We start from the raw sequence: 115,343 nt of genomic DNA, 5'->3' as shown, positions 1-115,343 counted from the left end.
AGTTTTAAGATTGAATTTAGGTCAATTTAGTGCATACCGAGATTTGTATGCTACAACATAACAAATAATGAACAATACAACTGTAAAGATTAGCACAACATTACCACAACACATCAATTAAAATTGTGTTAAAGATTGGTTATGTTAATAATTAAAAACGCTTGAATTGCCTTTGTTTATTGGTTTTGTCGAAATAGTTAAACAGAAATAAAATTATTTGATTCTGTATGTTTTTTGTAGCGGTGCGTTTTGCGATAATCTCAAAATAGAGTGCTTAAATTTATAGAAATGAAAATATATTAATGTCTAATTTAAATAATTACTAATCTAATACATATAACTATGAAAAAAATTACACTAATTACTTTTTTATTGGCAACGGCTATGGTTTTTAGCCAAGCATTGCCACTTGATTATGAAGATACAACTACGACTGCAACATTTGAGTTTGGTGGTCTAGGTTTTGGTAATGTTGTTAATCCTGATATGACAGCTCCGAACACGTCAATGCGTGCATTAGAGGTGAATAAGCCAATGGGAGCAGAATGGTTTGGAGGATTTGGTTATGGAGCTCCTGATGGACCAATTTTAGCCGATATGGCCAACGGTACGTCATTTACATTAAAAGTAAGATCTTCAAAGGCTAATTTGCCTATTAGATTTGAAGTGCAAAGACCAGGAGAGGTATCTTATAATGTGATCCAAACGGTAACGACTGCAGATACTTGGACTGAGTTAACGTTTGATTTTACGAGCCAAGTTAATGGATCAGAACAATACAGTGTGATCGTAATTCAACCAGACTACGATATCTCTTGTGAAGGTGGAAGCTGCCCAACTATAGCAGTAGGTGGTGTATACTACTTTGATGACATTATACAAGTAGGAGCACCTGACCCAACATGTGATGATGGTATTCAAAATGGAGATGAAACAGGAGTTGACTGTGGTGGAGCTTCGTGCCCAACGTGTCCAGAGACTTGCGATGATGGTATTCAAAATCAAGATGAAACAGGAGTTGATTGTGGCGGCGCTTCTTGCCCTGCATGTCCTGCAGCAGATCCAACATCTGGACCTGTGAATAATGGATCTACAGGAACTGATTTTTATATCTATAGTGAATTAAGCGGAAATATGAACTCATCAGACTTTGCAGGATTTAATTTAGTTGACTTTGCAGGTGGTGCTCAAATTTCGCAACCTGATCTTGGTGGTGATACAGTTCTTAGAGTAGATAATTTAGATTTCTTTGGAAGTGGATTAGGTGAAAACTTTGACGCCACAGGAACATATAGCTATGTACATTTAAATTATTATGCTACAACGGCGACAGCGTTTAATTTTTCTTTAGTAGATGATTCATTGAGCGCTACTATTTGTTGTGGAAATCCGGAAGAACCATTTTTTAGGTTTGGTGTGGATGCTCCTTTGTTAACAGGAGAATGGGTTAGTGTATTTATTCCATTATCTCATTTTGCGAATTATCCACCATTAGTAAGTGGTACATGGGATGGAACAGATATCAAGCAAACATTGATTACTGGAAATGGAACAGTTTTTATTGACAACATTTTCTTTAGTACAACAAATACGTTAGGAGTCGATGACGTTACGAGAAACGAGTTTTCTGTATTCCCTAATCCAACAACAAATAATTGGACAGTTATTGGAACTCAAACTATAGAATCTGTTCAAGTATATGATGTTTTAGGAAAGCAGGTGGTTAATGTAACACCAAATGCAAATGAAGTAGCGATTGATGCATCTAGTTTAAAAACTGGGTTATACTTTGCAAAAGTTTCTTCGGCAACAGGAAGCAAAACAATCAAATTGATAAAAAAATAATGCATAACTAACTAATATGTTAAAAGCCACATTTGCTATATGCAATGTGGCTTTTTTTTGTTAGTATCAAAACCGTTCAATGAGTAAAACTTTTGATATAACTTTCTAATCCTAACGAAAGCATTTACTTTTACATTAAAATACATCCTTTTATCTTTTGCACTTATGGTAACACTAAAACAATTAGCCGAACAATTAAATGTTTCTGTATCTACAGTATCTAAGGCCTTACATGATAGTGATGAAATTAGCCCAGAGACCATTGAACGTGTCAAGGATTTGGCAGCATTTTTAAACTATAAACCAAATAAGCTAGCATTGAGCCTTAAAAATAGTAAGACCAATACAATAGGTGTTATTATTCCAAATATTCTAAATCATTTTTTTGCTAAGGCTTTATATGCTATTGAAATGGAGGCTAGTAAGCACGGTTATAATATTATAACCTGTGTGTCTAATGAGTTACAATCTAAAGAAATTAATAGCCTTCAACTATTATCAAATGGTAGTGTAGACGGCTTTATTTTGTCTTTAGCTGAAGAAACGCAGGTTGCAAATAATGTGAGTCATATTAACGACATACTACAACAAAATATTCCAGTAGTATTGTTTGATAGAGTGTCAGATGATATACATAGTGATAAGGTGATTATCGATGATTTCGGTGCGGCCTATGAAGCCACTAAACATTTGCTTTCTGAAGGAAGAACTCATATTGTACTCATTAGTAATATAGATGAACTAAGTGTAGGAAAGCTGCGTGTAAATGGATATTTGGCTGCTTTAGAAGAGGCTTCAAATTATGAAAATGAACCTATTGTTATTACAATCGAAAAAGACAATTCTGTAGAAGATGGCGTACAGCAACTCTTTGAAAAACACCAATCGGTTGATGGCATTATTTCAATCGACAATACCTCTGGTGTTGTTGCGCTTCAAAAAGCGTTAAAACTCAATTATAACATTCCTAATGATCTTTCTATTATTGGTTTTTCAGATGAAAATGTGCTTCAGTTTACTGACCCTAAATTATCAACTGTTTCTCAACACACTGTAGATATTGGTAGGGCCTCTGTAGAATTACTTATAAACCGCTTAAAGGATAAAGGTAGTACTGCTAAAATCACAAAAACGATTAAAACCAATTTAATCTTAAGAGAAACTACCAAATAGAATTTCTAAGGAAATGTGATATTTACGTTTCACGAGTTATAATTTATAATTAGATTTGTGTACATGGATATCTCACAGGTTTTCGGATACTTTGGTGCACTTTTAATAGGTCTGGTTTTAGGCTTAATTGGCGGAGGGGGTTCTATACTTACGGTTCCTATTTTGGTATACTTAATGTCTGTAAATCCAATTACGGCAACAGCATATTCACTTTTTGTTGTTGGAGTGTCTTCGGTTTTTGGAACCATTCAAAATATAAAAAAAGGATTAGTTGACTTTAAAACGGCCCTTGTTTTTGCAATTCCTGCTTTTATTGCGGTATATCTCGCAAGAAAACTTATAGTACCAGCCATTCCAGAAACAATTTTTACAGTCGGTGATTTTATCTTAACAAAAGACATTGGTATTATGGTGTTTTTTGCGATTATTATGTTATTGGCTTCTATATCAATGATTAAAGAGAGAAAAGTAACGCCAAAATCATCTCCAACCAACGTAAAATTTAATTACCCTGTTATTATTATTGAAGGCCTTGCGGTTGGTGTACTCACCGGAATAGTAGGCGCGGGAGGCGGATTTTTAATAATTCCAGCCTTGGTGTTATTAGCAAAACTTCCAATGAAAAAAGCAGTTGGGACGTCATTATTAATTATTGCTGTTAAGTCGTTAATTGGATTTATTGGGGATATAGAAAATCTTGAAATTGATTGGTCGTTTTTACTAGTATTTACAGCAATTTCTGTAGTTGGGATTTTTATTGGAAGCTACCTTTCTAATTTTATTGACGGTAAAAAACTAAAGAAGAGTTTTGGATGGTTTGTTTTGATCATGGGCATTTATATAATTTTAAAAGAGTTATTATAATTTGGAAAACTTAGATGCGTCTTATTGGAACAATCGCTATGATAAGAATGATGATCCTTGGGACTTAGGAGAGGTGTCTCCTCCAATAAAGGCCTTTATAGATCAACTTAATAATCTTGAGACACGTATTTTAATTCCTGGAGGAGGTAATTCTTATGAAGCAGAATATTTGTTTAGCAAAGGGTTTAAAAATGTCTATGTTGTTGACGTGTCTAGAACAGCTCTTGATAATATAAAAAAACGAGTTCCAAATTTTCCTGAAACACAACTAATACATTTAGATCTTTTTAAATTAGACATGGTTTTTGATCTCATTTTGGAGCAAACCTTCTTTTGCGCCCTTCATCCAAACCTTAGAACAAAGTATGTCTTAAAAATGAATGAGCTCTTAGTTGAAAATGGCAGTTTAGTCGGATTACTATTTAATCTACCACTCTATAAAGACAAGCCACCTTTTGGAGGAGATAAAGCGCTTTATGTATCTTATTTTGAAAAAAGTTTTCATATTGAAACTATGGAAAAATGCTATAATTCAATCTCTCAAAGAGAGGGTAATGAGCTCTTTTTTAGGTTGATAAAAGAATAATCTTCACTTCTCTTCGTTTAAAAGTAAATACGTGGTGTAACATTTTATGACTTTTGACGTCCAATAGATGTTCAATCAAAATAATAATACAATGCGACAAGATAATCAACTTATAGTATTAACACATTTGAGTCAGTTACTCACGTTCATTACTGGATTTGGCGGACTTATTGTGCCCTTAGTTATTTGGGCTACTCAAAAAGAAAATGTGTATCGCATGGACCAAGAAGGTAAGAATATTGTCAACTTTCAGCTAAGTTTATTAGTTTATGCTTTAATATGTGTTCCTCTGGTATTTGTTTTAATAGGCATATTTGGATTAATAGCATTATGTATATTATCGTTTATTTTTCCAATTATAAATGCTATTAGAGCAAGCCATGGCGAAACTCCAAGATATCCTTTATCTCTTAATTTTATTAGTTAGTTATTTTACATAGGGATAAATGAAAACGCTCACTACTAAGTGAGCGTTTTTTAGTTATATATAGTATATCCACGCACTCTATTAATTGGGTGTTTTTACGTGGTTTTTTGTGTGTGTTATAAGGTATTTTAGATGTACTTTAAATATAAGACGTTATGGCCAAAACTGTATCAGACTCTAATACAAAAACACCTAAAGATAGTAACACATCAAAGGTTGTAAAACCTGGAATTTCTCAAGAAATCATTAACGAATTAAGTTCCGAAATAAATAACATGTTGTCGTATGCTGTATTTAATGGTATTACAATAAATACAGAGGTGAATGCTCTTATTCAAAACAGTAGTGTTGATGACTTAATTAACGCTCATAATTTGTTGTGCAAAAATGTAGCTCCAGCTACACCAAAATCTATTCAGTTTACTAAGAAACTGCATTCTAAAGACAACACCAAACTTGTTTTGAGCAGACTTCCTTTGGTTCGAAATCTTGTTATTTTGGCCTTAGTATTTTTAACTATTTTTATTGTAACAGGTATTTCGTCTGATGTGAATAATGATTCTCTAGATAAAGGAATTATGAATAATCATGGCAAACAGTTACTTCTCAATATTGGTTACTTATGCTCTATTTCTGGTTTAGGAGTGGTTTTTTACTTACTTAAAAATGTGAGTAATTCTTTAAAGAAAGGAACGTTGTTACCTGAAGAGTCTATTGAGTATATGGCTCAAATTGTACTTGGAATCATTGCTGGTCTTGTATTGTCTGAAATTTTATCGGTTTATATAACCAATCCGGATAATGTCAATTTATTCAATAAAAGCGTACTCGCACTTATTGGAGGTTTTTCATCGGATGCCTTGTTTAGTATGCTGCAAGGTGTTATAGACCGAATAAAATCTATATTTATTCCTGCTAATTCGTAAAATAGTATTATTAAGAAATAAGGTTTCTACTAACGACAGTATCATAGATAATTTGTAGATGTTTTATTTTTAGAGTATCATCAAATGCTATAATGTCTACAACGTCGAAGTTCACTTCTTTGGCTGTTTTTAAAGTCCAATGATAGTTAAAGTGAAGCGCTAGAGTATTAGTGTCGTTATTATCATAAATCCCCTTCAACTTTAATTTAGAAGCGTTAGTGTCATTCTGTAAAAGTCTATAAAATTCTGAAGCAAGTTTATTTCCGTAGAGAGGAGAGGCTACTGTTCCTGTTTCAGAAAAAAGAGCAATAACAGCTTCCATGTCTCCGTCTTCAAGGTGTTTTAAGTACTGTCTGGCAATTGCTGAGCGACTCATATGTATAGAAAAATTAAAAAAGCCAAGAACAGTACGTTATTGGCTTAGTTTATATAAGGTTTAATTTTGACTAGCTATTTAGCATCACTGGCATTACCAACATGGTCACATGCTCACCCGCGTCTAAACCATCAATAGGCGTTAATATTCCAGCTCTGTTAGGTAGGCTCATTTCTAGTTGCACTTCATCAGAATTGAGGTTGTTCAACATTTCAGTAAGAAAACGTGAGTTAAAACCAATTTGCATATCATCACCTTGGTAGTCACATGTTAAACGTTCTTCTGCTTTATTTGAGTAATCAATATCCTCTGCTGAAATATTCAATTCGGCACCTGCAATTTTTAATCGAATTTGATGCGTTGTTTTATTTGAAAAAATACTCACACGACGCACAGAGTTTAAGAACTGCGTTCTGTCTATGGTTAATTTATTCGGATTTTCTTTAGGAATTACGGCTTCATAATTAGGATACTTCCCATCAATCAATCGACATACAAGCACAGAATTCTCAAAAGTGAATTTAGCGTTAGAATCATTATATTCAATAGTAACGGCGTCATCATTAGCAGCCAATATTCCTTTTAAAAGATTTAAAGGTTTCTTAGGCATAATAAACTCGGCTACTTGATTAGCCTTTACATCTTCTCGTGTATATTTTACAAGTTTGTGAGCATCAGTAGCAACAAAGGTGAGACCTTCAGTTGAAAATTGAAAAAAGACACCACTCATTACAGGACGCAGATCATCATTACCAGCGGCAAAAATAGTTTTTCCTATCGCAGTTGCCAAAATATCTCCAGCTATGGTTGTAGTGCTAGGATTATCTAGTTCAACAGCTTTAGGAAACTCATTGCCATCGGCATAAGCCAATGCATATTTACCATGATTAGAGCTAATTTCTACGGTGTTGTTATCTTCAACAACAAAGGTGAGAGGTTGCTCCGGGAATGTTTTTAAAGTGTCTAACAATAAACGCGCAGGTAATGCAATACTACCATCTTTATCGCTTTCTACATCAAGAGTGGAAGACATCGTTGTTTCTAAATCGCTAGCAGAAACAGTTAATTTAGAATCTTTCAATTCGAATAAGAAATTATCTAAAATAGGTAGCGTGTTCGAACTGTTGATAACACCTCCTAAAACCTGTAATTGTTTAAGTAAATATGTACTGGATACTATAAATTTCATACGTTCTTATAAAAATTTTTTCAAAATTATCACAACTAATTGTGCATTACAAATATATCTTAAAGCTATTGTTTTATAAAACAAACTTATTAACAACTTCTGGCGTCTAAAAAGGGACTATTTGGTGTAGTGTTTTCTTCTGAAATAATTAAAGACAAAACCAAAAACTCCTAATATAACAAGTGGTAAGACAATATTTATAATTTGCCACTTCGATTTTTGATCTTCAATTTTTGCTGTATCCAAGAATGCCAATTTCACCTCTTTGGTACGAATGTTTATAAGTCCGTCATCATTAAGAAGGTAGTTCACGGCATTTTCAAGAAACTCTTTATTTCCAAATTTACGTTTGGTTAAGAACTCAAAACCTAACTCTTGAGGTCTGTTTTTTATAACTTCATTCTTAATCACATCGCCATCTGCAATTACAATCATTTTGGTTGGCTTGCTTATCGTTTTGTCATCTGAAATTTTAAAAGGCTTTACACGTTTGTCATACACAGAAGTAAACTCGCCCTCCAACAAAACTGCGAGGGTTTGAAAAGGTTCTTTATAGGTTTCTGGATCAGGTTCTTGAGTGACCACATCTAGGCTAATTTCACGCGGAATACTTTGTAGTTTTGACAGTTGAGAACTTCTTAACAAAATGGTTTTGTCTATATCATTCTTTAAGGTGTCTATCTGACTGGCAAAGTCAAATTTTACTGGATCTAAGTTTGCTGTAATAGAATGGTTGGGATTACTTGCAGCTAATGGAGAGTATGGCCATTGCACAGGTTGAAATTGAGCGTTGTTACCTTCTCCAATGGCTAAAGGAATAGGGGCCGAATACAAATCATTTACAATAACAGGATTAATACGAACACCATATTTAAAGAAGAAATCATTAAGATTCAAGTCTTTCATAATAGCAACAGCAGTTCCTGCACGATTATTTAAACTATCTCTATCCATAATTATGCTTTCGGTGAGCCAGAGACTCTTTCCACCATTCATAGTGTATTGATCTAAAACATATTTTTCTTCTTCGGAAAAAGCCACACTAGGTTTTGCAGAAATAATTAAGTCATAATTCGAAATGTCCTGAAGTGTCTTTTTCGGGTTACTAGAAACACTATCTAAAGTGAAAGGAGCAAGAAAATAATGTTCTCCTAATGTTTTGAGAATGTCTGCAATATAGATGTCACCTAATTGTCCGTTACCTTTCAATATTGCAATCTTATTTTGCTTTGGCTTTACCAATTTTTTAAATGCTTCAGCAAAGGCATATTCTAAATTTTGAATAGATCCATTAACTAATTCTTGGTCTGTAGCTCCAATTTTATTTTTAATTAATGGAATTATTACTGTTTGTTCGTTGTAACTAGCCAAGGCCCAAGGAATAATTAACTCTTGAGATGTCTTTCCATTTTCTTTTATGTTAATTTGAAAAGGCTGTAAACCTCGTTTAGCCAGTTGTTGCAAGTTTTGGTTCCGTGTTTTTTCATCAGCCAAAGGATTTATAAAACCAAATTTTACGTTGCTGTTGTATAATGAAAATTCTTCAAGCAATTGTTGAGTTTCATCCCGCAAACGTCTAAATTCAGATGGAAAATCACCTTCTAAAAATACGTCAATGATTAAGGGAGAATCAACATCTTCAACAGTTTGTAGTGCTTCATTAGATAAGGTGTAGCGTTTATCTTTAGTAAGATCAAAACGCTTATAAACCTTACTCGATATTAAATTAACAGCAATAAGTGCCACAAGTGTTATGGCTATGGCAATGATATTTTTTTTAGTCTTTAGCATCAAATGTTATGGCTTCTTTGTAAATATTAATGTCTACAACTGTATCGTTTTTAAATGTGATTTGCGCACATTCTTTTTCAGTATTAAAAGCACCAGGTTCAATACCTAAGGCGTAATTCCACTTGTTTGCATTATGATCTTTTAGTGCCTCGCTCCATGACATCCATTCGGCAGTTCCTAGTAGTAATTCAACCTCTTGCTTTGACTTTCCAAGTAAAATTTCAGAAGCTATCATATCATCAGATAATTCATAACGTAATGCAGGTTTGTTCTTCCATAATTCTGAAGAAAAATATTTCTGATGATGATAATTGCTAAAAATATTTATCATTGGATATACGCCATAAAAATAAGCAAATGGTGTAATGGCTAAACTTACTAATGCCGTAAGCCATTTCCGTCTATCTATGGTTTTCACAAATAAAAACACGAGTACAAATATAATGCACATCATAACCACTAAAGGCGTCGTAATAATCATGTGTTTGCGCGTTTAATAGTTAATTTTGTTAAGACAATAAATAATACTGTAATGCTTAAAAAGTATATAATATCTCGTGTATCTAAAACGCCGCGACTCATACTTTTGAAATGCGATTCCATGCCTAGTTTTTCAACATAAAAGGTGTCCCCAAATAAGTTGTAGTTTGATAGACCTTCAAAACCAAAATAAAAAAAGAAACAAATAAATACTGCGATGATAAATGCTACAATTTGGTTATCTGTTAGACTTGATGCAAATACGCCAATGGCGGCATAAGCCGCAACAAGAAATAGCAGTCCGAAATACGACCCCATGATACTACCAATATCGAGGTTTCCTTCAGGGTTTCCTAACTTAGAAATGGTAAAGACATATAAAAGTGTTGGAATTAAAGCTATAATTATAAGGACGAGAGCTCCAAGATATTTTCCTAAAACAATATGTAAATGACTTATTGGTTTTGTAAGTAATAACTCTAGAGTACCTTGTTTTTTCTCATCGGCAAAACTCCGCATTGTCACCGCTGGAACAAGAAATATGAGAATCCATGGAGCTAACAAAAAGAAGGTAGACAAATCTGCAAACCCATTATCTAGAACATTAAAATCACCTTTAAAGAGCCATAAAAATAACCCATTGAGTAATAAAAATACCGCAATCACTAAGTAACCAATAGGAGAGGAAAAGAAGCTGTTTATTTCTTTTTTGAGAATTGCTAACATTACTAATTTTTAGGGTTTTCGATTTTATTTTTCACCAAAGATATTAAACCATGTATAGTTACACCAAAAAATACTACATAAAGACTTAAACGTGTTAGTGGTCTTTCTATATCATCAGTTGGAAGTTCAGTAAAAAAAGCATAGATCACAAGGCAGCTTGCAATAATAATGGATACAGAACCAAGCCACTGAATCTTATTTAAAAGATGGTGTTTTATGGGGTTAAAATACGCCCCGAGTGCTACATTAATTAAACCAAACAACAAAATATAGAGGTGTCCTGCTCGAAATAACGCTCTATTCATCAATTCCATATCTTTTAAATGATCATATCTATGATGCATATATTGACCTGTCAAAATAAATGTGATTACGATAGCAATGCCAAAAAAAAGATGGAACTTCCCGAGCATGTCTAATTTATTTTATATAAAATTTCATTTCATCTAGTTCTCTTTCCTCATTAAGAACTTTACATTTTAAATTGGTAATGTACACTTGATCTCCAGGTTTCACCAATGCAATTAGCTTCTTGGTCTCTTCAGAAGCTCTATTGCCAATGTTTTTTGAAATTCCAACAGCAGTTGTATCTCTAATGACCATCATGGTATATTCTGTCATTTTAAAATCCATGCACACATACTCGCTATAGGCATTGAGTCTAGCAATACCAAAATACGATTTAAATGTTTCCTCGGAAATGTCTCCTTCACGAAATCCTGCGATATTGGGAATAGGGTCAGGAAAATCAATAACCCGATACACTCTCTTATCAACAAATACAGAGTCTTTCCCTGTTTTTTTATAGAAATTTACAACGAGTTCTCTATTTTCAGACAAAGTAACCAAACTAAAACTGCAATCTTTATAACGTTCTATTTTAGCTGCTTTACTGGTGATAATAACATCATTACAGTTAGTGTTTTCAATACTTGCTCTAATGGGGTTTGTAATACCCCTTATGACAATATTTTGCAAAGACAATTCTAATACAACTTCTTGGGCGAAAGATAGTTGTACACAAAGAATTAAAAACCAAATTTTTCTCATAAAAGATAATTTACTCAAGAGAAGCTAACTTATCTACACTCCATGCCTCGGGCTTTGCATTAAACAGAGGTTTCGTTTTTGCCCAAACACCTTTAAATAAATCTGAATGTCTATAAAGTTCTAAATCAGCTTCAGTTTGCCAATAACTATACGTAAAAAAAACGTTTGTATTGTGTTTGTCGCGATAGAGTTCTAAAAACTCACAGCCCTCAAATGCTCTGATAAGCTCTTTTTTGGCTTCAAAATTTGCAAGGAATTCATCAACTTTAGAAGGTACAAAACTCATTTTTACAATACGTACAAACATACTTTATGTTTTTGAAAAATTAATGGTCACAGTATCCATGACCTTAAGTCCCATAAGACTTGAGGCACTTCCAACGGTAGCGTTGTCACTTTTGTAAACAGCAATTTCTAAATAGCCAGATGAATTAAACACTACCAAGCCTTTTCCTGCATCGTAGCGTTTGTCTTCTGGAATTTCGAAATTAATGGCATCACTATATTTGTCATGTATTTTTTTAAACTTGTAACTCCTTGCTGAGATTTCATAAGCTCGTGTTTTTTGAACACTTTCAAAAAATTTACGCTTTATATTGGTAATTACATTGCCATAGTTATCAATATAAATGACGCTTCCTATAATTTGATTTTTATCATCATTAACAAACGGAATCAAATTTTTAATAGGCTTAATTGTATTAATAAGTTTGCCAATAACTTCTAAGGTGCCGCCACGAGCAATATGGCAAGCCACATTTACAAACACATCTAAAACTGGAAAACTAGTAGCAACACGATCATGAATGTTAATTTCAACAATTTTTTGAGGTGCAATATCAGAGCATATCATACTCATGATACCATTATTAGCACAAATAAAATAATGATCGTCTAATTTTACGGCAATATGTTTGTTTTCTGGATTGAGCTCAGAATCGATGCCAATCATATGTATTGTGCCTTTAGGAAAACTGCTATAGGCGTTCTGGATAATATAAGCTGCTTCAGGAACATTAAATGGCGCAACAGAATGTGAGATATCAACAATTCGTACATCTGGCAATTCACTATAAATAGCTCCTTTAATGGCTCCTGCAAAGTGATCTTTTTCGCCAAAATCGGTTGTTAATGTGATAATTGCCATGCGCTAGCTATAAATAAAGTTTAATTAATGGGCCTCTTTCTTTATCTTAAACAAAACTGTTAAAAACTAATCATATTTTAACCTTGGCTAAACCTACAGAATAAAATAGTTTAATTATTTTTGATTGAGATGTTATCAAAATGAGACTCATTTTGTCTCATCACAAAACTAATAAAACAAAACAGATTAATTTATAATTCCCATCGCTTTTGAATGAACTTATTTTAGAACTAGAAGAAATTACACCCAAAGAATTTTTTGGAGCTCAAAATGCCAACATCGTACTTCTTAAAAAATACTTTCCAAAACTTAAAATTGTAGCCCGAGGCAATAAAATTAAGGCTTATGGAGATGAAGATTTGCTCGAAGAGTTTGATCGTCGTATGAACATGCTTATGAAACATTTTGGTAAGTATAATAAAATTGATGAGAATGTTATCGAACGTGTACTAACGAGCCAAAGTAGCGATGACTACACAACCTCTGAACAGAGTGGCGAAACTATTGTTCATGGTGTTAACGGTAAGATTATAAAGGCGCAAACGGTTAACCAACGTAAGTTAGTTGAGAGCATGCGCAAAAATGATATGGTTTTTGCTATTGGTCCTGCAGGAACAGGTAAAACCTATACAGGAGTTGCGCTGGCAGTACGAGCCTTAAAGGCAAAAGAAGTTAAACGCATTATTTTAACGCGTCCAGCTGTAGAAGCAGGAGAGAACCTAGGTTTCTTGCCAGGAGATTTAAAGGAGAAATTAGATCCTTACATGCAACCGTTGTATGATGCACTTCGTGATATGATTCCAGCTGAGAAATTAGCTAGTTTTATTGAAAATGGCACCATACAAATTGCACCTTTAGCGTTTATGCGCGGACGAACATTAGACAATGCATTTGTGATTTTGGATGAAGGTCAAAATACAACGCATGCTCAAATGAAAATGTTTTTAACTCGTATGGGAAAAAACGCAAAGTTTCTTCTTACAGGTGATCCTGGTCAAGTTGATTTACCAAGACGAACTATTTCTGGGTTAAAAGAGGCATTACTTGTGCTTAAAAATGTAGATGGAATTGGTATGATATACCTGGATGACAAGGATGTTATTCGTCATAAACTGGTTAAGAAAGTTATCGCAGCCTATAAAAGTATAGAAAATAGAGATTAAGCTAAGAATTTGAAGGTTTAGTTTGAAAGTAAAAGTTAACAGATGAAATTTTTCTTTGGCACCTATGCTATTAAACTGAAGACTTTTAATGAGGAGGACTTGAATTTGGATGAGAAAAAGTATTCAAATTATACTTTTCTAGTATATGTCAAAGTTTTTCATATACTCTTAATTCCATTTTTTCCGTTGGAAAAGTTTTGGGTTATAAAAGATGAATATTCTAATGACTTCGTTAACACAGATGCATCATTAAGACATCAATTGACCTTAAAACAATTAAAGATAAAAAATCCGTTTTGGTCTTTTTCAGGTTGTATTATATTTTGTATTCCAATATTATTTTGGCTTTTCAATATTTTAGGAGGTTTGTTTACAGTAAATAAACCGCAAACAGATTATGAGTTTTACGTAGCAAAGAAGGAGAGGATAATAAATAAAATACATCATCCTAGTTTAAACCATATGTATTCCATAGAAGTCCATAGAAGTGGATACAAAGATTTTTTAGAATATGATGTCATTAGTTTTACTCAAGATACAATAGTATTGAAATTAGAAGAAAAGGTATTAAGAGTATCTCCAAAGTTGAATTATTCTGATACCATAAGCATCTCAAAAATGGAATTATTTAATACATTGAACACTGATAATTTAATAATGGATTGCTTTTTTCCGATAAAACACCTTTGTCAAGATTCTATATCTAATAACTTTAAACCTTTTTATACCATAGAATCTATATATTAAACATATTTATAGCAATATTTAAAATGAAAAATACCATAACAGCATCAAATTTTAATTTTCCAAATCAAAAAAGTGTCTATAAAGGAAAGGTAAGAGAAGTTTATAATATAAATGACAACGAGCTTGTCATGATAGCAACAGATCGCTTATCGGCTTTTGATGTAGTGATGCCAAAAGGAATTCCGTATAAAGGGCAAATCCTAAATCAGATTGCAACCAGTATGATGAAGGCAACCGAAGATTTAGTACCTAATTGGTTAACGGCAACGCCAGATCCTAACGTGGCAGTTGGACATTTATGTGATCCTTTTAAAGTTGAAATGGTTATTCGTGGATACATGTCTGGTCATGCAGCTCGTGAATATAAAGCAGGACGACGCTTACTTTGTGGTGTTGAAATGCCTGAAGGTATGAAAGAAAATGACAAATTCCCTGAACCTATTATCACACCTGCAACTAAAGCAGAAATGGGAGATCATGATGAAGATATTTCTCGTGAAGACATTTTAAAGCGTGGTATTGTTTCCGAAGAAGATTATATCATTCTAGAAGATTACACGCGTAAGTTGTTCCAACGCGGAACAGAAATTGCAGCGTCGCGAGGACTGATTTTGGTGGATACCAAATATGAGTTTGGCAAAACTAAAGAAGGGAAAATTGTCCTTATTGATGAGATTCATACGCCAGATTCTTCACGTTATTTTTATGCGGATGGTTATCAAGACCGCCAAGACAATAATGAAGCTCAAAAACAACTATCCAAGGAGTTTGTGCGTCAATGGCTTATTTCTAATAATTTTCAAGGTTTGGAAGGACAAACTGTTCCTGAAATGAGTGATGCATATATTGAAACGGTAAGTAACCGTTATATAGAACTCTATGAGAATATTATGGGAGAGACTTTTATTAAAGCCGATGTAAGTGATATCCAAAGTAGGATAGAAGCCAATGTTTTAGACTATTTGAAACATTAAGCGCGGTTAATCATGGTTAACAGCAGCGTTTATTTCATTTGAGTAAATATCTTGTTCATTATAAAGCTCAAACCTAATTCTTAATTTGGTGTACTGTTTGGCGCAACCTTTTTTAATCGATGTCAAAGCAATTTCGTTTGGAGCCAGAACTATTGATGGAACCCCAGTGCCACACATGTATATAAAACGCTCTTGAATTGGAATCCACAGTCCTGTAGAATCTTTGGCTTCAGTAATCATTGGAAAATAGTCTCCAAAACCTATTCTGAGTGTGTCTTTTGAATGATTTCTAATAAATATTGGATAGGACAAAGCTCTGTGTGGAGCAATTGATGATGTCTCCCGCCAGGACATGTAATCAGTTGGACTTCCAATGTGTTTTGTCGTGTCAATATAAATGGAGAGTTCATCTTTACTTGGTGTTCTATGTTTTTCCCATACTCTTACGAGATGATTTTGATCGGCATTTCTGTAATTAATCACAATAGAGTCACTTAGTGACCCCATATACAATGCCGAAAATTTTGCTGTTTTAGACGAGCTTAATGTATCTAGAACCAACTCATCTTTAAATTTATCAATAAGGGTGACATTAGAAAAAGATAAGGGAGTTTGTGGTTTTTCTTGAGTCAAAGTAAGGGGCTTTTGCGATTCTGAATCTTGGCAAGATAAAAATGTTGTCAAAGACAGAAATAATAGTACAAATTGCTTCATTCCAATATGATTTTGGTTATGTCTACATAGGCCACTATAATCGTGCCATCAATTGTAATAAAAAAAAAGGCACCAAATTTGGTGCCTTTTCATGATTAATTATTTAATATGAGCAAATACGTACTATTCTATAATAATGCGTTTGTTTACGACTTGACCATCATTCTCAATGCTCAAAATGTAAACGGCACTTTCTAGGTTCCCAAAATGTAAACGTTGATTAAATAATCCACCATTGTTTGTGTAGGTATATTTATTTATCACACGACCTCTTAAGTCGTATAATTTTATATTAACATCTTTATTGTTTAATGTACTAAACGATACGTTAAGTTCTTCTTTTGCTGGGTTTGGCCAGATTGCTAAAGAGTCAGATAAATTTGAATCTTCAACACTTAAACTTGATGTACCACATATTTCTAAATTAAAACTTTGGAATGTACCACCATCCTCAGCTGGGAAACCATCTGTCATGGTTAAAACCCAATCACCAGATGCACTTTCATTGTTAAATGCAGATAATACTTCGGCTGGTTGAATTGTGCCTCCAACAGCTGGAGCAGAAGTACTGCATGCTACAGGACCAGCAGCTTGATCATCAAACGTAACGTTTATGTCATTTGTACCATCATCACATGTACTATTTGCTAATAATACTACTGAAGTTCCATTAGGAGAGGTTAGAACTAATTCCATGTCTCCAGCCCAAGTGTGATCAATATCTATAGTAATATTAATATCAGAAATTGTAATATCATCGGTAATGTTTAAAGTAGATGTTACAACATGTTCTGCAGCGCCAGCGCTTGGTATGTTTAAATTATTTTGGGTTGAATTAAACGTTGTACAAAGGACATCGGCCGTTGTAAACCTTCTAATTGATGAATATGAAGAATCACCACAACTGTTTTCTGCTTTTACACGCCAAAAATATTGAGTATTAGATGTTAGTTCTGGAGTTGTAAATGTTGTATTAGCAGATGTGTTAGATGCAACAATGGCAGAAAAACCAACATTGGTAGAAAGCTCAATTGTATAACTTGTAGCTTCTGCTGAAGCTGCCCAAACTAAATCAGAAATTAAAGCAATATCCGTTGCATTATTCGCAGGACTTGTTAATCCAGGAGCGTTTGGTGCCGCACCTTCTATTATTAAATCGACGTCAATAGATTTTGTTACAACACCTGTACCTGTGACAGAAATAGTATAACTTCCCGAAGAAACGCCACCCAAATTATTTAGAGTTAATGTTGTTGTTCCAGAATCGTTTAAAGATGTAGGGCTAAATGTAGCCGTAACTCCTGATGGCAAATTAGATGCTGAAAACGTTGTTGGATCCGTATTTCCACCTGTAGCGGTATAATTTATTGTATAACTGGTTGAGTTTGTTGATTCACAGCTATATTCTGTGGCATTTTCTGCTGCAATCACGAAATCTGGAGAAGCACTACAACTTACAACGTTTGGCTTAAATGTAGATTGTATAGACATCACGTAGGCTTCGGCAACGGTTGTTTGCCCATTACTAAACATAATCATACAAGCATCATCCGTATAGTCCATAAAACTTTGAAATAATCTTTGTTCACCATTAACACAGGCAGGCGATGCACCTAAAGTTGGGCATCCACCACTTGGATTACTTTGATTTGGTGTATCTGCTATACCATCATCAGTAGCACAACTTCCTGTAAATACGTGATCTAAATTGTAGAAATGACCCAATTCGTGAGTAACAGTTCTACCTAAATTAAAAGGTGCTCCAGGAACAATGCCAGAATTTGGGCAACCAGCACCAGAACCAAAAGCACCTAAGTTCATTGTAACAGAATCTCCATTGGCAATACTACCTCCTAACGGAGAAAAGCCTAATAATCCTGCTCCAATATCTTTGACTAAGAAATTCATATAACCACTCCAATTAGCATCTGTTTCTCCACCATTACCAAAATTGTATCCAATAGTTACAGCAGGACCACCTTCTACCATTTCAGCGTCTAATCCTGTAGGATGATTCATTGTAGCAATACAGAATAAAAAGTTTGCATTACCTGTGGTTGTATTTGTACTTGTATAAAATGGCGCAGCAGCAGTCCAACCTGAAATATCTGCATTGGCACCATTAAAATCTTCATTTAAAATGTCAATTTGATTTTGAGCTAAGGCTTCCAAACATGCGCGGTCAGATTCTTGACCTGAAGGGAAGTGAACAGCTACGGGAATTATAATAGGTTCCATTCTTCGCTGAGCTTGATTTATTTGCAAGTTTTGCGTCAGCTGGGCTTTAAATTTAGCCTGCGTCAGCTTATACTGGCGAGCATATTCTGGATCTTGCATTTTTTCTTGCATAAGCTCCACCATGCCACATGAACGTTGCGCATGAACTAAAGTTCCTATAAATAGGAACAGCACTAAAAGGGGTAGTTTTGGATTCATCAATAGTTAAATTTTTAGGTTTATACTATTATTAACATGTATAATTGAATTTACCCTAAAAAAACTTTTAATATTTAATCACATTGCTATTTAAAATGCGAAAATCATGCGTAGTTATGAAATTGCACGCGGCTTTGTAGCTTGTTGTAAATTGAAGATTTTACTCTAGAATTTAGTACATAGTATTGGGGTTAGCCGACGTCTTAGGAATCTGTTGAATAGCATCCCAATGTTCGCAGATCTTTCCATTGAGATCAAACCTAAAAAAATCCATAGTCACATATTGATCGTTTCCAGGCCATATCTGATGTGTATGTAATGCAACCAGATTGTCTTCAGCAATGCACCTAACAAATGAAATAGATTTGTTAGGATATTCATTTTGCATACGGTCAAAATAATCAACAAAGCCTTGTAACCCATCGGCAACATCTGGATTGTGTTGAATGTATTCTTTTCCTACATAAGTGTCTATTGCCTTTTGTGGTTTACCTTCATATGCCATTCTGTAAAATGCGATAGCGTTGCTTTTGTTTTGTTCTAAATTCATAATTTAATTTTTAATGGTCCTTATTAGTTTCCTAACCCCTTTATAGATAAATGCGTTTGTTTTTACATAATGAAATGATATAAAACAGACCACAAGTATAAAGACAATTGCTCCTAGTATGGCTTGAGTTGGATTTAAAGATTTGTAATAAAAATGTTTAAGCCCTAATCCAGTAAAACTTCCAAAGATGATAATAAAGTGTATAACATAAATGGATAGGGTTTTTTGTCCGATTTTCCCAATCAAAAAACCTTTTAAATAAGGCTCAGCCGCATAAAAAACACCAAATAATAGAAGCACATTTCCGAAGCGTGTAAAGAGGTAATTAAAATAGGCAGACGATTTAAATAACTGAATATCGGTCCAGTAATGTAAGCGCATTAAAAACCATGAAGAGTATTCAATAAGCAGGAATCCGGTTATAAAGAAAGAAATAACCGTGACCAATCTAAACTTTTCTTTGTGGGCTTGAGAGAAGAATATTGTAGCAAGAAAACCTCCAAAAGCTGTGTAACCAAACCAAGGTAAAATAGTAAAGATAGAACCATAACTTCTTGTCATGTAATTGGCAAATGCTATTGGAACATCGCTTAAATCAAGTGATTGATACAAGGGTTCAGTTAAGAAACTTAAACAGCCCAATGTTAAGAATAAAGCTGCTAAAAGTTTTATATGCTTCCGCAATAGTACATAACAACCTATTAATAAAATGAGTGATAGTCCAATGCATTGCAAAACATCTACAACAAAGAAATATGTTTTAAATTCGCCTCGAAACCATCCAAAGATATCAACTCGCAGTAAGTAGCCAATTAGTATGAGTAATAACCCTCTATATAATCCCTTCCTTATTCTAAATCGGTCATCTCCTTTATGTCTGGCTCGTAATAATAAATATAAAAACACAAGACCTGAGATAGTAAAGAAAGTTGGAGCAGTGATACCTCTAAAATAATGCCATATTTGATAAATAAGACTAGATTGATTTCTATAAATTGGATTGAGAAGTGTATCAATAAAATGCCCTTGTAGCATCATTAAAATTGCGAAGGCACGAACGGCATCAATAAAAAAGAGTCGTTTGATTTTCAAGAGTTGGTTGGTTTGTATAAATATACCTTTAATTTTTAAGCTTCACTAAATAGAAAGTAATATCTTAGGTGACGAATTCGTAAGTATCGATGGAACAATTAAATACAATTTCAGAAAAATTTTCTTCGCTAGCTTGGGGCATTCCGCTTCTTATTTTACTAATTGGTGGCGGACTGTATTTATTGGTGCTTTCCCGTTTTTTGCCATTCAGATATTTTGGACATGCCATAAAAGTATTACGCGGAAAATACGACGATCCAAATGATCCTGGAGAAATTAGTCATTTTAAGGCATTAACGACTGCTTTGTCTTCAACCATCGGTATGGGTAATATTTCTGGTGTTGCTCTGGCAATAGCTATTGGTGGACCCGGAGCCATGTTCTGGATGTGGGTAAGTGCTATTGTTGGAATGAGTACCAAATTTTTTACGTCTACGCTTGCCATTATGTATCGAGGAAAAGATAGCAATGGCGATTTACAAGGTGGCCCAATGTATTTTATAAGAGAGGGACTAGGCAAACATTGGAAGTTTTTGGCTATTATGTTTTCTTTCTTCGGAATGTTAGGAGCTTTGCCTGTTGTTAATGTGAATCAATTAAAGCAAGCAATAAATGATATTATACTTATCCCAAATGGAGTAGACGTTAGCTTTTCGACTAACCTTATTATAGCCGCTATTTTAGTTGTTGTAACTTCTGTGGTCATTCTAGGAGGTTTAAAACGGATAAGCAATATTGCCTCTAAGATGGTACCTTCTATGGTGATATTATATTTCATATTAGTATTAATCATACTTTGTTTAAACTATACTGAAGTGCCTAAATATTTCTTTATGATTTTTTCTGATGCTTTTGAGCCTAGTCATTTAAAAGAAGAAAATTATAGAGATGTGCTAGGAGGTGTTTTAGGTGCTCTAATCCTTTTAGGGATTAAACGTGGAGCGTTTTCAAATGAAGCAGGTATTGGTACGGCTCCAATGGCACATGGAGCAGCAAAAACAGATGAACCAGTACGTGAAGGATTAGTGGCTATGTTAGGACCAGTGATTGACACGCTAATCGTTTGTACACTTACAGCTTTGGCTATATTGGTAACAGGAGTATGGAAAACTGGAGACCTTAACGGGGTAAGTTTGACAGCGTCCGCTTTTCAAAACGCAATGCCGGGATTTGGGCAATATTTACTCATGATATGTGTATTTATTTTTAGTATTTCTTCCCTTTTCTCTTATGCCTATTATGGTAAAAAATGCATGTCGTTTTTAGCAGGAGCTCATAATAAACATTATTATAATTACATCTATATTTTGAGCATTATATTGGCAGCCACAACGAAGTTTGAAGTCATGATTAATTTTATTGATGGTATATTTGCTTTTATGGCTATTCCTACAATGATTGCCACAATTATCTTAGCTCCTAAAGTTGTTAAAGAATTAAAAGTTTATACACATAAATTAAAAACTAAAAAATCTAATGGACGATAATAAAAATGTCAAAAAACCTAATAAAGCTAAAGCGTATTGGAGAGAAAACATAAAGTATGTTAGTATTCTCTTAGCTATATGGGCCTTAGTTTCTTACGGCGCAGCAATTGTTTTTAAAGATGAATTAAATACGATTAAAATTGGCGGATTTAAACTGGGGTTTTGGTTTGCCCAACAGGGAGCGATGTACGTTTTCGTAATACTCATTTTTGTTTACGTAAGAATCATGAATAAACTTGATAAAAAATATGGTTATGACGAGTAAGCTTTCTATGCTATTGCTTTTAGATGTCCAAAACTGGACTTATATATTGGTAGGGTTAACTTTTGCACTTTACATTGGAATTGCCATCTGGTCTAGAGCTAGTTCAACAAAAGATTTTTATGTTGCTGGAGGTGGTGTGTCTCCTTTAGCAAATGGAATGGCAACTGCCGCCGATTGGATGAGCGCAGCTTCATTTATATCCATGGCAGGAATTATTTCGTTTGCAGGATATGATGGTGCAGTTTACCTCATGGGATGGACTGGCGGATACGTACTCCTTGCCTTATTATTAGCACCATACTTAAGAAAGTTTGGAAAATTTACAGTTCCAGATTTTATTGGAGACCGATACTATTCTAACACGGCTCGAATTGTCGCTGTTGTTTGCGCATTATTAGTGTCTTTTACTTATGTAGCGGGACAAATGAGAGGCGTTGGTATTGTGTTTTCCCGATTTTTAGAAGTAGATATTACAACAGGTGTTATTATTGGAATGCTTATCGTTTTGTTTTATGCTGTTTTAGGAGGAATGAAAGGAATTACTTATACGCAAGTTGCACAATATTGTGTTCTCATTTTTGCGTTTATGGTGCCAGCAATTTTTATCTCGATTCAAATGACTGGGAATCCAATACCACAATTAGGATTTGGAGCAGAGTTAAATGATGGCTCTGGGATGTATTTATTAGATAAATTAGACGGTTTAAGTACTGAGCTCGGTTTTTCAGAATATACAGAAGGCACAAAATCAACAATTGATGTATTTGCAATTACTTTGGCATTAATGGTTGGTACTGCAGGATTACCTCATGTTATTGTTCGGTTCTTTACTGTGAAAAAAGTTAAGGATGCTCGAAAATCGGCTGGAATTGCACTATTGTTAATTGTAATTTTATATAGTACAGCTCCCGCTGTTTCTGTTTTTGCAAGAACAAATATGATTGAAACTATATCTGATAAGCCATATGCCGAAATGCCTCAATGGTTTAAAAAATGGGAAACAACCGGACTAATTTCATTTACTGACAAAAATAACGATGGAAAAGTTCAATATTTAGCAAATGAAGCGAAAAACGAACTTGTTGTTGATAGGGACATTATGGTTCTTGCAAACCCAGAAATTGCAAAACTACCTAATTGGGTAATCGCTCTAGTCGCAGCTGGAGGCTTGGCAGCGGCCTTGTCTACTGCTGCTGGTTTGTTATTAGTGATTTCGGCATCTGTATCTCATGATCTTATCAAAAAAGTAATCAATCCAAAAATAACAGAAAAAGGAGAATTACGAGCAGCGAGACTATCTGCCATAGGAGCAGTTTGTGTTGCTGGGTATTTCGGTATTAATCCACCTGGTTTTGTAGCGGCTGTTGTGGCACTTGCCTTTGGTCTTGCTGCCGCCTCGTTTTTTCCAGCAATTATATTAGGTATATTTTATAAAAAAATGAATAAAGAAGGCGCAATATCAGGAATGATAGTTGGTATCGTCACCATGTTGTTGTATATGATGAAATACAAACTAGGCTGGTTTGATGAGGTATTGCCAGATAAAAGCGAGTGGTGGTTTGGAATTTCACCTGAAGGTTTTGGTAGTATAGCAATGTTGCTTAATTTTATTGTATCAATTAGTGTTATGAAATTTACAAAAGCCCCTCCTGGTCATGTTCAAAAAATTGTTGAGGATATTAGGATCCCTTCAGAAGCAGGAGCGCCCATAAATCATTAAAATATATGAGTAATTACCATATTAAAAATTTAGAAGAATATTTTCAAGTCTATCGTAAATCTGTTAGAAATCCTGAAGTGTTTTGGGAAGAAATTGCTGAAGAACATTTCATGTGGCGTAAAAAATGGAATAGGGTTTTAAGCTGGGATTTCTCTAAACCTGAGGTGAAATGGTTTGAAGGCGGTCAATTGAATATTACCGAAAATTGCATTGATAGACACTTATATACTCGTGGAGATAAAACGGCGATTCTCTTCGAACCTAACAATCCTGACGAAGAAGCACTACATATTACATATAAGCAATTGCATGAACGTGTGTGCCGATTTGCAAATGTTCTTAAAGAGCATGGTATTAATAAAGGAGATCGCGTATGTATATATTTACCAATGATTCCTGAATTGGCAGTTTCTGTATTAGCTTGTGCTCGTATAGGTGCAATTCATTCGGTCGTTTTTGCAGGCTTTTCTGCCCACGCTTTGGCAACAAGAATCAATGATGCAGATTGCAAAATGGTTATTACGAGTGATGGGTCTTATAGAGGAGCTAAGACCATAGACCTCAAAGGAATTGTCGATGATGCCTTAGAAAATTGCGAATCAGTTGATACCGTTTTAGTTGTTAAGCGTATTGATTCTGATGTTACGATGAAAGAAGGTAGAGATCTGTGGCTACAACCACTATTAGATGAGGCTTATGTCGATTTTTCACCAGAAGTAATGAATGCTGAAGATCCATTATTTATTTTATATACTTCAGGATCAACAGGGCAACCTAAAGGTATGGTACATTCTACAGCAGGTTATATGATTTATAGTGCTTATACGTTTAAAAATGTATTTCAATATAAAGAAAATGATGTGTACTGGTGTACTGCTGATATAGGATGGATAACTGGACATAGTTATATCGTTTATGGCCCATTAGCAAATGGGGCTACGACTGTAATGTTTGAGGGCGTACCAAGTTATCCCGATTTTGGGAGGTTTTGGGAAATTGTAGAGAAACATAAAATTACTCAGTTTTATACAGCGCCCACTGCCATTAGAGCTTTAGCTAAAGAAGGAGTTGAACATTTAGAAAAATATGATCTATCATCGTTAAAAGTTTTAGGTACGGTTGGAGAACCTATTAACGAAGAGGCATGGCATTGGTACGATGATAATGTTGGTAAAAAGAAAGCTCCTATTGTAGATACTTGGTGGCAAACCGAAACGGGCGGCATTATGATAACTCCGATTCCCTTTTCGACACCAACAAAACCAACCTATGCAACATTGCCATTCCCTGGTATTCAACCAGCATTAATGGATGAAAATGGCGAGGAAATTCAAGGTAATCAAGTTGATGGTCGTTTGTGTATAAAATACCCTTGGCCTAGTATGGCTCGTACTATTTGGGGAAATCATCAGCGCTATAAAGACACGTATTTTACAGCGTTTAATCAAATGTATTTTACGGGAGATGGTGCCTTGCGTGATGAAGTAGGCTATTATAGAATTACTGGACGCGTAGATGATGTTATTATTGTCTCTGGTCATAATCTAGGAACAGCTCCTATTGAAGATGCGATTAATGAGCATCCTGCGGTGGCTGAAAGTGCAATTGTAGGATTTCCTCACGATATAAAAGGGAATGCCTTGTATGGTTATGTCACTCTAAAGGATATTGGAGAAGGAAGAAAACACGATAATGTTCGAAATGAGATAAATCAAATTATTACCGAACAAATTGGTCCAATTGCTAAGTTAGATAAAATACAGTTTACTAATGGGCTACCAAAAACAAGAAGTGGGAAAATTATGCGTCGAATTCTTCGAAAAATAGCACATAAAGACACCGATAATTTAGGAGATATTAGCACATTATTAAATCCGGAAGTTGTTCAAAGTATTATGGATAATGCACTGTAAGATAATAAGATTTAAATAACACCTAAGCACACATTCAATTTGGTATTATGCCTAAACCTAAAGGACAAAAGAACGGGAAAAATAAAGCAAAGCATTCAAAACTGATTGCTCAAAAAAAGAATAGAATTAAGGCCGAAAAAGAACTTCGAAAAACACGCTTAAAGTCTATTATTATAAAATCTAAAGAAGAAAAGAAATAAGAATTCAATAAGAAAGCAATGTTTTTATCGTTTAGCTTAAAGAAGCTAGCCATACTATGAAATTCAAATGTGTTCTATTTCTTCATATTTCTTTTGTTTTTAATTATTCATGTTCGGCATTACCATCAAATGTCCCTACTCAACAACCAGAAACTTATTTGGAAGCTGTTACTTACATCTATAATTTAATGGATGAAGACAATAGGGTATATGTTAAAAATGTTCCATTTAACGACTTAATAATGTTCCATAGACATTGGGGGGCAAAAATTAGAGCTAGTCTTAATCTTTGGGGAGGTAACAGAGAACTACTAAAATCATGTGCCGAAAACCTTGGTTCAGATTCTATTCATCCAGAAAGTGCATCTCAATTTATTATTGAAGGGGTTTGGAAAAAACTTAACGCCGATATTGATAGCATTGATTTTTCAAAATTAGATACAAACGTTTATTTCATAAGAATACTTGAAACGATACAATTGGCTAAGAAAAACAATGATAATAGATTGATGTTGAGTTTGCCATCATGGGTTTATAAACAATGGGAATATTGGGATAATGAAGAGCGATGGTTTAATCTAAATAATGAAGCCAAGAAAATCATAAAAGGGGAAAACGAATTGAATAGTTTGGCTTTACTATTTTTATCTCAAACCAAAGAAAACCTCGATATTGTTGATGACAAATTGCAACAAAAACTAACACATTTGGAGTATGATGATATACACTTACCTGAATTTGTTGTTAATTCAGAAGAAAAAAGAACAGTATCTAAATTGAGATCATTAACATCTCAAGAATTGGCTTTAAATTGCTATGGGATGTTATATCAACGAGAATTTTTATCTCTTGACGATTATAACCAATGGATGCAACTTCGAGATAGCAATTACCTTATACGTTGGAAATATGCCAGCGAAATGAATACCGATGATTTTGAGCGTTTATTAAAAATGCCTCGAAAATTTTTAGAAATTCTTATTCTCACAAATCAGTATTATGACATTGATGAGCATAATAGCGGCTTAGCTTATCGTTACAATTCTTATGACGGCATTGTTGATAGTTTAATGGCTTTTACAGCGTTCAATAATAAAGACTTTGATAAGGAACCTTATGATGAATCCATCAAAAAAAGAGCCTATAATTCGTTAGATTCAGAATACAATAAAAATGTGATGAGAGCGCTTCATATGCTTTCTGATATCGCAGATCATATACCTGCTGCCGATTTATATGATATGTTAAGTCCTTCAACAATTATTAAGTATGAAACCACTTTGAAAACCGAAGATTTATTGGATTATAAATACGTTGTAAGCTTTCTACTAGCTACCCAAAAGGAGAGGATCTTGGCACATCCCAATAGCGATGAAATTTTCAATATAGTCAAGTACTATTGGGATAATCGTTTTATCTCATGGGCAATGCAATATTATATAGCTGAACTTTTGGTGCAAATCGACTTAGATAGGGCAAAAACTGTGTTTTCACCAGAATTTGAAAAGATACCAGATCATGGCTCTTTTACAAGAAATGCCATTATTGAAGCCTTAATAAAATACAATTTTGTTCAGGATAAGGTCTTTCTTTATAATTGGTACTGGAAAATTCAGGAAAAAGAATTCTTAACAGTTCCTAGAGAATGGAGTCTAATGTTATCATTGCTTAGAGACACTAATGACGAGACAAATGCGCTTTATAAATCTATTATAAATGATTCGCGTTTTTCGAGACAAGAGTTCTTTGAAGACAATTAATAATTACAAAACACGTAAATATACCTATTGTTTTGTGTTGATTTTATTTAGACCTTGATAGTCTAAAAATCAATAAGTTATGAGTCTGTTCACCTTCTCCAAAGAGGACCTTGAAAAGTTAGAAGAAGTTAACGCTTTGTTCAATTCTACAAAATCAACCAATGTAAATTCAGCTTTAGATAAAAGTTTAAAAGACTTTTGGTCGTATTTACAGAAATGCGAAAGTTATCATTTAAATGAAACCTATAAAACTGAAGGCTATATCCATGACATGGAGAATATGCTGTCTTTGTTTATTATTAACTTCCTAATTGATGAAGGGTATTTAACGTCTAACATTAGGGCATTAGGTTTACCGCAGAGTAAAATAAACTTGCCGTTAACAGATGACAAGACCTCTCTAGAGTCCATTTTTAATTCTATCTTAGACTTTTTAGTTGCTGAAGACGGTACACTCTATTTTATGTCAAAATATTGCCAATTAGATGTCATGTGGACGGTGGTGTTATTGTATTATGCGTTTTATAAATACATCGATCCATATGGCGTACATTCATTTGTTGTAAAACCTAACCCTCAGATTAAGAATAATAAAACTCCGGTCTTACCTCCTTTAAATGCTAAAATAGCCATTATTGGAGATTGGGGAACAGGGGCTTGGAAAGATGGAGATTTACCTAAAGCACCTGCTCAATTGGTTATAGAGGGCGTTGAGGCTTTGAAGCCAGATTATGTTATTCATTTAGGAGACGTTTACTATGCAGGAACTTCAAATGAAGAACGCAATAATCTTTTAGGTCTTCTCAAAGGGAAATCACTTGGGAAGTTGTATACCATGAATAGCAATCATGAGATGTATGACGGAGCCAATGGATTGTACGATGTGGCTTTAGAAAGTCAGCTCTTTTCAGAGCAACTTGGGCGCACTTTTTTTTCAATAGATATTGGTGATTGGATTCTTGTTGGGTTGGATTCTGCCTATTTTGATGATAGTGCCTTGTATATGGAAGGCTCTCTATACAAAGATAAAAAGACGAGCTATCAGTATAAATTTTTAAACGATCTCTCAAAGCAAGGAAAACCAATTTTCTTAATGACGCATCATAATGGTATTGGTATTAAGGATCATAACTTCACTGTAAATACCAAGTTATGGGACCAGGTTAAAGAGTGTTTAGATGGAAATATGCCAGACATGTGGTATTGGGGACATGTTCATAATGGCATTGTTTATAACACAGATAAATTAAGTTTTCCAAATACTAAAATACCAAAGTCAACTACAGGAAAAACACCTCAATTCCGATGCTGTGGCCATGCGTCAATTCCATTTGGCAACGGTTCAGGGTTTTATACCAAAAAGGGAGGACAGAAAATAATGAGAGACGAGTTAGAATATTATTCGCACACACCTTTAGACGCTAGCCATCCTACATTATCACAAAGAGAGCGCGTACTCAATGGCTTTGCAGTTATCGATATAAATGGCTCCGATATTAAAGAAACCTTCTACGAAGTGTCTAACGCTAACCCTAAACCTAAAGCGGTTTGGTGGTCTAAATAGTGTTTAGTAACTTAAATGAATAAATTTTAGATAGAATTATGGCACAACAAAGGAGTACCGAAAGTGATTTATGGCCATTGCCAAATTTTAGGTTTGAAGTCGATTTAGGAACAAAATTAAAAGGCGTTGCCTTTCAGGAAGTTTCTGGAATGGATGTTGAAAATCAAATCATCGAATATCGAAAAAGTAATAGTAAATTGTTTTCGACTGAAAAAATGCCAGGAATTGTTAAATATGGCAATGTCACCATGAAACGTGGCGTTGTTCTAAATGATCGTACGTTTTGGGATTGGCACGCAGAGATTGCTATGAATACGATTAAGCGTCGGACAGTCACTATAAAATTACTAGATGAAAAGGGGAGCGTTACAATGAAATGGACGCTTCATAATGCATGGCCTACAAAGATTACCAGTACCGACTTAAAATCTGATGGGAATGAAGTCGCAATTGATTCGCTCGAAATTGCACATGAAAAACTCGTCATTTCAAATAAATAACCAAATCAATGTACTATGAAATATATTTCAGCTCCTACAGAAAAAATTAGTTCGTGGTTTGTATTTCTGATTAAGGAAATGCAAAACCGAATGATGTCCATCATTTTTATAATGTTGATTTTTATAATGTTATGGTATGTTCCTCAAATAAATGATCTCATTTTGGTTTTAAATCAAACCTGTAATCATTGGTTGGCTGTTCCAATGTTCTTTACATCATTAATAGTATTTGCATTTTTTATAAGCGCTACAGGAGATTATTTTTCACCACCCGATATTTTATATACTAAAAAGGGTGCGTTTCCTATGTATCAAAACAAAAGATCTAAATATTTACAATTGCCAAAAGATGCTAAAGAAGTATTTGTTGATGCGCAACGAAATGGCCATGAACTCGCTCAAACCAGTGAATTTAAAGAAGGTCGAGGACAGTATATAAGACGCGTGTTTCCCAAAGTTTTGGGTTCCATTCTAATCCTAGTCGCCGCTTTTGCCATTAATCATACATTTTCCGAAGTCTATAATGGCGAAAGTATTGTAATTGGTGGCGACTGGAGTTTTATCGTTGTCCTTGTTTTGATGTTATTAATGCTCAATCAAAGTATTTCAAAATGGGTTCTATCTCTAATTTCGCGGGTTCCTAAAGTTGCCAAATATGGTCCCATTGTTATTACTGTTATATCGTTTATTCTCATTGTTATTCTTGGGTTTTTGAATAGAGGAGGAACAAAAGGGGATTCTTATCGATTATTCTATGCTCTTGTGTTACTCGCTGTTTTATTTCTTACAATAAGTTTGTCCTATAACAGCTATATTCTCTATATAAAACGAAAAATTGGAGGCAAACTTATTATTGCATTTATAGGTATTATATTAATTTCCTATTTCATTTTATTCTTTAACCCTATGGGCTTAAAAGTCTTTACGCCGATATCAATTATAATGATATGCGTTATAGGTATTTATGCTACGTTCAACATTCTTAAAATAATAGGAAGTCGTTTAGAATTACCAGTTCTTGGTTTGGTATTATTGATTGCTGTTTGTTTGGCGATTTATAACGCCAACAAAGAGAATTTTAATCATTACGAAGCCTCGTCAACAGATGTCATAAAGCATAAACCATCTGAACGTCTTAGTCTCAATGCTTATAGTGCGAGATGGGTTCAAGATCGAATGGAACTTATAAAGACACAAGATTCAACGCAACCGTTTCCTATTATTATCGTATCTGCTGAAGGTGGTGGTTCTAGAGCCGGGCTTTGGTCGTTCTTAGTGCAGAGCTATCTATTTGATAATAATCCAGATTATTTTGAAAAACATCTATTTGGAATGAGTGGAGCTTCTGGAGGAGGAGTTGGAAACAATATGTTTTACACACAGGCTTATGAGCTGTTAGAAAACTCTAGTGCCAAACCGTTAAGATATTCTAGTTGGTCTCCAGGTTATAATTGTGATGATGATGACTCTGGTTTTGAATATCGTGCGAGTACGATTTATAACCAAGATTATTTGTCGAGTTCTGTGGCTAGTGTTATGGGAAGAGATTTGTTTAAAAATATTACAGATATTGGTGTGTTTTATGATCGAGGAGCGTTATTGGAATTTCAGTGGGAAGATCAGTTTAAAGAGACATTTGAGCGTGATGGTAATCCACTTGGAGCGGCCTATCTAGATCTAATGCCAAAGGTAGGAGAACATAGATATATTCGTCCGCTAATTATCACCAATGTCACCGAATTGCAATCTGGTGAACGCGTTGTGATTAGCCCAGTTTCAGTAGCGTCAGACACCCATAATATGGGCGTTTTTAAAGACCTTTTAGCGGTCTATCCTAATCAGGATAGGATGATTAAACGTTCAACTGCGATGTCAATGAATGCGCGTTTTCCTTATGTAAGTCCGTCTGCGAGAATTACTGATGTTGGGCAGTTTGGAGATGCAGGCTATTACAATAATGTAGGAGGAGAGGTTGCAGAGCGTCTTAGGGTTGCATTGGTTAGGGCTTTAGATTCTGTAAGCCGTATAGACAGTACGTTTAGTAAGAAGTATGTCATTAAGAATTTAGTCCTTTCTAATTATTCCGAGCAACCAGATAAAGTTGTGTATAGTAGTCAGTTGTTAGCACCTTTATCTACGATTGCTAACGCCACCTTTGCGCACCCAAAACAAAGTGAAAAAACCTATACAAATGTCATTACCATACAATCAAAACGTGTGGAGATTCCGGTAGATAACACGTCTATTACTAGAATGATTCAAACCTTATCGGAGAGTGATGGCACTATAGAACCTGTTATTCCATTAGGACGTTATTTATCTAGAGCCGCTGTACGTTCCTTAGAGTTTAGGCTCAATCAGGAAGAGGTTAAAAAGCAATTAGATAGCGTATTAATGTATCATTGATTTTATGTATTTATCAATCTACGTCTGCGTTTTACCACTAAAAATACAACTAAAGACAAGATGCCAAAAATCGAAAACCCAATAAAGAGGGGAAGTACAGACGTTTTTACAAAACTCCCGATGTAGTTGGCTATTGGAACAGCCATAACTGTGGATACAAAACCATTAATTGCAGCACCAATACCTGCAATATGACCCAAAGGCTCCATGGCTAATGAACGCAAATTTCCGAAGAGAAAACCAACAGCAAAGAATTGCAACAAGAAAAAGGTAATGAGTACACCAACACTAGGATTGTGTCCTGAATAAAATAAGACCACATATAAAATAGATATGGCGGCATAAGCTATGGTCGCCATATATGCAATATTGAATGAACCAAATCGAATTACTAAACGGCTATTTGTAAACGTAGCAAAACCAACTGAGAACGCTGTACTTGCAAAAATATATGGAAATACATCACCTAATTGATACTGCTCCTGAAAGATTTGCTGAGATGTACTTAGATACACCATAAACGACCCAGTAATAAATCCAGAAACTAATGTAAAGGCTATAGCTTCTTTAAATTTTAAGAATTCTTTTGTACCTGAAATAAATATGGAAGGAGAGAATTTGATTCTATTTGTGGTTTCTAAAGTTTCTGGTTGTCGCTTCCAAAACCAAAGAATGATAATAAGACCAATGATTAAGTTGGCGTTAAAAATAGCTTTCCAATTAAAGTAATCTAAAAGTAATTGCCCGAACGCTGGTGCAACAATTGGAACTAATATAAAAAACATCACGATAATGGATAATATTTTAGCCATAAAATCACCGCTATAAGTATCTCGTGTCATCGCAATAGCAATGGTTCTAGGTGAAGACAGACCAACACCTTGCAAAATGCGGCCTACAATCATCATTTCTAAACTTTCGGTCGTTACACAAATAATACTGGCTATTACAAAAACGGCAAATCCGAAATACACCATAGGCTTTCTTCCGAAGCTATCCGATAATGGCCCAAATACCAATTGACCAAATCCTAAGCCTAAAAAAATCATTGTGATTAGCAATTGATTATCACTAGGGTTAGTTACGTTTAAAGCGTTACCTATTTCAGGCAATGCAGGTAATAAAGCATCAATAGACAAAGCGACGATAGACATCAACGACGCCATAAGCGCAATAAATTCAATTTTAAAGGTTGGTTTATTTTGCATGCAGCAAAAGTAAGTCAATTATTGACTATTTTTATAGTGTAATTATAGTATTATTTTATAACTGAATTGAAAATGCTTACAAACACATTAGTCAAACTATTTACGAGAGATTTAAACGCTTTAAAAAAAGAGATAAACACCTATCAGGATGAGAAAAACCTATGGTTGGTTACCAAAGGGATTTCCAATTGTTCGGGAAATTTATGTTTACACCTTGTTGGAAACCTCAATCATTTTATTGGTGCAACTTTAGGGAATTCTGGATATGTGCGACAGCGGGAATTGGAGTTTTCTCTCAAAAACGTTCCTCGAGCAACACTAATCAAACAAGTTGATGATACAATCGTTGTTGTTTCGGAGGTACTAAAAACATTAACCGAAGCTGATTTGCAAAAGGAGTATAAAAGACGTATATCTGAAGATACGATGACCACAGAGTATTTTCTTGTCCACTTAACCATGCATTTATCTTACCATTTAGGGCAGATCAATTACCACAGACGGTTATTGGATGTCTAACTATTGAAATGTAAAATGATGAGTAAAATTAGAGTTTGTTTTTTGCTAATAGCCGTAATGTTCTCGTGCAGTGACAATGAAATTACAGCAGGAGCAACAGGTACATCGGCTGAAACGGATAACACCAACAACATATCATTGGTGGCGAGAAATTACCTTAACGAGGTCATTGCTGTTATGCAAAATAATTCAATTAATAAATATACCGTCGATTGGAACCAGTTGCGTCACGAAGCGTTTGGGGAATTAGATGTGAATGCCCAAACAATAGAGGATACTTATCCAGGAATTTCTAAGGCTATTGCCTTATTAGGTGATAATCACAGTTTATTTATTACGTCTACAGGAAGCTACATCAATCCGCATAGTAATATGTGTGAAGGCGTGTCATTTTCAAATGTAGATGTACCTGATAATATAGGTTACGTTAAAATTTCAAACTTTAATGGTTCTAGCAATCTTGATGGGATGACGTTTGCTCAAAATATTCAAGATGATATTATAGCGCAGGATCACTCTAATGTTGAAGGTTGGATTGTTGATTTGAGAGCAAATACGGGAGGTAATATGTGGCCAATGCTTACTGGAGTTGGCCCAATTTTAGGTAACGGAACATCTGGATATTTTGTTGATGCCGACGACGTTGAAATGTCTTTTGGTTTTGATAATGGGATGTCGATACTAGATGGTAATGTAGTTATGGAATTAACAAACTCATACACACTCATAAATCCAAATCCAAAAGTGGCTGTATTATTAGATAACGGTGTAGCGAGTTCTGGAGAGGCCATTGCTGTGAGTTTTATTAATAGGCCAAATACAAGAACTTTTGGAAACGCAACTTGTGGTTTATCAACGGCAAATACACCTTTTGTATTAAGTGATGGAGGTAAATTAGTACTTACTACGGCATATTTTGCCGACAGAGATTTAAATCTATTTGGAGAACAAATTGATCCTGAAATAGAGACTTCGGTAGAGAATACTTTAGATACAGCTATAAATTGGATTGTGAATTAGAATGTATTATGGTTTTTGACGATTTTAAAATTTGCCTTTTGCAGGCTAATGAAGGAGAGGCCTTTTTCAATTTAATAGATAATAATAGAGTACGTCTCGAAGACTTCTTTGCAGGAACTGTTTCTAAAACTAGAACGTTAGATGATACTCTTGTTTATTGTAAAGAGATTGAAACACGTATCAAAAGCAAAACATATTTTCCTTATATGATTATAGACATCAATACCAACGCATTTGTTGGGCTCGTAGATGTTAAAAATATCGACTGGAATGTACCAAAGGCGGAATTAGGTTATTTTATAGATTCAAAATATTCGGGGAAAAATATTACCTCGAAAGCTGTAGGTATTGTCATTGATTATCTTACTGAAATTTATAAGTTTAGAAAATTGCTCTGTCGTGTAGGAAGTAAGAATACAGGAAGCATTCGTGTTGCCTTAAATAATAATTTCGATTTGGAGGGTACCATACGCAACGACTATAGAACAACTAAAGGCGACATTGTAGATTTAAATTATTACGGACGTGTCTTTATTTAAGATGTTAAACCAATGCCAAATCTATCTGTCTGCCATTTATGATTAATAACTTTAGAAGATAAATTACAAATATGAAAGCTAAAAAACACATACTTGCAGTTATGCTACTTGCTACATCATGTCTAACATTTTCGCAAGAAATGTCATTCGAAGCGTATAATCCAAAATCAACTCTTGTGGTTCCTGGTCAACCTATTAAAAAGGCAAAATTTCCTTTTATCGATGTTCATGGACATCAATATCAAATGCCAACTCAAAATCTAAGACCTGTAGTGGCTGCAATGGATACTCTAAACATGAAAATCATGGTTAATCTAAGCGGTCGTACAGGAGACGATCTCGTAAAATCTGTGGCAAATATTAAGAATAACTTTCCTAACCGCTTTGTGGTATTTTGTAATATTAATTTCGAAGGAGCAGGAGCAGAGGGGTGGATTGAAGAAAAAGTTGCACAGTTAAAGCAAGATGTAAAAAATGGTGCTCGTGGTCTAAAAGTTTATAAAAGTTTAGGCCTGCGAAATAAAGATGTTAACGGTAAGCGTTTAGCTATTGACGACCCAAGATTGAATCCAATTTGGGAAACCTGCGGCACTCTTGGGATTCCTGTGTTAATTCATGCCGCAGACCCAAAGTCGTTTTGGGATGAATTTGATGGAGATAACGAGCGATGGTTAGAACTTAAAACTCATCCTCGCCGTAAGCGAGATGCTAATAATCCAGCACCTTGGGAACAGATTATTCAGGAGCAACATAATATGTTTAAAGCGCACCCTAAAACAACTTTTATTAATGCACATATGGGATGGTTTGCAAATAATTTAGGACATCTTGGTAAGTTGTTAGATGAGATGCCAAATATGAACGTAGGAATTGGTGCTATTATAGCTGAATTAGGGAGGCAACCTCGATTTGCCAAAGCATTTTTTATAAAATATCAAGATCGCATTTTGTTCGGAAAAGATAGTTGGAAACCCAATGAGTTTCCAACTTATTTTAGAGTTTTGGAAAGTGCGGACGAGTACTTTCCTTATCATAAGAAATATCATGCATTTTGGCCAATGTATGGCCTAGATCTGCCAGATGAAGTGCTTAAAAAAGTGTATTATAAAAATGCACTTCGCATTGTTCCAGGTTTGGATAAAAGCCTATTTCCTAAATAAAATAATTAATCGTGTTGGTCAATTAGTATAGGATTCCCATCAGGATCTGTAATCATAAAAGATGCCTTACCTTCTTTTTTATCCAATCCAGTTTTCATCACGATTTTTATATCAGTTTTATTAACTTTTGAATAAAGCTGCCTAACATTTTTCGGATTAAATGTAATGGTGTTATTAGGGAACATGCCCTGGAATAGTCCAATTTTAGAATGACCATCTGATAGTATAATCCAATTGTGATCTAGATTCCCATCAATTTTTTTAAAGCCTAGCGCCTTGTAAAAAGAATATGATGTTTTAATATCCTTTACGTTTAGTGATAATGACAAGGCCCCTAATTCTGTAGATGCTTTCTTTTTAGCACGTTTCCAAGTGTATGATCTATCGGCAACCCATTTCCCATTCTCATTTATGTTAAAAGAGCTCGATGTAAAAGAGTTAAGACTTAACGTTGATCTGTGGCCATGAACATTTGATACACCAGAAGGACTGGTGAATTTTTGAGTTAATTCTGTTTCGTTTGAAGATATTTGTTTTAATGGGCCAATGCCAACGGTTCCATCTATCCCGTATTGTATGAGGATGCCTTGGTTTTTTTCGAAATCCCAATACTGTCTAAACTCCCAAAAAGGACCAACTTTTTTGTCTCCAATATATCCATATAGTTGTCCTGTTATTGAACTTTTTCCAACACCCCATTCCCAATCCATAGCATAACTGGTCATAGGTTCACTTTCATTTTTATAAGTTGCATTATCTGCAATCCAAGTTCCTATAGAACCTTCCATGTTCTTTTGAAACCATTTAGGTACAGTAGATGAATTTTGTGCCATTGTTTGTGATATAACAAACAATATCATGATTTTAATTGTGTGTTTCATAATGTTTGATTTTTAATTGATTAATTTGTTTCGGCCATTTTTTGCCAGTTATTCAATAGAATGTTAGAATCTATATGTGCTTGTTTTTCTCCTAGCTTTAAAAATAATCCTCCCAAGAATGCATTCTTAAATTCGTAGCTCATGTCGATAGTTATTTTAGTGGTATTCGGACTTATACTGTCTAGTTTCCAAATAGCTGATAATGATTTAAAGGGTAGAGGGTAATCTTCTTTTTGAGTGTTCACTTTAAAACTAAATTCCTGCTCAGGAATCCATGTTGTACAAGTTTCTTCCCAGCTATTACCATTTGGATCTGCGCATACACGTTTTAAACCAAGACCTTCGCCTTCTATGATTTTGACATCATCAATACCAGCGGCGGTTACTTTGTGGTAATTGCCAACGTCAGATATGATTGTCCAGACTTTATCTTTTGGAGCGTTTATAATTCGCTCAGAGATGAAATGGTTTACTCCTTTCGCCTTAGGGTATTGTGAACCACCATAAATTAAGATTATAGCAATTAAACTGCTTATAATAATTGAAGTCCATTTTAATAATTTACGTATCATTTTGAATATAATTTTGATCTAAAATTAGAGGATTGTGCTGGTCGTTCGGCATTAAATAAGACACGCTTAATTAATTGAAACCAATTCGTTAGAGTCAAAACACAAAAAGGTATTAGCAATTAATAAAGGCTTACTATATTGCATTAACTTTTTGATATGGATAATTTAGGAGCAACAGCGTTTGTACTTACTTTCTTGCTAGGAGGGACGATTTTAATAGGTCTCTTTGTAATTATGATTTTATTTAAAGCTAAGCCTCTTGGAGCTTCAAGGTGGTTTCTTGCCTTTCTGCTTTTTTTTATGATCTTACATTTAGATACCTTTTTATTATTTACAACGGAAATCATAAAACAATACCCCAATTTACTAGGAGTTAGTTACCCAACGCTTTTTCTTTTGGGACCTGTATATTATTTTTTCGTTAAAAGTTTTAAAGTAAAACAGTTCAAGTTAAAGGCGGTAGATCTACTTCATGCGATTCCTTTTTTAATTGCATTTATAGGACATTTTAAATACTTAATCAGTTCAAGAGCATACAAAATCCAAGTTATTACGTACTATTACGAACATCTGCCAGACGGAAATGTTTCTTTCATGACATGGCTAGCGGCCAATGCATTTATCATCTTATTTCTCGCGTATATCATGTTTTCATTACGACTAATCAAAGCTAGATATAATGGAAATAAGGTGGTTTTAAAACGAATTTCATGGACGCTTATTCTTTTGTGTGTAATGTATATGTTGTTTCAAACGGGGTTTTTAATAACAGGTGTTGCTGCAATAACTGCTGAAATTGTATTAGCAAGTTTATTGGCTATTACCTTATTACTTTTAAGCTATTCTATTGTAGATATTAAAGATGTATTTTCAAAAAATAAAGATAAATATGAAACGTCTCCTCTTAGTGTATCTGAACAAAATACAATTAAGGATCAGCTAATTAATGCCGTTCAGATTGAAAAGTTGCATCTCAAACACAATTTAAAAATAAAGGATTTATCTGTAGCAATTAACATCCCATCTCATCATATTTCACAGGTGTTAAGTGAGCGAATGGAAATGTCATTTTATGAATTTATAAATATGTATAGAGTCGAAGAAGCAAAACGTCTGTTTAAAAATGGAACGGCATCAAAGCTTTCCATACAAGCCATTGGGGAAGAATGTGGGTTTGGAAATAAAACAAGTTTTTACCGCGCATTTAAGAAATTCACAAATCAAACTCCTACTGCATATATGAATACAATTACCGAAAAGACTTAGTTGAAAACCAACTTAAAGCGGAATATTTCCATGCTTACGTTTAGGACGATCAACAGCCTTGTCTTCCAACATGGCAAATGCCTTTATAAGTTTGCGTCTTGTTTGGTTAGGAAGAATAACTTCGTCAACAAACCCGCGCTCTGCAGCACTATAAGGGTTAGCAAATAGTTCGGCATATTCGGCTTCTTTTTCTTTCCATTTAGCTTCTTTGTCATCGGCAGCTTTAATGTCTTTTTTAAAGATGATTTCCGCTGCACCTTTGGCTCCCATTACAGCAATTTCTGCGCTAGGCCAGGCAAAATTCATGTCGCTACCAATATGTTTTGAATTCATAACATCATAGGCGCCACCATATGCTTTTCGAGTTATGACCGTTACTCTCGGAACTGTAGCTTCACTAAAGGCATATAATAATTTTGCACCATGTACAATGATGCCATTCCATTCTTGGTCTGTTCCTGGTAGAAAACCAGGGACATCTTCTAATACTAACAATGGAATATTAAAACAATCACAAAAGCGCACAAAACGTGCCGCTTTCTTAGAACTATTTACATCTAACACACCTGCTAAAAACATAGGTTGGTTAGCTACAATACCAATACTTCTTCCTCCTAAACGGGCAAAACCTACAATGATATTTTCGGCATGATCTTTATGAATTTCATAAAATGAATCTTCATCAATGATACCTTGGATAACATCGTGCATGTCATAAGGTTTATTTGCGTTATCAGGAACAATCGATGACAGACTATCTCTAATTTCGTCTTCCAAATTAAAAGGAAGTAAAGCAGGAGTTTCTGTATTGTTCTGTGGTAAATAACTCAACAACGTTTTAACATCTTCTAGACATGAAATATCATTTGATGACGTTTTATGGGCAACCCCAGATTTTGTTGAATGTGTACTAGCCCCTCCAAGTTCTTCACTAGTGACTTCTTCATTAGTTACCGTTTTTACAACGTTGGGTCCAGTAACAAACATATAACTTGTGTTTTCAACCATAATTGTAAAATCGGTCATAGCAGGAGAGTAAACGGCACCTCCAGCACAAGGCCCCATTATTGCTGAAATTTGTGGAATTACACCAGACGCCTGTACATTTCGATAGAAAATATCAGCATAACCTCCAAGTGAACGAACACCTTCTTGAATTCTAGCGCCTCCAGAATCATTTAATCCAATTATAGGAGCACCCACTTTAACAGCGAGATCCATCACCTTGCAAATTTTTTCGGCATGTGTTTCTGAGAGTGAACCCCCAAACACGGTAAAATCCTGAGCAAAAACGTAGATTAATCTTCCGTCAATGGTACCATAACCAGTAACAACACCGTCTCCATAAAACTTTTGATTTTCCATACCGAAGTCTTTAGTTCTGTGTGTGACTAATGCTCCAATTTCCTCAAAAGAACCTTCATCTAGAACATACATGACACGTTCACGAGCAGTTAACTTTTTCTTTTCATGCTGCTTATCTATTCTACTCTGGCCGCCTCCTAAATAGGCTTGTTTAAGTTTGTCGTTAAGTGTTTGTATTTTAGAATCCATAAGATATGGTATGTTGTTGAATAATTTAGTTTAATGTTTTGGTGTACGTAGTACTTTTTGCGCTTCTAAATAGTGTTTAACGGCTAATAGCGCTGCGATTTCTGCCTCGGTCTTTTGCTGATTTAATAAATCTTCTGGCGCATAGTATCGCTTAACAAAATGGGTGTCAAAATTCCCGCTTCTAAAGGCATCATGTTGACAAACATAAGTTCCAAAAGGTAATGTTGTTTGTATGCCTTCTATGTCATAATTTTCAATGGCTTTTAGCATTAAAGAAATGGCCTCGTCTCTTGTTTTTCCGTATGTAATGAGTTTAGAGATCATTGGATCATAGTAAATAGGAATTTCCATACCTTCTTCAAACCCGTTGTCTACACGAATTCCATCGCCTTCTGGAAGTTTATAAGTATTCAGCGTGCCTACACTCGGTAGGAAATCATTTAGAGGATCTTCTGCATAGACTCTTAATTCTAAGGCGTGACCATGAATTTTAAGATCGTCTTGCTTTATAGGTAATGTTTCACCTCTGGCTACACGAATTTGTAGTTCAACCAAATCAGTATTAGTGATAATTTCCGTAACTGGATGCTCAACTTGTAAGCGCGTATTCATTTCTAGGAAATAGAAATTGTGATCATCATCTAATAAAAACTCAACGGTTCCAGCGCCAACATAGTCGCATGCTCTTGCCACTCTAACGGCAGCTTCTCCCATTTCAGCGCGTAGTTTTGGAGTAAGAACACTCGAAGGCGCTTCTTCAACCACTTTCTGGTGTCGACGTTGAATACTGCATTCTCGTTCAAATAAATGAATGATGTTGCCATGGGTATCTGCCATAACTTGTATTTCGATATGTCGAGGCGAGGTCACATATTTTTCGATAAATACAGAACCATCACCAAAGGCGTTAACTGCCTCGCTAATAGCACGATCCATTTGAGATTCAAACTCGCTTTCTTTTTCTACAATACGCATTCCTTTTCCGCCACCTCCAGCAGAGGCCTTAATTAAAATTGGAAAACCAATGGTTTTTGCTATGTTTTTCGCTTCTGAAATATCTGTAATGGCCTCGTCTGTTCCTGGAACCATTGGAATATCATAGGCTTTAACAGCCTCTTTAGCCGCAAGTTTACTTCCCATGACTCTTATGGCTTTAGATTTCGGGCCAATAAAAGTAATATTGTTCGCTTCGCATAGTTCTGCAAAATCTGCATTTTCACTTAAAAATCCATAACCAGGATGTATACCATCTACGTTTAGGTTTTTAGCAACTTCAATGATTTTATTTCCTAACAAATACGATTGGTTGGAAGGTGCTTCGCCTATTAAAACGGCTTCGTCGGCAAATTTAACATGTGGTGACTGTCTGTCTATTGTAGAGTATACAGCTACAGTTTTGATTCCCATTTTTTTTGCAGTTCGCATGACACGAATGGCAATTTCTCCACGATTTGCTACTAGTATTTTCTTCATGTACTTTACAGGTTATTAGGCTTCAAATTCAATAAGTAATTGGTTTTTGTCAACAGCATCACCTTTTTCTACAGAAACAGACTTTATGATGCCTGCTCTAGGAGAAGATAGAACGTTTTCCATTTTCATGGCTTCTAAAATTAAAAGGGTATCATTTTCTTTAACTTCTTGACCAATTTCAACATTAATTTCAAGAATTAAACCAGGCATTGGAGCCTTAATGTTGTTAACGATTTTTGAACTTCCAATTTCAAACCCCATTTCCTTTATTAAAACATCTAACTCATTGTTAATGTTTATATTATAGGTGTTATTGTTAATTTTTACTTCAAATGATTTTTTATAAAAATCTTCAGTAATTATTTCAGCTTTATAAGAAGAGTCGTCATGTAAAACATGATAATTATTGTTTGATAATTTAACGCTATTAAGATGGGAACTATCTGTTTCTGAAATATCAAAATTGAATGATTTATTGACATTAACCTTAAAGGATTGGCTCATTATACTTTTTTTAATTCGGCATAAAGATAATAAATTATAGCACTTTCGTTTGATCGTTTTTAGGATTAAAATTAGAATTCTCTTGATGGATTTTCATGGCTTTGTGCGATAAGATTATACCAAGAATAAGTGATATAAAAGCACCAACCCAAATTCCAGGAACAAATTCGATGAACAGGAAAAAATCATATAATCCATGAAATGTAACAGCTAATAATAGTCCTAAGAGATTTAATCTAATTCGATGTTTTGAGAATTTAGCTTTCCCCATGAAATACCCCATGAGAATACCAAAAGTTGCATGAGCAGGAACTGCTGTAAAAGCTCTTAAAAGACCTGTGGCGTAACCGCCTTCAAGAACATAGAGTACATTTTCCGTTGCGGCGAAGCCCATAGACACCATAACGGCATACATAATACCATCAAAGGGTTCATCGAAAGCATCTCTTGGTTGCGCAAAAAACCTAACAATAATATACTTACTAAACTCTTCAGTAAGTGCAACAACTAAAAAGGCTTTTACAAATTGTTGTGGCACACTGTACTTGTCTTCAAGAGGCAATAAAATATCAAATCCGACATAAATGAGCGTTGTAATAATAATGCTTACGACGGCACCTAATAAAAAACTTGACAATAATAATCCTTTTGGCTCCTTATCATATTTATCTTTAAAATACACATAAAGAATAATGATAAAAATTGGGCCAAGAGCTAAAAGCAATAAATTAATCATAGGATGAAAGTAATGAAAATTATGTTGAGAGCTGCTTTTTTATAGCTTCTAAAACATAGTAATAATACGGTTTATTACTAGAAATGAAATAATTGATTTCATCACTAGACTCTAATTTTTTGATAAATTCGGCAATAGATACAAACTTTAGGCGCTCGACTTCATTTTTATTCGGACTGAAATCATCTAGTGTTAAATTGGTTTTCGCAATGTAGGTATTGTGAAATTCATTGTCGACAATACCATTTGGGTATGATTGAAAACATTCAAAAACACCAATTTTTATAAGGGCTTTTTCCGAAATCGCAATACCAATTTCTTCTTTAATTTCCCTAACCGCAGCTTGCTCTATGGTTTCACCAGAATCTACGTGACCAGCAACAGAAACATCCCAAAGTAATGGGCAAATGAGTTTGGTAGCTGCACGTTGTTGCAGTAAAATCTCACCTTCAGAACTAAAAAGCCATACATGTGCTGTGTGATGGAAATGACCTTCAATATGGATTTCAGATTTTAATGCCGAAACACCAATTAACTTTCCATGTTTGTCGACAATGTCAATACGCTCTTCCAAAATGGTTCTATTTACAATACAGATTTTATACAGTTCACAAGTTTGTCAAAGTCATCTTCGGTATTAAATAAATGACATGATATGCGAATAAATTGTCCTCTAAACGATAAAAATATGTGCTGTTCTTTCAAGGCTTTTTTGAGTTTTTCGCGATCTAAATTTTCTGGAAGTTTAACACCAAATAAGTGATGTGTTCTATAGTTTGGGTGTTCAATTTTACATCCTAAATTAATGAGTTCATTTACTGCGTTGGAAGCTATAGCCTTGCAATACTCTTGAATGACTTTTGGCGACCAATCAATGATTTGTTTTAGAGCTGCAATTTGCATTTTGACATAAATAAAACTTCCACTTTCACCAGCTGTGTATCTATTTGCTAGTGGTTTATATCTTGATTCGTAATTGGTAAGACCTGCAAAATCTTCACTATTCAAGCGGTTTGCCCAATTGTTTTCTATAGGTTCTCCGTTATCAAAGTAATTCCCATAATAAGCATAGGCACAACCATAAGGGCCAAATAACCATTTGTAGCCTGCACAAATCAAGGCGTCAGGTTGAATGTCTTTAACTGAAAAAGGAAAAGCACCTATAGTTTGGCTTCCGTCAATTATGAGTAAAGCATTATGCTGTTTGGTTTTTTCTCTAATCGCCTTAAGATCGAATATAGTACCATTAGACCAATGAATATTTCCAAGAGCAACTAAAGCCGTATTCGCTGTAATGGCATCGAGAATATCTTGATTCCATTGTTTGCCATTATTGTTTTCTAGATTCGGACTTTCAATAGTGGTGATTTTGGCGTCATAAGTAGCTGCTAGTTTCCTCCACGCATAAATGTTACTCGGAAATTGCTCATCAATTACCAAAATTTCATCACCCGAATTGAGTTTAACGTTATTAGCAACGGTTGCCATTCCATAAGATACTGACGGAATTGTAGCAACCCTATCTGGTTCATCTGTATCAATAAGTTCTGCGAACAAACTTTTGAGTTCAATGACAGGATCAAAAAAATCTGAAATAGGTATAGTATAAGGTTTACTCTTTTGAAGGACCGCATCTAAACCTGCTCGCTCAATAGCCTTAAAAGAAGGGGAGAGGCTAGCAATATTTAAATAGGTAACCTCTTCCGAAATACTAAATAGATGTTTTTGATGTTGTGTACTCATAGTTTATTTATTCAAAATACGAAAACGTCTCTCCGTCTTTAATTTTTAAGAGTGTTTCGTAGATCATTTTGATTACATTTTCAACGTCCTCGCGATGTACCATTTCTACAGTGGTATGCATATAACGTAAAGGCAATGATATTAAAGCAGAAGCAACACCTCCATTGCTATAAGCAAAGGCGTCTGTATCTGTTCCTGTAGCTCTTGACAATGCAGAGCGTTGGAACGGTATTTTTTTTGCTTCGGCTGTTTCAGTAATTAAGTCACGCAATTTTTGCTGTACTGCTGGAGCATAAGCAACAACGGGTCCTTTACCAATTTCTAAATGACCTTCTTTCTTTTTGTCAATCATTGGTGTTGTAGTATCGTGAGTTACGTCTGTAACTATGGCCACATTTGGCTTAATAGTTTCGGTAATCATTTGAGCACCTCGCAATCCAATTTCCTCTTGAACAGAATTGGTAATATATAAACCAAAAGGTAAGGTCTTTTTATTTTGTTTTAATAAACGTGCCACTTCGGCAATCATAAAACCACCCATTCTATTGTCTAAGGCACGACATACAAATTTGTTTTTGTTTAGGACATGAAATGTATCGGGATAAGTGATAACGCACCCAACATGAATGCCTAATTTTTCAACTTCCTTCTTATTAGAGCAGCCACAATCAATAAAAATGTTTGTAGGTTTTGGCGCTTCTTCTTTTGCTCTACTTCTTGTGTGAATCGCAGGCCAGCCAAACACACCTTTAACGATTCCTTTTTTGGTATGTATGTCAACAATTTTACTTGGTGCGATTTGATGATCACTTCCTCCGTTTCTAATCACATAAATTAGTCCGTTATCAGAGATGTAATTAACATACCAAGAGATTTCATCGGCGTGCCCTTCAATAACCACTTTATACTTGGCTTTAGGGTTAATAACACCAACGGCTGTCCCGTAGGTGTCTGTGATAAATTCATCTACATAAGGTTTTAAGTAATCCATCCAAACTTTTTGTCCGTTCCATTCATAACCAGTAGGAGCGGCATTGTTTAAATATTTTTCGAGGAAATCTAATGATTTTTTATTCAAGATACTTTTTGATGCCATAGGTGTTTTAATATTTGTATTTCCGTAAAAATAAAAGGATTTATTAAGTATTAAAACCTTACTGAATTAATTTTTGTAACAAAATGAACTATTTTTACACATATCACCTTATATATTAAATTTAAACAAAAACAGATGAAGCTAGTCATTAAGGATTTAACAAAAACATATAAAAATGGAGTCAAGGCCATTGACAATCTCAATCTTGAAATAGGAACTGGAATGTTTGGGTTACTTGGCCCAAATGGAGCGGGTAAATCGTCATTAATGAGAACGATTGCTACGTTGCAAAGTCCAGATTCTGGCTCAATCATGTTTGGAGATATTAATGTTTTAGAAGATAAAATGTCACTTCGAAAGATTCTGGGTTATTTGCCGCAATCATTTGGTGTGTATCCTAAAATGTCTGCCGAGGCTTTGTTAGATTATTTTGCATCCTTAAAAGGTGTGACTTCAAAGAAAGACAGAGCTGCACTTGTTGCCGAAGTCTTAGAAATTACAAACCTAACAGATGTTCGTAAAAAAAATGTCGCAGGATATTCTGGTGGAATGAAGCAGCGTTTTGGTATTGCTCAACTTCTGTTGAATAGCCCTAAATTAATTATTGTAGATGAACCTACTGCAGGTTTAGATCCTGCTGAAAGACATCGATTTTTAAATGTTCTCCGAGAAGTAGGAACTAATTGTACTGTGATTTTTTCAACGCATATTGTTGAAGATGTTAAAGAGTTATGTAATGAAATGGCCATTTTAAATGGCGGACGAATATTAAAACACTCAACGCCGTCAAAAGCAAGAGAAGAATTGTCTGGAAAAATTTGGACTAAAATTATCGATCGCGACAATTTAGAAGAGAATGAAGCGAAATACAATGTACTATCTTCAAATTATAATGAGGACAATACATTGAATATTAGAGTGCATGCTGAGGCATTACCAGATGTAGATTTTAAATCTGTTGAACCACAATTAGATGATGTGTATTTTATAGCGTTAAAGCAGGATGAACCTGTAATGAACTAATTAAATTTCACGCTAAACTTTAAAAACACACACTATGTTTTCTACTATATTTTTTCATGAATTAAGGCATTGGTTAAAAAAACCAGCTTTCTATATATACATGGCAATTTTCTTTGCGTTAGCTTTGTTTATTGCAGCCGCTAATGCAGGGATATTTGATAGTTTGACAGCAACAACAGGTTCGTCTCGAATTGTAAATTCACCTGTTGGTGTTGCAAACCTTTTTATTTCATTGTCCATTTTTATTTTCTTTTTATTTCCATCCATTATAGGCGTGTCTATTTATCGCGATTATAAAAGTGAGATGCATACGATTTTGTATTCCTATCCGTTTACTAAGACCAATTATCTGTTTGCCAAGTTCTTTAGTTCGATACTTATTGTGACTTGTATTGTTTTGGCTATTGGTTTTGGAATGTTTATTGGATTTAGGTTACCTGGTACCAATTCAGATTTGGTTACAGCTTTTGATTTTACATCATATTTTAATTCTTACTGGTTGTTTATTTTGCCAAACATCTTGCTCTTTGGAGCCATAGTATTTGGTGTGGTTACATTCAGCAGAAATATCGCGGCAGGATTTATAACCGTTATCTTGTTATTGTTTGTTCAAGGTGTAGCCGAGAGTTTTTTATCTGATCCTGAACATAGATATTTAGCAGCTTTAGCCGATCCTTTTGGAGGTGCTGCCATGCAATATTACACACGATATTGGACAGTTGCAGAACAAAATGAATTGCACTTGCCTATTAAAGAAGTGATTTTATACAACCGTCTAATTTGGTTAGGGGTTGCGAGTGTCGTTTTTGGACTTGTATTTAGCTTTTTTAAGTTTAGCCAAAACGCGCTGTCGTTTTCTCTATTTAAAAAACAGAAAGGCGAACGCTCTATAAAAAGTAATTTTGGTGGTATTACGAGAATCAACTTACCTAAAGTGAATTTTGATTATTCTTTTCTTCAGAATTTGAAAACCACTTGGCGTATTTCTAATGTAGAATTCAAGCATATTTTTAAAAGCTGGCCATTTATTAGCATTGTTTTGGTTGGTTTAATTATCGTCTTAATTGGACTTTCTGATATTGCAAATCCTTTCGGAACTCCTACGTATCCCAGAACTTGGAGAATGTTAAGAGGTAGTGGTGGATTTACACTTGCCATTAATATTTGTACGTTTCTTTATGCAGGTATTTTGGTAAATCGCAGTAAAACTGCACGAATGAATGGTATTGAAGATGTGACACCTATTCCTAATTGGTCACTGTTTTTATCAAAATTTATTGCGATTATAAAAATGCAAATATTGTTATTGGCCGTTGTTATGATTGCAGGAATATTATTCCAATTATATAAAGGATATTATGATATAGAAATTGGATTGTATTTAAAAGAACTGTTAGGGTTAAGACTTATAAACTATGTGATTTGGGCATTATTAGCTCTTTTTATTCATACATTATTTAGAAATCTATATTTAGGTTTATTCGTGTTGATTGTAATTTCGGCTGGAATACCATTTTTGAGTTTAGCAGGAATTGAAAATGATTTATTTAAATATAATGAAGGACCAGGATTTAGATATAACGACATGAATGGTTATGGCGATTCTTTAGGCCGTTACTTACTCTATAAGAGCTATTGGGTTTTTGGAGGTTTAGTATTATTTGTGGTTGCTGGTTTATTTTGGGTGAGAGGACTTCCGCATTCTTTTGGAGAACGTTTTAGGCTTTCGATTTCAAGATTTAAACTACCAGTAGTGTTAACGTTGTTGGCATTTTTCGCAGGCTTTATTTTGTTAGGCTTTCGAATTTATAAAGAGACCAATATTGAAAATGAAGCATTTTCTTCAAAAGAGGTCGAAAAACTAAGAGTAGATTGGGAGAAGACTTATAAAAAATATGAGAATGCGGCACAACCAAGAATTATTTCGGTAAAAACAAACCTAGATATATTTCCGAAGAAAAGAGATTTTAGTGGTTCTGGAGAATATGTTATGGTTAATAAAACAAACCAGGCCATTGATAGCATTTTCTTAAATCATAATGACTACCCAAGTACTTTCGAGTTTGACCGAGCTAATGCTTTGGTGTCTGAGGATACCTTGTATGATTTTGATATTTATGAGCTTAAACGTCCATTAATGCCTGGTGACACAATGAAGTTGCACTTTACGGTTAAAAACAAACCAAATACTCTAATTACTAGGAATTCACCGATTATAGCGAATGGAACGTTTATCAATAATTTCCAATTATTTCCAAGTTTAGGTTATGATGGAGGTCGAGAACTTACAGATGATAAAACACGTAAGAAATATGATTTGCCACCAAACAAATTGAAACCACATCCAAGTGACTCTACAGCTCTTGGTAATACCTATATTTCTAAAGATAGTGATTGGGTTGATTTCGAAGCTACGGTTAGTACTAGTGAGGACCAAATTGCCATTGCACCAGGCTATTTACAAAAGGAATGGGTAGAAGATGGACGTCGTTACTTTCATTATAAAATGGATAGTAAAATTTTAAACTTTTATGCATTTAATTCTGCCGAATATGAAGTGAAACGCGATAAATGGAAGGACGTTGATTTAGAAATTTATTACCATAAAGGTCATGAATACAATTTAGATAGAATGATGCGTGGAATGAAGGCATCATTAGAATATAATAGTGAGAATTTCAGTCCGTATCAACACAGACAATTGCGTATTATAGAGTTTCCAGCAGGTGGCTTTGCACAGTCGTTTCCTAATACGATTCCATTTTCAGGAGATGCTGGTTTTATTGCTGATGTAGATGATAGTGATGAAGGAGGTGTAGATTATACTTATGCAATTACAGTGCATGAAGTCGCGCATCAGTGGTGGGCTCATCAAGTGATTGGAGCCGATGTTTTAGGAGCTACAGTCATGTCTGAAAGTCTGTCGGAATATGTGTCCCTAAAAGTTCTTGAAAAAGAAATCGGGAAAGCACAAATGCGCAAATTTTTAAAGAAAGCACTTGACGATTATTTGACCTTCAGAACTTTTGAAAGTAAACGAGAGAAGCCGTTAATGTATAATGATGGGCAAGGCTATATACGTTATCAAAAAGGGTCATTAGTGCTTTACGCCTTGAGTGATTATATAGGTGAAGATGTACTTAATAATGCGCTTAAAACATATGTAGAAAAGGTGAAATTTCAAGAACCACCTTATACAACTTCTATTGATATGGTAGACCACATTAAAGCCGTTACTCCAGATAGCTTACAATATGTCATAAAAGATATGTTTGAGACCATCACCTTATATGACAATAGCATTGTTGAAGCAACTTCTACGGAAATGGATAATGGTAAGTATAAGGTTGATATTGAATTTAATGTGAGTAAATATCGCAATGACGAAAAAGGAAGACGTTTTTATTCTGAAGCAGATAAAGATTCAATATCATTTACACCAGAAGGAAAAGATACGCCATTGTTATCTGTGCCTTTAAAGGATTATATAGATATTGGGATTTTTGCGGAAGATGATGTTGATGGAAAAAAGAAAGAACGAATGTTGTATTTGGAGAAGCATAAGATTACGTCTATAAACAACAAAATATCAATCATAGTTGATGAAAAACCAGCTGAAGTTGGTGTGGATCCTTACAATAAATTAATTGATAGGCGCTCTGATGATAACCGTAAAAAATTAAAACCTTAAAAACTATTTAAGATAGAGCCCATAAACACTTTCGTTTATGGGTTTTCTGTTTATTTTTATATAATTATAATATTAACACGAAATAAGGGTTTTTAAACTAACAAATAATTAATTTTGAATATCTAAAGTGGAACGGTTTTGGCTGTAAGTTTACATATGAGATTATTAGTATACATTGCTTTGTGTTTTCCTTTGTGCCTTTTTGCTCAGATTGAACCCGTGGAGCAGGATTCCACCTTGGTGCAATATATTTATGTTGAAGGAGATTCTATTGTAAAGGAGGCTATAGATCTAAATGAGGTATTAGTATTAAACAAAATTAATTTTTCAGACCGAAAAGAGCGCGTTCAATATTTAATATTAAAGCGAAAAACTTTAAAGGTTTACCCTTATGCGAAGTTAGCTGCAGATCGGTTAACAACTTTGAAACGGCGCTTAGAAACGCTCGATAAAAAACGAGATAAAAAACGGTACGCTAAAAAGATTCAAAAGTACATTGAAGATGAATTCTCGGCAGAATTGAAAAAGTTAACACGTACTGAAGGTCAGATACTAGTTAAATTAATTCATCGGCAGACAGGAAAAACAACGTTCCAACTCATCAAAGAATTACGAAGTGGTTGGCGTGCTTTTTGGTTTAACAGTACTGCCAAGTTGTTTGACATTTCCTTAAAACGTGAATTCAATCCAATGGAAGTGAAAGAGGATTTCTTTATCGAAGATATTTTAGAACGCGCTTTTCAGGATAGACACTTAGAGCGCCAAGAACCAGCAATCGATTTTGATTACTACGATTTATCAGATAAATGGTTGAAAAATAAAGCTACTGCAGAAACTAAAAATTAATGCGCACCCAATCGCCTTTTGAAGAACGTTTAAATGCCTGGAGTCATGGTATTGGTGCAGCTCTCGGTATTGCAGGCTTGGTTTTACTTATTGTTTTTTTAAAGCGAGAAACGCCATATGGCTTGTTTAGTGTTATTGTTTATGGGATATCCATCATCGTTTTATTTCTGGCCTCTACATTTTATCACGCTGTTAAAGGAGATAAAAGAAAGCACTATTTTAGAATTGTAGATCACATTAGCATTTATCTGCTTATCGCTGGAACCTATACACCAGTGCTTCTTATTATGTTACCCGATAGCTTAGGGTGGCTGCTTTTTTGGGTGGTTTGGGGTATTGCCGCTTTTGGTGTGATTCTTAAACTATTTTTTACAGGTAAGTTTGAAACATTTTCTACGCTATTATATCTTGTGATGGGCTGGCTTATTGTTTTTGATTTCTCCACATTGGCAGATAGGTTGGATACTAACGGACTGTATTTGCTATTTGCAGGAGGTTTGTTATATACGGTTGGAATTGTTTTTTACGCTATTGAAAAAATCCCATATAATCATGTAATCTGGCACTTGTTTGTACTAGGTGGAGCAATTTGTCATTTTTTTATGGTTTACTTCTATGTCATTTAATTGTATATGAAATATCATTACTTACACTTAATTCTTTGCTTCTTGCTGTTGCCTTTTACAATGAATTCACAGGAAAAAGCGTATGAAGCTCTTGGTAATGCAATTTTTGAATCTGCTGTCGCTAACGACACAATTGCATTTAAATCTCTTATTGTCCCAGAGCAGTTTTACGTTAAAATGGTAAAGAAACTTTGTGAAACAGAATGTACAGATGAGCAGCTAAAACAAGCGCTTACTAGAGTGCCAGAAATGTATAAAGGTTTAGTTGAAGGTTCTTTTATGATGACTTTTTTTAGCCTAACTAGTAAAATTCAAATCTTTGAATTGAATTCAAAAGATATCACAAACTATCAAGTCTTAGAAAGTACTGATAAGATAGAGAAAGATATGGGGATTCAAAGAGTTATCGCAACAATCGATCATTCGAAACATAAATATTTTTCCTTCGGAATGGTGGAATATAACGGACAATATTATGTCGTAGATCAATTAATTAGTATTTCTGAAACAAACCCATATGAAAAGCGAGCGTTTATTGAAACAGTTAAACTTTCAGCAAATAAGGAAGGTCACCTTGAATCAAAAGGAACGTATCGTATCGATTCTGAAACTGCTGATGCCGATCTTTTTCAATGCTTTCTGGACAATATGATAATGGTTGGTGTTACTGAAACTGAAATAAGCGAAGATGATTCTAAAGTATCTTTTGTTAAAGGAACTTGGGAATTTCCTTATCGCGTTAATAAAACAGATGACTATATTGGTTTAATCGAATTTAGTTTCGAGTTTTCAATTGAAAATGGTGTATTTCAATAGGTATTACAACTATGTACATAACAAAGATGATTCAGAATATCAATCGTTAGGTATAGTGCCTTTTACATATAATGAAGAGGTTGCTAAAGTTTTCAATAAGATAAATTTTAGTGAGATTCTCTACGATATTGAATTCAATCTCAAGATTGCGCTCATACGTTTTAAAGAAGCTGTAGACGCTTGTCACTAAACATGCTGGTCTATTAAAATGGCGTTTCCATCTGGATCCAACATCACTATACTAGCAGGTCCTGTTGTAGATTCATCGGCTTCACTTTGAAGGTCAATTGATTTAGATTTCAAATGCTTTTGAATACTTCTCACGTCATCAAATTCGTCTAAAGTATTTGCGTTTTCGTCCCAACCTGGATTGAACGTTAATATATTATTGTCAAACATTCCTTGAAATAAACCTACTAAAGCGTTTCCATTTTTCATGATAACATAATTACGTTCAATATCACCTGCAAACACAGTAAATCCTAAGGTTTCATAAAATGTTTTAGAGGCATTAATATCTTTTACAGCTAGACTAATTGAAAAGGCTCCAAGTTTCATATTATTTTGTTTTAAGTTAATCATTTAAAGATATGAATTTTATGCGGCAAGCACTTTGGTTTATTAAGAATATACCAATGAACATTACAATTTGTAATTGTAGGATGTTAACTTTTTATAATATCGCGATAGTCCTCAAAGAAGGCTTCAAATTTCCCCATGGTTTCATTAAAGAAAACCATAACCTCTTGCCAAGAATTTTTATTGTGAATAGAAACTTTTCTATCTAAAGGCAAGTATAGTCTAGAAATTTCTTTACCATTTTCTAGGTAAAATTCTTCTTCAAATATAACGTTAGGGACGAAATCATCTCTTAAAATAGATTGTAATGATTCTAGTTTTTCCCAACAAGAAATTCGATTTTCTAAATCATCTTCTAAGTCTAAAGCAACCAATGCTTTTTTTGTGTCAAAATGAAACTTAAAGGACAGTCCTTTTATTTTGGTGTCATATAAGATCCATTTCCGAGGAAATGATTTCCCAAAACTTGTCCAAAACTCTTGCCTTAGCAGGCGACTTTCTTCTTTTGAAAACATAATACTAGATAAAATAAGCAATACCTACACCAAGAATAATAGCCACTAATTTAGACAAGTTAAATTTATGGCCTTCGCTACTTTCAAATAATATTGTTGTTGAAATATGAAAGAAGATACCAATTACAATGGCGTTTATCATATTCAAATATTCGGCATTTAAACTTGTTGCGTTTGAAATATAAGTACCTAAAGGTGTCATCGCTGTAAAAACAGTCAAAAAGACTATAATTTGAAGTTTGCTATAGCTAGATTGTAGTAAGAACATTGTCAAGAGTATGGCAATAGGAATTTTATGAACGAGAACACCATAAACCATATCGTTGTGTTGGTGGATTGGAAATCCTTCTAGAAAACTATGAATACATAAACTTATAAATAGTAACCATGGAAAGTTGGTTTCATTTTTATGAATATGAACATGACCATGCTCGGCACCTTTAGAGAAAAACTCTAAAATGATTTGAAGTAATATACCAGACATAATGAATAGTCCTGTCTGCTTGGTATCAAGATGATGATAAACCTCTGGTAAAAGATCAAAAAGCGTAAGAGCTAATAAAAAAGCACCACTAAAAGACAATAGCAGCTTTGTATAAGAGTTCCTTTGTTGTTTAAATATAACAACGATTAGGATTCCTAATACAACCGCATAAATTGGAAATAAATAAGTATTCATACCTGTTATTTAAAAACCATTACTAGACGTTCTGACGTTTTGCTATGGAACTTTTTTAGTTTGTAATCACCAAAGACGTCCAGCAAATAAACACCTGCTTTTTCAAAAAGGATCTCGAAATCTTCTAACATAAATGCCTTAACGCGCTCCTGAAATTGAAAATCCTGACCTTCTGCAGTAAAAGAAACATCTTTAATGATATATCCATTGTCCAATCTTCTTTTCTGATGGAAATCAATGCCTTCAACCGTTTTTGTGTCTTCTGCAACAAGATGATCAATGACGTATTGACTATTCATGAAATCTATAACACCAAACCCAAATTCATTTAAATTTGCTTTAATGGCTTCGATAGTTCTTAGATTGTCTTCTTCATTTTCAAAGTAACCAAAGCTGGTGAACAGATTAAAAACCGCATCAAATTGCTTTTTATAAGGTTTGCACATGTCATGAACTTCAAAATGAAGCGTTTCATTTTCAAATTGTTTGGCATATGCAATACTGTTTTCAGATAAGTCTACACCTGTAACATCGTACCCCAAACTATTTAGGTATACTGAGTGCCTTCCTTTTCCGCAAGCCAAGTCTAAGATGCTTCCTTTTTCAGGAATATTGAGGTATTCTGTGAGATTATCCATAAACACTTGTGCTTCGGTATGGTCTCTGTCCTTATATAAAATATGATAGAATGGTGTGTCAAACCATGAAGCGTACCAATGTTGCGTGTCTTTTGTCATATCTAGGTCCTAATAAATTAGGAATCTCATTTTTAATTCTTCTTATAAGCCACAAAAATACTTTATTTTTGCAATCTATTAGTCGTACAGCATGGAGAATAATTATAAAATGGTAGCAAAAACCTTATATGGTTTTGAAGAATTATTAGAGCGAGAACTCATTCAATTGGGTGCGATGGACGTAAAGAAAGGTGTTAGAAATGTGAGCTTTGTTGGTGATAAGGGCTTTATGTATAAAGCCAACCTAGCGTTACGAACTGCGATAAAAATATTAAAACCTATAAAAACATTTCGTGTTTTAAACGAACAGGACTTGTATGATCAGGTCTATAAAATGTCGTGGAGTAATTATATAAAACCAACGGGAAGTCTTGCTGTTGATGCCACTGTTCATTCTAAGGTATTTACACATTCTAAGTATGTTGCGTTAAAAACAAAAGACGCCATTGTTGACAAATTTAGAAGCACAGACGGCCAGCGACCTAATGTTGATTTGCGTTTCCCTGACTTAAAAATTAATGTTCATATAGATCGTCAAGTATGTACGATTTCTTTAGATACTTCGGGAGAATCTCTGCATAAACGTGGTTATAAAACAGCCACTAATATTGCTCCAATAAATGAAGTGTTAGCGGCAGGACTAGTAATGTTATCTGGTTGGGATGGACAATCTGATTTTATGGATCCTATGTGTGGTAGTGGTACTATTTTGGCGGAAGCTGCTATGATTGCTTGTAATATTCCTCCAAATTTAATGCGAAAAGAATTTGCCTTTGAACGTTGGCAAGATTGGGATGTAGATTTATTCGAAAAAATAGAAGAATCCTTGCTAAGTAAAACTAGAGATTTTCATCATAAAATGATTGGTTATGATAAATCACCTAGTGCTGTAACTAAGGCTAAAGCTAACTTAAAGAATGCGCATTTAGATGAGTTTATTAGCATCCAACATGAAGATTTTTTTAAAACTCAAAAGGCTGGAGAGAATAAGTTGCACATGGTCTTTAATCCACCTTATGGGGAGCGTTTAGATATTAATATGGAAACGTTTTATAAGGAAATCGGAGATACGCTAAAACAAGGATACCCAGGAACTGATGCTTGGTTTATTACATCTAATTTAGATGCTTTAAAACATGTAGGCTTAAGACCCTCACGTAAAATTCACTTATTTAATGCTAAGCTAGAATCAAGGTTAGTAAAGTATGTAATGTATGAGGGAAGTAAGAAAGGTAAGTATATGAATAACTAAATTTACATAATGATGAAAAAAGTGCTCTTATTAAGTTTCATGATTTTTGCTATGGCAACTTCATTTGGACAAGAACTAAAATGTAAAGAATTTAGAACTGGAACTTTTGTGATTCCTGCAACAGAGCATGTTCCTAAATCTACGTTAAAACGATCTGAAACGTCTCAGTTTGAATCTATCTCTAAAGATGATTATATAGTATTGGATATAGAGTGGATTGATGATTGTAATTACGTTTTAAAAACCAACGTAGAAAAAACACCATCAAAACGACTTACTGATATTGATAGAGCAATTGATAAAAATGGAGGTTTACGAATTGAAATGCTACGAACTGTTAAGGATACCATGTTTTTTAGAGCAAAAGCCACTTTTAATGGTAAAGAGTATCCAATAGATGGTTACCAGATTAAAATTAGTGACGATTTCAATTAGAGACTTATTTATCTTCTTTATCTACAATTACCTTTTTATCTTTCTTATAGATTGGAATCATGTAAGATAAGGTGTATCCAAATCCGATACCAAAACGACCACTGTCATAGGTTCTGTTAAAACCAGGTACATAGAGGTTTTCAAAACCGGTGGGCTGATCTTCGCTAACCATAGCTTTTAGCTGAACATTAAGTCCGCCATAAAAATTTGTGAATAGTTCGGCTTTTAGTCCAATAACCAATTCGGCCCAAATAGCTGTTAAACCGTCAACCTCGCTAGGTGTATCAATTGTAGCAGGCGCTTCCCAGTATTGATTGGTATTATAAATAGTAATGCTGTTGGTAGTCTGACTAAAACTACTAAATCCAACTCTAAATCCAGTATAGATCATGTTTTGCATGTCTAACCAGTTTTTGTAGGTGTTATAATCTACACCAGCTTTAAAATAGCTTCCTTTAGCAGTAACATCGAGGAACTCATTTTTAATTGTACGTTCTTCAGTACCAAGTTCCCCTGCTATATAGAGCTTTTTTGTAAGTCTATAATCACCATTTATTTCAAAACCAGAATAATCGTCATCAACGGCAGCGCGAATAAGTTTACCAATATCACCACCAAGTCTTAATCCGTATTTCTGTTTGTATACAAGCGTGTCTGAAGTTGTCGCATTGTCCTGAGCCTGCGATGTTAACGAAAAAAATAACATCACAGCAATGCTATTAATGATATAAAATAACCTGTGCTGCATTTTCATTGTCTATAGTTTCGTTTACAATTTCAATATTAGTAATCCAGATATCATCATCACCATCAACTTCTCTAGTAACACCGCCAGTGGCGCCAAAGTTAAAAATGCTCTTATAACCACAAGCACGAGAAACATAAATAAATTCTGGTGTATAGGTTACAGTAATAATATCAATATTTGAGTCATCATTAGGATCTGTATTATCGGCAAAATCGGCATCTCTTTCCAATTGAAATCTCGTTATGGTTTCAATGCCCTCTTCTGTAAATCGCAATGGAAGAGCAATAGAGTCTGTATTTGTTCTGGAAACAATTGGTGTTTCTGAAAAAGGCAAACCATCATCACCTAGACCTTTTACCTCTAATTGACGAACCTCTTTGGTGTTGTCTTGATTATTGACATCATAAAATCTAATTATGAGAAGAGGTGTTGTTGCTGTTCCTTCTGCGCAAATATCGTCGCGTTCGCAACTCCATGCTATAAAAGCAATCAATAATACAACGCCTAATAATGTTATAATTCTTTTCAATTTTTTGTGTATTAACTATTAATGCTTTTCTAGTAACATTACGGTTTCAATATGGGCTGTATGAGGGAATTGATCCACCAAACTCAATTTTTTTACTGCATATCCAGAAAGCATCAGCTGTTCAACATCTCTGGCTTGTGTTGCCGGATTGCAAGATACATAAACCAAACGTTCTGCATTTAGGTTTATGATTTTTTTAAGCGTTTTTGGTGTTATTCCAGCACGTGCCGGATCCAAAATTATGGTCCTTATTTTGTTAGTGTATTCTGGATGTTCTGTTAAAAACTTACCTACATCTGCAGCATAAAACTTTAAACCATCAATTTTATTGCGTTTTGCATTTTCTTTAGCATCTTCAATAGCAGAAGCCACAATATCCACACCAACAATTGTCGTATTATTAGCTTTAGAAGCAATAATCTGTCCTATCGTTCCTGTGCCACAAAATAAATCTAAAACTACTGAGTTGTCCACGGCTTCTTTTTTCTCCAGTGCATAATCAACAACTTTAGTATATAGTTTCTCGGCAGATTTTGGATTCGTTTGAAAAAAACTCTTCATACTAATCTCAAAATTTAAACCTAAAAGTTCCTCAACTATTTTATCTTTTCCATAGACAAGATTGATACTGCCAGAGGTAGCAATTGTTCTATCCCCAATTTCATCATTTATGGTATGCAATAGACCAGCACATCGTTCTCCAAAAATATCAACCAACAACGCAGCAAATTTGTTGAGATTGAAATTGGCTAACTCATGAGAAGTCGTTACCAAATTAAATAAAAGCTCGTTAGTTTTATAAGATTTTCTAACAACTAAATATCTAAAGAAACCTTCTTTTTTTGGACCATGCCATGGCGCTAATCCCGTGGCTTCACAGTAATGTCTAATGTGCTTTAGATTGTCTTCAACCGCTTTGTCAAATAGCCCAGAATCTTTATTGAGATTATCTCCCATCCACCAGGTGCCGCGTCGTTTAAAACCTAGTGTAAATTCGTCTACATCAGATTTTTGAACTCTATCATAGCCAATAGCAGAAAAACCGTATTCCATCTTATTGCGGTAATGAAATACATTTGGAGAGGGTATTAATTCATCAAAAAGAGCATCAATGTTTTCAACTTTTCCAATACGCTTAAATAAAGACAAAGTGCTTTCTTTTTTGTACTGATGTTGTAAATCTATTGGAAGCTGAATATATGGAGCGCCAGGGATGTCTTGGTAAGGCACATTCACTTCATCATCTGAAAACTCTAAGACCTCAATCAATTTGCATTCTGCATATTTTTTGCTCGACTTTTTTACCTGTCCTTTTATTAATTGACCAGGCAATGTGTTTGGAACAAATACAACAAATTCACCATGTTCATTTCTAATACGACCAATACCTTTTCCGCCAAAAGCATAGTCTTCTATACGCAATTCAATTATTTGTCCGCGTTTTACAAATTTATTTCGTTCTCTTCGAGGCATGGTGTGTTAGAATTTAATGTTTGCAAAATTAGAAAAAGTTATGGTTTGATATGGTTTAAACTCAAACAATAGTTGTTATTTTTAATAATAAATGAACCTTTTTTCTTTTTCTACGTCTTTAGAGTATGAAAGTCATTAATATCCACAAACGAAAGATTAGAGCATCTCAAGATAATGTCTCTGCGTTATTTAGAACATTAGCAACGTCAAACGATCTTATTTGGCCTATTGATAAATGGCCGGCGATACGATTTAAAAACGGATTAAAAATTGGGAGTAAAGGAGGTCACGGACGTATACGTTATACAATAGTTGAATTTGATGAATGTACACATATCAAATTTGAATTTACTAAACCTGATGGGTTCTATGGTACACACGCTTTGAACATAAAAGCTATTTCAGAAAATGAATGTGAAATTAGTCATGTTATAAATGCAAGAACATCCTTAAAAGCAAGTTTCTATTGGTTATTTATAATTAAATGGTTGCACAATGCATTAATTGAAGATGCCTTTGATAAGGTTGAAAATTACGTTTCCGAAGTACAAAAAGTATCGCAACATAGTTTATGGGTACAGATGCTAAGAGAATTTTATAAAAGCAAATCGTTTCAAACTAAACATGCTTAATTGAAAAAAGATAGGGCAATAGACGTAAAGTTGATAGAGGCTTATTTGGCAGGAGACCAAGATGCTATGGCTAAATTGGTGAAACGTTGGCACGTTATATTTTGCCAAAAAGCGTTCTGGCTAGTTAAAGACGCTCATCTATCTAAAGATATTGCACAAGAGAGTTGGCAAGTTATTATTGAAAAATTGCCTGGACTGCAAAAAACATCGAGTTTTAAAAGTTGGGCGTTTCGTATTGTGTATTCTAAATCACTAGATGCTTTAAGACAGCGGCAGAGGGATTTGAAGAAAGGGGAGGATTATAAAAAGACTCAAGTTTCGCTAGAATGTGATATTGAAGATGACGACACACTTTTAAAGAAGACGCTTTTAAAAGCGATATCTAATTTATCTGATCAGCAACAACATGTTATAAAGTTGTTTTATGTAGAAGGTTATGCATTAAAAGAAATAAGCAATTTACTTGGTATATCTGTAGGAACGGTTAAGTCGCGATTGTTCCATGCGAGAGAAACATTAAAAATCAAATTAAAAGAAATAAAGCGTTAAATATTAATAATACGTTCGCTTATTGCGGATATTAAAACAACACGATTATGAAAACAAATATGGAAGATATAGACCAAATAATAAAAGATACATTAACTGAGGAAGAAACTAAGTTTTATGATTCTTTAGAAGAGCAAAATGTTCTTGGAATGATAACAGGTCTTTTTAAAGGAAAAAATAAATGGATTATCATTCTAATGAATGTTATGACATTAGTCTTTTTTGGCTTGTTTGTGTATTGTGCGATTCAATTTTTTGATACTAGAGAAACGAACGAATTAATAAAATGGGGACTTGGAGGTCTTGTGTTTTTAATAGGTGTTAGTATGTTGAAAGTATTTGCTTGGATGCAAATGGATAAAAATGCCCTGCTAAGAGAAATAAAGCGTTTAGAGTTGCAAGTTTCATCGCTATCAGGAAAATTATAATCAAACATTTTTAGAAGCAACTATTATTTATTAATTTGCAAGCCCTAGGGATGATTTCTCTCCCACGCTGCTTTTTCAAATCTTTTGAAAGAATAAAGGTACAGAAGGAATGGACATTTTAGATATCCATTTGTTTGGATATGAACCTTTAAATTATTTTAAAATGGCTGTTTTAGACCAATTAACTTCGCAACAAGCGATCGATTTAGAAAACAAGTATGGTGCACACAATTACCATCCATTACCAGTAGTACTGAGTAGAGGAGAAGGTGTGTATGTTTGGGATGTAGAGGGGAAAAAGTATTATGATTTTCTTTCTGCTTACTCTGCTGTAAATCAAGGGCATTGTCATCCTAAAATTGTAAATGCTATGACGCAGCAAGCTCAAACATTGAGTTTAACGTCAAGAGCATTTTATAATGACATGCTCGGGAAATATGAAAAGTTTGCATCTGAGTATTTTAATTTTGACAAACTATTACCTATGAATACAGGTGCTGAAGCTGTAGAAACGGCTTTAAAACTTTGTAGAAAATGGGCTTATGAAGTAAAAGGTATTGATGAGAATCAAGCTCAAATTATTGTTTGTGAAAATAACTTCCACGGACGAACAACAACAATTATTTCATTTAGTAATGATCCAGTAGCTAGACAAAATTTTGGACCATATACAGATGGGTTTATTAAAATTGAATATGACAACCTTCAGGCTTTAGAAGATGCTTTGTCTAGTACTAGTAATGTAGCTGGTTTTTTGGTAGAGCCTATTCAAGGTGAAGCTGGTGTTTATGTACCAAGCGATAACTATTTAACGAAGGCAAAAGCATTGTGTGAAAAATACAATGTATTGTTTATTGCAGATGAAGTTCAGACTGGTATAGCAAGAACTGGTAAATTGTTAGCTGTAGATCATGAAAACGTAAAACCAGATGTTTTGATTTTAGGAAAAGCCTTGTCAGGAGGCGCATATCCTGTAAGCGCAGTTTTAGCTAATGATCCTATAATGAATGTTATTAGACCTGGAAATCACGGAAGTACTTTTGGAGGAAATCCTATTGCAGCAGCAGTTGCTGTCGTAGCCTTAGAGGTAGTGCGCGATGAAGATTTAGCTGAAAACGCTTTCCAATTGGGAGAATTGTTTAGAAGTGAGTTAAATGCATATATCGAAACAAGTTCTATTGTTAATCTTGTAAGAGGAAAAGGTTTGTTAAATGCAATTGTAATTAATGACGACGAAGATAGTGATACTGCTTGGAATATTTGTTTAGCACTTCGTGATAACGGATTATTGGCAAAGCCAACACATGGAAATATCATTCGCTTTGCGCCACCATTAGTGATGGATAAAGAGCAATTGTTAGATTGTGTATCTATTATTGTTAAGACCTTGAAGCAATTTGAAGTCTAAACATGTTAGAATTATAAATAAAAAAAACCTCAATATGCATTGAGGTTTTTTTTATTTATAATGTCATTAAACTATCCGTTCTGTCTCTGCCATTCTTCCATCATCTCTTGAGACTGTTGCATTAATTCGTCCCAACCAATGGTGTAAATACGATAGATTGTAAACAGTAGATATAATACATTGATAATTAAAATCACCAACGCTATTATTTTTGCTGTGTTCATTGCGCTTACCGAAGACGGATCGTAATCTTCTGGATTTTGAGCAGCTTCTTTTAGTTTGCTCTGAGCAATGAAAAAAGCAACACCGGCAAAGATAAATCCAATACCACCAATACAGCAGCACAGAAAACCAATGATTGCTAATACATAAACAATGACAGGATTGAGTTTTTGTTGTTCCATAATATGTTAAATTTGGTTGATTAGTTTTAAAATAAAATTTCCTATAATTAGTACAAGGTTAATAACCGTCAAGGTAACAATAATTTTATTAGAATGTTTAAATTTTTTAAACATGTTTAAAATCACAAACCCGAAAAACGCTATTAACGTATATATTGCAGGATACATGTAAAACGCTGCAATGAACTCACCATTTAGAATAAGCGCGATAGATCGTTGTAAGCCACAACCCATACAATCAAGACCAAAGATCTTTTTATTTAGGCATGGTAACATATAATCTTCTGGAGACATCATAGCATGTGTTTGCCCCAAAAATAATAAAATTGCCAGATAAGTACCATTGGAGTTAAGGCTAAATATAATAGCCATTTAAAAAAAGTGAATTTGAGTTGTAAATTGAAAGTCTAAAATCGTAAATTCGATTGCGAATAACTAACTGTCACTAAATAGACTATTATGCCAAGAACCGTAAGCTACTTTTTAATCGTTATAGGAGGAATAATCGCAATTTATGCTCAGGCTCAAGAACAACAAAACCAATACATATTAATTGGCGGAATAGTGGTTTTAATGCTTGGGATTTATAGTGTTTCACGTAATATCCCAAGTAAAAATGACAGAGATGATAGCGATGATAATGATGATCAAAACCATTCCTAATGCACTTAACAATTGGCGATTTTGTTTCAGTCTTAGACGAAGACATTAATGGATATATCACTAATATATCAGGAGATACTATTACCATTGAAACAGATGATGGATTTCCTATGGATTTCCAGTCTTCAGAAGTTATAAAAACGAAATCATTTTCCTCTAATGTGTTTTCAAATGATGATATCAATGCAGTAATTACCGAAAAAGAACAATCACATAAACCAAAATCTGTTAAAGTAAAACCAAAGGAGCGTAATTTATCTGCTATGGAAGTTGATCTCCATATTCATCAAATTACAACTAAGAATAAGTATATGAGTAATTTTGATATGCTTAATTTACAATTGGATACGGCTAGACATAAATTAGAATTTGCGATAAAAAAGCGTATTCAAAAGGTTGTTTTTATTCATGGTGTTGGAGAAGGGGTTCTTAAAACCGAGCTAGAATATCTGTTAAGTCGTTACGATAATGTAAAATATTATGCCGCAGATTATCAAAAATATGGTTTAGGAGCTACCGAAGTATATATCTATCAGAACGTAAAATAATCCTAATTTAAATATCATTCTTCAGTTAACGTTATGCTATAAGTGTAAGTCCCCATATCAATATCGTCAATATTTGCAATACCTATATTGGCATCCATAATCATAACAGATATAACAAATGTTCTGGTGTATTCATTAACTTCCATGACGCCTGCTGTAAACGATTGGGCTGCATCAGGGTTTAAATAACGCGCTGTATTTGGGTTAGGACCTAATTCATCAAAATCATCTGTTAATGACGAATTACTGTTTTCGTCTTCGTTGATAGTTAAAACACCATCGGCATCGTCATCATTATCCAAATAATTTGGCTTGTCATCTCCATTAGCAAAATCTAAATCTGTATTGACAGCATCAGAAGGGTTGCCGTCTCCGTCAGGATCGGCATTTTCATTAATGGTGAGAATGTTGTCATTATCATCATCTTGATCGATGTAGTCTGGGATACCATCTTCATCTGTGTCAATGGCGTCTGGATATGAGCCGTCAGCGGCTTGAGCACCACGACCTTCAAACTCAGATAGGATACCATCATTGTCATCATCATCAAATAGCGTAGTAAATTCGGCTGAAGCGCCAGCAGCAGCAGGGTAGTCTTCAATAATATTTGTTCCTGGATCTGGTATAACCTGGCAAATCAAGCCATTTGGATCTCCACTATACGTTCTGTAATTGAAAATGACCGAAGTGTTATTAATGCCTAAAGTTTCTGTAAACCCTGTCATTGGTGGATTAAAAATATCTTCGTTACCACTTATGGGAAAGAGCAAGGATAAGGATTCGTTCGGACTTGTTTTTGTGTCGTATAACAAGTAATCACCTGCGTTTGCATCAATACAAAGTTCGAGTGTTTGATCAAATTCCAAATTGACTTCAAACACATCGCCATCATCACAAGAGAGTGCTAATAATCCAATTAAACATATATAAATGAGTTGTCGCATGGTTATAGATTTTAAACAAAAATAAAAGATTTGATTATTTAATAAGTCCCTTTAACAAATAATTTTGAACGTGATGATTGGTTGTTTTAAAAACGCCTAGAAAGTTGCATCTTTGCATTAGAATTTTAATTGATATGAAGACCGTTTATTTTGATAATGCCGCAACAACTCAAATACGAGAAGACGTAATTAATCGTATGAGTGATGTGATGAAATTAAATTTTGGAAATCCTTCGTCTACACATAGTTACGGAAGGCAATCTAAATCTTTGATTGAATCTTCGAGAAAGCGAGTGGCATCACATTTTAATGTGTCTGCAGCCGAGATTGTATTTACTTCTGGTGGTACGGAAGCCGATAATTTAGTATTGCAAAGTGCGGTTAAAGACTTAGGGGTTACCGAGATTATTACTTCAAAAATTGAGCATCATGCAATTTTGCATACTATTGATCGTCTTAAAGAAGTGTATCAAATAACGATTACTTATGTTAATCTTACTGAAAATGGAGATGTAGACTTAACTCACCTAGAAGATTTGCTAAAATCTGAAGCGAAACAGTTGGTGTCTTTAATGCATGTTAACAATGAAATAGGGAATAAACTTGATATCAAAACTGTGGCAAATTTATGTAAAGCAAATGATGCCTTATTTCATAGCGATACCGTTCAGTCTGTAGGTCATTACAGGTTAGATCTTCAAGATATTCCTATTGATTATTTAGCGGCTAGCGCTCATAAATTTCATGGACCAAAAGGCGTTGGTTTTGCTTTTCTTCGGAAAAATAGCGGTCTAAGACCTTTGATCTTAGGAGGTGAACAGGAGCGAGGATTACGAGCAGGTACAGAATCTATTCATAATATTGTTGGATTAGATGAGGCCTTGCAGTTGTCTTATGAAAACCTAGATAATGAAAAAGCCTATATACAAAACCTAAAATCTTATTTTATTGAACAGTTGCGTAAAGCGCTCCCCAATGTGACATTTAATGGGCAATCTGGTGATTTAGAAAAAAGCACCTATACTTTAGTTAATGTGTGTTTGCCCATTTCGGCAGATAAGGCAGGATTGCTTCAATTTCAATTAGATTTAAAAGGAGTTGCTTGCTCTAAAGGTAGTGCTTGTCAAAGTGGAAGCTCTCAAAATTCTCATGTCCTTACTGAAATATTAGATGAGGCACATTTAGGCAGGCCTTCTGTAAGGTTTTCTTTTAGTAGCTATAATACTAAAGAGGAGGTTGACTATGTTGTTAATGTCCTAAAAGAATTTGCAGACTAAACCAATATTAGAAACTCATAATGTGTTTTTCAAGATTCTCTTCGGAAGCAAGGTTGAGTTTTTTGCGAAGTCTATAACGTGCTTTTTTTACACCTTCTAACGAAATGTTTAATAAAGAAGCAATTGAATTTGAATCATATTTCATTTTTAATAACGCAATGAGTCTAATATCATTTTTGGTAAGGTTGCTGTAAAGATGAGTTATGTTTTTATAAAAATCAGGGTTCATTTCAATAAACTGATTCGTAAATTGTTCCCAGTTGTCGTCTATTTGTCTATCTATATGCAACTTGCTAATGAGGTGATTTACCTTAGTAGTATTACTACTATCTTTTTTTATGGCTGTTAAATCTTGTTTGAGCTCAAGTAACATTTCGTTTTTTTGAGCAATATGTAAGGCTTTAGAAGCAAGTTCTCTTTTTTGATATTCTATTTTTTGGTTAAGGTTATCGTTTTCTAGTTCCTTAACTTTTGTTAGTGTTTCTTGTTTTGATGCTTTTAATCTAAATTTATTGATTAAGGCATAAGCTAGTACTGCTAATAGAAGCAATGAAATAATTAAGGCAATGTTTCGGTTATTGCTGGCCGTATTCTTGGTGCTTAGAAGATCGTTTTCTTGTTGCTGAATTTTTATCAGATTTTCGCGTTTTTCAGCCTCGTAGAACTTTTCTAAAGCTGCAATTTCTTTTAGTTTTTCAGAGCCTAAAACACTGTCTTTTAGTTTGATGTAATTTAGAAATGCATCACGACTTTGCTGGTATTTATTAACATCATAACTCGTATTTGCTAATGTTAATAAACTTTTTAGCTTCTCATACTTATCGTCAATTAGTTTAGAAACCGAATCAGATTTAAGGGCATAATTGTATGCGATATTAAGGTCACCCTTTTTCTTGTAGTTGTTAACCAGAAAGTTGTACAAATTAACATTTAAACTTCTATCCTCGATGGTCTTATTGATTTCAAGACTGGTTTCTAAATGAGAGATGGCATCATCATATTTTTCTAATTGCCCATATAAGTTGCCATAATGTTGATGCACGTACGCATTAGCAAGCTGATGCTTATCTTCAACAATTTTATGAGCAATAGGTAAGTATTTTAAAACGCTGTCTGTTTCTTTGATGTCTAAATAGGACGAACACATATCAATTAAAGAAACAGCATAATTCATGGGTCTGCCTTCTTTTTTATAAATCATAGCAGCTTTTTTCGTTGCAGCAATAGACTTTAAATCCTCTTGAAAGTGAGTGTATACGATAGCAAGATCTAAGTTCACCATCGCAATGCCTGTTGAATCATTAATAGCGGTGTAGTTTTTTTCAGATTCCAATAGGTTTGTTAACGCATTTTTATAATCACTTAAATTAATGTATGCGGCTCCAATGTAAGATTGTGCATGTGCAATTTGCTTTAACTCACCGCATTTTTTGGCGATTTCTAGGCTGTGTTTCGCACGATCTAAAGTTTCAGGTTCATCTTGAAATAAAGAAAACCGTATTAGATTAAACTGGCTTATTACCAATTTGCACTGGTATTGTGTCAATTTCAACCGATCGTATCCATTTTGATGCATTTGTTCGGCAATGCTATCCCAATGGCCCATATTTAACCTGAGGTTAGCAAACTTGTGATATAGCAGAGCCGCAGTAGTATCAGTTTTAATATGTTGTATTGAAAGGTCTAAGGTTTTGAAAAAAGAGGCATCTGTATTGGCACTTCCCATATCTGCTTTAAAGCGCTTGTAAATACTATCTAAATCTGCCTCGCTATAAATGTCGTTTTGAGAATTACATAAGGCATAAGTAAAGAAACAGATGATAGCACAGAAAAATTTGTTGATGCGCATTGTGAACTTATTAAATGGTTGATAGCTAATAGTATCTATAAAAATAAGTCTTTTTGAAATGATAAGAAAGAATAGGAGTTCTTTAACCTTTAATCCGTTCTGCGCATTGCTTTAAAAGTTTGAAGGTATCCTTGGAGAATTCGAATAAACAACTGCAAGAATATGTAGATGACTCCTGAATATCTTCAGTGTCATCTTCTTCATGAATTCGATTATTCAAATCTTGATCTTCACAATAACAATCAGTGGTTAAGTCATCTGTATCATAGAAAACAGACAGGGACTTACTAAAGGCTTCATAGAAAATTCGTTGTTCAGCTACGCGAGAAACAACCGAGTATTCAAAGTCTAATTGAAGCGTATTGTCTTCAAAATGGGTAAGGGTAACGTACTCTTCAAAACAAGCGCCACAGCCTCTAACGCTCCCAAAAAGCAGATACCAAGTTTTATTATGACTATTAAACGTTTTAATGTCATGATAACCATCAGGAAAAAATATGGAATCTGAATTCATATTGTCGTCAGAATCAAAAGAGGAACTTATATCGATATAAGCATGATCTTCCAAGTAGTACATCCATGAGATTCGACTTCTGTATGAACCACCTGTTTTTTGATCTAAAGAGAAGTTGTAGAGCTTATTATCTTCAGATTTGACAATGGCAAGTTCATCATTTATAACATGTCTTAAATCGTGTTTAGCAGTTTCTTTGTTTCCCATTAATATAAAAAGAAGCGCATTGATTTTACTTTGTGTAATGGAGATCGCAGCGTACATACTTATTGAATCTGTACTGGTTATTTGTTCTTCCTTTTCAAAATAGATTTGCATTTCTATCTCGGACAATTCTAAATCTTTTACAGCAAAGTTTTCTGCTCCATGAGCAGATTGGGTGGCATAGATGTTTAATTCTTTATTGAGTTGGTTCACAGTAAACTTAAAGACTGTTTCTTGGGAAAAGCCCAGCAAAGAACTACATAGTATAAGATATTTTAAAAATGTCATTTAAAATCGCGTAGACAGTCTTACATTAAATACACGCGGTGTTAAGAAATTAGGAATAGCGAACTGACGTTTGCTATACACATCACGAACCCAAGTATTGGTGATGGTGTTTTGAGCATTGAACATATTAAAAATCTCAATACCTACAGTTAGTTCCTTAAATTTTTGTTTCCACTTAGAAGTGTAGGTTTTGTTTTTATCAACGATTACATATGAAATTCCTAAGTCGGCACGTCTATAGTCACGAAGACGAGTTTGGAAATCGTAGGGATCTGCATAGCTTGGAGAACCTCCTGGGACTCCCGTGTTATAAACAAGGTTTAAATACATTTTTAAATCAGGAATGTTTGGGACATAATCCTGAAAAAGTACACCAAACTTCAGTCGTTGATCTGTTGGTCTAGAGATATAACCTCGGTTATCAATGTTTTCTTCGGTTTTTAAGTACCCGAAACTAAACCAACTTTCGGTACCAGGAACGAACTCTCCATTAAGACGGAAATCAACACCATAAGCGTACGCCTTTGCATTGTTTCTTGCTCGATATCGAATTCTTACATTTTCTAATGTATAAGGGTTTACATCGCTCAAGCCTTTATAATAGGCTTCAGACACCAATTTAAATGGACGATCCCACATTTCGAAACTATATTCATTTCCTACGACAATATGAAACGATTTTTGGGCCTTTACATTAGGTTGAACCGTTCCGGATGAATCTCTTAATTCGCGATAGAAAGGCGGTTGATAGTATAGACCTCCAGCAATACGAAATAACATGTCTTTTTCCCAATTAGGTTTAATGGCAAATTGTGCTCTAGGGCTAAACACGGTTTGAGTAGAGGAGGAGACACCATTTTGATTTGGTATATCACTATTTACAGTCCAGTTATGAACTCTAATACCTGCATTATAAAACACTTCGTTACTCCCAAGCATAGATCTTTTACTCCATTGCGCATAGGCTTGAAGCCTGTCAATTTGAACCGCATTGGTAGCTCTTACATTTTGAAAAGCTACTAGAGGGCCTTCAAATGGTTCGTAAGGTTGGTTGTTAGGGATATCAAAAATAGGTGGCCTTACTGAAAAACCTGCACTGTCAATAACTTCCCATTCTACTAATCGGTCTCTAATATCTTCATGTGTATATTTTACAGACCATTCTAGTGTGCTTTCCTCATCTAATTTATAATCACCTTTATGCTCTATATTAACAATAACGGCGTCCAAATCATTTCTTGCATGTGTAAGTTGAGATCCAATACCTTCTGAAAACTCAACTTCCCCTAAATTTTCATCCCCAATACTACTATTTACTTCACCTAATCTGTATTGAGCTAAAATATCGAAGTATTCTTCTTCAGTAGTATGATAAGCCGATGCAATTAATTTTAGAGTAAGATCATCACTTGCAAAATAGTTGGCTTTAAAAGCCCCAAACGTTGTGAGGTATTGATCTTTTTCTTGCCCTTCATAAAAGACTAAAAGCGCTACAGGTTCATCTAGGGTACCAAAATTGGTTTGTCTATTTTTAGGTTGAAAATTATATTTATTTAAAGAGACATTTCCGAGGAAATTCAAATGAAACTTATCGCTAAACTTATAAGTTAAATAAGTTTGAGCATCTGCAAATACTGGATTTACATTAGTTTCAGTTTCTAATGAGTTAATTAAAAGACTGTTGTCTCTATAACGTAAACCTACAATGCCAGAGAATTTGGAGTCTTTGCTTGCAGCTTCGGCCGTAATACTTCCACCAAGCAAACTAGCATCTGCACGTATTCCGAAACGAACTGGATTTCTATAAGTAATATCTAATACTGAAGATAACTTATCGCCATATTTAGCTTGAAATCCACCAGCGGAAAAATCTACGTTTTGTACCATGTCTGTATTTACAAAACTCAAACCCTCTTGTTGTCCGGAACGAATTAGAAATGGACGATACACTTCTATCTCATTCACATAAACCAAGTTCTCATCAAAGTTTCCTCCTCGAACAGAGTATTGGGTACTCAATTCATTAGATATATTAACTCCAGGTAATGTTTTTAATAAATTTTCAACACCTGGATTGGCTCCTTTTACAGTTCTTATTATTTCTGGTGTAATCGTGGTTACACCATCAACAGACTGTCTTGTGTTGCCATTAATCACCACTGCAGCAATTTGCTCTATTTCTACACTCATTACAGGATTGAATTCTATCTCCTGACCATTCTTTAGATTGAAAGTAGCTTCAATTCGTTTGTGCCCTATATGAGTATAGATTATGGTAACATCTGTATTTGCAGGGATTTTTAGGATATAAAATCCGTTATCATTTGTTGTTGTTCCATCACTACCAGCTTTGATGTTAACACCTGATATTGGTAATTTTCCTTCATCTAAAATGATGCCTCTAATGGTAGCAGTTTGAGATATTCCTAAGAATGAAAAGCCTAATAAGGCAATGAGTAGTGTAATATTTAGCTTCAAAAGGTTATTTTTTATTTTCTAAAAAAGGTTGCTTCAAATGTAGTACTATTTCCAACATTATCCGTAACAATTATTTTAAGGTTATTTTCGGTCTCTGTATTAATGTTATCGCCAAAGTCATAAGTTAACGTATCTTTTTTGTAATCATACTCCATTAAAATCCATTTTCCATTGATGGTGGCTCTATAGTTACTAATACCAGAAAGATCGTCGTCAATTTTTACTTTAAGGTAATTAAGTTTACTCAACCATTTGCCATCTTGAAAATTTTTAGGTTTAATGGTGGGACCAATAGTATCTCTTGCTAAAGCAAAGGTTCCTAATGATTTTGTTCTGGCTGATAATTTATCACCAAGACGTTTTGTACTTATATAACTTGGATTTTTGTAATAACCGTATAATTTGGCAATAAATAATTTGTCTTTATCTTCATCGCTATAGTTGCTAATGTCATAAGTAATGGTATAGCTTTTCATTAGCGGCACAATGTCTTTGTGTAAATTTAAGGTATCACTATCGATTCCAAAATCAATATAGAAATCTTCATAAAACGTTTTATTAGGAAAATAGACAGCGACATTTCCGTCTTCTAATTCATTGATTTGATCTGCTTGAATGTAATGATTAGGTTTTAATTCTGGCGCTTCTAAAACCTCCTTAGCTGGTCGCCCTTTAATAGGAATCGACAACCAAGATTCATTACCCTTAAAATCTCTAACACGCACTTTATAAACCGTATTTGTACTGTCTTCCACTGTTACATACCCATTATTATCAACATCTTTTAACATGCTAAGGCTGTTGCCAGATTGGACGAATAGTTTTTGTATTCTAGATTTTTTTTCTTTGTAGACTTCGAAATCAATAAAACGGTTGATGTGTTTTGACTCGGCAAAACTAAATCGTTTGAAATCCATTTCGAAATTTTTATTACCATTATAAAAGGTTTGGATGTTGCTTATGCCATTTTTATTATTTGCTAAATCCTGTTTATCGTAACTCACAATACCAAATCCTATGTCGCCTAAGGCTTCGACTGGTTCTGTGCTGTAATCGCCATTTTTATGAGGAATTAACCGTAGTTCTTTTCGCTTTTTATGATCATCTACATGAGCGTTTTCGTTTTTAGTATAAGCGTGCACAGCCAAAATGAAAGGCGTTCTCGTATCTTTAATATCTATACCAAATAGAAGCGGATTAATTGGGCGTTCTTCATTATCCCGAATTTCAAAATGCAAGTGCGGACCTCCAGAACCTCCGGTGTTTCCAGAAAAAGCAACAACCTCATCTGGAGAAATAGGCAATTCATCTACTGATGGAAACATCTCAACTTCATAACTTTCTTTTTCGTATTGACACGCCTTTATATATTTCTGAATTTTAGGAGAAAACTTATCTAAGTGGGCGTAAACACTCACATAGCCATTTGGATGTGTAATATACAGGGCTTTACCGTAACCATAATGAGACACCTTGATGCGACTCACATAGCCTTGAGCGGCAGCGTATACTTTTAAACCTGTACGTTGTTGTGTTTTAATATCTAGTCCAGAATGAAAATGATTTGAACGGAGTTCTGCAAAGGTACCAGAAAGAACAAGGGTTATGTCTAATGGGTTTCTAAAATAATCTTGTGGATATGGGTTTTGGGCCTGTCCGAAAGAAAATGTAATAACAAAAGAAAGTAATATTAGGTATTTCATAAGTGCTTTTTTACGCTGGTGATTATATAACGTAAAAATATTGATTAAAATTGAATATAGAAAATATTCTATAAATGCTATTTTTCTATTTGCCAGTGAATATCTGAAAAAAAGTGAAAATAATAAACAAAAACTTGTAAAAAAGGTGTGATGCTCAATTCTAAATTGTTAACCATTAGGCATTATCACTAAAGAAGTTCTATAAATTTCAAAATTAATAGAAAAACAATTGCGATTTTTCACATAGTATGTTAACTTTGTTACATCAGTATTGAAATTTGTAAATGAGTAAAATTGAAGATATTGTAGATTCTTTAGAGAACAAAATCAGTAAAGTTTTGCATAAACTTGAAGTTTTAAAGCAAACTAATGCTAAGATTTCCGAAGAATTAGCAATACAACAACAAAAGAATATCCAACAACAAGAAGAATTAAGTTCTTGGGTAGAAAAATACGAATCACTCAAAATGGCAAATTCATTACTGGGCAGTGACGAGAATAACAGAGAAACAAAGCTCAAAATAAACACATTAATTAGAGATATTGATCATTGTATTGCGCAATTATCTGAGTAATGTAAACGACGTAAAATGGCAGAACAGCTTAAAATAAAGCTATCTATAGCAAATAGAGTATACCCTCTAACGATTGCGCCAAGCCAGGAAGAAGGATTGCGTAAAGCGGCAAAAAAGATTGAAGCCATGATTAGTCAGTTTGAGCAAAACTATTCTGTGAGAGATAAACAAGATGTTTTAGCCATGTGTGCTTTGCAGTTTGCATCTCAAGTAGAACAGAAAACAATAGATAAAGCCAATGTAAGTGAAGAAGTTGAAGAAAAGCTCAATGCTTTAAATCAATTACTTCACGAACATATAAGTGCGTAACGTTCTTTAAAATAAACAATAGGTTACTGCCTACATTAGTTATTTATTTTTGATAAACTCAACGTTAATTCTTTAAAAAGGGTGAGTTGAAGTTGTAAAACCGTGCTGCTAATATTATGTATTTAATATTTGGGCAGATTTTTGATCAGCTTGTTAGCCCTAAACTTGTTTTTAAGGAGTTTATACAGAATCCAAAACTGATGTAGGCTTTTTTTATATATAAACACTAACTAAACATGGATACGAATACAATTTTAATGATTGTTGGAGGCGTAGTACTGGGCATAGTACTAGGATATATTATAGCAAAAACATTAGAGAAAAATAATGCTTCGAAACTTATAAAAAATGCGAAATCTGAGGCGAATTCAATTTTAAAAAGCGCCAAGAATGATGGAGAAACTATCAAAAAAGATAAAATTCTTCAGGCGAAAGAAAAATTTATTGAGCTTAAGGCAGAACATGAGAAAGTAATTTTGTCTCGCGACAAAAAAATGGCTGAAGCCGAAAAAAGAACTAGAGACAAGGAGTCGCAGATATCGAGTGAATTAGCTAAAAACAAGAAGGCAAATCAATCTTTAGATGATAAAATAAAAGACTACAATTTTAGACTAGAGTTCCTTGAAAAAAAGAAAGACGAGGTAGAAAAAGCGCATAAAAGCCAAATCAAACAACTTGAAGTTATTTCTGGTTTATCTGCCGAAGATGCAAAATCTCAATTGGTGGAATCTCTCAAAGGTGAGGCTAAAACCGATGCGATGAGCTATATTCAGGATACTCTTGAGGAAGCCAAGTTAACGGCACAACAAGAGGCTAAGAAAGTCATAATTAATACAATTCAGCGTATAGGTACGGAAGAAGCGATAGACAATTGCGTTTCTGTATTTAATATCGAATCTGATGATGTTAAAGGTCGTATCATTGGTCGAGAAGGTCGTAATATTCGTGCTATCGAAGCCGCAACTGGTGTAGAAATTATTGTTGATGATACGCCAGAAGCTATTATTTTGTCATGCTTTGATTCTGTAAGAAGGGAAGTAGCCCGTCTATCACTCCACAAATTAGTGACTGATGGAAGAATACATCCTGCACGAATTGAAGAAATTGTTAGAAAAACACAAAAACAAATTGAACAAGAAATAGCCGAAGTTGGTAAACGTACTGTAATTGATTTAGGAATTCATGGATTACATCCAGAATTGATTAAAATGGTTGGGCGTATGAAGTATCGTTCGTCTTATGGCCAAAACTTATTACAGCATTCACGTGAAGTAGCAAAACTTTGTGGTGTTATGGCTGCCGAATTAGGACTAAATCCAAAGCTAGCAAAACGAGCTGGTTTATTACATGATATAGGAAAGGTACCGTCGTCTGAGGCAGACATGGAAACTCCACATGCTATTTTAGGAATGCAATGGGCAGAAAAGCACGGAGAAAAACCTGAAGTATGTAATGCTATTGGAGCCCACCATGATGAAATAGAGATGACCACATTATTATCGCCTATTGTTCAAGTTTGTGATGCTATATCTGGAGCAAGGCCTGGAGCAAGACGTCAAGTATTGGACTCTTATATTCAACGTCTTAAAGATCTTGAAGAAGTGGCATTTGGATTTAGCGGTGTTAATAAGGCTTATGCTATTCAGGCAGGACGTGAATTACGCGTTATGGTAGAAAGCGAAAAAGTTTCAGATGAACAGGCAGCGAATTTATCTTTTGAGATTTCTCAGAAGATTCAAACAGATATGACCTATCCTGGTCAGGTTAAAGTGACCGTAATTAGAGAGACTAGAGCTGTAAATATTGCAAAATAAATGCATACAGTTATATTATAAATAAAGCACTCTACATAGAGTGCTTTATTTTTTTAAACTGTAGAATGAACGTTGTGCCTACGTTGAGTTCACTTTCTACTTCGATGGTTCCGCCAAGAGCCTCGACCTGAGTTTTTGTAATGTACAATCCGACACCACGAGAATCATCTCTGTTTGTGCCATGAAATGTTTGATACATCTCGAAGATTTGGTTTTTAAACTTGTCTATATCAATTCCGATACCATTGTCGGATACCAAAATTTTTAAAGCATCCTTGGTATGCATCGTTTGCAAAATCACTTTTGATTTACGATTTGGATGTTTGTATTTTATCCCATTGGAGATGAGATTATAAATGACACTTTCTAAATAAGATCTATTTGCGACTAAATAATCATCCTTTCTTATAGAATTAAAAAGTGCTACTTCATTATTTGCACTTTCAATTTCTAAACTATCAATTACTTTTTCGGCACAATTGAAAATGTTTACGCGTTCATTGAGTTCATTTGTATTTGATTTTGATTTGATACTTATGATATCGTCTAAATCAACAATAGTAGATGTTAAGGCTTCTGAAATTGTATTTAAATGCGTAATAAGTTCTTGTTTTTCAATTTCAGATTCTGCTTCATCGTAAAACTCCAGTATATTTTTGAAGTTACCAATATGAGTTTTTAAGTTATGTGAAACAATATGTGTGAAATTGTGAAGGCGTTTGTTCTGGCTTGTAATTAGCTGAAGGTTTTTTTCAGATTGCTCATCCCTCTTTTTTCTGTATGTGATATCTGTGTGAGTCCCAATGATGCGGATAGGTTTCCCATTCTTGTCCCTGTCTACAACTTTACCCTTATCTAAAATCCATTTATACTTACCATCCTTGCATAAAATACGATGCTCATTTCTATAAGTATCCAACTTACCGTTAATATGCAGATTGAAATCTTTAAAATAAGTTTCTTTGTCTTCAGGATGAACTCTACGATTCCATTCCATTGCAGAATTGGTCAATTCATGGTCGTCATAACCCAATATTTGCTTAGATTCTTTAGAATAAAAAACTTTATCTGTTCTTGAGTCCCAATCCCATACGCCAACATGAGAATTTTCTAAGGCTATTTGCCATTTTAATTCTTCTGTCGAAATTTTAGGAGACGTCTTTTTATTAGATTTAGAACCTATTATTTTTTTCCATAGCATTTTCATAGGTGCAATTTTAAATTAAGACACCATAGTTTTAAAAATGTCACTATTATCTTACACAAATTACTGCCTTGGGTGATATGACATTAAAACGTCTTTTAGGTGTGAGCGATCAACATGCATATAAATCTCTGTTGTGGTTATACTTTCATGACCAAGCATAAGTTGTATGGCTCTTAAATCGGCACCATTTTCTAGTAGGTGCGTGGCAAATGAGTGCCTAAACGTGTGAGGTGAAATGGTCTTGTTTAAATTGATGGCTTTTGCAAGGTTTTTAATGATTGTGAAAATCATAGCTCTAGTGAGTTGCTTACCTCTATTATTAAGAAATAAGGTGTCTTTGTAGTCCTTGTCGATATTAATATGCGCTCTAATGTCTTTCCAAATCGCAATATAGTTTTGTGTGTTAGAGCCTATTGGGACAAAGCGTTGCTTATTGCCTTTTCCAGTAACTTTTATGAAACCTTCATCAAAAAATAAATCCGATATTTTTAAATTAATGAGCTCACTAACTCTTAACCCACAACTGTATAATGTTTCTAGGATGGCCCTATTGCGTTCTCCAATTCTTACATTATTAAACTCTCTTGTTAAATCAATGGCATTAATAAGCGCATCTATCTCATCAATAGAAAGCGTATCCGGTAGTTTTCTACCAATTTTTGGAGATTCAATATGATCTAAAGGATTAGTCGTTCTGTAATCTTCAAATACGAGGTAACCAAAAAAACTTCTTAGTCCTGAGATTAATCGAGATTGAGATCTAGAATTTAGTTGTCTTGAAACTTCATAAATAAATGATTGAATAGTTTCGTAATCAATCTTTACAGGAGAAATTGTTATGTTGTTGACATCTAGATAGTTGATTAGTTTTTGGACATCTAATTCATAATTGGCAATAGAATTAGCAGATAAACCTCTTTCTATTTTTAAATAGTATTTATAATCGCTAAGCGCGGCCTGCCATTTCATGAGATTAATTTGATGTTTTCAATAGAATTATAATGCTAAAAATACTGCAAAATATTAATTTAAGAGTGCAATAATTACGGTTTAATTTATCGGATAAAAAATAAATTGTTAATAACTGTATTCTTTAAACACCTGACAATTAGCATACTGTGTTGAAATGTTTATAAAATTGTTGATAACATCAATATTTTTGTTTAATACCGAAAAGAAAAGTAATTAATTTGATTCTATCAATTTTAAAACATAAAATATTATGAAAAAATTAATGTTATTAACTGTTGTTGCAGTTTTTGGATTAACGAGCGGATTTGCTCAAAGTTACAGTGCAGGTGTTACCGTAGGTCTTCCTATAGGTGATGCGGGTGATTTGTATACGTTTAACGTAGGAATAGATTTGGACGCACTCTGGGACATATCTGAAGAGTTTGAGGCAGGTGTTGCTACTGGCTATAACCATTCTGTTTTGGATTCGGATCTTAACGGAGACGATTTCCAATACATTCCTTTAGCTGGTGCTGCAAGGTATAGCGCTTCAGATGATTTTGTATTAGGAGCAGATCTTGGATATGCAATTGCAGTAGGCGATGGAGATGGAGGTTTTTATTATCGTCCGATGGTTGGGTATAACGTATCTGAAAATACACAGATAACGGCCTCTTATAGAGGTATTAGTGTTGATGGAGGTAGCTTTTCAACCGTTAATTTGGGTGTGAATTTCGGTTTGTAACCTAAGTATAGTTTAGTAAAAAGGAAGTCTTAGGGCTTCCTTTTTTTATCAATAATCCGTTGAAATACATGATATTATCGATGAAATGCGTTAATTTATGTGTTTTTTCTTGTAGGAATTAAAATTATCTTCTATGTTTGCCGACCAAATAAAATTAAAACCAAATTATTTAAACTTAACAATTATGAAAAAATTATTACTAATGACTGCAGTTGCAGTTTTCGGATTTTCAAACGTAAACGCTCAAGATGAAAACACTACTGGTGGTTTTGAAAAAGGAGATGTTTATGTTTCTGGTACAGTTGGGTACAACAGTACAAAAGAAGGAGATTTTAAAACAAACAGATTTGATTTTATGCCAACTGTAGGTTATTTTGTTAGCGAAAACATAGCTTTAGAGGCTAACTTAATTATTGGTTCATCGGAAGATGCTGATGATGATAAAACATCAACTTTTGGTGCAGGGTTAGGAGCAACTTATTTCTTTACACCAGCTAGCCAATTTTCGTTTACTGTAGGAGCAGGAGTTGCTTATACAAATGCCAAGTTTGAGCCAAATGGAGGTACAGAGACTAAAGTGAATGCATTTGCTATCGCTGTAGCCCCTGGTCTTAACTATTTCGTATCAGATTGTTTTGCTTTAAGAGCATCTATTGGAGCCTTATCATATGCAAGCGCTAAACCAGATGTAGATGGAGCAGAATCTGCTAATGCTTTTGGTTTAAACTTAGATTTATCTGATATTAATTTTGGAGTAACTTATAAATTCTAATTAACTAACATCATATCATAAAAACCGAGGTTCAATACCCTCGGTTTTTTTTATATCATAATTCTAAAAATTTTACGATGTTTTACACAATTCTTTGTAAGTAAAATCTTAGATTAGTAGCCTAACAATAAACTTTAAATCTAATATGAAAAAATTAATTGTATGCACTGCCCTCTTAATATCAGGCGTGTTTAATATGTACGCTCAATCTGATAAAGGTGATTTTGAACTTGGTGTAGGCTTGGGGTTAAACCTTTCTAATGTTGTCGTTGGATCTAGTGCCGAAAATAGCACGAATTCTAAAATAGGCGTTAACTTTGGTGTTTCAGGAGAGTATTATTTTTCTAATCGCTGGGGAATCAAGGCAGAACTTCTGTATGACTCAAAAGGTTGGGGTGATGGTTTTTTTGAAAATGAGAATACCAATGAGTCGTATACCACAGATTATAATGTTAATTACCTTACTGTGCCTGTAATGGCTAATTGGCATTTTGGTTCTACCAGAAGATGGTATTTAAATTTTGGTCCATATATTGGGTTTGTTCTAAACGCTGAAGAAGACAGAGGTGGGACAGATGTCAAGGACGCTTTTAATTCAACAGATTTTGGAATTGCTCTTGGAATTGGCCATAAATTTGATATTGCCGAAAACACAAAACTGTTTGTAGAGTATGATGCCCAATCGGGTCTATCTGATATTTTTGCCAATAACCTTGGCTCTTCAGTACGAAATGGTAGAAGCAGTTTTAATGTTGGTCTTATTTTTACTAATCTCTAGTAAACTCTTAAATACAGCTAAAGCCGAAGTGATATGCTTCGGTTTTTTTGTGCCCAAATTTTAATATCTTTACTCTATGAAAAAACTCATCATCATTAATGGGCCTAATCTAAATTTGTTAGGAAAACGCGAAATCAACATCTATGGTAATTTATCATTTAGTGACTTTTTTGAGCGTATCACTAATAAGTATCCAAATGTGACCTTGGAACATTATCAATCTAATGTTGAAGGTGAACTTATAGATAAAATTCAGGAGGTAGGTTATCATTATGATGGAATTATTTTAAACGCTGCTGCCTATACACATACTTCAATTGGTATTGGTGATGCTGTAAAAGCAATAAGCACTCCAGTAATTGAAGTACATATTTCTAATACGTTTTCTAGGGAAGAATTTAGACACAAATCTTATATCTCTCCTAATGCAAGAGGTGTTGTTTTAGGTTTTGGGTTGCAAAGTTATGAACTTGCAATTCAAAGTTTTTTAGATTGAAATTAACTTAGAAGATTTTAAATAATCCTATGAAAAAGATTGTATTTATTGTTCTTAGTGCTTTAGTTTCTAACTTTTATGCCTCATCACAGTCTAATGTTGAATTTGGTGTGAAGGGTGGATTAAACCTTACTTTTTTTAAGGTGAAAGAGGCTGAGTTTGGAAATACAATAGACACGGAAACTGGATTTTATGGCGGTATTTTTGCCGATTTTGATATAGATAATACGGTGTCGTTACAGCCTGAATTGTTGTATATAAATTTGAGCGATTTTAAGTTTTTAAACGCACCAATTTATGCTAAGTTTAAGCTGTCTCAGCGATTATACTTTATGGCAGGTCCAAGTTTAAACTATTTTTTCGATTTTTTTACAAACAAATTCAAGGTACGAGGAGACATCGCAACTGCATTTAATATTACCGAGTCCTTTGATCTTCATATGAAGTTTGTCGTTGGTTTTACAGAGGTTTCACCAAATGGACTCTTCCTTGGGGCTGGATATAAATTCTAAAAAAAAAATGCGATTCATTTTAGAATCGCATTTTTTTTAATCATATAGTATTTTACAAGTGAATCACTTCATCATAGGCATCTGCTACAGCTTCCATAACGGCCTCACTCATAGTTGGGTGCGGGTGAATAGCTTTTAGTACTTCATGACCAGTAGTTTCAAGTTTACGACCTAAAACAGCTTCGGCAATCATATCGGTTACACCAGCTCCAATCATATGGCAGCCTAACCATTCGCCATATTTAGCATCAAAAATAACCTTTACAAACCCATCTTTATTTCCTCCAGCGCTAGCTTTACCTGAAGCCGAGAATGGAAACTTACCAACTTTTATATCGATACCTTGTTCTTTGGCTTGTTTTTCGGTTAATCCTACACTTGCAATTTCTGGAGAACAATATGTACAGCCTGGCACATTTCCGTAGTCAATAGCCTCAACATGCTGTCCAGCAATTTTTTCGACGCATAAAATACCTTCGGCTGAGGCAACATGAGCCAAAGCCTGACCAGGTGTAACATCTCCAATGGCATAATACCCAGGAATGTTAGTTTGATAATAATCATTAACTAAAATTTTATCACGATCAACAGCAATCCCTACATCTTCTAAACCAATATTTTCGATATTAGATTTTATACCAACCGCAGATAGGACTAAATCGGCTTCTAATATTTCTTCGCCTTTTTTAGTTTTAACAGTGGCTTTAACCCCTGTTCCAGACGTATCAACTTTAGTGACTTCTGAAGAGGTCATAATCTTGATACCACTTTTCTTAAATGAACGTTCTAATTGCTTAGAAACATCTTCATCTTCAACAGGAACTACATTTGGTAAATATTCAACAATAGTAACTTCTGTACCAATAGAATTGTAGAAATATGCAAATTCTACACCAATGGCACCAGAACCTACAACAATCATTTTCTTAGGTTGTTTTTCTAAAGTCATGGCCTCTCTATAACCAATTACTTTTTTACCATCTTGTGGTAAACTAGGTAATTCACGAGAGCGTGCACCAGTAGCAATGATAATATGATCTGCGCTATAGTCTTTGCCATCAACCTCAACTTTCTTTCTTGTTTTTAGTGTGCCATAGCCCTTAATAACATCAATTTTGTTTTTCTTCATTAAAAACTGAACACCCTTACTCATTCCTTCTGCAACACCACGACTACGTTTAACAACGGCATCAAAATCATGACCAGCATCTTTTACTGTAAGTCCGTAATCTTCGGCATGTTTTAAATATTCAAAAACTTGTGCAGATTTAAGTAAAGCTTTGGTTGGTATACAACCCCAATTTAGGCAAACACCTCCTAAACTTTCTTTTTCTACAATAGCTGTTTTAAAGCCTAGCTGCGAGGCTCTAATTGCTGTTACGTAGCCTCCAGGACCACTACCAAGTACTATAATATCGTATTTACTCATGAGTCTATTTTTGTCTAAATTTTAAGGTTACGAAGTTACAAAACCTAATCGTAATATTAAAGGTCATCTGTAAAATGTCTACGACCTTTTTCTTTACTGAATTTTTCTTGGTTGTAAGTACTAGATTTTCCTTTTGGAATTGACAATGACATCCAGTCTTTTCCTTTGAGGAGTTTGCCCAAAAAGACAAGCTGTCCTATATGATATGAGTAATGAGCCAATTGTCTGTTTATGGCTTCTGTGACCGTATGCCCTTGGTTTCTTATATAAATGATTTGCTCTAAGTTCGAATGAGACAATGGTCTTATGGCATCAAATAAACATGCCCATCCTTTATTCCAATACTGTTTTAATTCTTCTTTGGTTTGAAACGTATCTTCAAATTCGCTATCACGATGCCTCCATGCCTTTTCGCCATCTTCGATAAGAAAATTAGTCCATCGACTCAGCATATTACCAACAATATGTTTTACTATTATAGCGATAGAATTTGAATCTTCTACAAACTCGTGTTGTAGTTCTTTAAAAGAAAGCTGATCCATTGTTTTATCACCTAAGGACTTATAGTACTCAAATTGTTTAAGCGTACTACTTAAATAAGAATGTTCCATAATAATTGATTTTGTTCCATAAAAATAGCGATACAAAATCTTTAGAACTATATATTGCTATAGTTAGATTTTATATCGCTATAAGTATGTGAATTATTAATCTATTTCTCCGGAACGAACGTTAGAGCATCTCCATTAATGCAATGACGTTTTCCTGTGGTTTTTCTTGGGCCATCATTAAATACGTGCCCTAAATGCCCACCACAAGTGGCACAATGTTCTTCATGTCTTGCGTATCCTAAATTGTAATCTACAGAATATTCTACATTGCCCTCAATTTCTCGGTCAAAACTAGGCCATCCTGTACCAGAATCAAACTTGTGTTCACTTTTAAATAAAGCCGTGTTACATCCTGCGCAATGAAAGGTGCCTTTTCTATATTCTTTATTAAGCGGACTAGAGAAAGAACGTTCTGTACCAGCCTTTCTTAATACATAATATTGCTCGCTAGTTAGTTCTTTTTTCCACTCGGCGTCTGTTTTTGTCACTGGATATACTTTTGTCTCTTTGATATCCTTTTTTTGTGCAGAAGAGTTGCAACTAAAAAATAATGAAATCGTAAGTAATGCTAAAATCTTTTTCATGTTGTTAAATAAAGGTTTTTATTTTTTTTTATGTCGAAATAAAAAGTTTGAACTTACTATTATCAATAAAAATTGAATTTGATGTGACAAAATTCCATAGGTTTGTGTCATAATAAATAGAATCATTTTGTAAATTTAGCTTACACTTAAAATCTCTAAATTATGAACATTAAAAACAATATAGTTGTTATTGGTATTTTAGCATTATTTCTATCATGTACAACAAACCCATTTACAGGAAAAAAGACTTTGGCCTTAGTCCCAAATTCTCAGTTGTTTCCTACGGCTTTTGCGCAGTATGACCAGTTTTTAACTGAAAACAACGTCATTACTGGTACTGCCGATTCAGAAATGATTAAACGCGTTGGTCAGCGTATAGCTGTTGCCGCAGAACGTTGGTTAAATGCAAATGGACATCAAGGCTATTTAGAAGATTATAAATGGGAATACAATCTTGTAAATGATAAAACAGTAAATGCATGGTGTATGCCAGGTGGCAAAATTGTATTCTATACAGGAATCTTACCTATAGCACAAAACGAAACAGGCATTGCGGCAATTATGGGCCATGAAGTAGCGCATGCCTTGGCTAACCATGGACAACAGCGTATGAGTGCAGGAATGCTTCAGCAGTTAGGAGCTGTTGCTGGAAATGTGGCTATTAAAGATGAGCAAACACGAAATATTTTTAATCAGGCGTATGGTGTTGGAAGTAACGTAGGGGTAATGTTACCTTTTAGTAGAAGTCATGAAACGCAATCTGATGAGATAGGATTATACCTTATGGCGATCGCTGGATATAATCCCGATGAAGCCGCCGAATTATGGAAACGTATGAAAGCTAACAGTGGAGGACAAGCTCCGCCAGAATTCTTAAGCACACACCCTTCAAACGACACTAGGATTAGTAATTTACAGCAATGGGCACCAAAGGCCAGAGCTGAAGCCAAGAAGTTTGGAGTAGACTCATTTAGACCTTTAGGTAATTTTTAATTGTAAAGATTAAAAATTATAGTAATTTAGAAGCTGTCCAATAAAGGGCAGCTTTTTTAATTTTATAGTATGGCTAAACTAGAAAAGGGCAGTAAAAAACTGCTTAATGCTTGGGCTTTTTACGATTGGGCAAATTCTGTATACACTCTTACCATTGCATCATCTATATTTCCAATATTTTATTCGGCGTTATTTCTAGGTCAAGTAGAGAAAACAGTTCCCGCTTTTGGAATGGTTTTTAAGAGTACCGCATTAATTACCTACGTTACGGCTTTTACATTTCTAGTTGTAGCATTTACATCTCCAATCTTATCTGGTATTGCCGATTATGTAGGGAATAAGAAAAATTTCATGAAGTTTTTCTGCTATGTTGGTGGATTGGGCTGTATTGGATTGTATTTTTTTAGTATCAATAATATTCATTTAAGCCTTCTATTTTATTTTATGGGCTTAATTGGTTATTGGGGAAGTTTGGTTTTTTATAATTCGTATTTACCAGATATAGCTTTTCCTGAACAGCAAGATGCCATAAGTGCTAAAGGCTTTTCAATGGGATATATTGGGAGTGTTATTTTACTACTTTTAAATTTGGCTATGGTTATGAAACCAGACTGGTTTGGATTTGATATTAGTATCTCTGAAAGTTTAAAGGAAACTGGAACAGAGGCTCAAATTGCCGAGGCTTTAAAAGATGCAAAAGGTAGTGCGTCTATGGAAGCCATGCGTATTTCATTTGTAACGGTTGGATTGTGGTGGATTCTTTTTAGCCAATACACATTTTATATATTACCAAAAGGTGTTTCGAACGGACATAAAGTTACTAAGGCAGTTGTGTTTAATGGTCTTAAAGAACTAAAACTAGTTTGGAATCAATTAAAACAAAACTTGCGTTTAAAGCGTTATCTCGTTGCTTTTTTCGTATTTAGTATGGCAGTACAGACCATTATGCTAGTTGCCGTATACTTTGGAGAAGAAGAAATTGCATGGGGCAGTTCTGATGCCAAAACTCAAGGATTAATTGTGAGTATTTTGGTGATTCAGCTTGTAGCCATATTGGGAGCCGTTTTAACCTCTATAGCATCGTCGAAATTCGGAAATATTAAAACACTCATTGTTATCAATTTTATTTGGATGTCCTTATGTGTTTATGCCTATTTTATGGAAACTCCAGTTCAATTTTATATAGCGGCGTCTTTAGTTGGTCTCGTTATGGGAGGAATTCAAGCATTGGCACGATCGACATATTCTAAATTTTTACCCGAAACGGATGATACCACATCCTATTTCAGTTTTTATGATGTTGCCGAAAAGATTGGTATTGTAATTGGAATGGTGATTTTTGCAACAATCGACCAAATAACTGGTAGTATGCGTAACGCTATATTGTTTTTATTTATCTTCTTTTTTGTGGGTATTGTATTGTTATATCGTGTTCCAAAGGAAAACAAATAGTTAATATATAAGTTCCTTACTTTGAGGAACTTTTTTTTTATTAGGGCTCTTAAAATAAATTAGTATGTTTGTACAAACCCAATTTATTGTATTATGAAAAAATTACTTACTCTATTAATCTGCACTGTTGTATTTACATTTGTGTCTTGTGAAGATGAACCTCTTGAAGGTGATTTTGTAACTGGTGGCTTAACCTGTGAAACAGCTATTGCTAATACGGCTCAAGCTGCTTTAAATTTTTTAGGTGTAAATGATGATAATTATACACAATTATGTATCGCTTATCGTAATGCGTTAGAAGCGCAATTACAGGCATGTGGTGATGAAGACGGATCACTTCAAACAGCTATTGATGCGCTTGGCGATTGTACAAATGATGCAGAAGCTACTGAAGTTGAAGGCACTTGGTTGCTTACAGCATGGTTAGGAGAAGAACCAATAGACCTTAATAATGATGGAACGAGTAGTGCTAATTTTTTAGATGAAATGGACTGCTATAATAACGAGACTATAGTTTTTAATAATGATGGTACAGGAGTAGCGATGAGTACATCTTTTGCTGAGATTACTTTTGAAATTGTTGTTGGAACTACAGATGAGTATTCATATACAATTGATTGTATTGATGAAGTTGAAAATACTAATATGACTTGGATACAATCTGGAAATACAATATCGATTACTGATGCCTTTGGAACAACAGATTGGACATTAAGTGGCAACGAATTGTCAATTACAATTCCAGAAGGTTTTGGAACTTCAAATGAAGATGGAACTGTAATTATTACACAAGATTTAACTTTAGTATATACGAAGCAATGATATAAACCTCATACATAAAAAAAAGCCACTAAACTTAAACGTTAGTGGCTTTTTTTATAACTTGTACTAACTAGTTTTCGATACTACCAGATCCAGATACCTTTGTATCTTCCTTTGTAGGATTTCCTCTATATTCTATATCACCAGACCCAGTAACTCTTGCTTTAAAGTTTCCGTTACAAACTACTTCAGCATCACCAGACCCAGTCACAGCAACGTCTGTATTAGTAGCATTGAGATTAAAACCATGAAAATCTCCAGAACCTGTAACTCCAGCCTTTAAATCGGTTGTAGAACCTTTAAGCGTAAGATCACCAGACCCAGTAACTTTACCAGCTACATACTTTGTTTGCACATCTAATACAACATCTCCTGAACCTGAAAGCGACACCTCTAGATTATCTGATGTTATCTTATCTTCATTCCATAAATCTCCTGAACCAGATAATGATACTTTATCAAGATCTTTAAATGGGATGGTAATTTTAATCGTTTTGTTTCTACTTGGGTCTAAATTTTTACCCTTTTGAGTTTTAATAACCAGTTTTCCGTTTTTCACTTCTGTAACTATATATTCTAAGAGATTTGATTCTCCTTCTAATGTGATTTTTCCTTCAGTTCCAGCAACGAGGATATAATCAAAACTTCCAGCACATTTTACAACATCGTAATCCGAAGTTGATCGTGTTACTGTTGTTACGTTTCCGTTGCCTTTTATTTTTTTCCATTGTGCTTGAGAGACCGTAAAGCTCAATAAAGCTGCTATTATTAATATTGAATGTTTCATTGTTCTAAATTTTATTGTGTTGTGTTTAATTTCTTTTAAATGTGACGCTACCATATTCAGATTTAATTCTTATCATATTTCCGCTATTGGCATTCCCATGGTAACCTTGGTAATACTTGTCTGATGATTCGATACGTTTCTTAGTAAATTCGAAATCACTAGCATCGCGTAATGAAGCATATTCTAAATCAATATCAAAACTAAAATTATAATCAGGAGCGTAGCCTATAGTGATGCCATTATAATCGGATTCGATATCTATGTTTCCAGCATTTGCTGCCATTTTTTCAATTTTGATAGAACCATAATCTGCCTTAATACCTACGTTTTTATAAATAGTCCCCAATCTTAAGGTTAGATAATCACCATTACCAACAACGTTGTTTGCGTTACCAATTTTTAATGAACCATAATCGCAGTTATAATTAATATCTTCAGCCAGCTCAATTTCAGACTTGGTATAATCGGCATTGATATCTAGATTTTTAGTTTTTCCCACTGTATAACCACTATAGTCTGCATTGATTTTTCCGCTATTAATGTATTCAAAGTAACAGTTGTTAGAATAATCAAACGATATAGAGTTATTGCTAGCCATAAGCCCTTTAGTCGTTATTTTTCCGTAGTCGCAACTAATATATGCACGTCCTTCTAGTTTGTCTAAATCAATACTTCCATAGTCATTATTAAGGTCAACGTTATTAGTTATTGGCATTTTAATAATGTAATTGATTTCCATATTTACATTGTTGTTTTTGCCCCAATTCCAAATAGACTTAGATTTGTTCTTGCTAAATTTTGTCTTTGCAGAAACCATAGAACTTGTTGCATTAAATTCTACATCAATATCGTCTAGTTTTTTCTGAACCTTCTCAAGATTATTACCATTGGTTTTGATTTTAACTTCAATTGAAATTGTAGAACCTTCATAGGTTGTAATGTTTATGTTTCCGTAACTATTATTAACTTTTAAAGTGGCATCCGAGCTTACAGAAAATTCTTTTTTAATAGTTTTTTCTTTGGTATGTTTTCCATTCCATTTATCATGGACATTATTTGCACATGAGATCGCCGGAATTAAAATAAAAGCGAATATTAACTTATATAGTAGTTGTGTTTTCATTTTGGTTGTTTTTAAATTTTTTAACTTCTTCTATGTGTTCTAAAACAGTTTCTAAAACGTTTATTCTATTTTGAAAATTGGAGATCATTGCATAGATAACACGTTGATCGTTTCCACTTTCGGTTAAATCTATTTTAAGTGATTCATATTCTTCCTCAAGAGTATTTATTTCTCTCATTGCGGTATAAATCATTTGTTCAGTTTCTGGAGTACGTTCTGCTTCTAATAAGGTTAATTCTTGCTCAATTGCTGACGTAAAAAAGGATTGTGTTTGAGATAATTCTGGAGATACACTCGCCAAATCCATTAACTCCGAATCTTGTTGTTGCATCACTGTGAAAATGCTAAAGCATATCAGTATTGATGCTGCAACTGCCAAAAGAGGTTTCCAATAACTGGTTGTTTTCTTAGGCTCACTTATTGCAACTGGATTGTTGAGTTGTTTAAGTTTACCTAAAAACCTGATTTCATGACCAGTGTTAGGCTGCTCCACATCAAAACTGTCCTCCAATGTTTCAAATAAGCTATTAATAGTATCTTTTTTCATAAGTTTATCCTTATCATTATTTATAGATTTCATACGTTAAAATTGAACCAGAGGCTCTAATTTTTGACGCAGACTTTCTTTTGCACGTGAAATCATCGTTCTGCAATTGGCAGATGAAATATTCATTATTTCACAGATTTCATCATAATCGTAACCTTCAATTAAATAGAGCGTTAAGCTCATTCTATAATTATCTTTTAGCGTCTTCATGGTCTCCAGAACCTGATTCGCTTTCAGATTATTAAATTCATAATCTTCGGTTACACCTGAGCAGTCTTCAACTTTATATAACACATCGTCTAAAGGCACATCTTGATATTTGCTACTTTTTTTGTAGTGATATATACTGTTATTGATAACAATTCGTTTTAACCAAGAACCAAATGTTTTAATCTCTTTAAGATTATCCAACTTTGTGAAAGCGGTTAAAAAGGAATCTTGCATGATGTCTTCGGCTTCAAAACTGTCTTTTACAATTCTGTGTGCCGTATTATACATCGCTTTGTAATATCTATTGTAGACCTCCATTTGCGCGTTCTGGTTGCCCGATTTGCAAAGCTGCAATAACTGCTCTATATTTTGATTGGTTAGTGTCAAAAAACAAATGCTTTTATATAGAGATGAAAACGCACTTTGTTTGTTACACTTTTGGTAAAAAAAGTTTTTAATATGTAAACACGTAATGGCATAACTATTGAAATTATATAAAGGTATATAATTGCTAACAACTCATAAGAACTTGATTTTCAGTGATTTCAGCAATTAACTTAATAAATATAAATCTATAGTTCTGTTGTTTTAATGACAGAATGACCAAAAAAATAATATGGCAAAGTCTAAATTTTTAAAGCTTGACAGTTTGTCATTTCAGGATTTTGATGAAAATTCAGAATTAATTCCTTTAATGACACCAGAAGATGAAGCAGAAATAAATAACGAGCTTCTCCCAGATTCATTACCAATTTTACCGCTACGTAATACCGTTTTGTTTCCTGGAGTTGTAATCCCAATTACTGCTGGAAGAGATAAATCAATTAAACTCATTAATGACGCCAATAGTGGAAGTAAAGTCATAGGTGTTGTTTCACAAAAAGATGAAATTGTAGAAGATCCTAATGCTAATGATATTTTCAAAAAAGGGACAGTTGCCCGTATTTTGAAAGTTCTTAAAATGCCAGATGGAAATACAACAATTATTATTCAAGGGAAGAAGCGTTTTGAAATTCAAGATGTCGTTTCTGAAGATCCATATCTTACGGCTACAGTTAAAGATGTTCCTGAAGCTAAACCTGCCACAGAAAATCAAGAGTTTACGGCAATTATAGATTCTATTAAGGATTTGTCTTTACAGATCATTAAGGATAGTCCTAACATTCCTACGGAAGCCTCTTTTGCGATTAAGAACATCGAAAGCAATTCGTTTTTAGTAAACTTTGTGTCTTCTAATATGAACCTTTCTGTAAAGGAGAAACAAGAGTTATTAGAGATTAATGATTTAAAGGAACGTGCCTTAGCAACTTTAAAGTACATGAATACAGAGCTCCAAAAATTGGAACTTAAAAATGATATTCAGTCTAAGGTTCAAAGTGATATGAACCAACAACAGCGTGAATATTTCCTACACCAACAAATGAAAACCATTCAAGAAGAACTTGGAGGAGGTGTATCGTCTGGTGAGGAGATAGAGGAGATGCGTCAACGTGCTAAGACTAAGAAATGGGACGATAAAGTAGCCGAACACTTTAATAAAGAGCTGGCGAAAATGCAACGTATGAATCCGCAAGTTGCCGAATACTCTATTCAACGCAATTATCTAGACTTATTTCTTGACCTACCATGGAATGAATTTAGCAAAGATAAATTCGATTTAAAACGTGCCATGAAAATCTTAGATCGTGATCATTATGGTTTAGACGATGTTAAAAAGAGAATCATTGAATATCTAGCAGTTTTAAAATTGCGAAATGATATGAAGTCTCCAATACTTTGTTTATATGGACCTCCTGGCGTTGGGAAAACCTCTCTTGGGAAATCGATAGCCGAGGCTTTAGGACGAGAGTATGTAAGAATGTCTTTGGGAGGTTTACGAGATGAAGCCGAAATACGAGGCCATCGAAAAACATATATTGGTGCAATGCCTGGCAGAATAATTCAAAGTTTGAAAAAGGCAGGAACCTCAAACCCTGTTTTTGTTTTGGATGAAATTGATAAACTTTCAAATACACACCAAGGAGACCCATCGTCGGCTTTACTTGAAGTATTAGATCCAGAACAAAATAGTGAGTTCTATGATAACTTCCTTGAAATGGGATTTGATTTGTCTAAGGTAATGTTTATTGCAACGTCTAATAGTTTAAATACCATTCAGCCAGCTTTAAGAGATCGTATGGAAATTATTAATGTTACTGGATATACTATAGAAGAGAAAGTAGAGATAGGGAAACGCCATTTGTTGCCTAAGCAATTAACAGAGCATGGATTGTCTGAAAAACACCTGAAAGTTGCAAAACCACAACTTGAAAAAGTGGTAGAAGGTTATACTAGAGAGTCTGGTGTTAGAGGATTAGAAAAACAAATAGCTAAACTTGTACGTCACGCGGCTAAGAATATTGCAATGGAAGAAGATTATAACATAAAAGTAACAAACGAAGATGTTATAGACGTGTTGGGAGCTCCGCGATTAGAACGTGATAAATATGAAAATAATAATGTTGCAGGAGTAGTGACAGGATTAGCTTGGACAAGCGTAGGAGGAGACATCTTATTTATTGAGTCCATACTATCTAAAGGAAAAGGGAACCTAACTATTACAGGTAACCTAGGAAAAGTGATGAAAGAATCGGCTACTATCGCTATGGAATATATAAAAGCCAATGCTGATGAATTTGGAATTGATTCTGAGGTTTTCGAAAACTATAATGTTCATATTCACGTCCCTGAAGGGGCGACTCCAAAAGATGGTCCTAGCGCAGGTGTGACTATGTTAACTTCTTTAGTATCTTTGTTTACACAGCGCAAAGTCAAAAATAGTTTGGCGATGACCGGTGAAATTACTTTAAGAGGTAAAGTGTTACCAGTTGGCGGTATCAAAGAAAAGATACTTGCCGCTAAGCGTGCCAGAATTAAAGAGATTTTGTTATGTGAAGATAACAAGCGTGATATTGATGAAATTAAGCCAGAATATTTAAAAGGGCTTACGTTTCATTATGTCAAAGACATGAGTGATGTCTTAAAGCTTGCACTAACAAATCAAAAAGTTAAAAATGCTAAAAAGCTTTAAATTAATAGTAACTGTTATTGTGCTTACAGCTTCAACTTTTGGAGCTGTTGCACAAACAGAAACTTATAAAGATGTTCTTCTCAACGGAAAGCCAGCTAAACTTAACACTAAAACAGGTGAAATTGTTTTGGTTGGTTCGAAGTCGGTACAATCAAAAGAATCAAAAAAAGATAGTACCGCCCAAAAAACTGAAATTCAATCTAATTTAATTACCAAGAATACTAAGACAGGAGTAAAAGATAGTACATTGGTAATTGTAACAAAAAGACCAGACACGCTAGCTGAGTATTTTAAAAATCAAAAGGTCGTTGTATACAATAATAGTCTACAAACAGAAAGAACTGTTTTTACCGCAACACGTTCAGATAGCATAACGACCACTAAAACTACTAATAAAACCCCGGAGCTTAGTACTTCAGAGAAGGCGCAAAAAGCAACTACCTTAGTATATGATACGTCTTCAAGCAGTACAGAAGATGATACCGATTCAGATTACCATATGGTGAAACGAGGAGAGACCTTATACGCTTTGTCTAAACAATATAATGTAAGTTTAGGAGAACTTAAGCGTGCTAATAATTTGGAAACAACACTTATAAAAATTGGTCAGAATTTAAGAGTGCGCAACTTGGACGAACTTTATAATACTAACATTTGGATTGTTTCAAAAGGAGACACTTTATATAGTATTGCAAAAAAGACTAATACGACTGTTGCAGCTATTAAAACCTTAAATGACTTACGTAGTAATTTGATTAAGGTTGGACAAAAACTACAGTTAAAATAGAATTCATTCGTTTTAAAAAAATAAAATAGACATATAGGCGTTTTAAGATAGATTTAGTTACTTTGCACACTTATATGCTAAAGAAAATTGCCACTATTTTTTGCCTGTTGATAACAACTACTTTTTTTGCCCAAGTAGGTGGCGAATCTACGTATCAATTTCTCAACTTAATCGCATCACCTCGACAAGCTGCTCTAGGAGGAAAGGTAATTACTAATTATGATTATGACGTCACTGGAGGATTATTTAATCCAGCAACTATAAATGCCGAAATGGATAATCAGTTGGCAATCAACTATTCTAGCTATTTAGGAGGCATTAGTTATGGGTCTGCGGCATATGCCTACACTTGGGATAGACATGTTCAAACTTTGCATGTTGGAATGACCTATATTAATTATGGAAGTTTTGATGGTTATGATCTTAATGGTGTCTCAACAGGAACATTTACGGGTAATGAAGCGGCATTATCGGCTGGATATGCTTATCAGATTCCATTTACTGATTTTTATTTGGGCGCTAATTTAAAACTCATTACGTCCAAATTAGAGCAATACAATTCTATTGGTGTGGCTACAGATTTAGGCGCCATGTATATCAATGAGCGTTTAGAGTTTCAAATGGCGCTAGTTGTTAGAAATCTTGGAACTCAAATTGTAACATATGCTGGTCAGAATGAAAAATTACCACTAGAAATTAATTTAGGTTTATCACAAACCTTAGAAAACATGCCGTTACGCTGGCATTTAACTTTTGAAAACTTGCAAGCTTGGCCAATTCGGTTTTCTAATCCTTCGAGAGCTACTACAGATTTGGACGGTAATCAAACACAAGAAAAGGTTGGTTTTTTAGGAGAATTATTACGACATACCATAATTGGTGCAGAGCTATTTCCTGATAGAGGTTTCAATATTAGAATGGCTTATAACTTTAGGAGAGCAGAAGAATTACGTATCTTAGAACAACGAAATTTTTCAGGATTATCATTTGGCGTAGGTATTAAACTTAATAAAACGCGATTTAGTTATACACATGCTAGGTATTCTGGTGCTAGTAATGCCAATTTTTTCGGGGTACAAATAGATTTAAGATAATGACCAAAATTACTATTGCCATAGATGGGTTTTCATCCACAGGAAAAAGTACTGTTGCGAAACGCTTAGCTAAAGCGTTGGGTTATGTATATGTAGATTCGGGAGCGATGTATCGTGCGGTAACATTATTTGCCATGCAAAATGGATTTATTGAAACAGATTGTTTTGATAGTGATGGCCTGATATCTCAATTAGAAAACATAGAGATTAGCTTTAAATTTAATGAGACCTTAGGTTTTGCCGAAGTTTACCTTAATGGAGAAAATGTAGAATCTAACATTAGAACACTAGAAGTATCTCAGTTTGTAAGTTTGGTTTCTACTGTTTCTGAAGTTAGAGAGCAATTAGTTAAGCAACAACAAGGTTTTGGAAAAGATAAAGGGGTAGTTATGGATGGCCGCGATATAGGAACCGTTGTATTTCCAGATGCTGAGTTGAAAGTATTTATGACAGCTTCAGCAAAAAAGCGTGCGCAACGACGTTATGAAGAACTTGTAGAAAGAGGTGATGATGTTTGTTATGACGATGTGCTTCAAAATGTCCAAACAAGAGATCGCATAGACTCTACAAGAGATGATTCGCCATTAGTGATGGCAGAAGATGCTATGAAGGTAGACAATTCTAATATGTCCCTTGAAGAGCAATTCCAAGTGGTTTTAGAACTTTCAGAAGAAAAAATAAAATTAAACCAAAAAAAAAGCGACACTAGGCCGCTTTAATTTTCGATATACCAAAAAGTCTATAAATTTGGAATAATTAATTCTTGATCTGGATAAATTAAATCAGGGTTCTTCAAGATATCACTGTTAGCAGCAAAGATGTCTTTGTACTTCATCGCATCACCATAATAGTGTGCTGCAATTTTACCCAAAGTTTCACCGCTTTGTACAGTATGTCTTGCATATACAGATTCATCTGCTACTGCAATGTCTGCCATAATATCACTAGGGTTGTCACCACCAGCGGCTTTGATTGCATCCCATAAAAGGTTTTTTTCGTATTGAGTTTTTGCTGTTCCAGTTACTTTTAATACGCCATTTTCTTCTTTCACATCACCATTTTCGATGTTTAATGATTCTCCTAGGTCTAATACACTTTGGTATTTTGATCTTACCATAATATTTATTTTTAATTTTAGTGTTAATACTATCGTAAATATACCAATTTATGTGCCAAAAATTAAAGCTCAATTGTAAGATTTTTTAACATTTTTACATTCTGAAATTCAAATGGTTAGACAATGTCATATTTATTTTGTTTTATAGTAAATAAAGCGTATTTTTGCACTCCTTTTAGCGAATCTTGGGAAGATAAAAGGAACAAGCAATTATAAATAATAACGCTTCTGTGTGTTATCGCTTAATTCTTTCTAAACATACAGAATACAAATTTTATTCAGCACATGTCTGAAAAAGAAACAAAACAAGCTGAAGTAGCAACTACTGAAGCTCCTAAAACTGAAGCTCCTCAAGTATCAGAGGCTCAGGCAAATCCAGAAAAATTCTTAGAAGATTTCAATTGGCACAATTACGAAGAAGGAATTGATCCTGTTGATGACAAACAATTAGAAGAATTTGAAAAATTAGTATCAGAAAATTTTGTAGATACCTTAGATGATGAAGTTGTAGAAGGTGAAGTCATCCACATTACTGATCGTGATGCTATTATCGACATTAACGCTAAATCTGAAGGTGTAATTTCTCTTAATGAGTTTCGTTACAATCCAGATTTAAAAGTTGGTGACAAAGTAGAAGTATTAATTGATGTTCGTGAAGATGCAACTGGTCAATTGGTATTATCTCACAGAAAAGCTCGTGTAATTAAAGCATGGGATCGTGTAAACAATGCACACGAAACTGGTGAAATCGTTAATGGTTTTGTAAAATGCAGAACTAAAGGTGGTATGATCGTTGACGTATTTGGTATTGAAGCATTCTTGCCAGGCTCTCAAATTGATGTAAAACCAATTAGAGATTACGACCAGTACGTAAATAAAACAATGGAATTTAAAGTTGTGAAAATCAACCACGAATTCAAAAACATTGTTGTCTCTCATAAAGCTCTTATTGAAGCCGATATTGAGGAACAAAAGAAAGAAATCATTGGTCAATTAGAAAAAGGTCAAGTATTAGAAGGTATCGTGAAGAACATTACGTCTTACGGTGTGTTTATTGATCTTGGTGGCGTTGACGGATTAGTTCATATCACAGATTTATCTTGGTCTAGAATTAATCATCCAAATGAAATCGTAGAATTAGACCAAAAATTAAACGTGGTAATCTTAGACTTTGATGAAGATAAGTCTAGAATCCAATTAGGTCTTAAGCAATTAAGCAAACACCCTTGGGAAGCTTTAGGAGAAACTGTAAAAGTTGGAGATAAAGTAAAAGGTAAAGTTGTTGTTATTGCAGATTATGGTGCATTTGTTGAAGTAGAAGAAGGTGTAGAAGGATTAGTTCACGTTAGTGAAATGTCTTGGTCAACACATTTACGTTCTGCTCAAGATTTCGTATCTGTAGGTGATGAAATCGAAGCTGTAATCTTAACGCTTGATAGAGAAGATCGTAAAATGTCTCTTGGTATCAAACAATTAACTCCAGATCCATGGACAGATATTACGTCTAAATATCCAGTTGGTTCTAAGCACTCTGGAATTGTACGTAACTTTACAAACTTTGGTGTTTTTGTTGAATTAGAAGAAGGTATCGACGGATTAATTTATATCTCAGATTTATCTTGGACTAAGAAAATCAAACATCCTAGTGAGTTTACAAATGTAGGTGATAAGTTAGATGTTGTTGTATTAGAATTAGATGTTGAAGGACGTAAATTATCTTTAGGTCACAAACAAACAACAGATAACCCTTGGGATAAGTATGAAACTGAGTTCGCTTTAGGAACTACGCATACTGCCGAGATTGCTGAAATCGTAGACAAAGGTGCTACTATCAATTTTAATGACGACATCGTTGCATTTGTACCATCTCGTCACTTAGAAAAAGAAGACGGAAGCAAATTAAAGAAAGGAGAATCTGCAGACTTCAAAATCATTGAGTTCAACAAAGAATTCAAAAGAGTTGTAGCCTCTCATACTGCTATCTTTAAAGAAGAAGAAATGGCAAACGTAAAAGCAGCTGTTAAGAAGCAAGAAGCTCAAGCAGCAGAAGCAAAACCAACTTTAGGTGATGCTAATGATGCTTTACAAGCGCTTAAAGATAAAATGGACGGGAAGAAATAATTCCTTAAGTTTTTAAATATTAAAGCCTCTCATTTTTTGAGAGGCTTTTTTTATTGACTTACAAAACGATTGCAAACCCTAATTTTTTAACTTAACTTTGTCCACCAAACACGTTTGGAAACCATATGAGTCAAAAAGTTTTACTTAATGCTAAAGAGGTAAACATCATTCTTCATCGATTGGCTTGTCAACTTATTGAAAATCACAACGACTTTTCTAACACTGTTCTTATTGGATTACAGCCTAGAGGGAAATATCTAGCAAATCGTTTAGCTACGATGCTAAAAGAAGATTATAAAATTAAAAATATCCAACTAGGACACTTAGATATTACGTTTTTTAGAGATGACTTTAGACGCGGTGAAAAGATCTTAGAAGCCAATACTACAGAAATTAATTTCATTGTTGAAAACAAAAATATCGTTTTTATTGATGATGTGTTATATACAGGACGAAGTATTAGGGCAGCTCTAACAGCCATTCAATCGTTTGGAAGACCAAATGAAATTGAATTGTTAACGTTGATTGATAGACGTTTTAGTAGGCATTTACCAATTCAACCTAATTATAGAGGTCGTCAAGTAGATGCTATAAATGAAGAAAAAGTGAAAGTAAACTGGGCTGAAAATGAAGGAGAAGACTCGGTATATTTGATAAATAATTAATAGTTATGAGCGAATTAAGTGTTAATCACTTATTGGGAATTAAATACCTTAATAAAAAGGATATTCAATTAATTTTTGAAACTGCAGATCATTTCAAAGAGGTGATTAATAGACCAATCAAAAAAGTGCCTTCGCTTAGAGATATCACGATAGCTAACTTATTTTTTGAAAATTCTACACGAACCAAGCTGTCTTTCGAACTGGCTGAAAAACGCCTTTCGGCAGATGTTATTAATTTTTCAGCATCGCAATCTTCAGTAAAAAAAGGAGAAACTTTAATAGACACCGTAAACAATATTTTATCCATGAAAGTAGATATGGTGGTGATGAGACATCCTAATCCAGGAGCAGGAGTGTTTTTATCCCAACATGTTGATGCCAGTATAATTAATGCTGGTGATGGTGCGCATGAACACCCAACCCAAGCCTTGTTAGATAGTTACTCTATTAGAGAACGATTGGGCGAGGTACGTGGTAAAAATGTGGTTATTGTTGGTGATGTTTTGCATAGCCGTGTTGCCTTGTCAAATATTTATGCCTTACAATTACAAGGTGCCAATGTTATGGTGTGTGGTCCAAAAACCTTACTTCCAAAATACATAAAAGATCTAGGTGTTAAGGTTGAAACCAATTTACGAAAAGCACTAAATTGGTGCGATGTCGCTAATATGTTACGTGTACAAAATGAACGTATGGATATTAGTTATTTCCCCTCAACAAGAGAATATACACAACAATACGGAGTTAATAAAGCATTACTAAATTCTTTGGATAAAAAGATCACAATTATGCATCCAGGACCTATAAATCGTGGAGTAGAAATTACTAGTGATGTGGCAGATTCTGACCAAGCCATTATTTTAGACCAAGTTCAGAATGGTGTGGCCATTAGAATGGCTGTGATTTATTTATTAGCTTCCAAAATAAAACACTAAGATTATGATTTTTGATAAAACGGGAAACACAACCATAATCACCCAAGAAAAGGAAACGACCATCGAACTCGTAAAGAAAATTGACGTTCTGTATGAACGCTATAAAAACAATAATATCGTCGTTTGTCTCACCACTTTGAAACAGGTGATGTTATCTGATATTGTAGAATTTTTGCAGTTATCAAATAAACACCGAAGAGCAAAACATTCATTTGTTGTGGTAACTGAAAAGGCGAATCTCAATGAAATTCCAGATGAAATAGTCGTTGTGCCTACGCTACAAGAGGCCTACGATATTATTGAGATGGAAGACATAGAACGTGATTTAGGATTTTAAATGAACAAAAGAATAACTATTTATAACGACCAGATGTTTGATGCTATTTATCAGGTGTTATTCTTTTTGCTATCGCTCATTCCTTTGTTTTCATTTGAAAACATATTTGAAAACGACTTATTGAACAAACTTCTTCATTACCTATTAATTGCAGTTGTGATTTCTGTTATTAAAATATCTAAGCGCATTTCTATACATAATGGTGTTGTTGAAAAGGATATTCACATGTTGTTTTTAGGTTCTATAAAAACAATTCAACGCTTTCCAATTTCTGAAATAGAAGAAATATATTTAAACCAAAACGAAGAACGATATTTTGAAATTTCAACTAAAAGGAAACATGGACCAGATTTTATCTTCAGTACATTACCAAATAAAAACCCAGCATTAAAACAATTAGAGGTGATCAAAGCACACTTTAAATTCACTTAATTTTTTACAATTTGAAATTAACTATACTTGGTTGCTATAGCGCCACACCACAAATACATACCAATCCAACAGCTCAGGTTCTTGCTATTAAGAATCATACTTTTTTAATAGATTGTGGAGAAGGAACTCAAGTAGAATTACGTAGAAACAAGGTGAAGTTTGGTAGAATAAAACACATTTTTATTTCTCACTTGCATGGCGACCATTGTTTTGGATTAGCAGGTTTAATTTCGACGTTTAGACTATTAACACGTGAAGCCGATTTACATATTTATGCACCAAAAGGTTTAAAAGAGGTTATTACATTACAAATGAAATTGTCTAATTCTTGGACGAATTTCAAATTGATATTTCATGAGTTATCAGCGACGTCTTCAGAATTAATTTTTGAAGATGATAAGGTAGAAGTCTATACAATACCTTTAGATCACCGCATTTATACTAACGGATTTCTATTTAAGGAAAAATTAGGAGAGCGAAAACTAGACATGAATGCAGTTTTAAATGCAAACATTGATGTAGCCTACTATAGAAAATTAAAACAAGGTTCGGATGTGCCTGATAATAGTGGTAATATGGTTGATAATGCATCGGTTACTTTAGACCCGAAACCACCAAAGAGTTATGCATTTTGTAGCGATACCGCGTATAATGAATCGATACTTCCTATCATAAATGGCGTGGATGCGCTTTATCACGAATCTACATTTATAGAAAAGAATGAATCTTTAGCCTTGCCAACCAAACATTCTACAGCTAAACAAGCAGCAACAATAGCTAAAAAAGCTAATGTTGGGCAATTAATTTTAGGACATTATTCTACGCGTTATGATGATTTAAGTGTGTTTAAAACAGAAGCTGCAAGCATTTTTCCAAATGTAGAATTGGCTAAAGACGGAAAAACATTTGAATTTTAAAAAATAACTAAAAAACCGAGCATGATATTATTCATGTTTAAACTCTTTGCTGAACTCGTTTAAGTTTGACATCCATTCAATAGCCTCATAAAGACTGTGACAACGCTTTAAACTTTTCTTAAAAAAGTGCTTTTCTAATGACGAATTAAGATAGCTAAAGTCATTATAAGTTACAATAGCACTTGCTACCAAGAAATCGTATTCGTTGTTAAAATCGAGCCATAATTGAGGCTCGAAAGAATAGGAGTTGATACGATTGGCAATATATCCAACTTTAATCCCTTTTCTAATATCTTCTGAAAAAGCGTTTATCAATTCACTGGCAATCGTGTAATCTACATGAATGCCTTCGTTTAATTCAGAAATGACAAAATATCTTGTAATATAAATTGTTCCGAAAGGAAAATCTACTTTTTTATATCCTAAAAGTTTAGAATATTTACTGTTTTCAAATTTCATTAGAAGGGATTATTGCTTAAATTTATATGAAAAATATAAGCTGGGAAAAGAAAAACCCTATTAAATTTTATTTTAGGATCTAATGAATACAGACTTAGGTAGTTATAGAAAATCATACGAAAAGCAAGAATTGCTCGAAACCAATGTTAGTGATAATCCATTGGAACTATTTCAAAAATGGTTTCATGAAGTGGATAATAATTTTGATGTAGGTGAAACTAATGCCATGACCTTAAGTACAATGGGCTTGGATGGTTTTCCTAAAAGCAGAGTAGTACTGCTTAAGAAATTCACCTATGAAGGTTTTATTTTCTATACCAATTATAATAGCGAAAAAGGTAAAGCCATAACGGTTAACCCTAATGTATGCCTTTCATTTTTTTGGGCCGCAGCAGAGCGCCAAGTTATTATTAAAGGAAGCGTAGAGAAAATTGCCGAAAATTTAAGCGATGGCTATTTCGAATCTCGACCTCGAGGTAGTCAATTAGGAGCATTGGTGTCGGAGCAGAGTGATGTTATAAAAAACAGAACGGTTTTAGAAGAACGACTCAAAGCATTAGAAAATAAATATGATGGACAGGAGATTCCTAGGCCAAAATTTTGGGGTGGTTATATCGTTAAACCTTCAGAAATTGAGTTTTGGCAAGGTAGACCAAACCGTCTACATGATAGATTAAGATATCAACTCGATGAAAATCTTAATTGGCTAATGGACCGATTATCGCCTTAGACTTCACTTCAAATTATCGATGAACTACAACTTTTGTAGGAATTACCATAATAAAACTTACATTTTATCGAATTATAATACGTATTAGCGACGAAAAACGAATTTATCTGTATATTGTCGATAGTAATGAAAGATTACTTAAGTGCCCCAACGTTTAAGTAATTATGTATTAACTAAACAATTTAGACCCCAAATCTAAATTATATAAAATTTAACCTACGTTATGAAATTGACAAGAGTATTGCCAGTAATGGTACTAGTTGCTTTGTTATCGTTTTCATGTTCTACAGATAGCATACCTGAAGAAGCTATAGATAGTATGGCTTTACCAACCCCTCCAGCTGCAAAAACAATAGAAATAGAAATTTTAGAGCTCATTAATGCTCATAGAATTAGCGAAGGTCTTACACCCTTAAATAATCATAATACGATTAAAGCTGTTGCCTATACGCATACAGACTATATGGTAGAATCAAATAATGTAGGTCACGATAACTTTTTTCAACGTAAGAATAGTTTAATACAAAATGCTTCTGCAACGCGAGTATCTGAGAATGTAGCTTACGCCTACAATTCTGCTCAGTCTGTTGTAAATGCATGGATTAATAGTGATGGACACAGAGATAATATTGAAGGCGATTTTACCGATTTTGATATTTCAGCCGAACAAAATGATGAAGGTAAATGGTATTTCACGAATATCTTCATAAAACGATAAATGACTTAAAAATTGATTAATAGCAAATCGTTATTTTTAAAGCCACAGTTTTACTGTGGCTTTTTTTATTGCTAATAGCAATTAAAGTCATGAATTATAAAGTTTACTCACTATACTTTTATAAGTACGGCCTATTGGTATTTTGTATTTAGAAATTTGAATGACGTTGCCTTCAATTTGATTTATTTTATCTATTGCAATGATAAAGGATTTGTGAACTCTTAAAAAATGAGTGGACGATAGTAAATCTATATATTGAGATATGCTCTCATGACTCACGATATAAGTATCTTCAAAATAAAGTTTTGTGTAATTGCCATAGGCTTCTATATATAGAATATCTTCAGACTTAATTTGATGGTGTTTTTTGTCTCCTTTTACGAAAAAGTTTATATGCTCACTGGTGCTTTTAGTACTAATAACTGTAGGAGGTTTAGACCCAATGGCTTTATTCACTGCCTTAACAAAACGCTCAAAACTAAAAGGTTTTAATAAATAGTCTGAAATGTTTAGTTCATAACCTTCTAGTGCAAATTCTTTATAAGCAGTAGTGACAATAACTTTGGGCGGATTGGTTAGTGTTTTTAGAAATTCAAACCCCGTAAGTTTTGGCATATTTAAATCCAAAAACATTAAATCTACAGATGTGCTATTCAAAAAAGCCATGGCTTCTAAAGCGTTATAACAATTTTGTTTAAGCTCTAAATGAGGTAACATATCACAAAATTTTTCAATTAATTTATGTGCTAGAGGTTCATCGTCAATTATGATATATGTCCTTGTCATTATTTACGAATTGTTAATTCAACTTTATAAACAGACGGCATTTGATTTATTATTAGTTGATGGGCATCTGGATAAATAAGCAACAATCTACGTTTTAAATTCTCTATTCCAATGCCTTTATGATTACTTTCTGCTGGTGCTTCATAATTATTTTCTATTGAAAAATAGATCTGATTTTTATCGCTATTGAGTTTTATTATAGCATAGGCATCATTTGTAAGTTTTTCAATACCATGTTTAAAAGCATTTTCTAACAAGATAATAAATAGAAGAGGAGCAACCTTATCATCAGGCACTATGTTATGGGTAAATTGTATAGTTACATTTTTCTTATGTCGAATTTCATGTAAGGCAATATAATTTTTTAAATATTGAATTTCTTCTGAAAGCAGAACACGATCATTCTTGCCTTCATAAATTGTATAGCGCAACATGTCTGATAGTTTTAATACCACGTCTGGCGCTTCGGGAGATTGATTTACCGTAAGTGAATATAAATTATTAAGGCTATTGAAAAGAAAATGTGGATTTACTTGAGTCTTTAATAAATCTAATTCGGCTTTTGTTTTTTCAGACTTGAGTGTTTTAAACCATTTCCACTGTTCATATAGCCAAATAAAGAATATGATAGGAATGGGAAACATAAGTAAGTTTAATACTCTGTGGTGGTATAACGCTGTGTAATTTTCATCAAGGCGTAAGTAGAAAAAATAACAAAGAATTAATCCATAAACCAATACGATTAGAACGCTGTACTTTTTAAAAAATTTCGGAAAAACGAGATACAAAAGGCCTAACCAAAAGACAACAATTAAAAAAATGACAATAGGGTTATTTGGAATATTAAAATAGTTATCTGTTCCAAAAGTTAAGAATGCAATAAAAGACAAGAACCCTATTTTTATTAATACTGTCTTTTTATTTTTAAGATATTTTAAATTATACAGAGCAAACCCCGTTACTATCCACCAAAAGCCAAAGATAACAACAGTCTCCAACGGCTCATCTTTAGGAATGCGAATAAAGTCAAGGTGCTCCAAATACAGTGTGATGGCAGCAACGATTATTGCCGCCAATCCAAAAGCCCTGTATTTTTTTATAAATGATATCATACATCAAAACTACGCTAGTAAAACTATCTAAACAAACTAATTGATAAACGACATTTTTATGTCCATTAATGGTATCATTTTCCATTTAAAGTGTAATTGACACCTTTTTGAATGTCATATGTTCCCAAAACTACTACAGATGTCATTTTTATTGGTATGTGATTGATTTCAGAAATACATTCGTTTTAAAATCAAGAATCAATGAATACACTTACAATACAAAATGTATCTAAAACTTATCCCAATGGTGTAAAGGCGTTGGACAATATTAATTTAAATATATCTAATGGCATGTTTGGGCTGTTAGGTGCAAATGGCGCAGGAAAATCAAGTTTGATCAGAACTATTGCCGCACTTCAAAAACCATCTCATGGCACTGTTGTTTTTAATGATGTAGATATTATTGAAATACCTCAAGACCTTCGTAAACATCTTGGATATTTACCACAAGAGTTTGGTGTATATCCTAAAATATCTGCTCAAAACCTATTGGATCATTTGGCGATTTTAAAAGGAGTACTTAATAAAAAAGAAAGAAAAGCTCAAGTTGAAGCACTTTTACATCAAACCAATTTGTATCAACATCGCAAAAAATCTGTTCATACATTTTCCGGAGGGATGAAGCAACGATTTGGTATTGCACAAGCTTTACTTGCAAATCCACAACTTATAATAGTAGATGAACCAACTGCAGGACTTGATCCAGAGGAGCGTCATCGCTTTTTGAACTTATTGAGTGATATTGGACAAAATGTAATTGTTATTCTTTCAACACATATTGTAGAAGATATTCAAGAGCTATGTACACAAATGGCTATTCTGTGTGATGGGAAAATTATCTCAAAAGGGCGTCCAGCAGATTTGGTTAAAACTATTTCCGGTAAAGTTTGGAGCAAAATGATTCCAAAAGGCGAACTAAAAGAATATGAAGACAACTATCAGGTTATTTCTACACGTCTCATAGCCAACGAAACACAAATTCGAGTACTGTCTAATGACCAACCTTCCAAAGCATTTATACCTATTACAGTTGGTCTTGAAGATTATTATTTCGCCCAAATGTTTTTAAATCAATCATCAAAAAACGATTAATTATGTTATTAGAATTATTGCGTTTTGAGGCTTTATACCAATCAAAGCAACGCGCCCTATTTATTTTTATGTTGCTTTTTTTCTTCTTTGGATTTTTTCTCGGAGGTCTTGGGCAAGCCCCTGCTTTGGTAGATTATAATTCGGCTTATCAAATAAGTAATTACGCTACCATGTCCTCATTAAGTTGTGTTTTCATTATTATGTTTTTCGCCATAAGTGGTGTCATTAGAGATAAAAAGCATCATATGGAGGCACTTATTTATAGTACTTCTGTAGAGAAAAAACAGTTTTTTTGGAGCCGATTTATTGGCGTTTTTTCATTTAGCCTTTTGGGCTTTAGTCTTTTCCTTCCAGGATTTATGGTTGGTTTATCTATTTCAGATCTGGATGCATCACGTATATCACCTTTTCATATACAGTCATATTTATGGCCTTTTTTAGTTATTATCGTCCCTAACTTTTTTATTTGCACAACTCTTATTTTTTCTGTGAGTATACTCTCCAAAAGTAATTTGGCTACTTATACTAGTGCTGTGCTTATATATATACTCTATTTTATAGTAGCATTTTATTCTAACTCACCTATTATGGCCTCATCTATACCAGCTTCTCAAGAAAGTATGGCTTTAGCGGCTTTAATAGACCCATTTGCTGGTGCAACATTTTTTGAGTACACTCAATTTTGGGCGCCTTCTGAGAAGAATAATCTATCCTTTTCTTTTTCGGGATTTTATCTTTATAACCGGGTTATTTGGATCGTTTTTTCTTGTATAATACTTCTAATTACATATCAATTCTTCTCGTTTAGAAAACCATCTCAAAAATCCAGAAAAAATACTATTTCGAATGAGAAATCAACAGAAAAGACGCCTTATTTCACTATAGAATCCCAGACTAATAGGAGCGGGCAATGGCTAGCTTTTTGGTCTGCTTTGCGCATCGATATCCGCAATGTCTTTAAGAGCCTTCCTTTTTTGGTAGTAGTAATAACCTTAGTGACTACATCTATACTTGAAGTTTACTCTAGAATATTTGAAGGTGGTTCTTATGGTGATAGTTGGTACCCTTTTACAAATTTACTTTTAGAAATTGTAATGGAGTTAGTGCCTATTTTGAGTATGATACTTATTGTTTTCTATAGTGGGGAGTTGATATGGAAAGCAAGAGATAAAAAAATGGATAGTATTTTAAATACAACTCCTACACTAAATTGGGTGTTTTTTCTTTCAAAATTGATAACGCTCATATGGATTCCTATGATACTCATAACAGCTGTGATTTTAGTTTGTATTGGTTTTCAGTTGGTCAATGGACATGGCAATATAGAACTCCAACAATACTTGTCTGTTTTTTATTATTACGGTATTTCGAACATTATATATGTTATGGTGGCTATTTTCATTCAGAGTGTTGTTAATAATAAATTTCTTGGAATGGGAATCAGCGGACTTGTATTTTTGCTTTTAGGAACGTCATTATCAATTTATATTGGTGTTGAGCACCCAATGTTGCGTATTGGAAATATGCCTATTCCAACATATTCTAATATGTCTGGGTATTCTTTGCACACATCTGCCTTTAATTTGTATGCATTATATTGGTTGGCTTTTGGAGTAGTATTATCCATTTTATCCTTTAAATTCTGGAAACGAACAGCAATGGGAACAGGCTATATTCGTGAAAATTTAAGATTTAAAAAATGGAAACATTGGGAAATAGGAGGGATGCTCGTAGCGCTTATCTTTTTTGTTGGTTCCGGAATTTCATTATTTACAGAGTTGAATAGAAAAAACAACTATGTGAATTCTGACAATCGTTTAGACTTTGCAGAACAGTATGAACGAAAATTTAAAATGTATGATACTATTCCAAGGCTTCATTATATAGATTTGAAAACGAAAGTGGATATTTTTCCAAATGAACAAAAATATAACCTTGAGGCAGATTACATCCTTATTAATAAAAATGAAATTCCAGTTACACATATATTTATAACTGAAAGAAACATACTTTCAAACATCACTTTTGATAATGCTGAGTTGGTCTTTAAGGACACCGTTTTTGGAACCTATCTCTTTAAGTTTGAAAATGCCATCTACCCTAAAGAAACAGCAAGACTGCGCTATAATTTCACAAAGCAATCTCAACCTTATAATGTAGATAGAACTATTGTAAACAGTGGGTCTTATATTAGACATGATAGGTTCGAACCTGTATTAGGGTACTTTAGTTCTATGGAAATATCAAATGCACATGAGCGCCAAAAAAGAGGGCTTCCAGAACAAGAAGAAGAATTGGAAGGTGATTCACATCTTTTTCATAATGAGGCTAGATTTGGTGACGTCTTGTATGAAACTATTGTGTCCACGGAAAATGAACAAAAAGCACTGGCAGTTGGAAACCTTATAAAAGAATGGAAAGCAAATAACAGGAATTATTATCATTATAAGCTCCCAGGTAAGAATATTCCAGCATTAGCTTATTTTTCTGGTAATTATGAAGTGAAAAAAGGTTTTTATAAGGACATTTCTTTAGAATATTACTACCACCCAGAGCATGATATGAATCATAAAACGATTAATCAAAGTACTGAAGTTACTCTAGATTATTGCATTAATAACTTCGGAAACTATCCTTTTAATCATTTACGTATTGCTGAAATACCTTCTTATCATAGTTTTGGTGGTGCAGCACATCCCGGACTTATCAATATGGTCGAGGATAACCTATATCTTATAGATATTAGAAATACAGGTACTTTTAATTTAGTTTCAAAACGTACCATTCATGAAGTGGCTCATCAATGGTGGGGAATGATTCTGAAAGCTAAAAATGTAAAAGGAGGAAGTTTCATTGTTGAAGGGTTTGCTAAATATACTGAAGGCGTAGTCCTCGAGAAAATGTATGGTATGGGTACACTTTGGGAACTTAATAAAGCCTCTAATGACCGTTACTTTAATGGACGCACGTTCGCAACTACAAAAGAGCCTCCTGTATACTTAACTGATGGACAAAATTACCTTAATTATGGGAAGAGCGGACTTGTGATGTTGTCTATTCGTGACCTTATTGGAGAAGCTAAATTAAATACAGTATTACGTACACTTACAGACAGACATGCAAAACGTCATGAGTTTGAAGTAAATACCTTAGAATTTTTAGATGAATTGTATACAGTAACCCCTAAACAATACCATACGCTAATTAACGAATGGATGAAAGGCATAGTGCGTTATGATTTATCAATTGGTAAATCGTCGTATAAACAATTAGAAAATGGAACTTATGACATTACAATTGAAGTAAACGCTAGACGCTTTACGACCCTTGAAAATGGACAAGAAAAAGAGATTGATATCAATGAGCCCTTGCAAATAGGGCTATTTAAAAAGCATCCAAAACATTTAGGGAAGAACGAGAAACCCATTTACTTAGAAAGTCATTATATGGACGCAACATCAAATGTCATAAAAATTAACGTTGAAGTATTGCCAAATATGATCTCGGTTGATCCTTTTTTAACACGTGTAGATCGCATTTATTCTGATAATTTGAAGGGTTTGTAACCCTATGAATTTTGTTTAAATACATAAAAAAAAGCAGTCTTTCATTGAAAGACTGCTTTTTGCAAATTTAGTTTAGAATAGAGGGTATTATTCTTTTAGTATATAGAAGTACGATCTTCTATTTAATTGATGTTTTTCTTCACTACACTTCACGCCATTTGAACATTCGTTGAGCAGCTGCGATTCACCATAACCTATAGCACTTTCTATACGCTCTGGCGCAATCCCTCTTGAAATGATATATTCCATAGTCGATTTTGCTCGTCTATCAGATAATTTCATATTATATTTATCACGTCCGCGACTATCAGTATGGGACTCTATCTTAATGACCATAGTTGGATGAGCACGCATCACATCTACAATATTTTCCAATTCATATTGAGCATCGGTTCTAATATTCCATTTGTCAAAATCAAAGAAAATAGGGTTAATTACAATTTGACTATCTGTAATTAAAGGCTCCAAGTATAAATCAACTTCGCTAACCTTTTCATGTTCATTATCTGTTGTGACTTTCTTTTGGTCATCCTTATAATCTTCTTTGCTAGCAATTACAGTGTATGTTGAATTGCAATCTGCAGTGAATTCATAACTGCCATTTTCATCAGATTCAATTTCAGCAATAATTTTGCCAACTTCATTAATGAGTTTTACCGTTACTCCAGATAAGACCTCATTTGTATTTAGGTCTCTAGTAATACCTTTAATCATTTGAATACAAATGGAAGCATCAAAGCTATATATGTCATCACTTCCTTGTCCATCTGGTCTATTAGAAGAGAAATACCCTGTGTGTTCGTTTTCGGCTTCCGATGTGTTTTTGAAATACGCAAAATCGTCATATCCACTATTGTATGGCGCTCCTAAATTTTCAGGTTCAGCATTCTCATCTTTTATGATATTAGACTTAAAAATATCTAAAAGACCTAAGTTTAAATGTCCATCCGATGAGAAATAAAACGTACTATCTTTCGCAACAAAAGGAAACATTTCACGACCTTCAGTATTAATGCCTTCGCCTAAATTTTGTGGTTCAGAGTATTCATTTCCATTGGTTATATCAACAACGTAGATATCTGTGCCACCAATTCCACCTTCACGATCTGAAACAAAATAAAGTTTTTTGTTATCTGGGCTAAGTGCTGGGTGACCTGTAGAAAATACTTCATCGTTAAAGGGCAACTCAATAATATTTGTCCATTGTCCATCAACTAAAGTTGCTCTATAAAGTTTAAGGTGAGTCGTTCCTTTCTTATCATATTTTACTTTTTTCGTACTCTTGCCTACATTGTCTCGTGTAAAATACATCGTGTTTCCATCATTTGTAATAGCTACAGATGCTTCGTGGAAATCTGTATTTAATTTTTTAGCCGAAATAAAATCTGGCGAACCGTACGTCACAGTATCAACATCTTTTTCTACTGAAACTTGATAGATATCCAAAAACGGCTCTTGATTCCAACTGTATAATTTTTTGTCATCTGTATTTCTAGAAGAAGCAAAATAGAGCTGACCATCATGTATATAAGAACCAAAATCTGAGTACTTAGAATTAAATGGCAAATTTTGAAGTTTTACAACCTTATTTTTATCAGAACTTGCCAATTCATTGTATTTGGCAATATTCTCCGGATTATAACCTTTAATTCGTGTGTCGTTATTTTGAATTGCCATGAATGTCTTCATCCATGTGTCCGCTTCTTCATACTGACCTAAGCTACGTAATGATTGTATATACTTGTAGATATATTCTGGATTGATATCGTCCTTACCATACGTTTTAAGAGCGAGGTCATACCAATAGGCCGCTTTTTCCGATTTAGAATTGTTATAATAACAATCTCCTAAGCGTGTTAGAACATGAAGACTTGTATCTCCTTTTTTTAGAACTTCCTCATAAAGTTCTGTGGCTTTTACATACCCGAAATTGCTAAAAAACTTATCAGCAAGTTTTTCTTGGGCAATCATAACTGTGCTACTAAGCACAAATATTAAGATTAAAAACTTTGATTTCATCATTGATTTGTTTTTAGAAATATCTAGGTGATTTAATACGCTTACTTTTAAATATTTCAAACATTAATAAAACTTCATGAGTTCCACTTGTATATGGTCTTAAGTCTGAAATAGGATATTCATAGGCGTAACCAATTCGTAATTGTTTTGATATCTGAAAGTCTGCAATACCACCAATAGCGGCTGCACGTTCATTTATTCTGTAACCAGCACCAACCCAAAACTTTTCATAAAATAAAAAGTTTGCTGTAAGGTCAAAAGATAAAGGAGCACCATTTGTTGCCTTTAAAAGTGTAGCTGGCTTAAATTTAGTATTCTCACTAAGATCAAATACATAACCTCCAGTAAAATAATAACTAATTCTTTCTAAGGCCTGAAATTCAGCATCACCAGTATAATCTGTATTTAAAATCCTTGGTGCAGATAAACCAACATACCATTTATTACTATGCCAGTAAATCCCTGTTCCAATATTTGGTTTCCAACGATTTTCAAAACCGAAAATAACAGGATCATTGGATTGCGACTGCTGAAAATCGGCATCTAAGCTATAACTTGTAAAACCAGCTTTTATACCAAAAGCTAATTTACTATTTTCTCCTGTTGGAATTGTATACGAAAAATCGCCATACAGATAAGAGAAATTTTGGTAGCCAAGCTCATCATTTATAAATGACAATCCTAGACCAACTCTTTCATTTCTCATTGGTGCATGAATAGACAATGTTTGTGTTTGTGGGCCTCCTTCAAGACCTACCCATTGACTTCTATGCAGACCTACAATACTTAAAGTCTCTCTACTTCCTGCATAAGCAGGATTAATAGAAATAGTATTGTACATATACTGAGTAAACTGAGGTAGTTGTTGCGCAACACCCATCCAGCTACTGAATAGTATAAATGCTATAATATTAAACTTTACTAATTTCATATAGGTTAAGGTTTATTTTGTTGAAACGTAGATTGGGCCTGTAAACGGTTTTAGTCCACTATTCTTTATATTTATTACGTAATAATAGGTTCCTGTTGGTACAAAGTCTGAGCTTCCAATAGAGGCTTTTGATGATGTACCATTCCAGTCATTCTGGTAATTGAAATTCTCATATATTTTTGCTCCCCAACGATTAAATATTTGAAGTTCGTAAGTAAATCCACAATCTTCAACTCCAGTAATCGTAAAGAATTCGTTAATACCATCAAAATTAGCAGTAACTGCTTTTGAAATTTCAACATCATCTTCACCACAAGGGAATACTACACAATCATCATTAAGTGTTATTGTTACAGAAACCATACCTGGACACTCACCTTCGTAAGTGTAAGTGAATACATATTCACCAAGTTGATCTTGTGTATAGTCATCATTAAAATCTAATAGTGATGACGGATTAAAAATACTACCATTAATTGTTGCATTACCAGACGTAACAGTCCAAGTGCCATCAATGTCGTAATCACCAATTAATAAACTGAAGAGATCAAAATCTATATCTTCTGTAATACATAAGTCTGCATCATCAGTTGGGATTTCACTTTGCACAGTAACATTAATCGTTTGTGTAAATACAGCTTCATTTCCACATTCATCACTTACAAACCAATCTCTTATGATTGTATAATCCATTTCTGAACCATCAGATGTAGAGGTTTCATTGAAGTCTACCGTCATATTTGTAGAACAAGCATCTTCAAATACCAATTCTGGAACTTCAGGAATCTCACTACAAACTACATTAATAACTTCTTCCAATTCACCAACTAAAGTTGGAGCTGTAGAATCTATGATACTAATAGTCTGTATAAGTGTCGTCGTATTATCGCATTCGTCAGTTAGTGTCCAAGTTCTTGTTATTGTCGATTCATTTGGACAATCACCTTCTAAAATTTCATCTGTAAATGTTGCTTCTAAATCGGTTGAACAATTATCAGTTTCATCTGTCACGTCACCAGTTAAAGTTATATCAGACGCATCTTGATCACACTCTATAGTTATGTTTTCAGGAACAGTAAAGGTAGGAGCCGTTGTATCTTGAACAGTAATCGTTTGAACTAATGTTGTTGTATTATCACAGTCATCCGTTAATGTCCATGTTCTAGTGATGATTGACGAATTTGGACAATCACCTTGGGCAACATCATCAGTAAACGTAGCTTCTAAACCTGTTGAACAGTTATCAGCTTCATCAGTTACATCTCCCGTTAGAGTAACATCAGATATATCAGCATCACATTCTAAAGTTACATTAGCTGGAGCCGTAAATGTTGGAGCCGTTGTATCTTGAACAGTAATCGTTTGAACTAAAGTTGTTGTATTATCACAGTCGTCAGTTAACGTCCAGGTTCTAGTGATGATTGACGAATTTGGACAATCACCTTGGGCAACATCATCAGTAAATGTAGCTTCTAAACCTATTGAGCAGTTATCAGCTTCATCAGTTACATCTCCCGTTAGAGTAACATCAGATATATCAGCATCACATTCTAAAGTT

The 115,343-nt window shown here is 34.1% G+C and carries 116 protein-coding genes and 1 other RNA gene (1 of these 117 running past the window's edge); 64 read left to right on the top strand and 53 right to left on the bottom strand.

The genetic code is table 11. The annotated features are described in order from the left end of the window. The 7 genes from Q0787_RS11715 to Q0787_RS11685 all read left to right on the top strand — a co-directional run. Positions 1–8: the 3' portion of a glycosyl hydrolase family 17 protein gene (locus Q0787_RS11715; protein ID WP_298902880.1), read on the top strand. 901 nt of this gene lie to the left of the window's left edge; 8 of the gene's 909 nt are visible here — the last part of the coding sequence; the start codon falls outside the window, past its left edge; the stop codon is at positions 6–8. A gap of 334 nt (positions 9–342) precedes the next feature. Beyond that, entirely contained in the window at positions 343–1,845 is a 1,503-nt protein-coding gene (locus tag Q0787_RS11710; RefSeq protein WP_298902879.1) for a T9SS type A sorting domain-containing protein, read from the top strand. A 165-nt stretch (positions 1,846–2,010) separates the two neighbouring features. After that, positions 2,011–3,018 carry a LacI family DNA-binding transcriptional regulator gene (locus tag Q0787_RS11705; protein WP_366915892.1) on the top strand — a complete coding sequence of 336 codons (1,008 nt, stop codon included), beginning with the start codon at positions 2,011–2,013 and terminating at the stop codon, positions 3,016–3,018. A gap of 63 nt (positions 3,019–3,081) precedes the next feature. After that, a complete protein-coding gene (locus Q0787_RS11700) occupies positions 3,082–3,882 on the top strand; it encodes a sulfite exporter TauE/SafE family protein (protein ID WP_298902877.1) in 801 nt (266 codons plus the stop codon). Position 3,883: 1 nt separating this feature from the next. Then, positions 3,884–4,468, top strand: a complete 585-nt coding sequence (locus Q0787_RS11695; RefSeq protein WP_298902876.1) for a methyltransferase domain-containing protein — start codon at positions 3,884–3,886, stop codon at positions 4,466–4,468. A gap of 91 nt (positions 4,469–4,559) precedes the next feature. Beyond that, positions 4,560–4,895 carry a DUF4870 domain-containing protein gene (locus Q0787_RS11690; protein WP_298902875.1) on the top strand — a complete coding sequence of 112 codons (336 nt, stop codon included), beginning with the start codon at positions 4,560–4,562 and terminating at the stop codon, positions 4,893–4,895. 155 nt (positions 4,896–5,050) lie between these two features. Next, on the top strand, positions 5,051–5,821 hold the full coding sequence (locus Q0787_RS11685; RefSeq protein WP_298902873.1) for a hypothetical protein: 771 nt from the start codon (positions 5,051–5,053) through the stop codon (positions 5,819–5,821). A 10-nt stretch (positions 5,822–5,831) separates the two neighbouring features. On the opposite strand, the gene Q0787_RS11680 is transcribed toward Q0787_RS11685, so the two are convergent. From Q0787_RS11680 to Q0787_RS11640, 9 genes are all read right to left on the bottom strand, one after another. Further along, positions 5,832–6,197: a nuclear transport factor 2 family protein gene (locus Q0787_RS11680; RefSeq protein WP_298902872.1), complete on the bottom strand. Its 366-nt coding sequence runs from the start codon at positions 6,195–6,197 to the stop codon at positions 5,832–5,834. A 70-nt stretch (positions 6,198–6,267) separates the two neighbouring features. After that, complete coding sequence (dnaN, locus tag Q0787_RS11675; RefSeq protein ID WP_298902870.1) at positions 6,268–7,386, bottom strand: DNA polymerase III subunit beta; 1,119 nt, start codon at positions 7,384–7,386, stop codon at positions 6,268–6,270. Between the two features lie 117 nt (positions 7,387–7,503). Next, the gene (gldG, locus tag Q0787_RS11670) at positions 7,504–9,177 is read right to left on the bottom strand and encodes a gliding motility-associated ABC transporter substrate-binding protein GldG (RefSeq protein ID WP_298902869.1); all 1,674 of its coding nucleotides are present in this window, start codon (positions 9,175–9,177) and stop codon (positions 7,504–7,506) included. Beyond that, positions 9,164–9,658, bottom strand: a complete 495-nt coding sequence (locus Q0787_RS11665; RefSeq protein WP_298902867.1) for a hypothetical protein — start codon at positions 9,656–9,658, stop codon at positions 9,164–9,166. Before Q0787_RS11665 ends, gldG begins: the two co-directional genes overlap by 14 nt. Next, complete coding sequence (gene gldF / locus Q0787_RS11660) at positions 9,655–10,383, bottom strand: gliding motility-associated ABC transporter permease subunit GldF (protein WP_298902866.1); 729 nt, start codon at positions 10,381–10,383, stop codon at positions 9,655–9,657. Before gldF ends, Q0787_RS11665 begins: the two co-directional genes overlap by 4 nt. A 2-nt stretch (positions 10,384–10,385) precedes the next feature. Then, positions 10,386–10,796 (bottom strand): hypothetical protein, encoded by a 411-nt coding sequence (locus tag Q0787_RS11655; RefSeq protein ID WP_298902864.1) that lies wholly within the window; start codon positions 10,794–10,796, stop codon positions 10,386–10,388. A gap of 7 nt (positions 10,797–10,803) precedes the next feature. Continuing rightward, positions 10,804–11,433 carry a GldM family protein gene (locus tag Q0787_RS11650; protein ID WP_298902863.1) on the bottom strand — a complete coding sequence of 210 codons (630 nt, stop codon included), beginning with the start codon at positions 11,431–11,433 and terminating at the stop codon, positions 10,804–10,806. 10 nt (positions 11,434–11,443) lie between these two features. Continuing rightward, positions 11,444–11,740, bottom strand: a complete 297-nt coding sequence (locus Q0787_RS11645) for a putative quinol monooxygenase (RefSeq protein WP_298902861.1) — start codon at positions 11,738–11,740, stop codon at positions 11,444–11,446. Positions 11,741–11,743: 3 nt separating this feature from the next. Next, complete coding sequence (locus tag Q0787_RS11640) at positions 11,744–12,580, bottom strand: SAM-dependent chlorinase/fluorinase (RefSeq protein ID WP_298902859.1); 837 nt, start codon at positions 12,578–12,580, stop codon at positions 11,744–11,746. A gap of 209 nt (positions 12,581–12,789) precedes the next feature. On the opposite strand from Q0787_RS11640, the gene Q0787_RS11635 reads away from it, so the two are divergent. The 3 genes from Q0787_RS11635 to Q0787_RS11625 are packed head-to-tail and all read left to right on the top strand — an operon-like array spanning position 12,790 to position 15,464. After that, positions 12,790–13,743: a PhoH family protein gene (locus Q0787_RS11635; protein ID WP_298902858.1), complete on the top strand. Its 954-nt coding sequence runs from the start codon at positions 12,790–12,792 to the stop codon at positions 13,741–13,743. Between the two features lie 42 nt (positions 13,744–13,785). Next, positions 13,786–14,490, top strand: coding sequence for a hypothetical protein (locus tag Q0787_RS11630; RefSeq protein WP_298902857.1), 705 nt, complete (start codon positions 13,786–13,788; stop codon positions 14,488–14,490). A gap of 23 nt (positions 14,491–14,513) precedes the next feature. Continuing rightward, positions 14,514–15,464 (top strand): phosphoribosylaminoimidazolesuccinocarboxamide synthase, encoded by a 951-nt coding sequence (locus Q0787_RS11625; RefSeq protein WP_298902856.1) that lies wholly within the window; start codon positions 14,514–14,516, stop codon positions 15,462–15,464. A 6-nt stretch (positions 15,465–15,470) separates the two neighbouring features. Here Q0787_RS11625 and Q0787_RS11620 read toward each other — a convergent pair whose 3' ends face one another. The 4 genes from Q0787_RS11620 to Q0787_RS11605 form a co-directional block, all read right to left on the bottom strand. Beyond that, positions 15,471–16,178 carry a hypothetical protein gene (locus tag Q0787_RS11620; RefSeq protein WP_298902855.1) on the bottom strand — a complete coding sequence of 236 codons (708 nt, stop codon included), beginning with the start codon at positions 16,176–16,178 and terminating at the stop codon, positions 15,471–15,473. Between the two features lie 123 nt (positions 16,179–16,301). Next, positions 16,302–18,614: a proprotein convertase P-domain-containing protein gene (locus Q0787_RS11615; RefSeq protein WP_298902854.1), complete on the bottom strand. Its 2,313-nt coding sequence runs from the start codon at positions 18,612–18,614 to the stop codon at positions 16,302–16,304. A gap of 172 nt (positions 18,615–18,786) precedes the next feature. Then, complete coding sequence (locus Q0787_RS11610) at positions 18,787–19,164, bottom strand: nuclear transport factor 2 family protein (protein WP_298902853.1); 378 nt, start codon at positions 19,162–19,164, stop codon at positions 18,787–18,789. 3 nt (positions 19,165–19,167) lie between these two features. After that, entirely contained in the window at positions 19,168–20,256 is a 1,089-nt protein-coding gene (locus Q0787_RS11605) for a heparan-alpha-glucosaminide N-acetyltransferase domain-containing protein (protein ID WP_298902852.1), read from the bottom strand. Positions 20,257–20,345: 89 nt separating this feature from the next. Here Q0787_RS11605 and Q0787_RS11600 point away from each other — a divergent pair, with 89 nt between their 5' ends. The 9 genes from Q0787_RS11600 (at position 20,346) to Q0787_RS11560 (ending at position 32,071) form a co-directional block, all read left to right on the top strand. Beyond that, positions 20,346–21,743 carry a sodium:alanine symporter family protein gene (locus Q0787_RS11600; RefSeq protein ID WP_298902851.1) on the top strand — a complete coding sequence of 466 codons (1,398 nt, stop codon included), beginning with the start codon at positions 20,346–20,348 and terminating at the stop codon, positions 21,741–21,743. Further along, positions 21,733–22,008 carry a DUF4212 domain-containing protein gene (locus Q0787_RS11595; protein ID WP_298902849.1) on the top strand — a complete coding sequence of 92 codons (276 nt, stop codon included), beginning with the start codon at positions 21,733–21,735 and terminating at the stop codon, positions 22,006–22,008. Before Q0787_RS11600 ends, Q0787_RS11595 begins: the two co-directional genes overlap by 11 nt. Then, positions 21,998–23,728 carry a sodium:solute symporter family protein gene (locus Q0787_RS11590; RefSeq protein ID WP_298902847.1) on the top strand — a complete coding sequence of 577 codons (1,731 nt, stop codon included), beginning with the start codon at positions 21,998–22,000 and terminating at the stop codon, positions 23,726–23,728. The genes Q0787_RS11595 and Q0787_RS11590 overlap by 11 nt, the downstream gene beginning before the upstream one ends. 5 nt (positions 23,729–23,733) lie before the next feature. Then, positions 23,734–25,641 (top strand): acetate--CoA ligase, encoded by a 1,908-nt coding sequence (gene acs / locus Q0787_RS11585; RefSeq protein ID WP_298902846.1) that lies wholly within the window; start codon positions 23,734–23,736, stop codon positions 25,639–25,641. A gap of 47 nt (positions 25,642–25,688) precedes the next feature. Then, a complete protein-coding gene (locus tag Q0787_RS11580; protein ID WP_298902845.1) occupies positions 25,689–25,841 on the top strand; it encodes a hypothetical protein in 153 nt (50 codons plus the stop codon). A 56-nt stretch (positions 25,842–25,897) separates the two neighbouring features. Next, on the top strand, positions 25,898–27,601 hold the full coding sequence (locus Q0787_RS11575; RefSeq protein ID WP_298902843.1) for a DUF6794 domain-containing protein: 1,704 nt from the start codon (positions 25,898–25,900) through the stop codon (positions 27,599–27,601). A gap of 79 nt (positions 27,602–27,680) precedes the next feature. Next, on the top strand, positions 27,681–29,165 hold the full coding sequence (locus Q0787_RS11570) for a metallophosphoesterase (RefSeq protein ID WP_298902842.1): 1,485 nt from the start codon (positions 27,681–27,683) through the stop codon (positions 29,163–29,165). A gap of 38 nt (positions 29,166–29,203) precedes the next feature. Then, on the top strand, positions 29,204–29,665 hold the full coding sequence (locus tag Q0787_RS11565) for a phage tail protein (RefSeq protein ID WP_298902841.1): 462 nt from the start codon (positions 29,204–29,206) through the stop codon (positions 29,663–29,665). A gap of 15 nt (positions 29,666–29,680) precedes the next feature. Next, positions 29,681–32,071 (top strand): hypothetical protein, encoded by a 2,391-nt coding sequence (locus Q0787_RS11560; protein ID WP_298902840.1) that lies wholly within the window; start codon positions 29,681–29,683, stop codon positions 32,069–32,071. 2 nt (positions 32,072–32,073) lie between these two features. Here Q0787_RS11560 and Q0787_RS11555 read toward each other — a convergent pair whose 3' ends face one another. Continuing rightward, positions 32,074–33,279, bottom strand: a complete 1,206-nt coding sequence (locus tag Q0787_RS11555; RefSeq protein ID WP_298902839.1) for a multidrug effflux MFS transporter — start codon at positions 33,277–33,279, stop codon at positions 32,074–32,076. 72 nt (positions 33,280–33,351) lie between these two features. On the opposite strand from Q0787_RS11555, the gene Q0787_RS11550 reads away from it, so the two are divergent. The 4 genes from Q0787_RS11550 (at position 33,352) to Q0787_RS11535 (ending at position 36,517) form a co-directional block, all read left to right on the top strand. Further along, positions 33,352–33,798 (top strand): DUF1572 family protein, encoded by a 447-nt coding sequence (locus tag Q0787_RS11550; protein WP_298902837.1) that lies wholly within the window; start codon positions 33,352–33,354, stop codon positions 33,796–33,798. Between the two features lie 18 nt (positions 33,799–33,816). Then, positions 33,817–34,818 (top strand): S41 family peptidase, encoded by a 1,002-nt coding sequence (locus Q0787_RS11545; protein WP_298902836.1) that lies wholly within the window; start codon positions 33,817–33,819, stop codon positions 34,816–34,818. Positions 34,819–34,856: 38 nt separating this feature from the next. Continuing rightward, positions 34,857–35,357: a GNAT family protein gene (locus tag Q0787_RS11540; RefSeq protein ID WP_298902835.1), complete on the top strand. Its 501-nt coding sequence runs from the start codon at positions 34,857–34,859 to the stop codon at positions 35,355–35,357. Between the two features lie 71 nt (positions 35,358–35,428). Next, a complete protein-coding gene (locus tag Q0787_RS11535) occupies positions 35,429–36,517 on the top strand; it encodes an amidohydrolase family protein (protein ID WP_298902834.1) in 1,089 nt (362 codons plus the stop codon). A gap of 5 nt (positions 36,518–36,522) precedes the next feature. On the opposite strand, the gene Q0787_RS11530 is transcribed toward Q0787_RS11535, so the two are convergent. Further along, positions 36,523–37,398, bottom strand: coding sequence for a VOC family protein (locus Q0787_RS11530; protein WP_298902833.1), 876 nt, complete (start codon positions 37,396–37,398; stop codon positions 36,523–36,525). 20 nt (positions 37,399–37,418) lie between these two features. Further along, entirely contained in the window at positions 37,419–37,970 is a 552-nt protein-coding gene (locus tag Q0787_RS11525; protein WP_298902832.1) for an SRPBCC family protein, read from the bottom strand. 156 nt (positions 37,971–38,126) lie between these two features. Here Q0787_RS11525 and Q0787_RS11520 point away from each other — a divergent pair, with 156 nt between their 5' ends. Beyond that, entirely contained in the window at positions 38,127–39,236 is a 1,110-nt protein-coding gene (locus Q0787_RS11520; RefSeq protein WP_298902830.1) for a helix-turn-helix domain-containing protein, read from the top strand. 12 nt (positions 39,237–39,248) lie between these two features. Here Q0787_RS11520 and Q0787_RS11515 read toward each other — a convergent pair whose 3' ends face one another. The 7 genes from Q0787_RS11515 to Q0787_RS11485 are packed head-to-tail and all read right to left on the bottom strand — an operon-like array spanning position 39,249 to position 46,342. Further along, positions 39,249–40,790: an acyl-CoA carboxylase subunit beta gene (locus tag Q0787_RS11515; RefSeq protein ID WP_298902829.1), complete on the bottom strand. Its 1,542-nt coding sequence runs from the start codon at positions 40,788–40,790 to the stop codon at positions 39,249–39,251. A 30-nt stretch (positions 40,791–40,820) separates the two neighbouring features. Continuing rightward, entirely contained in the window at positions 40,821–42,263 is a 1,443-nt protein-coding gene (accC, locus tag Q0787_RS11510; protein WP_298902828.1) for an acetyl-CoA carboxylase biotin carboxylase subunit, read from the bottom strand. 15 nt (positions 42,264–42,278) lie between these two features. Continuing rightward, entirely contained in the window at positions 42,279–42,767 is a 489-nt protein-coding gene (locus Q0787_RS11505; protein ID WP_298902826.1) for an acetyl-CoA carboxylase biotin carboxyl carrier protein subunit, read from the bottom strand. A 34-nt stretch (positions 42,768–42,801) separates the two neighbouring features. Beyond that, positions 42,802–43,503, bottom strand: a complete 702-nt coding sequence (locus tag Q0787_RS11500; protein WP_366915891.1) for a PrsW family glutamic-type intramembrane protease — start codon at positions 43,501–43,503, stop codon at positions 42,802–42,804. Between the two features lie 19 nt (positions 43,504–43,522). After that, positions 43,523–44,077 (bottom strand): NUDIX domain-containing protein, encoded by a 555-nt coding sequence (locus Q0787_RS11495; RefSeq protein ID WP_298902825.1) that lies wholly within the window; start codon positions 44,075–44,077, stop codon positions 43,523–43,525. An 11-nt stretch (positions 44,078–44,088) separates the two neighbouring features. Continuing rightward, a complete protein-coding gene (locus Q0787_RS11490) occupies positions 44,089–45,246 on the bottom strand; it encodes an aminotransferase class V-fold PLP-dependent enzyme (protein ID WP_298902824.1) in 1,158 nt (385 codons plus the stop codon). Positions 45,247–45,253: 7 nt separating this feature from the next. Further along, entirely contained in the window at positions 45,254–46,342 is a 1,089-nt protein-coding gene (locus Q0787_RS11485; protein WP_298902823.1) for a M42 family metallopeptidase, read from the bottom strand. Positions 46,343–46,477: 135 nt separating this feature from the next. On the opposite strand from Q0787_RS11485, the gene Q0787_RS11480 reads away from it, so the two are divergent. The 5 genes from Q0787_RS11480 to Q0787_RS11460 all read left to right on the top strand — a co-directional run bounded on the left by Q0787_RS11480 (position 46,478) and on the right by Q0787_RS11460 (position 53,344). Next, on the top strand, positions 46,478–47,365 hold the full coding sequence (locus Q0787_RS11480; protein ID WP_298902822.1) for an ATP-binding cassette domain-containing protein: 888 nt from the start codon (positions 46,478–46,480) through the stop codon (positions 47,363–47,365). A gap of 34 nt (positions 47,366–47,399) precedes the next feature. Next, a complete protein-coding gene (locus Q0787_RS11475; protein WP_298902821.1) occupies positions 47,400–51,056 on the top strand; it encodes a M1 family aminopeptidase in 3,657 nt (1,218 codons plus the stop codon). Between the two features lie 219 nt (positions 51,057–51,275). Next, the gene (locus tag Q0787_RS11470; RefSeq protein WP_366915890.1) at positions 51,276–51,902 is read left to right on the top strand and encodes a DUF4294 domain-containing protein; all 627 of its coding nucleotides are present in this window, start codon (positions 51,276–51,278) and stop codon (positions 51,900–51,902) included. Next, entirely contained in the window at positions 51,902–52,528 is a 627-nt protein-coding gene (locus tag Q0787_RS11465; protein ID WP_298902817.1) for a hemolysin III family protein, read from the top strand. The genes Q0787_RS11470 and Q0787_RS11465 overlap by 1 nt, the downstream gene beginning before the upstream one ends. Before the next feature lie 60 nt (positions 52,529–52,588). Then, positions 52,589–53,344 carry a hypothetical protein gene (locus Q0787_RS11460; protein ID WP_298902815.1) on the top strand — a complete coding sequence of 252 codons (756 nt, stop codon included), beginning with the start codon at positions 52,589–52,591 and terminating at the stop codon, positions 53,342–53,344. Between the two features lie 186 nt (positions 53,345–53,530). Here Q0787_RS11460 and Q0787_RS11455 read toward each other — a convergent pair whose 3' ends face one another. The 4 genes from Q0787_RS11455 to Q0787_RS11440 all read right to left on the bottom strand — a co-directional run bounded on the left by Q0787_RS11455 (position 53,531) and on the right by Q0787_RS11440 (position 55,854). Beyond that, a complete protein-coding gene (locus Q0787_RS11455) occupies positions 53,531–53,902 on the bottom strand; it encodes a VOC family protein (protein WP_298902814.1) in 372 nt (123 codons plus the stop codon). A 107-nt stretch (positions 53,903–54,009) separates the two neighbouring features. Beyond that, positions 54,010–54,438: a DUF4268 domain-containing protein gene (locus Q0787_RS11450; protein WP_298902812.1), complete on the bottom strand. Its 429-nt coding sequence runs from the start codon at positions 54,436–54,438 to the stop codon at positions 54,010–54,012. Between the two features lie 4 nt (positions 54,439–54,442). Further along, on the bottom strand, positions 54,443–55,117 hold the full coding sequence (locus Q0787_RS11445; RefSeq protein ID WP_298902810.1) for a ZIP family metal transporter: 675 nt from the start codon (positions 55,115–55,117) through the stop codon (positions 54,443–54,445). A gap of 5 nt (positions 55,118–55,122) precedes the next feature. Next, positions 55,123–55,854, bottom strand: coding sequence for a bifunctional 2-polyprenyl-6-hydroxyphenol methylase/3-demethylubiquinol 3-O-methyltransferase UbiG (locus Q0787_RS11440; RefSeq protein ID WP_298902808.1), 732 nt, complete (start codon positions 55,852–55,854; stop codon positions 55,123–55,125). Positions 55,855–55,945: 91 nt separating this feature from the next. On the opposite strand from Q0787_RS11440, the gene Q0787_RS11435 reads away from it, so the two are divergent. Next, entirely contained in the window at positions 55,946–57,106 is a 1,161-nt protein-coding gene (locus Q0787_RS11435; RefSeq protein WP_298902806.1) for a class I SAM-dependent RNA methyltransferase, read from the top strand. A 9-nt stretch (positions 57,107–57,115) separates the two neighbouring features. Beyond that, complete coding sequence (locus tag Q0787_RS11430; protein ID WP_298902804.1) at positions 57,116–57,541, top strand: hypothetical protein; 426 nt, start codon at positions 57,116–57,118, stop codon at positions 57,539–57,541. Positions 57,542–57,545: 4 nt separating this feature from the next. On the opposite strand, the gene Q0787_RS11425 is transcribed toward Q0787_RS11430, so the two are convergent. The 3 genes from Q0787_RS11425 to rlmD are packed head-to-tail and all read right to left on the bottom strand — an operon-like array spanning position 57,546 to position 60,291. Beyond that, complete coding sequence (locus Q0787_RS11425) at positions 57,546–58,295, bottom strand: DUF6048 family protein (protein ID WP_298902802.1); 750 nt, start codon at positions 58,293–58,295, stop codon at positions 57,546–57,548. Further along, positions 58,261–58,818, bottom strand: coding sequence for a DUF6452 family protein (locus Q0787_RS11420; protein ID WP_298902801.1), 558 nt, complete (start codon positions 58,816–58,818; stop codon positions 58,261–58,263). Before Q0787_RS11420 ends, Q0787_RS11425 begins: the two co-directional genes overlap by 35 nt. Positions 58,819–58,836: 18 nt before the next feature. Then, positions 58,837–60,291 (bottom strand): 23S rRNA (uracil(1939)-C(5))-methyltransferase RlmD, encoded by a 1,455-nt coding sequence (gene rlmD, locus Q0787_RS11415; protein ID WP_298902799.1) that lies wholly within the window; start codon positions 60,289–60,291, stop codon positions 58,837–58,839. A 125-nt stretch (positions 60,292–60,416) separates the two neighbouring features. On the opposite strand from rlmD, the gene Q0787_RS11410 reads away from it, so the two are divergent. From Q0787_RS11410 to rocD, 4 genes are all read left to right on the top strand, one after another. After that, positions 60,417–60,923 carry a hypothetical protein gene (locus tag Q0787_RS11410; protein ID WP_298902798.1) on the top strand — a complete coding sequence of 169 codons (507 nt, stop codon included), beginning with the start codon at positions 60,417–60,419 and terminating at the stop codon, positions 60,921–60,923. After that, positions 60,924–61,472, top strand: a complete 549-nt coding sequence (locus tag Q0787_RS11405) for an RNA polymerase sigma factor (RefSeq protein ID WP_298902797.1) — start codon at positions 60,924–60,926, stop codon at positions 61,470–61,472. It abuts the gene before it with no gap. Between the two features lie 47 nt (positions 61,473–61,519). Beyond that, on the top strand, positions 61,520–61,900 hold the full coding sequence (locus tag Q0787_RS11400; protein ID WP_298902796.1) for a DUF6768 family protein: 381 nt from the start codon (positions 61,520–61,522) through the stop codon (positions 61,898–61,900). 163 nt (positions 61,901–62,063) lie between these two features. Beyond that, positions 62,064–63,308, top strand: coding sequence for an ornithine--oxo-acid transaminase (gene rocD, locus Q0787_RS11395; RefSeq protein ID WP_298903084.1), 1,245 nt, complete (start codon positions 62,064–62,066; stop codon positions 63,306–63,308). A gap of 71 nt (positions 63,309–63,379) precedes the next feature. On the opposite strand, the gene Q0787_RS11390 is transcribed toward rocD, so the two are convergent. After that, positions 63,380–63,712 (bottom strand): CCC motif membrane protein, encoded by a 333-nt coding sequence (locus Q0787_RS11390; protein ID WP_298902794.1) that lies wholly within the window; start codon positions 63,710–63,712, stop codon positions 63,380–63,382. 6 nt (positions 63,713–63,718) lie between these two features. Beyond that, positions 63,719–64,084, bottom strand: coding sequence for a DUF2752 domain-containing protein (locus tag Q0787_RS11385; protein ID WP_366915889.1), 366 nt, complete (start codon positions 64,082–64,084; stop codon positions 63,719–63,721). Positions 64,085–64,171: 87 nt separating this feature from the next. Between Q0787_RS11385 and Q0787_RS11380 the strand changes: the two genes are divergently transcribed. Together Q0787_RS11380 and Q0787_RS11375 are read left to right on the top strand one after the other, a co-directional pair. Next, positions 64,172–64,375, top strand: coding sequence for a hypothetical protein (locus tag Q0787_RS11380; protein ID WP_298902793.1), 204 nt, complete (start codon positions 64,172–64,174; stop codon positions 64,373–64,375). Further along, positions 64,375–64,923, top strand: coding sequence for a Smr/MutS family protein (locus Q0787_RS11375; protein WP_298902792.1), 549 nt, complete (start codon positions 64,375–64,377; stop codon positions 64,921–64,923). The genes Q0787_RS11380 and Q0787_RS11375 overlap by 1 nt, the downstream gene beginning before the upstream one ends. A gap of 14 nt (positions 64,924–64,937) precedes the next feature. On the opposite strand, the gene Q0787_RS11370 is transcribed toward Q0787_RS11375, so the two are convergent. Further along, the gene (locus Q0787_RS11370) at positions 64,938–65,867 is read right to left on the bottom strand and encodes a hypothetical protein (protein WP_298902790.1); all 930 of its coding nucleotides are present in this window, start codon (positions 65,865–65,867) and stop codon (positions 64,938–64,940) included. A 134-nt stretch (positions 65,868–66,001) separates the two neighbouring features. Between Q0787_RS11370 and Q0787_RS11365 the strand changes: the two genes are divergently transcribed. Then, complete coding sequence (locus Q0787_RS11365; protein WP_298902788.1) at positions 66,002–67,144, top strand: cysteine desulfurase family protein; 1,143 nt, start codon at positions 66,002–66,004, stop codon at positions 67,142–67,144. Between the two features lie 7 nt (positions 67,145–67,151). On the opposite strand, the gene Q0787_RS11360 is transcribed toward Q0787_RS11365, so the two are convergent. The 4 genes from Q0787_RS11360 to Q0787_RS11345 all read right to left on the bottom strand — a co-directional run bounded on the left by Q0787_RS11360 (position 67,152) and on the right by Q0787_RS11345 (position 74,180). Beyond that, on the bottom strand, positions 67,152–68,993 hold the full coding sequence (locus Q0787_RS11360; protein ID WP_298902787.1) for a hypothetical protein: 1,842 nt from the start codon (positions 68,991–68,993) through the stop codon (positions 67,152–67,154). An 82-nt stretch (positions 68,994–69,075) separates the two neighbouring features. Continuing rightward, complete coding sequence (locus Q0787_RS11355) at positions 69,076–69,999, bottom strand: hypothetical protein (protein ID WP_298902785.1); 924 nt, start codon at positions 69,997–69,999, stop codon at positions 69,076–69,078. Further along, positions 70,000–72,477, bottom strand: coding sequence for a carboxypeptidase-like regulatory domain-containing protein (locus Q0787_RS11350; protein WP_298902783.1), 2,478 nt, complete (start codon positions 72,475–72,477; stop codon positions 70,000–70,002). Between the two features lie 11 nt (positions 72,478–72,488). After that, positions 72,489–74,180 (bottom strand): M23 family metallopeptidase, encoded by a 1,692-nt coding sequence (locus tag Q0787_RS11345; protein WP_298902782.1) that lies wholly within the window; start codon positions 74,178–74,180, stop codon positions 72,489–72,491. 284 nt (positions 74,181–74,464) lie between these two features. On the opposite strand from Q0787_RS11345, the gene Q0787_RS11340 reads away from it, so the two are divergent. The 4 genes from Q0787_RS11340 (at position 74,465) to rny (ending at position 76,878) form a co-directional block, all read left to right on the top strand. Continuing rightward, positions 74,465–74,755, top strand: a complete 291-nt coding sequence (locus tag Q0787_RS11340; RefSeq protein WP_298902781.1) for a hypothetical protein — start codon at positions 74,465–74,467, stop codon at positions 74,753–74,755. A 15-nt stretch (positions 74,756–74,770) separates the two neighbouring features. Continuing rightward, entirely contained in the window at positions 74,771–75,064 is a 294-nt protein-coding gene (locus Q0787_RS11335) for a cell division protein ZapA (RefSeq protein ID WP_298902780.1), read from the top strand. Between the two features lie 56 nt (positions 75,065–75,120). After that, a non-coding RNA gene (gene ssrS / locus Q0787_RS11330) (6S RNA) lies at positions 75,121–75,246 on the top strand. A gap of 54 nt (positions 75,247–75,300) precedes the next feature. Then, the gene (gene rny, locus Q0787_RS11325; RefSeq protein WP_298902779.1) at positions 75,301–76,878 is read left to right on the top strand and encodes a ribonuclease Y; all 1,578 of its coding nucleotides are present in this window, start codon (positions 75,301–75,303) and stop codon (positions 76,876–76,878) included. Positions 76,879–76,909: 31 nt separating this feature from the next. Here rny and Q0787_RS11320 read toward each other — a convergent pair whose 3' ends face one another. Then, positions 76,910–78,085, bottom strand: coding sequence for a PAS domain-containing sensor histidine kinase (locus Q0787_RS11320; RefSeq protein WP_298902778.1), 1,176 nt, complete (start codon positions 78,083–78,085; stop codon positions 76,910–76,912). A gap of 60 nt (positions 78,086–78,145) precedes the next feature. After that, positions 78,146–79,054 carry a site-specific tyrosine recombinase/integron integrase gene (gene xerA, locus Q0787_RS11315; protein ID WP_298902777.1) on the bottom strand — a complete coding sequence of 303 codons (909 nt, stop codon included), beginning with the start codon at positions 79,052–79,054 and terminating at the stop codon, positions 78,146–78,148. A gap of 253 nt (positions 79,055–79,307) precedes the next feature. Between xerA and Q0787_RS11310 the strand changes: the two genes are divergently transcribed. The 5 genes from Q0787_RS11310 (at position 79,308) to Q0787_RS11290 (ending at position 82,339) form a co-directional block, all read left to right on the top strand. Then, the gene (locus Q0787_RS11310; protein ID WP_298902775.1) at positions 79,308–79,781 is read left to right on the top strand and encodes a transporter; all 474 of its coding nucleotides are present in this window, start codon (positions 79,308–79,310) and stop codon (positions 79,779–79,781) included. A gap of 184 nt (positions 79,782–79,965) precedes the next feature. Continuing rightward, complete coding sequence (locus tag Q0787_RS11305; RefSeq protein ID WP_298902774.1) at positions 79,966–80,553, top strand: OmpW family outer membrane protein; 588 nt, start codon at positions 79,966–79,968, stop codon at positions 80,551–80,553. Positions 80,554–80,698: 145 nt separating this feature from the next. Continuing rightward, positions 80,699–81,331, top strand: a complete 633-nt coding sequence (locus Q0787_RS11300) for a porin family protein (protein WP_298902773.1) — start codon at positions 80,699–80,701, stop codon at positions 81,329–81,331. 76 nt (positions 81,332–81,407) lie between these two features. Continuing rightward, positions 81,408–81,827 (top strand): type II 3-dehydroquinate dehydratase, encoded by a 420-nt coding sequence (gene aroQ, locus Q0787_RS11295; protein WP_298902771.1) that lies wholly within the window; start codon positions 81,408–81,410, stop codon positions 81,825–81,827. A gap of 29 nt (positions 81,828–81,856) precedes the next feature. Then, complete coding sequence (locus Q0787_RS11290) at positions 81,857–82,339, top strand: hypothetical protein (RefSeq protein ID WP_298902769.1); 483 nt, start codon at positions 81,857–81,859, stop codon at positions 82,337–82,339. 52 nt (positions 82,340–82,391) lie between these two features. On the opposite strand, the gene lpdA is transcribed toward Q0787_RS11290, so the two are convergent. From lpdA to msrB, 3 genes are all read right to left on the bottom strand, one after another. Continuing rightward, a complete protein-coding gene (lpdA, locus tag Q0787_RS11285; protein ID WP_298902768.1) occupies positions 82,392–83,768 on the bottom strand; it encodes a dihydrolipoyl dehydrogenase in 1,377 nt (458 codons plus the stop codon). 56 nt (positions 83,769–83,824) lie between these two features. Then, entirely contained in the window at positions 83,825–84,379 is a 555-nt protein-coding gene (locus tag Q0787_RS11280; RefSeq protein ID WP_298902766.1) for a DUF1572 family protein, read from the bottom strand. A 101-nt stretch (positions 84,380–84,480) separates the two neighbouring features. Next, on the bottom strand, positions 84,481–84,963 hold the full coding sequence (gene msrB / locus Q0787_RS11275) for a peptide-methionine (R)-S-oxide reductase MsrB (protein ID WP_298902765.1): 483 nt from the start codon (positions 84,961–84,963) through the stop codon (positions 84,481–84,483). A 162-nt stretch (positions 84,964–85,125) separates the two neighbouring features. Between msrB and Q0787_RS11270 the strand changes: the two genes are divergently transcribed. From Q0787_RS11270 to Q0787_RS11260, 3 genes are all read left to right on the top strand, one after another. After that, positions 85,126–85,956 (top strand): M48 family metallopeptidase, encoded by an 831-nt coding sequence (locus Q0787_RS11270; protein ID WP_298902764.1) that lies wholly within the window; start codon positions 85,126–85,128, stop codon positions 85,954–85,956. Positions 85,957–86,025: 69 nt separating this feature from the next. Beyond that, the gene (locus tag Q0787_RS11265) at positions 86,026–87,408 is read left to right on the top strand and encodes an MFS transporter (protein ID WP_298902763.1); all 1,383 of its coding nucleotides are present in this window, start codon (positions 86,026–86,028) and stop codon (positions 87,406–87,408) included. 93 nt (positions 87,409–87,501) lie between these two features. Further along, complete coding sequence (locus Q0787_RS11260; RefSeq protein ID WP_298902762.1) at positions 87,502–88,230, top strand: hypothetical protein; 729 nt, start codon at positions 87,502–87,504, stop codon at positions 88,228–88,230. Between the two features lie 70 nt (positions 88,231–88,300). Here the strand turns inward: Q0787_RS11260 and Q0787_RS11255 are convergent, their stop codons facing one another. The 4 genes from Q0787_RS11255 to Q0787_RS11240 are packed head-to-tail and all read right to left on the bottom strand — an operon-like array spanning position 88,301 to position 91,284. Next, a complete protein-coding gene (locus Q0787_RS11255) occupies positions 88,301–89,017 on the bottom strand; it encodes a head GIN domain-containing protein (RefSeq protein ID WP_298902761.1) in 717 nt (238 codons plus the stop codon). Between the two features lie 25 nt (positions 89,018–89,042). Beyond that, the gene (locus tag Q0787_RS11250; protein WP_298902758.1) at positions 89,043–90,140 is read right to left on the bottom strand and encodes a hypothetical protein; all 1,098 of its coding nucleotides are present in this window, start codon (positions 90,138–90,140) and stop codon (positions 89,043–89,045) included. Continuing rightward, positions 90,118–90,720, bottom strand: a complete 603-nt coding sequence (locus tag Q0787_RS11245) for a hypothetical protein (protein ID WP_298902757.1) — start codon at positions 90,718–90,720, stop codon at positions 90,118–90,120. The genes Q0787_RS11250 and Q0787_RS11245 overlap by 23 nt, the downstream gene beginning before the upstream one ends. 3 nt (positions 90,721–90,723) lie before the next feature. Beyond that, positions 90,724–91,284 carry an RNA polymerase sigma factor gene (locus Q0787_RS11240; protein ID WP_298902755.1) on the bottom strand — a complete coding sequence of 187 codons (561 nt, stop codon included), beginning with the start codon at positions 91,282–91,284 and terminating at the stop codon, positions 90,724–90,726. Positions 91,285–91,513: 229 nt separating this feature from the next. Here Q0787_RS11240 and lon point away from each other — a divergent pair, with 229 nt between their 5' ends. From lon to cmk, 4 genes are all read left to right on the top strand, one after another. After that, positions 91,514–93,967 (top strand): endopeptidase La, encoded by a 2,454-nt coding sequence (lon, locus tag Q0787_RS11235; protein WP_298902754.1) that lies wholly within the window; start codon positions 91,514–91,516, stop codon positions 93,965–93,967. Continuing rightward, entirely contained in the window at positions 93,951–94,754 is an 804-nt protein-coding gene (locus Q0787_RS11230; RefSeq protein ID WP_298902753.1) for a LysM peptidoglycan-binding domain-containing protein, read from the top strand. The genes lon and Q0787_RS11230 overlap by 17 nt, the downstream gene beginning before the upstream one ends. 74 nt (positions 94,755–94,828) lie before the next feature. Then, on the top strand, positions 94,829–95,848 hold the full coding sequence (gene porQ / locus Q0787_RS11225) for a type IX secretion system protein PorQ (RefSeq protein WP_298902751.1): 1,020 nt from the start codon (positions 94,829–94,831) through the stop codon (positions 95,846–95,848). Then, on the top strand, positions 95,848–96,567 hold the full coding sequence (gene cmk, locus Q0787_RS11220) for a (d)CMP kinase (protein WP_298902750.1): 720 nt from the start codon (positions 95,848–95,850) through the stop codon (positions 96,565–96,567). Before porQ ends, cmk begins: the two co-directional genes overlap by 1 nt. 20 nt (positions 96,568–96,587) lie before the next feature. Here the strand turns inward: cmk and Q0787_RS11215 are convergent, their stop codons facing one another. Next, on the bottom strand, positions 96,588–96,965 hold the full coding sequence (locus Q0787_RS11215) for a LysM peptidoglycan-binding domain-containing protein (RefSeq protein ID WP_298902748.1): 378 nt from the start codon (positions 96,963–96,965) through the stop codon (positions 96,588–96,590). Between the two features lie 285 nt (positions 96,966–97,250). On the opposite strand from Q0787_RS11215, the gene rpsA reads away from it, so the two are divergent. From rpsA to Q0787_RS11185, 6 genes are all read left to right on the top strand, one after another. Further along, a complete protein-coding gene (rpsA, locus tag Q0787_RS11210) occupies positions 97,251–99,086 on the top strand; it encodes a 30S ribosomal protein S1 (protein ID WP_298902747.1) in 1,836 nt (611 codons plus the stop codon). Positions 99,087–99,211: 125 nt separating this feature from the next. Then, complete coding sequence (pyrR, locus tag Q0787_RS11205) at positions 99,212–99,751, top strand: bifunctional pyr operon transcriptional regulator/uracil phosphoribosyltransferase PyrR (RefSeq protein WP_298902746.1); 540 nt, start codon at positions 99,212–99,214, stop codon at positions 99,749–99,751. Between the two features lie 5 nt (positions 99,752–99,756). Then, complete coding sequence (locus Q0787_RS11200) at positions 99,757–100,686, top strand: aspartate carbamoyltransferase catalytic subunit (protein ID WP_298902745.1); 930 nt, start codon at positions 99,757–99,759, stop codon at positions 100,684–100,686. 4 nt (positions 100,687–100,690) lie between these two features. After that, entirely contained in the window at positions 100,691–101,023 is a 333-nt protein-coding gene (locus Q0787_RS11195; RefSeq protein WP_298902744.1) for a ribonuclease Z, read from the top strand. Beyond that, positions 101,024–101,455, top strand: coding sequence for a hypothetical protein (locus Q0787_RS11190; RefSeq protein ID WP_298902743.1), 432 nt, complete (start codon positions 101,024–101,026; stop codon positions 101,453–101,455). 11 nt (positions 101,456–101,466) lie between these two features. Then, the gene (locus Q0787_RS11185; RefSeq protein WP_298902742.1) at positions 101,467–102,372 is read left to right on the top strand and encodes a ribonuclease Z; all 906 of its coding nucleotides are present in this window, start codon (positions 101,467–101,469) and stop codon (positions 102,370–102,372) included. Between the two features lie 27 nt (positions 102,373–102,399). On the opposite strand, the gene Q0787_RS11180 is transcribed toward Q0787_RS11185, so the two are convergent. Beyond that, on the bottom strand, positions 102,400–102,831 hold the full coding sequence (locus tag Q0787_RS11180) for a hypothetical protein (RefSeq protein WP_298902741.1): 432 nt from the start codon (positions 102,829–102,831) through the stop codon (positions 102,400–102,402). A gap of 82 nt (positions 102,832–102,913) precedes the next feature. On the opposite strand from Q0787_RS11180, the gene pdxH reads away from it, so the two are divergent. Both pdxH and Q0787_RS11170 read left to right on the top strand, forming a co-directional pair. Beyond that, a complete protein-coding gene (gene pdxH, locus Q0787_RS11175) occupies positions 102,914–103,561 on the top strand; it encodes a pyridoxamine 5'-phosphate oxidase (RefSeq protein ID WP_298902740.1) in 648 nt (215 codons plus the stop codon). 223 nt (positions 103,562–103,784) lie between these two features. Further along, the gene (locus tag Q0787_RS11170; RefSeq protein WP_298902739.1) at positions 103,785–104,279 is read left to right on the top strand and encodes a CAP domain-containing protein; all 495 of its coding nucleotides are present in this window, start codon (positions 103,785–103,787) and stop codon (positions 104,277–104,279) included. An 87-nt stretch (positions 104,280–104,366) separates the two neighbouring features. Here the strand turns inward: Q0787_RS11170 and Q0787_RS11165 are convergent, their stop codons facing one another. Both Q0787_RS11165 and Q0787_RS11160 read right to left on the bottom strand, forming a co-directional pair. After that, positions 104,367–105,065 (bottom strand): LytTR family DNA-binding domain-containing protein, encoded by a 699-nt coding sequence (locus Q0787_RS11165; protein ID WP_298902738.1) that lies wholly within the window; start codon positions 105,063–105,065, stop codon positions 104,367–104,369. Next, positions 105,065–106,177 (bottom strand): sensor histidine kinase, encoded by a 1,113-nt coding sequence (locus Q0787_RS11160; RefSeq protein ID WP_298902737.1) that lies wholly within the window; start codon positions 106,175–106,177, stop codon positions 105,065–105,067. The genes Q0787_RS11165 and Q0787_RS11160 overlap by 1 nt, the downstream gene beginning before the upstream one ends. Positions 106,178–106,378: 201 nt before the next feature. Here Q0787_RS11160 and Q0787_RS11155 point away from each other — a divergent pair, with 201 nt between their 5' ends. Together Q0787_RS11155 and Q0787_RS11150 are read left to right on the top strand one after the other, a co-directional pair. Beyond that, complete coding sequence (locus Q0787_RS11155; RefSeq protein WP_298902735.1) at positions 106,379–107,269, top strand: ABC transporter ATP-binding protein; 891 nt, start codon at positions 106,379–106,381, stop codon at positions 107,267–107,269. A gap of 2 nt (positions 107,270–107,271) precedes the next feature. After that, positions 107,272–110,835: a M1 family aminopeptidase gene (locus tag Q0787_RS11150; protein WP_298902734.1), complete on the top strand. Its 3,564-nt coding sequence runs from the start codon at positions 107,272–107,274 to the stop codon at positions 110,833–110,835. Between the two features lie 87 nt (positions 110,836–110,922). Here Q0787_RS11150 and Q0787_RS11145 read toward each other — a convergent pair whose 3' ends face one another. From Q0787_RS11145 to Q0787_RS11135, 3 genes are all read right to left on the bottom strand, one after another. Continuing rightward, on the bottom strand, positions 110,923–112,857 hold the full coding sequence (locus Q0787_RS11145) for an OmpA family protein (protein WP_298902732.1): 1,935 nt from the start codon (positions 112,855–112,857) through the stop codon (positions 110,923–110,925). A 10-nt stretch (positions 112,858–112,867) separates the two neighbouring features. Then, positions 112,868–113,785: a type IX secretion system membrane protein PorP/SprF gene (locus Q0787_RS11140; RefSeq protein ID WP_298902731.1), complete on the bottom strand. Its 918-nt coding sequence runs from the start codon at positions 113,783–113,785 to the stop codon at positions 112,868–112,870. A gap of 12 nt (positions 113,786–113,797) precedes the next feature. Then, the coding region (locus tag Q0787_RS11135; RefSeq protein WP_298902730.1) for a gliding motility-associated C-terminal domain-containing protein at positions 113,798–115,343 on the bottom strand (1,546 nt) is incomplete at its 5' end.

It is taken from the genome of uncultured Psychroserpens sp. (assembly GCF_947492715.1).
Lineage (GTDB): Bacteria > Bacteroidota > Bacteroidia > Flavobacteriales > Flavobacteriaceae > Psychroserpens.
The sequence above is the reverse complement of the archived record's forward strand: the minus strand, read 5'-3'. Positions and strand labels throughout refer to the sequence as shown.

What these genes read in the sequence shown, in the direction of transcription:
- Q0787_RS11710 (WP_298902879.1), top strand. Translation starts at nt 343, where the DNA reads ATGAAAAAAATTACACTAATTACTTTTTTATTGGCAACGGCTATGGTT.
- Q0787_RS11705 (WP_366915892.1), top strand. Translation starts at nt 2,011, where the DNA reads ATGGTAACACTAAAACAATTAGCCGAACAATTAAATGTTTCTGTATCT.
- Q0787_RS11700 (WP_298902877.1), top strand. Translation starts at nt 3,082, where the DNA reads ATGGATATCTCACAGGTTTTCGGATACTTTGGTGCACTTTTAATAGGT.
- Q0787_RS11690 (WP_298902875.1), top strand. Translation starts at nt 4,560, where the DNA reads ATGCGACAAGATAATCAACTTATAGTATTAACACATTTGAGTCAGTTA.
- Q0787_RS11685 (WP_298902873.1), top strand. Translation starts at nt 5,051, where the DNA reads ATGGCCAAAACTGTATCAGACTCTAATACAAAAACACCTAAAGATAGT.
- Q0787_RS11680 (WP_298902872.1), bottom strand. Translation starts at nt 6,197, where the DNA reads ATGAGTCGCTCAGCAATTGCCAGACAGTACTTAAAACACCTTGAAGAC.
- dnaN (WP_298902870.1), bottom strand. Translation starts at nt 7,386, where the DNA reads ATGAAATTTATAGTATCCAGTACATATTTACTTAAACAATTACAGGTT.
- gldG (WP_298902869.1), bottom strand. Translation starts at nt 9,177, where the DNA reads ATGCTAAAGACTAAAAAAAATATCATTGCCATAGCCATAACACTTGTG.
- Q0787_RS11665 (WP_298902867.1), bottom strand. Translation starts at nt 9,658, where the DNA reads ATGATTATTACGACGCCTTTAGTGGTTATGATGTGCATTATATTTGTA.
- gldF (WP_298902866.1), bottom strand. Translation starts at nt 10,383, where the DNA reads ATGTTAGCAATTCTCAAAAAAGAAATAAACAGCTTCTTTTCCTCTCCT.
- Q0787_RS11655 (WP_298902864.1), bottom strand. Translation starts at nt 10,796, where the DNA reads ATGCTCGGGAAGTTCCATCTTTTTTTTGGCATTGCTATCGTAATCACA.
- Q0787_RS11650 (WP_298902863.1), bottom strand. Translation starts at nt 11,433, where the DNA reads ATGAGAAAAATTTGGTTTTTAATTCTTTGTGTACAACTATCTTTCGCC.
- Q0787_RS11645 (WP_298902861.1), bottom strand. Translation starts at nt 11,740, where the DNA reads ATGTTTGTACGTATTGTAAAAATGAGTTTTGTACCTTCTAAAGTTGAT.
- Q0787_RS11640 (WP_298902859.1), bottom strand. Translation starts at nt 12,580, where the DNA reads ATGGCAATTATCACATTAACAACCGATTTTGGCGAAAAAGATCACTTT.
- Q0787_RS11630 (WP_298902857.1), top strand. Translation starts at nt 13,786, where the DNA reads ATGAAATTTTTCTTTGGCACCTATGCTATTAAACTGAAGACTTTTAAT.
- Q0787_RS11625 (WP_298902856.1), top strand. Translation starts at nt 14,514, where the DNA reads ATGAAAAATACCATAACAGCATCAAATTTTAATTTTCCAAATCAAAAA.
- Q0787_RS11620 (WP_298902855.1), bottom strand. Translation starts at nt 16,178, where the DNA reads ATGAAGCAATTTGTACTATTATTTCTGTCTTTGACAACATTTTTATCT.
- Q0787_RS11615 (WP_298902854.1), bottom strand. Translation starts at nt 18,614, where the DNA reads ATGAATCCAAAACTACCCCTTTTAGTGCTGTTCCTATTTATAGGAACT.
- Q0787_RS11610 (WP_298902853.1), bottom strand. Translation starts at nt 19,164, where the DNA reads ATGAATTTAGAACAAAACAAAAGCAACGCTATCGCATTTTACAGAATG.
- Q0787_RS11600 (WP_298902851.1), top strand. Translation starts at nt 20,346, where the DNA reads ATGGAACAATTAAATACAATTTCAGAAAAATTTTCTTCGCTAGCTTGG.
- Q0787_RS11595 (WP_298902849.1), top strand. Translation starts at nt 21,733, where the DNA reads ATGGACGATAATAAAAATGTCAAAAAACCTAATAAAGCTAAAGCGTAT.
- Q0787_RS11590 (WP_298902847.1), top strand. Translation starts at nt 21,998, where the DNA reads ATGACGAGTAAGCTTTCTATGCTATTGCTTTTAGATGTCCAAAACTGG.
- acs (WP_298902846.1), top strand. Translation starts at nt 23,734, where the DNA reads ATGAGTAATTACCATATTAAAAATTTAGAAGAATATTTTCAAGTCTAT.
- Q0787_RS11580 (WP_298902845.1), top strand. Translation starts at nt 25,689, where the DNA reads ATGCCTAAACCTAAAGGACAAAAGAACGGGAAAAATAAAGCAAAGCAT.
- Q0787_RS11575 (WP_298902843.1), top strand. Translation starts at nt 25,898, where the DNA reads ATGAAATTCAAATGTGTTCTATTTCTTCATATTTCTTTTGTTTTTAAT.
- Q0787_RS11570 (WP_298902842.1), top strand. Translation starts at nt 27,681, where the DNA reads ATGAGTCTGTTCACCTTCTCCAAAGAGGACCTTGAAAAGTTAGAAGAA.
- Q0787_RS11565 (WP_298902841.1), top strand. Translation starts at nt 29,204, where the DNA reads ATGGCACAACAAAGGAGTACCGAAAGTGATTTATGGCCATTGCCAAAT.
- Q0787_RS11560 (WP_298902840.1), top strand. Translation starts at nt 29,681, where the DNA reads ATGAAATATATTTCAGCTCCTACAGAAAAAATTAGTTCGTGGTTTGTA.
- Q0787_RS11555 (WP_298902839.1), bottom strand. Translation starts at nt 33,279, where the DNA reads ATGCAAAATAAACCAACCTTTAAAATTGAATTTATTGCGCTTATGGCG.
- Q0787_RS11550 (WP_298902837.1), top strand. Translation starts at nt 33,352, where the DNA reads ATGCTTACAAACACATTAGTCAAACTATTTACGAGAGATTTAAACGCT.
- Q0787_RS11545 (WP_298902836.1), top strand. Translation starts at nt 33,817, where the DNA reads ATGAGTAAAATTAGAGTTTGTTTTTTGCTAATAGCCGTAATGTTCTCG.
- Q0787_RS11535 (WP_298902834.1), top strand. Translation starts at nt 35,429, where the DNA reads ATGAAAGCTAAAAAACACATACTTGCAGTTATGCTACTTGCTACATCA.
- Q0787_RS11530 (WP_298902833.1), bottom strand. Translation starts at nt 37,398, where the DNA reads ATGAAACACACAATTAAAATCATGATATTGTTTGTTATATCACAAACA.
- Q0787_RS11525 (WP_298902832.1), bottom strand. Translation starts at nt 37,970, where the DNA reads ATGATACGTAAATTATTAAAATGGACTTCAATTATTATAAGCAGTTTA.
- Q0787_RS11520 (WP_298902830.1), top strand. Translation starts at nt 38,127, where the DNA reads ATGGATAATTTAGGAGCAACAGCGTTTGTACTTACTTTCTTGCTAGGA.
- Q0787_RS11515 (WP_298902829.1), bottom strand. Translation starts at nt 40,790, where the DNA reads ATGGATTCTAAAATACAAACACTTAACGACAAACTTAAACAAGCCTAT.
- accC (WP_298902828.1), bottom strand. Translation starts at nt 42,263, where the DNA reads ATGAAGAAAATACTAGTAGCAAATCGTGGAGAAATTGCCATTCGTGTC.
- Q0787_RS11505 (WP_298902826.1), bottom strand. Translation starts at nt 42,767, where the DNA reads ATGAGCCAATCCTTTAAGGTTAATGTCAATAAATCATTCAATTTTGAT.
- Q0787_RS11500 (WP_366915891.1), bottom strand. Translation starts at nt 43,503, where the DNA reads ATGATTAATTTATTGCTTTTAGCTCTTGGCCCAATTTTTATCATTATT.
- Q0787_RS11490 (WP_298902824.1), bottom strand. Translation starts at nt 45,246, where the DNA reads ATGAGTACACAACATCAAAAACATCTATTTAGTATTTCGGAAGAGGTT.
- Q0787_RS11485 (WP_298902823.1), bottom strand. Translation starts at nt 46,342, where the DNA reads ATGGCATCAAAAAGTATCTTGAATAAAAAATCATTAGATTTCCTCGAA.
- Q0787_RS11480 (WP_298902822.1), top strand. Translation starts at nt 46,478, where the DNA reads ATGAAGCTAGTCATTAAGGATTTAACAAAAACATATAAAAATGGAGTC.
- Q0787_RS11475 (WP_298902821.1), top strand. Translation starts at nt 47,400, where the DNA reads ATGTTTTCTACTATATTTTTTCATGAATTAAGGCATTGGTTAAAAAAA.
- Q0787_RS11465 (WP_298902817.1), top strand. Translation starts at nt 51,902, where the DNA reads ATGCGCACCCAATCGCCTTTTGAAGAACGTTTAAATGCCTGGAGTCAT.
- Q0787_RS11460 (WP_298902815.1), top strand. Translation starts at nt 52,589, where the DNA reads ATGAATTCACAGGAAAAAGCGTATGAAGCTCTTGGTAATGCAATTTTT.
- Q0787_RS11455 (WP_298902814.1), bottom strand. Translation starts at nt 53,902, where the DNA reads ATGAAACTTGGAGCCTTTTCAATTAGTCTAGCTGTAAAAGATATTAAT.
- Q0787_RS11450 (WP_298902812.1), bottom strand. Translation starts at nt 54,438, where the DNA reads ATGTTTTCAAAAGAAGAAAGTCGCCTGCTAAGGCAAGAGTTTTGGACA.
- Q0787_RS11445 (WP_298902810.1), bottom strand. Translation starts at nt 55,117, where the DNA reads ATGAATACTTATTTATTTCCAATTTATGCGGTTGTATTAGGAATCCTA.
- Q0787_RS11440 (WP_298902808.1), bottom strand. Translation starts at nt 55,854, where the DNA reads ATGACAAAAGACACGCAACATTGGTACGCTTCATGGTTTGACACACCA.
- Q0787_RS11435 (WP_298902806.1), top strand. Translation starts at nt 55,946, where the DNA reads ATGGAGAATAATTATAAAATGGTAGCAAAAACCTTATATGGTTTTGAA.
- Q0787_RS11430 (WP_298902804.1), top strand. Translation starts at nt 57,116, where the DNA reads ATGATGAAAAAAGTGCTCTTATTAAGTTTCATGATTTTTGCTATGGCA.
- Q0787_RS11425 (WP_298902802.1), bottom strand. Translation starts at nt 58,295, where the DNA reads ATGAAAATGCAGCACAGGTTATTTTATATCATTAATAGCATTGCTGTG.
- rlmD (WP_298902799.1), bottom strand. Translation starts at nt 60,291, where the DNA reads ATGCCTCGAAGAGAACGAAATAAATTTGTAAAACGCGGACAAATAATT.
- Q0787_RS11410 (WP_298902798.1), top strand. Translation starts at nt 60,417, where the DNA reads ATGAAAGTCATTAATATCCACAAACGAAAGATTAGAGCATCTCAAGAT.
- Q0787_RS11400 (WP_298902796.1), top strand. Translation starts at nt 61,520, where the DNA reads ATGAAAACAAATATGGAAGATATAGACCAAATAATAAAAGATACATTA.
- rocD (WP_298903084.1), top strand. Translation starts at nt 62,064, where the DNA reads ATGGCTGTTTTAGACCAATTAACTTCGCAACAAGCGATCGATTTAGAA.
- Q0787_RS11390 (WP_298902794.1), bottom strand. Translation starts at nt 63,712, where the DNA reads ATGGAACAACAAAAACTCAATCCTGTCATTGTTTATGTATTAGCAATC.
- Q0787_RS11385 (WP_366915889.1), bottom strand. Translation starts at nt 64,084, where the DNA reads ATGGCTATTATATTTAGCCTTAACTCCAATGGTACTTATCTGGCAATT.
- Q0787_RS11380 (WP_298902793.1), top strand. Translation starts at nt 64,172, where the DNA reads ATGCCAAGAACCGTAAGCTACTTTTTAATCGTTATAGGAGGAATAATC.
- Q0787_RS11375 (WP_298902792.1), top strand. Translation starts at nt 64,375, where the DNA reads ATGCACTTAACAATTGGCGATTTTGTTTCAGTCTTAGACGAAGACATT.
- Q0787_RS11370 (WP_298902790.1), bottom strand. Translation starts at nt 65,867, where the DNA reads ATGCGACAACTCATTTATATATGTTTAATTGGATTATTAGCACTCTCT.
- Q0787_RS11365 (WP_298902788.1), top strand. Translation starts at nt 66,002, where the DNA reads ATGAAGACCGTTTATTTTGATAATGCCGCAACAACTCAAATACGAGAA.
- Q0787_RS11360 (WP_298902787.1), bottom strand. Translation starts at nt 68,993, where the DNA reads ATGCGCATCAACAAATTTTTCTGTGCTATCATCTGTTTCTTTACTTAT.
- Q0787_RS11355 (WP_298902785.1), bottom strand. Translation starts at nt 69,999, where the DNA reads ATGACATTTTTAAAATATCTTATACTATGTAGTTCTTTGCTGGGCTTT.
- Q0787_RS11345 (WP_298902782.1), bottom strand. Translation starts at nt 74,180, where the DNA reads ATGAAATACCTAATATTACTTTCTTTTGTTATTACATTTTCTTTCGGA.
- Q0787_RS11340 (WP_298902781.1), top strand. Translation starts at nt 74,465, where the DNA reads ATGAGTAAAATTGAAGATATTGTAGATTCTTTAGAGAACAAAATCAGT.
- Q0787_RS11335 (WP_298902780.1), top strand. Translation starts at nt 74,771, where the DNA reads ATGGCAGAACAGCTTAAAATAAAGCTATCTATAGCAAATAGAGTATAC.
- rny (WP_298902779.1), top strand. Translation starts at nt 75,301, where the DNA reads ATGGATACGAATACAATTTTAATGATTGTTGGAGGCGTAGTACTGGGC.
- Q0787_RS11320 (WP_298902778.1), bottom strand. Translation starts at nt 78,085, where the DNA reads ATGAAAATGCTATGGAAAAAAATAATAGGTTCTAAATCTAATAAAAAG.
- xerA (WP_298902777.1), bottom strand. Translation starts at nt 79,054, where the DNA reads ATGAAATGGCAGGCCGCGCTTAGCGATTATAAATACTATTTAAAAATA.
- Q0787_RS11310 (WP_298902775.1), top strand. Translation starts at nt 79,308, where the DNA reads ATGAAAAAATTAATGTTATTAACTGTTGTTGCAGTTTTTGGATTAACG.
- Q0787_RS11305 (WP_298902774.1), top strand. Translation starts at nt 79,966, where the DNA reads ATGAAAAAATTATTACTAATGACTGCAGTTGCAGTTTTCGGATTTTCA.
- Q0787_RS11300 (WP_298902773.1), top strand. Translation starts at nt 80,699, where the DNA reads ATGAAAAAATTAATTGTATGCACTGCCCTCTTAATATCAGGCGTGTTT.
- aroQ (WP_298902771.1), top strand. Translation starts at nt 81,408, where the DNA reads ATGAAAAAACTCATCATCATTAATGGGCCTAATCTAAATTTGTTAGGA.
- Q0787_RS11290 (WP_298902769.1), top strand. Translation starts at nt 81,857, where the DNA reads ATGAAAAAGATTGTATTTATTGTTCTTAGTGCTTTAGTTTCTAACTTT.
- lpdA (WP_298902768.1), bottom strand. Translation starts at nt 83,768, where the DNA reads ATGAGTAAATACGATATTATAGTACTTGGTAGTGGTCCTGGAGGCTAC.
- Q0787_RS11280 (WP_298902766.1), bottom strand. Translation starts at nt 84,379, where the DNA reads ATGGAACATTCTTATTTAAGTAGTACGCTTAAACAATTTGAGTACTAT.
- msrB (WP_298902765.1), bottom strand. Translation starts at nt 84,963, where the DNA reads ATGAAAAAGATTTTAGCATTACTTACGATTTCATTATTTTTTAGTTGC.
- Q0787_RS11270 (WP_298902764.1), top strand. Translation starts at nt 85,126, where the DNA reads ATGAACATTAAAAACAATATAGTTGTTATTGGTATTTTAGCATTATTT.
- Q0787_RS11265 (WP_298902763.1), top strand. Translation starts at nt 86,026, where the DNA reads ATGGCTAAACTAGAAAAGGGCAGTAAAAAACTGCTTAATGCTTGGGCT.
- Q0787_RS11260 (WP_298902762.1), top strand. Translation starts at nt 87,502, where the DNA reads ATGAAAAAATTACTTACTCTATTAATCTGCACTGTTGTATTTACATTT.
- Q0787_RS11255 (WP_298902761.1), bottom strand. Translation starts at nt 89,017, where the DNA reads ATGAAACATTCAATATTAATAATAGCAGCTTTATTGAGCTTTACGGTC.
- Q0787_RS11250 (WP_298902758.1), bottom strand. Translation starts at nt 90,140, where the DNA reads ATGAAAACACAACTACTATATAAGTTAATATTCGCTTTTATTTTAATT.
- Q0787_RS11245 (WP_298902757.1), bottom strand. Translation starts at nt 90,720, where the DNA reads ATGAAATCTATAAATAATGATAAGGATAAACTTATGAAAAAAGATACT.
- lon (WP_298902754.1), top strand. Translation starts at nt 91,514, where the DNA reads ATGGCAAAGTCTAAATTTTTAAAGCTTGACAGTTTGTCATTTCAGGAT.
- Q0787_RS11230 (WP_298902753.1), top strand. Translation starts at nt 93,951, where the DNA reads ATGCTAAAAAGCTTTAAATTAATAGTAACTGTTATTGTGCTTACAGCT.
- porQ (WP_298902751.1), top strand. Translation starts at nt 94,829, where the DNA reads ATGCTAAAGAAAATTGCCACTATTTTTTGCCTGTTGATAACAACTACT.
- cmk (WP_298902750.1), top strand. Translation starts at nt 95,848, where the DNA reads ATGACCAAAATTACTATTGCCATAGATGGGTTTTCATCCACAGGAAAA.
- Q0787_RS11215 (WP_298902748.1), bottom strand. Translation starts at nt 96,965, where the DNA reads ATGGTAAGATCAAAATACCAAAGTGTATTAGACCTAGGAGAATCATTA.
- rpsA (WP_298902747.1), top strand. Translation starts at nt 97,251, where the DNA reads ATGTCTGAAAAAGAAACAAAACAAGCTGAAGTAGCAACTACTGAAGCT.
- pyrR (WP_298902746.1), top strand. Translation starts at nt 99,212, where the DNA reads ATGAGTCAAAAAGTTTTACTTAATGCTAAAGAGGTAAACATCATTCTT.
- Q0787_RS11200 (WP_298902745.1), top strand. Translation starts at nt 99,757, where the DNA reads ATGAGCGAATTAAGTGTTAATCACTTATTGGGAATTAAATACCTTAAT.
- Q0787_RS11195 (WP_298902744.1), top strand. Translation starts at nt 100,691, where the DNA reads ATGATTTTTGATAAAACGGGAAACACAACCATAATCACCCAAGAAAAG.
- Q0787_RS11190 (WP_298902743.1), top strand. Translation starts at nt 101,024, where the DNA reads ATGAACAAAAGAATAACTATTTATAACGACCAGATGTTTGATGCTATT.
- Q0787_RS11180 (WP_298902741.1), bottom strand. Translation starts at nt 102,831, where the DNA reads ATGAAATTTGAAAACAGTAAATATTCTAAACTTTTAGGATATAAAAAA.
- pdxH (WP_298902740.1), top strand. Translation starts at nt 102,914, where the DNA reads ATGAATACAGACTTAGGTAGTTATAGAAAATCATACGAAAAGCAAGAA.
- Q0787_RS11170 (WP_298902739.1), top strand. Translation starts at nt 103,785, where the DNA reads ATGAAATTGACAAGAGTATTGCCAGTAATGGTACTAGTTGCTTTGTTA.
- Q0787_RS11165 (WP_298902738.1), bottom strand. Translation starts at nt 105,065, where the DNA reads ATGACAAGGACATATATCATAATTGACGATGAACCTCTAGCACATAAA.
- Q0787_RS11160 (WP_298902737.1), bottom strand. Translation starts at nt 106,177, where the DNA reads ATGATATCATTTATAAAAAAATACAGGGCTTTTGGATTGGCGGCAATA.
- Q0787_RS11155 (WP_298902735.1), top strand. Translation starts at nt 106,379, where the DNA reads ATGAATACACTTACAATACAAAATGTATCTAAAACTTATCCCAATGGT.
- Q0787_RS11150 (WP_298902734.1), top strand. Translation starts at nt 107,272, where the DNA reads ATGTTATTAGAATTATTGCGTTTTGAGGCTTTATACCAATCAAAGCAA.
- Q0787_RS11145 (WP_298902732.1), bottom strand. Translation starts at nt 112,857, where the DNA reads ATGATGAAATCAAAGTTTTTAATCTTAATATTTGTGCTTAGTAGCACA.
- Q0787_RS11140 (WP_298902731.1), bottom strand. Translation starts at nt 113,785, where the DNA reads ATGAAATTAGTAAAGTTTAATATTATAGCATTTATACTATTCAGTAGC.